This is a genomic window from Alteromonas sp. AWM4_230 (assembly GCF_056158305.1).
In genome coordinates, this window is record NZ_JBSWTB010000001.1 from 2,180,932 (window position 1) to 2,296,274 (window position 115,343).

The 115,343-nt window shown below is 43.7% G+C and carries 97 protein-coding genes, 1 tRNA gene and 2 pseudogenes (2 of these 100 only partly in view); 52 read left to right on the plus strand and 48 right to left on the minus strand.

The annotated features are described in order from the left end of the window. A protein-coding gene (locus tag ACXACS_RS09290) for a carboxymuconolactone decarboxylase family protein (RefSeq protein ID WP_039222723.1) crosses the window boundary here: on the minus strand, positions 1 to 229 show its 5' portion. The gene continues 113 nt to the left of window position 1, outside the view; the window shows 229 of its 342 coding nt (coding positions 1-229); the start codon lies at positions 227 to 229; its stop codon lies beyond the left edge, outside the window. 377 nt (positions 230 to 606) lie between these two features. Here ACXACS_RS09290 and ACXACS_RS09295 point away from each other — a divergent pair, with 377 nt between their 5' ends. The 3 genes from ACXACS_RS09295 to ACXACS_RS09305 all read left to right on the plus strand — a co-directional run bounded on the left by ACXACS_RS09295 (position 607) and on the right by ACXACS_RS09305 (position 6,770). Beyond that, positions 607 to 4,752 (plus strand): two-component regulator propeller domain-containing protein, encoded by a 4,146-nt coding sequence (locus ACXACS_RS09295; RefSeq protein ID WP_474809238.1) that lies wholly within the window; start codon positions 607 to 609, stop codon positions 4,750 to 4,752. 67 nt (positions 4,753 to 4,819) lie between these two features. After that, positions 4,820 to 6,127 (plus strand): short-chain fatty acid transporter, encoded by a 1,308-nt coding sequence (locus ACXACS_RS09300; RefSeq protein ID WP_474805995.1) that lies wholly within the window; start codon positions 4,820 to 4,822, stop codon positions 6,125 to 6,127. Positions 6,128 to 6,209: 82 nt separating this feature from the next. After that, positions 6,210 to 6,770: an isochorismatase family protein gene (locus ACXACS_RS09305; protein WP_474805997.1), complete on the plus strand. Its 561-nt coding sequence runs from the start codon at positions 6,210 to 6,212 to the stop codon at positions 6,768 to 6,770. 32 nt (positions 6,771 to 6,802) lie between these two features. Here the strand turns inward: ACXACS_RS09305 and ACXACS_RS09310 are convergent, their stop codons facing one another. Continuing rightward, on the minus strand, positions 6,803 to 7,327 hold the full coding sequence (locus tag ACXACS_RS09310) for a cysteine hydrolase family protein (RefSeq protein ID WP_061486098.1): 525 nt from the start codon (positions 7,325 to 7,327) through the stop codon (positions 6,803 to 6,805). Positions 7,328 to 7,451: 124 nt separating this feature from the next. On the opposite strand from ACXACS_RS09310, the gene ACXACS_RS09315 reads away from it, so the two are divergent. From ACXACS_RS09315 to ACXACS_RS09325, 3 genes are all read left to right on the plus strand, one after another. Beyond that, on the plus strand, positions 7,452 to 8,408 hold the full coding sequence (locus ACXACS_RS09315) for a GlxA family transcriptional regulator (protein WP_474805999.1): 957 nt from the start codon (positions 7,452 to 7,454) through the stop codon (positions 8,406 to 8,408). An 81-nt stretch (positions 8,409 to 8,489) separates the two neighbouring features. Further along, positions 8,490 to 9,692, plus strand: coding sequence for a zinc metallochaperone GTPase ZigA (zigA, locus tag ACXACS_RS09320; protein WP_474806001.1), 1,203 nt, complete (start codon positions 8,490 to 8,492; stop codon positions 9,690 to 9,692). Position 9,693: 1 nt separating this feature from the next. Continuing rightward, on the plus strand, positions 9,694 to 10,377 hold the full coding sequence (locus tag ACXACS_RS09325; protein ID WP_474806003.1) for a DUF1826 domain-containing protein: 684 nt from the start codon (positions 9,694 to 9,696) through the stop codon (positions 10,375 to 10,377). A 137-nt stretch (positions 10,378 to 10,514) separates the two neighbouring features. Here ACXACS_RS09325 and ACXACS_RS09330 read toward each other — a convergent pair whose 3' ends face one another. Next, positions 10,515 to 11,987: an ATP-binding cassette domain-containing protein gene (locus ACXACS_RS09330; RefSeq protein WP_474806005.1), complete on the minus strand. Its 1,473-nt coding sequence runs from the start codon at positions 11,985 to 11,987 to the stop codon at positions 10,515 to 10,517. 148 nt (positions 11,988 to 12,135) lie between these two features. Between ACXACS_RS09330 and ACXACS_RS09335 the strand changes: the two genes are divergently transcribed. Together ACXACS_RS09335 and ACXACS_RS09340 are read left to right on the plus strand one after the other, a co-directional pair. Further along, positions 12,136 to 12,630: a GNAT family N-acetyltransferase gene (locus ACXACS_RS09335; RefSeq protein WP_474806007.1), complete on the plus strand. Its 495-nt coding sequence runs from the start codon at positions 12,136 to 12,138 to the stop codon at positions 12,628 to 12,630. A gap of 85 nt (positions 12,631 to 12,715) precedes the next feature. Then, a pseudogene (locus tag ACXACS_RS09340) lies at positions 12,716 to 13,221 on the plus strand (M23 family metallopeptidase). Between the two features lie 128 nt (positions 13,222 to 13,349). Here ACXACS_RS09340 and ACXACS_RS09345 read toward each other — a convergent pair. Beyond that, entirely contained in the window at positions 13,350 to 14,186 is an 837-nt protein-coding gene (locus ACXACS_RS09345) for a tetratricopeptide repeat protein (RefSeq protein ID WP_474806008.1), read from the minus strand. A 472-nt stretch (positions 14,187 to 14,658) separates the two neighbouring features. Between ACXACS_RS09345 and ACXACS_RS09350 the strand changes: the two genes are divergently transcribed. The 4 genes from ACXACS_RS09350 (at position 14,659) to ACXACS_RS09365 (ending at position 18,462) form a co-directional block, all read left to right on the plus strand. Next, complete coding sequence (locus tag ACXACS_RS09350; protein ID WP_474806010.1) at positions 14,659 to 16,047, plus strand: L,D-transpeptidase family protein; 1,389 nt, start codon at positions 14,659 to 14,661, stop codon at positions 16,045 to 16,047. 41 nt (positions 16,048 to 16,088) lie between these two features. After that, entirely contained in the window at positions 16,089 to 17,153 is a 1,065-nt protein-coding gene (locus tag ACXACS_RS09355) for a YcbK family protein (RefSeq protein WP_474806012.1), read from the plus strand. A 131-nt stretch (positions 17,154 to 17,284) separates the two neighbouring features. Next, on the plus strand, positions 17,285 to 18,313 hold the full coding sequence (locus ACXACS_RS09360) for a zinc-binding dehydrogenase (RefSeq protein ID WP_474806014.1): 1,029 nt from the start codon (positions 17,285 to 17,287) through the stop codon (positions 18,311 to 18,313). Positions 18,314 to 18,318: 5 nt separating this feature from the next. Further along, positions 18,319 to 18,462, plus strand: a complete 144-nt coding sequence (locus tag ACXACS_RS09365; RefSeq protein ID WP_474806015.1) for a hypothetical protein — start codon at positions 18,319 to 18,321, stop codon at positions 18,460 to 18,462. A 67-nt stretch (positions 18,463 to 18,529) separates the two neighbouring features. On the opposite strand, the gene ACXACS_RS09370 is transcribed toward ACXACS_RS09365, so the two are convergent. Further along, a complete protein-coding gene (locus ACXACS_RS09370; protein WP_474806017.1) occupies positions 18,530 to 18,943 on the minus strand; it encodes a helix-turn-helix domain-containing protein in 414 nt (137 codons plus the stop codon). A 91-nt stretch (positions 18,944 to 19,034) separates the two neighbouring features. Here ACXACS_RS09370 and ACXACS_RS09375 point away from each other — a divergent pair, with 91 nt between their 5' ends. From ACXACS_RS09375 to ACXACS_RS09400, 6 genes are all read left to right on the plus strand, one after another. Next, a complete protein-coding gene (locus tag ACXACS_RS09375; RefSeq protein WP_474806018.1) occupies positions 19,035 to 19,520 on the plus strand; it encodes a DUF2938 domain-containing protein in 486 nt (161 codons plus the stop codon). A gap of 86 nt (positions 19,521 to 19,606) precedes the next feature. Beyond that, complete coding sequence (locus ACXACS_RS09380) at positions 19,607 to 20,044, plus strand: GNAT family N-acetyltransferase (RefSeq protein WP_474806020.1); 438 nt, start codon at positions 19,607 to 19,609, stop codon at positions 20,042 to 20,044. Between the two features lie 187 nt (positions 20,045 to 20,231). Next, positions 20,232 to 20,651 carry a GNAT family N-acetyltransferase gene (locus ACXACS_RS09385; RefSeq protein ID WP_474806022.1) on the plus strand — a complete coding sequence of 140 codons (420 nt, stop codon included), beginning with the start codon at positions 20,232 to 20,234 and terminating at the stop codon, positions 20,649 to 20,651. Positions 20,652 to 21,046: 395 nt separating this feature from the next. Beyond that, the gene (locus ACXACS_RS09390; RefSeq protein ID WP_474806024.1) at positions 21,047 to 21,712 is read left to right on the plus strand and encodes a FlgO family outer membrane protein; all 666 of its coding nucleotides are present in this window, start codon (positions 21,047 to 21,049) and stop codon (positions 21,710 to 21,712) included. A 4-nt stretch (positions 21,713 to 21,716) separates the two neighbouring features. Beyond that, positions 21,717 to 22,481: a FlgO family outer membrane protein gene (locus tag ACXACS_RS09395; RefSeq protein ID WP_474806026.1), complete on the plus strand. Its 765-nt coding sequence runs from the start codon at positions 21,717 to 21,719 to the stop codon at positions 22,479 to 22,481. 10 nt (positions 22,482 to 22,491) lie between these two features. Next, the gene (locus ACXACS_RS09400; protein ID WP_474806028.1) at positions 22,492 to 23,217 is read left to right on the plus strand and encodes a FlgO family outer membrane protein; all 726 of its coding nucleotides are present in this window, start codon (positions 22,492 to 22,494) and stop codon (positions 23,215 to 23,217) included. Positions 23,218 to 23,342: 125 nt separating this feature from the next. Here the strand turns inward: ACXACS_RS09400 and mnmC1 are convergent, their stop codons facing one another. Beyond that, on the minus strand, positions 23,343 to 25,541 hold the full coding sequence (gene mnmC1, locus ACXACS_RS09405; RefSeq protein ID WP_474806030.1) for an FAD-dependent 5-carboxymethylaminomethyl-2-thiouridine(34) oxidoreductase MnmC1: 2,199 nt from the start codon (positions 25,539 to 25,541) through the stop codon (positions 23,343 to 23,345). Positions 25,542 to 25,544: 3 nt separating this feature from the next. Next, the gene (locus ACXACS_RS09410; protein WP_474806032.1) at positions 25,545 to 26,819 is read right to left on the minus strand and encodes a Kelch repeat-containing protein; all 1,275 of its coding nucleotides are present in this window, start codon (positions 26,817 to 26,819) and stop codon (positions 25,545 to 25,547) included. Between the two features lie 223 nt (positions 26,820 to 27,042). Between ACXACS_RS09410 and ACXACS_RS09415 the strand changes: the two genes are divergently transcribed. Further along, entirely contained in the window at positions 27,043 to 28,608 is a 1,566-nt protein-coding gene (locus ACXACS_RS09415) for an AMP-binding protein (RefSeq protein WP_474806034.1), read from the plus strand. A 114-nt stretch (positions 28,609 to 28,722) separates the two neighbouring features. Here the strand turns inward: ACXACS_RS09415 and ACXACS_RS09420 are convergent, their stop codons facing one another. Beyond that, a complete protein-coding gene (locus tag ACXACS_RS09420; protein ID WP_474806036.1) occupies positions 28,723 to 28,872 on the minus strand; it encodes a hypothetical protein in 150 nt (49 codons plus the stop codon). 43 nt (positions 28,873 to 28,915) lie between these two features. Between ACXACS_RS09420 and fabB the strand changes: the two genes are divergently transcribed. After that, positions 28,916 to 30,130 carry a beta-ketoacyl-ACP synthase I gene (fabB, locus tag ACXACS_RS09425; protein WP_118493712.1) on the plus strand — a complete coding sequence of 405 codons (1,215 nt, stop codon included), beginning with the start codon at positions 28,916 to 28,918 and terminating at the stop codon, positions 30,128 to 30,130. Positions 30,131 to 30,261: 131 nt separating this feature from the next. Here the strand turns inward: fabB and ACXACS_RS09430 are convergent, their stop codons facing one another. Then, positions 30,262 to 31,983: a serine hydrolase domain-containing protein gene (locus ACXACS_RS09430; protein WP_474806038.1), complete on the minus strand. Its 1,722-nt coding sequence runs from the start codon at positions 31,981 to 31,983 to the stop codon at positions 30,262 to 30,264. A 357-nt stretch (positions 31,984 to 32,340) separates the two neighbouring features. On the opposite strand from ACXACS_RS09430, the gene ACXACS_RS09435 reads away from it, so the two are divergent. Then, positions 32,341 to 32,955: a Pr6Pr family membrane protein gene (locus tag ACXACS_RS09435; RefSeq protein ID WP_474806039.1), complete on the plus strand. Its 615-nt coding sequence runs from the start codon at positions 32,341 to 32,343 to the stop codon at positions 32,953 to 32,955. A 302-nt stretch (positions 32,956 to 33,257) separates the two neighbouring features. Here ACXACS_RS09435 and ACXACS_RS09440 read toward each other — a convergent pair whose 3' ends face one another. The 4 genes from ACXACS_RS09440 to ACXACS_RS09455 form a co-directional block, all read right to left on the minus strand. Further along, entirely contained in the window at positions 33,258 to 33,731 is a 474-nt protein-coding gene (locus ACXACS_RS09440; RefSeq protein WP_474806041.1) for a (2Fe-2S)-binding protein, read from the minus strand. A gap of 3 nt (positions 33,732 to 33,734) precedes the next feature. Further along, positions 33,735 to 36,059, minus strand: a complete 2,325-nt coding sequence (locus ACXACS_RS09445; protein WP_474806043.1) for a molybdopterin cofactor-binding domain-containing protein — start codon at positions 36,057 to 36,059, stop codon at positions 33,735 to 33,737. A gap of 134 nt (positions 36,060 to 36,193) precedes the next feature. Beyond that, positions 36,194 to 36,460, minus strand: a complete 267-nt coding sequence (locus ACXACS_RS09450; RefSeq protein WP_474809239.1) for an alpha/beta fold hydrolase — start codon at positions 36,458 to 36,460, stop codon at positions 36,194 to 36,196. After that, a complete protein-coding gene (locus ACXACS_RS09455) occupies positions 36,461 to 37,150 on the minus strand; it encodes a Crp/Fnr family transcriptional regulator (RefSeq protein ID WP_474806045.1) in 690 nt (229 codons plus the stop codon). Between the two features lie 189 nt (positions 37,151 to 37,339). On the opposite strand from ACXACS_RS09455, the gene ACXACS_RS09460 reads away from it, so the two are divergent. The 11 genes from ACXACS_RS09460 (at position 37,340) to purF (ending at position 52,888) form a co-directional block, all read left to right on the plus strand. After that, positions 37,340 to 38,095 carry a class II aldolase/adducin family protein gene (locus tag ACXACS_RS09460; protein ID WP_474806047.1) on the plus strand — a complete coding sequence of 252 codons (756 nt, stop codon included), beginning with the start codon at positions 37,340 to 37,342 and terminating at the stop codon, positions 38,093 to 38,095. Between the two features lie 236 nt (positions 38,096 to 38,331). Then, entirely contained in the window at positions 38,332 to 39,540 is a 1,209-nt protein-coding gene (locus tag ACXACS_RS09465) for a 4-phosphoerythronate dehydrogenase (RefSeq protein ID WP_474806049.1), read from the plus strand. 29 nt (positions 39,541 to 39,569) lie between these two features. After that, positions 39,570 to 40,586, plus strand: a complete 1,017-nt coding sequence (locus ACXACS_RS09470; protein WP_474806051.1) for an aspartate-semialdehyde dehydrogenase — start codon at positions 39,570 to 39,572, stop codon at positions 40,584 to 40,586. Positions 40,587 to 41,130: 544 nt separating this feature from the next. Beyond that, positions 41,131 to 45,738, plus strand: coding sequence for a FimV/HubP family polar landmark protein (locus ACXACS_RS09475; protein WP_474806053.1), 4,608 nt, complete (start codon positions 41,131 to 41,133; stop codon positions 45,736 to 45,738). 203 nt (positions 45,739 to 45,941) lie between these two features. After that, complete coding sequence (gene truA / locus ACXACS_RS09480; RefSeq protein WP_474806055.1) at positions 45,942 to 46,736, plus strand: tRNA pseudouridine(38-40) synthase TruA; 795 nt, start codon at positions 45,942 to 45,944, stop codon at positions 46,734 to 46,736. 27 nt (positions 46,737 to 46,763) lie between these two features. Next, complete coding sequence (locus ACXACS_RS09485) at positions 46,764 to 47,576, plus strand: substrate-binding periplasmic protein (RefSeq protein ID WP_474806057.1); 813 nt, start codon at positions 46,764 to 46,766, stop codon at positions 47,574 to 47,576. A 282-nt stretch (positions 47,577 to 47,858) separates the two neighbouring features. Beyond that, entirely contained in the window at positions 47,859 to 48,704 is an 846-nt protein-coding gene (gene accD / locus ACXACS_RS09490; protein WP_118493756.1) for an acetyl-CoA carboxylase, carboxyltransferase subunit beta, read from the plus strand. Beyond that, positions 48,704 to 50,035: a bifunctional tetrahydrofolate synthase/dihydrofolate synthase gene (folC, locus tag ACXACS_RS09495; RefSeq protein ID WP_474806059.1), complete on the plus strand. Its 1,332-nt coding sequence runs from the start codon at positions 48,704 to 48,706 to the stop codon at positions 50,033 to 50,035. The genes accD and folC overlap by 1 nt, the downstream gene beginning before the upstream one ends. Positions 50,036 to 50,080: 45 nt before the next feature. Further along, positions 50,081 to 50,704, plus strand: a complete 624-nt coding sequence (locus ACXACS_RS09500) for an SPOR domain-containing protein (RefSeq protein ID WP_474806061.1) — start codon at positions 50,081 to 50,083, stop codon at positions 50,702 to 50,704. Between the two features lie 157 nt (positions 50,705 to 50,861). Next, positions 50,862 to 51,350, plus strand: coding sequence for a CvpA family protein (locus ACXACS_RS09505; RefSeq protein WP_179983818.1), 489 nt, complete (start codon positions 50,862 to 50,864; stop codon positions 51,348 to 51,350). Between the two features lie 14 nt (positions 51,351 to 51,364). Next, positions 51,365 to 52,888 (plus strand): amidophosphoribosyltransferase, encoded by a 1,524-nt coding sequence (gene purF / locus ACXACS_RS09510; protein WP_474806063.1) that lies wholly within the window; start codon positions 51,365 to 51,367, stop codon positions 52,886 to 52,888. Between the two features lie 101 nt (positions 52,889 to 52,989). On the opposite strand, the gene ACXACS_RS09515 is transcribed toward purF, so the two are convergent. Further along, positions 52,990 to 53,589: a Yip1 family protein gene (locus tag ACXACS_RS09515; RefSeq protein ID WP_474806065.1), complete on the minus strand. Its 600-nt coding sequence runs from the start codon at positions 53,587 to 53,589 to the stop codon at positions 52,990 to 52,992. A 209-nt stretch (positions 53,590 to 53,798) separates the two neighbouring features. Then, positions 53,799 to 54,581, minus strand: a complete 783-nt coding sequence (miaE, locus tag ACXACS_RS09520; RefSeq protein WP_474806066.1) for a tRNA isopentenyl-2-thiomethyl-A-37 hydroxylase MiaE — start codon at positions 54,579 to 54,581, stop codon at positions 53,799 to 53,801. A gap of 196 nt (positions 54,582 to 54,777) precedes the next feature. Between miaE and ACXACS_RS09525 the strand changes: the two genes are divergently transcribed. Then, positions 54,778 to 55,374: an acyl carrier protein phosphodiesterase gene (locus ACXACS_RS09525; protein WP_474806068.1), complete on the plus strand. Its 597-nt coding sequence runs from the start codon at positions 54,778 to 54,780 to the stop codon at positions 55,372 to 55,374. A gap of 329 nt (positions 55,375 to 55,703) precedes the next feature. Further along, positions 55,704 to 57,215, plus strand: a complete 1,512-nt coding sequence (locus ACXACS_RS09530; protein WP_474809240.1) for a S10 family peptidase — start codon at positions 55,704 to 55,706, stop codon at positions 57,213 to 57,215. Positions 57,216 to 57,219: 4 nt separating this feature from the next. Here ACXACS_RS09530 and ACXACS_RS09535 read toward each other — a convergent pair whose 3' ends face one another. Further along, a complete protein-coding gene (locus ACXACS_RS09535) occupies positions 57,220 to 58,152 on the minus strand; it encodes a LysR family transcriptional regulator (RefSeq protein WP_474809241.1) in 933 nt (310 codons plus the stop codon). Positions 58,153 to 58,251: 99 nt separating this feature from the next. On the opposite strand from ACXACS_RS09535, the gene ACXACS_RS09540 reads away from it, so the two are divergent. After that, positions 58,252 to 59,265, plus strand: a complete 1,014-nt coding sequence (locus tag ACXACS_RS09540) for a zinc-binding alcohol dehydrogenase family protein (protein WP_474806069.1) — start codon at positions 58,252 to 58,254, stop codon at positions 59,263 to 59,265. 135 nt (positions 59,266 to 59,400) lie between these two features. Here ACXACS_RS09540 and ACXACS_RS09545 read toward each other — a convergent pair whose 3' ends face one another. Together ACXACS_RS09545 and ACXACS_RS09550 are read right to left on the minus strand one after the other, a co-directional pair. After that, positions 59,401 to 60,048, minus strand: coding sequence for a peroxiredoxin-like family protein (locus ACXACS_RS09545; protein WP_474806071.1), 648 nt, complete (start codon positions 60,046 to 60,048; stop codon positions 59,401 to 59,403). A gap of 250 nt (positions 60,049 to 60,298) precedes the next feature. Then, positions 60,299 to 61,288, minus strand: a complete 990-nt coding sequence (locus ACXACS_RS09550; RefSeq protein ID WP_474806073.1) for a YhdH/YhfP family quinone oxidoreductase — start codon at positions 61,286 to 61,288, stop codon at positions 60,299 to 60,301. Positions 61,289 to 61,462: 174 nt separating this feature from the next. Between ACXACS_RS09550 and ACXACS_RS09555 the strand changes: the two genes are divergently transcribed. Further along, on the plus strand, positions 61,463 to 61,885 hold the full coding sequence (locus ACXACS_RS09555; RefSeq protein ID WP_474806075.1) for a winged helix-turn-helix transcriptional regulator: 423 nt from the start codon (positions 61,463 to 61,465) through the stop codon (positions 61,883 to 61,885). Positions 61,886 to 61,986: 101 nt separating this feature from the next. Here ACXACS_RS09555 and gtfA read toward each other — a convergent pair whose 3' ends face one another. The 3 genes from gtfA to ACXACS_RS09570 form a co-directional block, all read right to left on the minus strand. Continuing rightward, complete coding sequence (gtfA, locus tag ACXACS_RS09560) at positions 61,987 to 63,483, minus strand: sucrose phosphorylase (RefSeq protein ID WP_474806077.1); 1,497 nt, start codon at positions 63,481 to 63,483, stop codon at positions 61,987 to 61,989. A 383-nt stretch (positions 63,484 to 63,866) separates the two neighbouring features. Then, positions 63,867 to 64,046 (minus strand): oxidoreductase-like domain-containing protein, encoded by a 180-nt coding sequence (locus ACXACS_RS09565; protein ID WP_020743842.1) that lies wholly within the window; start codon positions 64,044 to 64,046, stop codon positions 63,867 to 63,869. Between the two features lie 230 nt (positions 64,047 to 64,276). Continuing rightward, positions 64,277 to 65,032, minus strand: a complete 756-nt coding sequence (locus tag ACXACS_RS09570) for an SDR family NAD(P)-dependent oxidoreductase (protein WP_474806080.1) — start codon at positions 65,030 to 65,032, stop codon at positions 64,277 to 64,279. A 110-nt stretch (positions 65,033 to 65,142) separates the two neighbouring features. Here ACXACS_RS09570 and ACXACS_RS09575 point away from each other — a divergent pair, with 110 nt between their 5' ends. Beyond that, a complete protein-coding gene (locus tag ACXACS_RS09575; RefSeq protein ID WP_474806082.1) occupies positions 65,143 to 66,048 on the plus strand; it encodes a LysR family transcriptional regulator in 906 nt (301 codons plus the stop codon). A 41-nt stretch (positions 66,049 to 66,089) separates the two neighbouring features. Here the strand turns inward: ACXACS_RS09575 and ACXACS_RS09580 are convergent. From ACXACS_RS09580 to ACXACS_RS09610, 7 genes and pseudogenes are all read right to left on the minus strand, one after another. Next, positions 66,090 to 67,858: pseudogene (locus ACXACS_RS09580) on the minus strand (flotillin family protein). Between the two features lie 18 nt (positions 67,859 to 67,876). Beyond that, a complete protein-coding gene (locus tag ACXACS_RS09585) occupies positions 67,877 to 68,491 on the minus strand; it encodes an OB-fold-containig protein (protein WP_474806084.1) in 615 nt (204 codons plus the stop codon). A 166-nt stretch (positions 68,492 to 68,657) separates the two neighbouring features. Further along, complete coding sequence (locus ACXACS_RS09590) at positions 68,658 to 69,431, minus strand: hypothetical protein (protein ID WP_474806086.1); 774 nt, start codon at positions 69,429 to 69,431, stop codon at positions 68,658 to 68,660. Positions 69,432 to 69,514: 83 nt separating this feature from the next. Further along, a complete protein-coding gene (locus tag ACXACS_RS09595) occupies positions 69,515 to 71,437 on the minus strand; it encodes an alkaline phosphatase (RefSeq protein WP_474806088.1) in 1,923 nt (640 codons plus the stop codon). 14 nt (positions 71,438 to 71,451) lie between these two features. Continuing rightward, positions 71,452 to 73,035 (minus strand): alkaline phosphatase, encoded by a 1,584-nt coding sequence (locus ACXACS_RS09600; protein ID WP_474806090.1) that lies wholly within the window; start codon positions 73,033 to 73,035, stop codon positions 71,452 to 71,454. A 324-nt stretch (positions 73,036 to 73,359) separates the two neighbouring features. Then, positions 73,360 to 74,082 (minus strand): UDP-2,3-diacylglucosamine diphosphatase, encoded by a 723-nt coding sequence (gene lpxH / locus ACXACS_RS09605; RefSeq protein ID WP_474806092.1) that lies wholly within the window; start codon positions 74,080 to 74,082, stop codon positions 73,360 to 73,362. A gap of 135 nt (positions 74,083 to 74,217) precedes the next feature. After that, a complete protein-coding gene (locus ACXACS_RS09610; RefSeq protein WP_020743833.1) occupies positions 74,218 to 74,709 on the minus strand; it encodes a peptidylprolyl isomerase in 492 nt (163 codons plus the stop codon). Between the two features lie 183 nt (positions 74,710 to 74,892). On the opposite strand from ACXACS_RS09610, the gene cysS reads away from it, so the two are divergent. Then, positions 74,893 to 76,275 (plus strand): cysteine--tRNA ligase, encoded by a 1,383-nt coding sequence (gene cysS / locus ACXACS_RS09615; protein ID WP_474806094.1) that lies wholly within the window; start codon positions 74,893 to 74,895, stop codon positions 76,273 to 76,275. Positions 76,276 to 76,351: 76 nt separating this feature from the next. Here the strand turns inward: cysS and ACXACS_RS09620 are convergent, their stop codons facing one another. From ACXACS_RS09620 to gloB, 4 genes are all read right to left on the minus strand, one after another. Next, positions 76,352 to 78,514, minus strand: coding sequence for a TonB-dependent siderophore receptor (locus ACXACS_RS09620; protein ID WP_474806096.1), 2,163 nt, complete (start codon positions 78,512 to 78,514; stop codon positions 76,352 to 76,354). Between the two features lie 113 nt (positions 78,515 to 78,627). Continuing rightward, positions 78,628 to 79,665 (minus strand): ion transporter, encoded by a 1,038-nt coding sequence (locus ACXACS_RS09625; protein ID WP_474806098.1) that lies wholly within the window; start codon positions 79,663 to 79,665, stop codon positions 78,628 to 78,630. A gap of 79 nt (positions 79,666 to 79,744) precedes the next feature. Continuing rightward, on the minus strand, positions 79,745 to 81,409 hold the full coding sequence (locus ACXACS_RS09630; RefSeq protein WP_474806100.1) for a LysM peptidoglycan-binding domain-containing protein: 1,665 nt from the start codon (positions 81,407 to 81,409) through the stop codon (positions 79,745 to 79,747). Between the two features lie 64 nt (positions 81,410 to 81,473). Continuing rightward, positions 81,474 to 82,265 (minus strand): hydroxyacylglutathione hydrolase, encoded by a 792-nt coding sequence (gene gloB, locus ACXACS_RS09635; protein ID WP_474806102.1) that lies wholly within the window; start codon positions 82,263 to 82,265, stop codon positions 81,474 to 81,476. An 84-nt stretch (positions 82,266 to 82,349) separates the two neighbouring features. Between gloB and ACXACS_RS09640 the strand changes: the two genes are divergently transcribed. Then, complete coding sequence (locus ACXACS_RS09640; protein ID WP_474806104.1) at positions 82,350 to 83,207, plus strand: methyltransferase domain-containing protein; 858 nt, start codon at positions 82,350 to 82,352, stop codon at positions 83,205 to 83,207. Positions 83,208 to 83,391: 184 nt separating this feature from the next. On the opposite strand, the gene ACXACS_RS09645 is transcribed toward ACXACS_RS09640, so the two are convergent. After that, complete coding sequence (locus tag ACXACS_RS09645) at positions 83,392 to 84,231, minus strand: mechanosensitive ion channel family protein (RefSeq protein ID WP_474806106.1); 840 nt, start codon at positions 84,229 to 84,231, stop codon at positions 83,392 to 83,394. A 359-nt stretch (positions 84,232 to 84,590) separates the two neighbouring features. Then, on the minus strand, positions 84,591 to 86,618 hold the full coding sequence (gene metG, locus ACXACS_RS09650; RefSeq protein ID WP_474806108.1) for a methionine--tRNA ligase: 2,028 nt from the start codon (positions 86,616 to 86,618) through the stop codon (positions 84,591 to 84,593). A gap of 108 nt (positions 86,619 to 86,726) precedes the next feature. On the opposite strand from metG, the gene apbC reads away from it, so the two are divergent. The 5 genes from apbC (at position 86,727) to ACXACS_RS09675 (ending at position 91,081) form a co-directional block, all read left to right on the plus strand. Beyond that, positions 86,727 to 87,833: an iron-sulfur cluster carrier protein ApbC gene (apbC, locus tag ACXACS_RS09655; protein ID WP_474806109.1), complete on the plus strand. Its 1,107-nt coding sequence runs from the start codon at positions 86,727 to 86,729 to the stop codon at positions 87,831 to 87,833. Positions 87,834 to 88,066: 233 nt separating this feature from the next. Next, the gene (gene dcd, locus ACXACS_RS09660) at positions 88,067 to 88,660 is read left to right on the plus strand and encodes a dCTP deaminase (protein ID WP_179983793.1); all 594 of its coding nucleotides are present in this window, start codon (positions 88,067 to 88,069) and stop codon (positions 88,658 to 88,660) included. A 140-nt stretch (positions 88,661 to 88,800) separates the two neighbouring features. Beyond that, complete coding sequence (locus tag ACXACS_RS09665) at positions 88,801 to 90,237, plus strand: SLC13 family permease (protein ID WP_474806111.1); 1,437 nt, start codon at positions 88,801 to 88,803, stop codon at positions 90,235 to 90,237. Positions 90,238 to 90,373: 136 nt separating this feature from the next. Beyond that, positions 90,374 to 90,450 (plus strand) — tRNA-Pro (locus ACXACS_RS09670). 229 nt (positions 90,451 to 90,679) lie between these two features. Further along, positions 90,680 to 91,081 carry a hypothetical protein gene (locus ACXACS_RS09675; protein WP_474806113.1) on the plus strand — a complete coding sequence of 134 codons (402 nt, stop codon included), beginning with the start codon at positions 90,680 to 90,682 and terminating at the stop codon, positions 91,079 to 91,081. A gap of 166 nt (positions 91,082 to 91,247) precedes the next feature. Here the strand turns inward: ACXACS_RS09675 and ACXACS_RS09680 are convergent, their stop codons facing one another. Both ACXACS_RS09680 and ACXACS_RS09685 read right to left on the minus strand, forming a co-directional pair. Next, positions 91,248 to 91,976 carry a hypothetical protein gene (locus ACXACS_RS09680; protein ID WP_474806115.1) on the minus strand — a complete coding sequence of 243 codons (729 nt, stop codon included), beginning with the start codon at positions 91,974 to 91,976 and terminating at the stop codon, positions 91,248 to 91,250. Positions 91,977 to 92,048: 72 nt separating this feature from the next. Further along, complete coding sequence (locus ACXACS_RS09685) at positions 92,049 to 93,068, minus strand: helix-turn-helix transcriptional regulator (protein ID WP_474806117.1); 1,020 nt, start codon at positions 93,066 to 93,068, stop codon at positions 92,049 to 92,051. A gap of 92 nt (positions 93,069 to 93,160) precedes the next feature. Here ACXACS_RS09685 and ACXACS_RS09690 point away from each other — a divergent pair, with 92 nt between their 5' ends. Together ACXACS_RS09690 and ACXACS_RS09695 are read left to right on the plus strand one after the other, a co-directional pair. Further along, a complete protein-coding gene (locus ACXACS_RS09690) occupies positions 93,161 to 94,180 on the plus strand; it encodes a PDDEXK family nuclease (RefSeq protein ID WP_474806118.1) in 1,020 nt (339 codons plus the stop codon). Between the two features lie 232 nt (positions 94,181 to 94,412). After that, on the plus strand, positions 94,413 to 96,056 hold the full coding sequence (locus tag ACXACS_RS09695; protein ID WP_474806120.1) for a hypothetical protein: 1,644 nt from the start codon (positions 94,413 to 94,415) through the stop codon (positions 96,054 to 96,056). Between the two features lie 208 nt (positions 96,057 to 96,264). Here ACXACS_RS09695 and ACXACS_RS09700 read toward each other — a convergent pair whose 3' ends face one another. The 8 genes from ACXACS_RS09700 to ACXACS_RS09735 form a co-directional block, all read right to left on the minus strand. Next, a complete protein-coding gene (locus ACXACS_RS09700; RefSeq protein ID WP_474806121.1) occupies positions 96,265 to 96,804 on the minus strand; it encodes a hypothetical protein in 540 nt (179 codons plus the stop codon). A gap of 1,262 nt (positions 96,805 to 98,066) precedes the next feature. Continuing rightward, on the minus strand, positions 98,067 to 98,477 hold the full coding sequence (locus tag ACXACS_RS09705; protein WP_474806123.1) for a hypothetical protein: 411 nt from the start codon (positions 98,475 to 98,477) through the stop codon (positions 98,067 to 98,069). After that, positions 98,474 to 99,142 carry a hypothetical protein gene (locus ACXACS_RS09710; protein ID WP_474806125.1) on the minus strand — a complete coding sequence of 223 codons (669 nt, stop codon included), beginning with the start codon at positions 99,140 to 99,142 and terminating at the stop codon, positions 98,474 to 98,476. The genes ACXACS_RS09705 and ACXACS_RS09710 overlap by 4 nt, the downstream gene beginning before the upstream one ends. Before the next feature lie 11 nt (positions 99,143 to 99,153). Next, entirely contained in the window at positions 99,154 to 100,872 is a 1,719-nt protein-coding gene (locus ACXACS_RS09715) for a hypothetical protein (protein WP_474806127.1), read from the minus strand. Between the two features lie 343 nt (positions 100,873 to 101,215). Further along, positions 101,216 to 102,070 carry an alpha/beta fold hydrolase gene (locus ACXACS_RS09720; protein ID WP_474809243.1) on the minus strand — a complete coding sequence of 285 codons (855 nt, stop codon included), beginning with the start codon at positions 102,068 to 102,070 and terminating at the stop codon, positions 101,216 to 101,218. A 140-nt stretch (positions 102,071 to 102,210) separates the two neighbouring features. Next, on the minus strand, positions 102,211 to 103,563 hold the full coding sequence (locus ACXACS_RS09725; RefSeq protein ID WP_474806129.1) for a sensor histidine kinase: 1,353 nt from the start codon (positions 103,561 to 103,563) through the stop codon (positions 102,211 to 102,213). Continuing rightward, complete coding sequence (locus ACXACS_RS09730; protein ID WP_474806130.1) at positions 103,560 to 105,089, minus strand: DUF3369 domain-containing protein; 1,530 nt, start codon at positions 105,087 to 105,089, stop codon at positions 103,560 to 103,562. The genes ACXACS_RS09725 and ACXACS_RS09730 overlap by 4 nt, the downstream gene beginning before the upstream one ends. Positions 105,090 to 105,332: 243 nt before the next feature. Further along, positions 105,333 to 106,835: a catalase gene (locus ACXACS_RS09735; RefSeq protein WP_474806132.1), complete on the minus strand. Its 1,503-nt coding sequence runs from the start codon at positions 106,833 to 106,835 to the stop codon at positions 105,333 to 105,335. 228 nt (positions 106,836 to 107,063) lie between these two features. On the opposite strand from ACXACS_RS09735, the gene ACXACS_RS09740 reads away from it, so the two are divergent. Beyond that, positions 107,064 to 107,735 (plus strand): nitroreductase, encoded by a 672-nt coding sequence (locus ACXACS_RS09740; protein ID WP_474806134.1) that lies wholly within the window; start codon positions 107,064 to 107,066, stop codon positions 107,733 to 107,735. A 104-nt stretch (positions 107,736 to 107,839) separates the two neighbouring features. Continuing rightward, positions 107,840 to 108,496, plus strand: coding sequence for an NADPH-dependent FMN reductase (locus ACXACS_RS09745; protein ID WP_474806136.1), 657 nt, complete (start codon positions 107,840 to 107,842; stop codon positions 108,494 to 108,496). A 78-nt stretch (positions 108,497 to 108,574) separates the two neighbouring features. On the opposite strand, the gene ACXACS_RS09750 is transcribed toward ACXACS_RS09745, so the two are convergent. The 3 genes from ACXACS_RS09750 to ACXACS_RS09760 all read right to left on the minus strand — a co-directional run bounded on the left by ACXACS_RS09750 (position 108,575) and on the right by ACXACS_RS09760 (position 111,816). Continuing rightward, positions 108,575 to 109,681, minus strand: a complete 1,107-nt coding sequence (locus ACXACS_RS09750; RefSeq protein WP_474806138.1) for an NADH:flavin oxidoreductase/NADH oxidase — start codon at positions 109,679 to 109,681, stop codon at positions 108,575 to 108,577. Positions 109,682 to 109,780: 99 nt separating this feature from the next. Further along, positions 109,781 to 110,935: an iron-containing alcohol dehydrogenase gene (locus tag ACXACS_RS09755; protein ID WP_269918120.1), complete on the minus strand. Its 1,155-nt coding sequence runs from the start codon at positions 110,933 to 110,935 to the stop codon at positions 109,781 to 109,783. A gap of 14 nt (positions 110,936 to 110,949) precedes the next feature. Further along, complete coding sequence (locus ACXACS_RS09760) at positions 110,950 to 111,816, minus strand: type 1 glutamine amidotransferase domain-containing protein (protein ID WP_474806140.1); 867 nt, start codon at positions 111,814 to 111,816, stop codon at positions 110,950 to 110,952. A 109-nt stretch (positions 111,817 to 111,925) separates the two neighbouring features. Here ACXACS_RS09760 and ACXACS_RS09765 point away from each other — a divergent pair, with 109 nt between their 5' ends. Then, positions 111,926 to 112,834 (plus strand): LysR family transcriptional regulator, encoded by a 909-nt coding sequence (locus ACXACS_RS09765; protein WP_474806142.1) that lies wholly within the window; start codon positions 111,926 to 111,928, stop codon positions 112,832 to 112,834. Between the two features lie 75 nt (positions 112,835 to 112,909). On the opposite strand, the gene ACXACS_RS09770 is transcribed toward ACXACS_RS09765, so the two are convergent. Next, a complete protein-coding gene (locus tag ACXACS_RS09770; RefSeq protein ID WP_474806144.1) occupies positions 112,910 to 113,314 on the minus strand; it encodes a type 2 periplasmic-binding domain-containing protein in 405 nt (134 codons plus the stop codon). Positions 113,315 to 113,483: 169 nt separating this feature from the next. Here ACXACS_RS09770 and ACXACS_RS09775 point away from each other — a divergent pair, with 169 nt between their 5' ends. The 3 genes from ACXACS_RS09775 to ACXACS_RS09785 all read left to right on the plus strand — a co-directional run. Next, entirely contained in the window at positions 113,484 to 113,735 is a 252-nt protein-coding gene (locus ACXACS_RS09775; protein WP_474806145.1) for a hypothetical protein, read from the plus strand. A gap of 175 nt (positions 113,736 to 113,910) precedes the next feature. Further along, positions 113,911 to 114,741, plus strand: coding sequence for a methyl-accepting chemotaxis protein (locus ACXACS_RS09780; RefSeq protein ID WP_474806147.1), 831 nt, complete (start codon positions 113,911 to 113,913; stop codon positions 114,739 to 114,741). Positions 114,742 to 115,158: 417 nt separating this feature from the next. Next, a protein-coding gene (locus tag ACXACS_RS09785) for an ExeM/NucH family extracellular endonuclease (protein ID WP_474809245.1) crosses the window boundary here: on the plus strand, positions 115,159 to 115,343 show its start. Its footprint extends 3,868 nt past the window's final position; 185 of the gene's 4,053 nt are visible here — the first part of the coding sequence; its start codon is at positions 115,159 to 115,161; its stop codon lies beyond the right edge, outside the window.

The following is a 115,343-nucleotide window of genomic DNA, read 5'->3' on the forward strand; positions in this document are numbered from 1 at the left end:
CACCTAAATGCACTAACGCTTTAGCATGAAAGCCTATGCAGCCATCGCATCGCGTTGCAATACCAATCGCAAGAGCAATAAGTTCTTTCGTTTTTTTATCCAACGCACCGTCTGCGGTCGCAGCCTTAGCCATATCAGAAAACCCTTTCATGACTTCTGGCACGCCTTTTTTAACCTCGGCTAGATACGGATTTAAGCTATCGGTAATTTCTTTATATGACTTTGTCATTGTGTTCTCCTGACGCAAATAAAATCGGGCTTTAATGTCTCTTTTTCTTTCAGCACAAAAGCGTTTAAAAAGAGACTATCTACTGGCCTTGTTGGTTAATGTCATCGTTAATCATATACCTATAGCTTTTGTACGTCATGATTCAGGTCAAGAAGCGTTTATTTGTTGGTGACAAATGCGCCTTTTGTAGAATGGTGAGCGGCGACAACATGCACTAAAGTTAAACAAGTTTAATTAGCTGCTCAATTCTTGATTTGAAGACAACCCCTCTGGTGAACACGAAAAAATTTATATTCTCACCCTTCCGCGTGTTTGCAATCGCTTTTCTAAATGTAGTGTGTATTACTGTTGCGCTCGCATCTGGTTCGAATAAGTTAATGAACGAATATGCGGTCGAACTTTTAACCGCTGAAGATGGCTTTGTTTCATCAGAAATCTATTCCATAGTCCAAGACCGCCAAGGCTTCCTTTGGTTTGGCACAGCAGAAAATGGCGTCATGCGTTATGACGGTCGCAACGTTAAGCTCTTTGAATCGAATAGCGAAGACGGCCAAAGCCTTTCTCATAACGATGCCGGCAACTTAATGTTGGATGCCGAGGGCAATATTTGGGTGGGTACGTGGGGCGGTGGTGTTAACAAATACGACCCTACAACCGGTCAGTATGAGCGCTATTTAAATGTGCCTGATGATACAAATTCTTTGTCATCAAACCGAATTCAGTCACTTTTTCAAGATAACGCAGGTGATATCTGGCTAGGCTCTTACGACAAAGGGCTTAATCGTTTTTTAGGCAATGGAGAATTTCAGCGAGTACAAAAAATACCAGGGGATAAAAATAGTCTTTCCCACAATCGCATTTGGGACATTATTGATAACGATGCCGATAGTCTGTGGGTAGCGACCAGCTATGGGATAAATTTACTTGATAAAAAATCGTTAGACGCCAAGCATTTCTTGCCGGATCCAAAAAACAAAACGGCTACGGGCGCGAATGAAATACGTAGTTTACTTCGTACATCTTCTCATCAGCTATTCGTCGCTACGCAAAATGGCCCCTTCTTATTCTTTCCAAGTTCCGGTGTTTTTCTGCCTCAAACGACACGAGAAGGTAAACCACTAAGCCAAGTAAACTCGATGATTGAGGACCATGATGGTCAAATATGGTTCGTCACTACCGAGGGATTGTATCGTCATACCGGAGAGGGGAACTATGTTGAAAAGGTCGACTTTGGTTATGAAAACGGCCTTCGCATAATTTTTGAAGATCATACTAAAACCAAGTGGATTACCAGTGAGGTTCACGGGATTTTTAAATTTTCTCCTCGCGGCAAAATTAAACAAATTAATAGTGAATTACTAACCGCACCAAGTGGTATCGCACTTGATCATGTAGATGAAAATGGAAATAAAAATGGCGATGAAAAGGGCGATGTACTCATTGTTACGGCAAACGCCGACGTGTTCAAATGGAAAGTGAGAGAAGAGCTTTTGCAAAAAGAATACGACTCGGTATTTAAAGAGCTTGAAGGTTATAAAGAGCGTGGGGTTATAGAAAGACCTATTATCGTGCCGGATCAAGAAGGGTTTCTGTGGGTAGCACAAGATGACTTTGTGGTCAGAGTTGATCGACGTACTAAAGCAATAAACCGCATTGAATACCCTAAGACTGACAGCAATTATCGTCAGTTTCGTGAGTTCAGAGCACTTGAACTAGACAATAGCGGCAACGTTTGGATTGGTACTTATAAGCACGGTATCTACATTTACAATAAGCATTCCGAAAAATTCAAGCATCTCACAACCGAAGACGGCTTAACGCACCCAGAAATTCACAGCTTATACAAAGACGCCAGCGGCAATATTTGGGTGGGTACGGGCGGAGGTGTGAATTTGTGGTCAGCTGATAGTGAAAGTTTCACGTTTTTTAGTGGCGCAAAGGATCAGCAGGGAAGTTTGCTCGATAGCATTGTGGAAGATATCCACCAAACGAATGATGGAGACATATGGGTAGCGACACAAAGGGGGTTGTATCAGTATTTCGCAGAATCTAAATCCTTCAAGCATTTTAGTGAGAAAAATGGGCTGCCCACCACCTTAATAAGAGCTATCGCTGATGGCGAGGACGGCAGGCTGTGGCTTACCACCAATAAAGGTGTTTTTCTTTATAATCCCGACACACAGAATGTTATTAGCTACAACAGTAATACAGATTTGGCAGGCAAAAACTTTTACTCTGATAGCTTAATTAAAGCGGGTGAAAATACCTATTTTACGAGTAGTCAGCGGGGGGTAGAGTACTTCAAATATAACCAAGAGCAAACCGATGCTGTTAGCGCAAATATAGTTCTTACCGGTTTTAACAAAATGGGGGAGTCAGTAGAGCTTAATAAGCCACTGTCCTATGTTACTGATATCAACCTTTCTTATGAAGCTTACTTTTTTTCATTAGATTTTGCGATTTTAGATTTTTCAGACCCTAAGCGTGCCCGCTTTGCTTACAAGTTAGAAGGGTACGATGAGCAGTGGATTGATATTGGAAATCATACTTCGGTGTCGTTTACCAACTTAAATGGTGGCGACTACAGGTTGCTCGTAAAAGCCATGAAACCCAATGGTGAGTGGGGTGATGATACTCTATCATTGAATTTACATGTGGCAGTAGCACCATGGAAAAGCTGGTGGGCATACACTATCTACGGCTTATTTTTGATAGGTATGGTTGTATTAGTGATTTACCTGCGCACCCGCCTACAGCAAACCGAAATCACTAAACAGAAACGCTTTGTTCAAACACTAGAACAGCAGGTATCTGAAAAAACTGCATCGCTAAAAGCGCAGGCGAACGATTTAAAACAAGCGCTTGAACGTGCCGAAGAAGCCACGAAGTTGAAGTCTGAATTTCTTGCCAATATGAGCCACGAAATTAGGACGCCGATGAATGGTGTTATAGGTATGCTTGGCCTGTTGAAAAAAAGTGACCTGACAGCAGAACAAAGCCAGCGCGTGAGTATTGCTAAAACGAGTGCTAACTCGTTGCTTGTGCTTATCAATGACATTCTAGACTTTTCAAAGATAGAGGCAGGCAAGCTTGAGCTAGAGTCGGTGGATTTTGACTTAAGGGAGTTAGTGGAAAGTGTTGCACTATCAGTAGCGCACTCAGCACAAGAAAAAGACCTAGAACTAATCGTTGATCTCTCTGCAATCAGCGAAACAAAGATATATTCAGATCCAAACCGAATTCAACAAATTCTGACTAACCTCTTAAGCAATGCCGTTAAATTCACTGAACAGGGTGAAATTTACATTGCAGCAAGGTTACTTCCAAGTGATGTTGAAAATGAAGGTATGCTGCACTTAACTGTAAAAGATACGGGGATAGGCATCCCGGAATCCAAACTTCCTCATTTGTTCGACGCCTTCACCCAAGTAGACGCGTCTACAACGAGGCGCTTCGGCGGCACAGGACTTGGTTTAAGTATTACAAAGAATTTGTGTCATTTATTGGGTGGTGACATAAGCGTTGTGTCAGAGCTTGGCAAAGGTAGCTGCTTCAACGTTATATGCAAAGTTACGGGCTCAAAGGAAAGCACGACACTGCAACCTGAACTTGTTAAAGAAAACACGCGTTGCTTAATAGTGGATGACAATGCATCAACAAGACAATCTATGCAGAACCAGCTTGGGCTTTGGGGTGTGAATGCGTTAACTGCATCGTCATTAGAAGAGGCTGCAACGCTTTACTTAGCTGATGAGATTAGTGAACAAGACCCTTTAAGTATTGATATTTTGTTTATAGAAAAAGTCGTTGATGACCACGAGCAAGACAATCGCTTACTGAACTTTAAGGGTATCGAAAACTTAAGGTTCAGTCGTACTATTCTTATGACCAAACTAAGCGATGTCGATAGCTACAGCGAGTTTAGAGGGATGCCCATTGATGAGTGTCTGCCTAAGCCCATAACGACCTCAGATTTACTAAGAATACTTGAAACCACGGTAGGTAAACCCGGCACACAAAACGATGTGCATTCACAGCAGTTGGGTATGGATACTGCAGATTTTGTAGAGCAACATCCAGATGAAGACCTAGCAGAGCAGGAACCTAAGAGACGCTTACTTGATATCGAAGCAACACGGATTTTGTTAGTTGAAGACAATGCGATAAATCAACTGGTTGCTACTAATGCACTCGAAAGCGAAGGGTACCAGGTAGATGTCGCGAACAACGGCTTAGAAGCGTTAGATATGTTGAAGAACTGCAAGCTTGAAGCACAATACCGCGCAATTATTATGGATTGCCAAATGCCCGAAATGGATGGGTTCGAAGCAACGAAATGCATCCGTGAAGGTGCGGCAGGAGATATCTATAAAAGTACGCCTATTATAGCGATGACGGCCAATGCCATGCAGAGCGATAAAGATATGTGCATGGCAGCTGGTATGGACGACTTTCTAACAAAGCCTATCGATCATCAAAAAGTAACTTCAACCTTACAGAAGTGGCTAAGCAAAATTAACTAGCCTCTCGCCAACGAGGAACTAAACGCGTTAATATGCAACAAGTTTTTAACAAGTTGTGAGAGCGTTAATGCTAAATCGTGCATCAAAACCCTTCGTAAAACTCGTCGAAAGATATCTTCCCGACCCCTATATTTTCGTTTTGTTGTTAACGCTCATAACGCTTGTCTTCGCTGTTGTCATTCAAGGCCAATCGCCACTTACCACAATTCAACAGTGGGGCGACGGCTTCTGGGGACTGTTAACCTTTTCAATGCAAATGCTCTTGGTATTAGTAACCGGGTTTATGCTGGCATGCACGCCGCTAGTTAAGACATTGCTAGAAAGTCTCGCCCGTCTAGCTAAAAGCTCAGGAAGCGCTATTGTACTGGTTACTTTAGTGTCGCTTACAGCCAGTTGGATAAACTGGGGCTTCGGGCTAGTGGTAGGTGCGTTGTTCGCCAAAGCACTTGCAAGAAAAGTGTTGGTAGATTATCGGCTATTGGTGGCCAGCGCATACTCAGGTTTTGTCGTATGGCATGGCGGCTTGGCGGGCTCTGTACCGTTAACCATTGCAACACCGGGGCACTTTTCAGAGGCGCAAATAGGCGTAATTGGTACCAGCGAGACGATTTTTAGCAGCTTCAACTTACTGTTGTTGGCAATTATGTTTGTAGTTGTTCCCCTTGTGAATCGTTTAATGCTACCTCCTAAACCTGAAAGCGTAATTGTGGATAGCGCAAAGCTACAAGACGATGCTTTACCTTCAGCAGAAAACGAAAGACCCGCTGATAAACTTGAAAACAGCAAAGCGCTTGGTTTACTTGTCGGTTTCGCTGGGCTTGCTTATCTTACAAATTATTTCATTTCTGGCGGCGGGCTAAACCTAAACATCGTTAATACGCTATTTCTTTTCCTTGCTATTGTCCTTCACGGTACGCCACGTAATGTTTTACATAGTTTGCAGCAAGCCGTTCAAGGCGGCAGCGGAATTGTAATACAGTTTCCGTTTTATGCTGGCATCATGGCGGTTATGGTGCAATCTGGATTGGCGCAGACTATGTCAGGATGGCTAATTAGTTTTGCATCTGCAGAGTCGTTGCCCGTATGGAGTTTTATTAGTGCAGGTATTGTTAATATTTTCGTACCTTCGGGTGGCGGGCAGTGGGCGGTGCAAGCACCTGTAATCCTGCCGGCGGCCGCTGAACTGGGTGCGGAAGTTAATAGGGTAGCAATGGCAGTGGCGTGGGGCGACGCTTGGACGAACTTAATTCAGCCGTTTTGGGCGCTCCCCGTACTTGCCATAGCCGGCCTGAAAGCCAAAGACATTATGGGCTTTTGCTTGGTTCAGCTTATTGTAACCGGTGTCATTATTTCCTTGGTATTGCGGTTTGTGTGAGGATTTCGAGAGCAATTTAACGCCGTAAAACAAAGCGAAAAGAGCCGAATGTGAAGCCACAACTTAAATACAAGCGGTGTGAATGATGCCTTTAGACGAAGAAAAGGTAGGGTTGTTGGTCGTAGATATTCAGGGCACTTTAGCTCGAAGAGTCAGCGATAGCGAAGCAATGATATGCAAAACCGCAAAGCTAATACAGTGTTGTAAATTGCTCAATATTCCCGTAGTCGTGCTTGAGCAAAATCCTGATGGCTTAGGTGGAACGGTCCCTGAAATTGAAACTCATGTTGCAAGTGACCCTCACTTTAAGAAGTTTACTTTTAACGCTGTAGCGGGTACTGACCAGTGCTCGTCCGAAATACTGGAGTACATTGGTGAAATGGAATTAAGTCGATGGCTGGTTGTGGGAATTGAAGCGCACGTATGCGTTTATCAAACGGTAACGGGTTTATTGGAAAATAATCACACTGTGGAAGTAATACAGGACTGCATTTCTTCAAGAGAGTCTTCCAATACTGTGCTCTCCATCCAAAATATGCGTGAGCAGGGCGCACGGATCAGCAGTTTTGAGATGACACTTTTTGACCTTTTAAAATCATGCCAACATCCAAAATTCCGAGAAGTGTTAGCGCTCATCAAGTAGTCGAACAACGTGATGAGCGAAACAAGTCGGAGCTACGCGAATGCGGTTTCTATCGATACAATGTCAATACCACGCACTTGCATAGAATCCAGCGCCAACAGATGACCAATGGCGTCACGCGTGCAGGTGCAAGGTTCAATGACTTTGGGGGAATATTTGGCGGCAGCTGGTGATAATGCTGTGTGAGTTACGCAGTTGTGCGTCATCATGCCTGCCAGAAGAATTTCATCCACGCCCAATGACTGTAAGGTTTCTTCTAAATTGGTGTTCTCAAAACAATCGGCGTGTTGCTTTGTGATGATGGGCGCATCCGGGGCTGCGGCTATCACCTCTTTATGAATTTCAGCGCCATGAGATCCTTCATAGAAAAACAACCCTTCTCCGGCCTCAACAGGCACAAGGTGCTGTATGTGAATAATCGGAATGCTCTTTTCCTTTGCAATAGCCATCGCTTTAAGTGTTTCTTGCATCGCAAGCTCTGGTTTGTGTAAAGGATACTTCCCTTCAGGAAAGTAGTCGTTTTGAATATCAATAACAATAAGTGCTTGTTTAACCACGGTCTTACCCCTTTTTCCAAGAAACAATCTCTAGCACGGTTTAAGTTGTGCTTACTCGATATTGACTATTTTGCAGATTTTCACGTGTAATAGAGAGTGACGATAATGACAAAAAGCACGCCAAATGCGACAGCGTTCACAAAGCGACAATGAAACGATGAAAGAAATAAAAATAGCAGTAATAAACTATCCAACCGCAAGCCAATCTGCGCTTTACGGCATAGTTGAAATGTTAGAGTTAGCGAATACGATGTGTGAGCAAGTCAACGCTGACGTGGCGTTTAGCGCGAGTATTTGCAAAGCGGAACAGTTAAATTCAAATGCGCTGGTTGATGTCGTCATCTTGCCGCCAAGCATGAGTGAAACATTTTTTGAGCATGACTTCACATCACTTATCAACTATATGAAAGTCATGCAGTCCCAAGGTGCATTGCTCGCCTCTGCTTGCGTAGGTGCATTTATTCTTGGCAAAGGGGGCTTTTTAGATAACAAAGTGTGTACTACACACTGGCGAATTGCCGATCACTTCATGGCAGCCTTTCCCACAGCAAAACTAGATGCTAAAGCTATCGTGGTAAACGGGGAGGGCGTAATAACAGCTGGCGGGAGAATGGCGTGGATTGATCTTGTGTTTGAAATCATATCGACCTTAAGTTCACCGACCATTGCATTGAATCTTTCTAAAGAGATGGTGGTGGATACAGGTTACAGGGAGCAAGGCTTTTATCACCAGTTTTCACCTAAAAAAGATCATGGCGATGCTCTCGTTGTTAAAGCGCAAAATTACTTGGAAAACCATTACAGTCAGCCAATTTCTCTTAGCGATCTAGCTAGCCACACTTTCGTTAGTCAGCGAACCTTACAGCGAAGATTTGCGCAAGCGTTAGGTATGTCAGTCATCGACTATCTGCAGAAGCTGAGACTTCATCATGCTTGTCAGCAAATTGAAGTATCAACGCGCAGCATTGCTGATATTGCATTCAACGTGGGCTATCAAAACGTCAATGCATTTAGGAAGATATTCCGTAAAGAGTATGGGCTTAGTCCGGTAGAATACCGCAAGCGTTTTGCAATAAATTAATCATATCGTTATTTTCATTTTAAATGTTATGTTATAACATTTATTAAGTTCGAGATTTAAAATGAAACTTAGTGAGTCGTTATGTCTATTCAAACTCAGCTTCCCGTTACCGTACTATCGGGCTTTCTAGGCGCCGGTAAGACCACGGTTCTAAACCATATTCTAAATAATCGTGATGGATTGAAAGTGGCGGTTATAGTCAACGATATGAGTGAAATCAACATTGATGCCGCTACTGTCAAAAATGAGGTTAGTTTTAATCGAGCTGAAGAAAAGCTGGTTGAAATGAGCAACGGTTGTATTTGTTGTACGTTGCGAGAAGATTTACTTGAAGAGATAGAGCGTTTAGCGCAAGAGGGTAAGTACGATTACTTAGTCATTGAGTCTACGGGCATATCGGAGCCGCTACCAGTGGCCGAGACTTTTACTTTTGCCGATGAAGACGGTAAAAGCTTATCGGAAATATCTCGCCTCGATACTATGGTCACGGTGGTTGATGCATTAAACTTTTTAAAAGATTATGACGAAGCTAAGTTTCTTAACGAAGTAGGCGAAAGCTTGGGCGAAGAAGATGAGCGAAGCGTTGCTGATTTATTGGTCGAGCAGGTGGAATTTGCTGACATTTTGCTAATAAGCAAAACTGATTTGGTTTCTGAAGAAGATTTGGCCCGCCTTAAAAGTATCCTTCAAACTTTAAATACCGAGGCTATTCAAGTTCCTATTGAGCATGGGAAAGTACCGTTAGATAAAGTGTTAAACACAGGTCGTTTTAGCTTTGAGCGCGCTCAGCAATCGCCGGGTTGGTTGAAAGAAATGCGTGGCGAACACGTGCCAGAAACCGAAGAGTTTGGTATCAGCAGCTTTTCGTACGAAGCAAGACGTCCGTTTGACCCGCAGAAGTTTTATGATTTTCTTCATAGTAAAGAAATAGCTGGCAAATTAATTCGTTCAAAAGGATTTTTCTGGTTAGCAACACGCCCACAGCTTGCAGGCAGTTGGAGCCAGGCTGGCGGCATGGCGAGATACGGAGCCGCTGGATTGTTTTGGAAAGCCGTACCCAAAGAGCAGTGGCCTGAAGACCCTGACTATCTTAAAGCGATTGAAGAGCAATGGATGGAGCCTTTCGGTGATATGCGTCAAGAGCTAGTATTTATTGGGCAAGGGCTTAATAAAGAGGACATAATCAGGCGCTTAGACAGTTGCTTGTTAACAGACGAACAGCTTATTCAAGGTCATCATGTTTGGGCTGAAATGCCTGACCCATTTCCTGCGTGGGAGCACTAGTATGCAGGCGTTACAAGACCACAATACTGTCTTCGAACATAGCATCTCTTGGCGTTCAAGCGCCGACGCTATGGTTCTGGGCGATATTTTTGAAGAAGGGGTTAGCGTTACGGTATGGAACAGACCCGAGGCGCCGCTCATCTCCCAATATTATGACGAGGTTTTTAAATCATTAGGAATGGGTATTCGTGGTGTGTTTTCTGTTGCTTCTCTAAGGAAGGAAATTGCCACGCTTCTACCAGGCGAAGAAACCAGCATTGGAAAACAAGCCGCCATTGATGATATTTATCTGCTTTCTGACATGCTTACCACACTATTTGATTGTGACAGTGTAGGGGTAAGACTCGTGCCCTTATCTTCGGCAATGTGCCCCAGCTTTCACGTAGACAATATTCCTGTTCGATTGGTAAATACTTATTTAGGCGAAGGTACTGAGTGGTTACCTAAAGAAAGTGTGGTAACTAGCCCGATGATTGGCCTTAACGACGCGAATACGCAAGGGCTTACGAAGAATAGGCTAGGGCAGCGCTACCAAGAAAGCAGCATTAAACAAATGAGTGCTTTTGATGTGGGGTTACTCAAAGGAAAGTCTTGGCAAGGTCATGAAGAGTTTGCCGCCGTACATCGGTCTTGCAAAGTGCAACCAAATACTCAACGTGTGCTGCTTACTCTAGACCCAATGTAGTTTCAAAAAGAGCACTGCATTAAATATGAGCCAGATGCAGATTTTAGGCGCTTATAATGCCTTTCTACCATTTCTTTGGCGCTATCACTCTTTTTCATGAGTTTTCCCTTGTGATAGCGCCTTTTTCTTCTCAGATTTTAGTTTGCTACATTGTAGTCTTTCATATTCAGGGTGTTGCGAATGCTGGGAATGCATTCCTCTGGGTTGTGATTAACATACAGCAGCGTGCTGGTGCCAGCCTTTGCCAATATATCAATAAGCTTAAGTGCTTTTTGGCGGTTGAAGTCGTCTAAACCGTTACAGGGTTCATCTAATATAAGCAGTGCAGGGTGTTTTACCATAGACCTCGCTATAAGCACTAATCGCTGATCGCCAAACGATAGTGACTGAAACGGTGTATTCTTCTTCTGTTGTAAGCCCAGTACAGCAAGCCATTGTTCTGCTACGTTTCGCTCAGCCAACGTTGGGCGGCTGTATAGACCAATGCTGTCGTGAAAGCCAGAAATGATTACATGTTCAACACTTGCGTTTACTTTGTATTGTATGTGCAGCGCATTCGACATAATTCCAATGTGCTTCTTAATATCCCATATGCTCTCGCCAGTCCCTCGTTTTATTCCAAACATTGTTAAGTCGTTGGTATAACAATGGGAATTATCACCAGTAAACATTTGAAGCAAACAAGTTTTACCTGACCCGTTCGGGCCAGTTATCTGCCAATGCTCATTTTTATTAAGCGTAAAGTTAAGCTTTTCAAATACAGTAAGTTCATCGAAACGCACAAAGCCGTCATTTAGCTGGATCAAGGTATGGGGTAGTGAATCAAGTTCACTGTTCTGCTTATTGTAATTTTGGTCGTTAGCGCTGAGCGCTGCGGGTACATCGATATCATCAGACTCCAGCGCAAACCAAGTACTCAACTCTGAGCGCAAGTCATCATAGTTAAGTGTGCCGTCAGATTTCCACGTAATAGCTAGATCATCCATAACAATGAGTTGTGCATGAAGGCCCTCAGGAATGTCTGCAAGCTTGTTGGCGGTCAACGCCAGTGCTGCTTGTTGTTGAGAAACAAGAAAGCGACTAAATGCATTAATCGCTTCAACATCTAAGCCTTCGAAAGGTTCATCAAGCAAAATAATTGCAGCGTCGCTCAACCACGCCAGCATGATAATTACCTTGCGGGTTTCTCCCGTAGACAGCGAAAGAAACGCACTATCCAGCAAATGCTCAACTCTAAGCGCAGAAGTAAGTTCGCTGTAATAAGGGTGATTTTGATAATCCTCATTGGTGCGTAAGAATAACTCGCGAACCTTTGTTGGCTCAGCGATTACATCTAAAATATCCGCACTGTCTTTTTGCTTTTCTTCTTCAATTAACGCCTGTTGCTTAAATACTGATACTTCCGCAACAAAAGAACTACTCTCGCGAACACCGCTTTCTACTTTACCGTTACCCGCTAGTGATGAAATTAAGAGCGACTTCCCGCTACTATTCCTACCTGCAATAAGGTAATGCGAGGGTGGTTTTTCATTATGTAGCGTTAACGAAAACGCAGGGGTAATATATTGATTAGAAAGCTTTGTTTGAAATTCTGAAAGATACAGCATCATGATTGCGAGTGGATAAAAAGTAGAACTATTGTGAAGTTTTCTGTTTACCTGTCAATGGTGAATAAGGCTTTCTGAAGACGGAGTCAGCTGGTAAGTTAGTCTTATGAGCTAAGCGCTACACACTACAGTCGATTAAGGGAATAAATTTTTGAGCAAGGTAGAACTGAGAGATTTTAAAATGAGCGATGTGGGTAGACTGGTAGATATTTTAAATCAACCGTCGGTTACTCAATATCTTTCGACAAAAATTCCTAACCCTTATACAAAAGAAGATGCTATGTGGTGGGTTCAAGAGGGTAGTACCCAAGGCTTTATAAGAGCTGTTGAGTATGAGGGCGAGTTAGTAGGGTGTATTGGTGTTAACCGCGGTCATTTTGAATATGAAAGGTCTGGAGAGGTTGGTTACTGGCTTTGTTCATCACACTGGCGAAAAGGCATTATGCGCGATGCACTGCGCCAAATTATTGCCCTTACTTTTTCAGACACAAATATAGAACGCATTTTCGCCTGCGTATTTTCATCCAATTTTGCTTCGCAAAAGTTGCTGCTAAATGCAGGGTTCAAGCTGGAAGCGATATTGCAACGCGCCATTTTCAAAGATGGACAGTTTTACGATAGCCATATTTTTACCACCTTGAGATAGCTAGAAGGTAATTCCCCGAATAAAGTGTTTATCTGAGTCTGAGAAAACAACCTTCGAAAGGTGCGACCTATAAAAAGGAACTTTTGTGAAAAAAACGATCATATCAATTTTACTAATTTTTCTGGTATTCATTTGCGCGGGGCTAGTAATTCCAGAAAAACTTGTAATTCCAGTAGAGGGGGCATCCTCTAACGACTGGAATCACAACACGTTTTGGTATGAGCCATGGGGCAGCTCTGGTGTGCACAAAGGTGTAGACATCTTTGTGCAAAAGGTACGCCTGTTCAATCCACTACCTCTGGCTACGTTATCTACACAGGCGAATTGGGAAAAGGAGGGAACGTTGTCGCGGTTCTTGGCCCCAAGTGGCGTGTGCATTATTACGCTCACATGCAAGAAGTTACAGTTGAGAAGGGGACTTGGTTATCGCAAAAAGATAAAGTGGGAACCCTTGGCGATACTGGCAATGCCAAAGGTAAGCAGCCACACCTTCACTACTCGATTGTTTCTCTTATTCCTTTGCCATGGAAAGCAACGTCTGAAACTCAAGGTTGGAAAAAATGTTTTTTCTTAATCCTCACGAGAAGTTGATTTAGGCGCAAATGCAAGAATAAGATCTTTTTTAGGTAAATACATACAGCTAAATCTCGCCGTTTTTTACAAAACGCCCGATGAAGTGATAAACCGCGCGTCTTATAAAATATAGACGTTAACTTCTTTTAGAAATCACTCATAAGAAATTGCCAGTAATAGCGTATGAATTGGTCAGTGGGTATGTCAGAGCATGCATTTGCTTTATCTTGACAACTACGGCCCTTGATTCTTGTACCTGTGGTGTTTTTTGTGATGGAGATTGGTGCGCTCTGATAGTATTCAATACCAGTATCAATGAGCTCGCCAAGTTTTGGTGTTTTAACGGTAACGACTTCAATCTCGTCCCCGTTTGGCGCTAATGCTCCTGCTTTGTGGGCAAGTGGGGCTTGTTCATCAGAATTCTTCGCGGATAGTGCTTCTAGTGTTGATAGCGTTTGTGGGAAGTTTTGTTCATTAAGCCTTTGCTCCGACTTCAATCTAGCTACTGTGTTAGGCACCAGCTCATGGCGCTGCTCAGCCGCTTTAGCCAACCAAAAGTCAGCTTGCTCTAAATTTTGTACGCTATAGCTTGGGTTCGACAAAATCTCAGCCATAAAATAAACCGCGTTTTTGTGACCACTCTTGGCTGAATCTCTAAGAAAGCGTAAGCCTGTCTCTTTATCAGCAAGGTTATCGTCAGAGATAATTAATAGTCCTGCTTTATAATTTCCCTCAGTAGAACCCCAGCTCCCCGCTTTTTTAAAAGCTTTTAATGCTTTGCTTTTATTTTTATCGGTTCCATAACCATTAAGGTACATATCCCCCAATATAATATTTGCGTTTATGTGCTTGCGAGCGCTTACTTTAATATCTTTGAAGCGTTGAACACATTCCCGTTCTGCACAAGGGAAATAAGAAATTGATGCAGCGTTAGCCTGTGAAATTGCAATAACCGAAAGTAAGAAAAGACAGTATTTGAGCATTGTTGATATCCTTATTCTGCTTGATTTGTAAACACCATCACCATCCTAGACGTATTGTTATATTTGTTCAACAATACTTTTACTGTTGTAAAAACGATGCTAGTTCAACTAGTTAAATAGTTTAGTTAAGTGTTTAGCTTTTTAGTTGCTTACCTGCTAATTTTTCTTGGCTACTACCAGATATGTCTTCGCCAAACATCGAGTGTTCCACTGAAGCGTTTAGCGCTATTGCGGCTCTATTTATATTTCTAAACCTATCTAGTTTGTAAAATTTACGGCGATTTTCTAACCTTTTCCCGTAAAAATCTTACTGAAAAGCTGAATTACCTACACATAATAATTCTGTTATCTAAAGCCTTTCACTTCCTGTTTATACAAATAAATTATATTTTTCAGTAGGTTGTGTTTTTTGTTATTCCCTGGCACTTGTTTTGCGACCTTGTCTATGTGTGTATTTTCAAGGAAAGGAAAAATGGAAACCGAACATCGAGCCGTTAAGCATACTGTTCAATCGCGCCATAGCAATCATTTAGAAGTGAACGCATCTAATCGCATTTTAGCGCCTAAAAAGCGAAATTCTAGCATAGCGAAAAAACTCATTATTGCTGCTGCATCTTTCTGGTTACCTTTAGTAGGTGTTGCCTCGACCGTTTCTACTTCCTCGCCGAAAGCATTAGAACAGACTAATAATGACTCTGTTTTGCAGACACAGTTAAAGCAAATGAAAAGTGCCTATGCTTTTTATTCTTCTATAGCTCAGCAAGGTGGCTGGGAAGCCTTAAACAAAGACTTGCTTCTTAAACATGGCGCATTAAGAAAGGCTACAGCCGATGAAACACCCACCTACAGTGAAGAGGAAGTTCAAGCTATAACTGCATTAGTCTCTCGTTTAGGTAGAGAATACACTTCGATTAATACAAATTGTACTCACGCATTTACAGCGGCTCACTCCGAGCCATGCGTTTTCGATACAGATGTCGAAAATGCGGTAAAAGATTTTCAACGCAGTCATGGCCTTCTAGTTGATGGTGTAGTGGGCAGAAAAACGCTTGCTGCACTAAATGTGTCGGCAGATGAGAAAGCCAAGCAATTAGCACTGAATATAACACGCTTGGAGATGTTCGAAGAAAAAGACAGCGATGCTTATGTGTTAGTCAACATTCCAGAGTTCCGCCTTCGCTATATTAGTAAAGGTAAAGTAAAAGCCACTAAAGACGTGGTAGTAGGCAAGCCAAGTTGGGCTACACCTTCTTTTAGCGATCATATCGAAAAATTTGTAGTTAACCCAGAATGGCGTATACCACTTTCGATCACGACTAAAGAGATCGCCCCAAAAGTAGCAGATAACCCTAACTACTTAGAAGAAAACAATATTGTTATTCTTAAAAATAGCTTTGTTGATGATGAGTTGGTTGACCCCGATACAATCGATTGGGGAAACATAAAGCCTTATCAGTTTGATCATTTTCTAGTAAAGCTTCCCAACGAAAAAAATCCGTTAGGCAAGGTTAAATACCTATTCCCGAATCGACACGCTGTGTACGTGCACGATACGCCTTATCAACAATGGTTTAGTGAAACAAACCGCGCAGCGTCTCACGGCTGTATTAGATTGGAAGACCCTTTTTCACTAGCAAAGTTAATTGCAGAAGAGCAGGGCGTAGAGAGTCTAATGGACAACGTCATAACAGCCCGTGAATTAAGCCAGTCAAAAACTTTTCACCTTGAAGAACCTTTGCCTATTCATTTGGTGTATTGGACTGCGTGGGCTGAACAAGACGGTACGGTGAACTTCAGAAATGATATCTATCAGCGCGATAGACGCGATGCTAAGGCGCTTACTCAGGTAGCGTCTCTGTAAAAGAATATAAACGAATAATAGTGGTAACAAGGCAAATGAAGATGATAGTGAACAACCTAATTGTTTCGGTAGTGGCATTCGCATTACTTTTGAACGCACATTTTGCGAATGCTCTTGCACAGGGCGCAGATGCAAAAAGTGCCGAGAAGGTTCAGAAGATAGTTTCTCAAAGAAGCACTCAAAGAGCGCCGCATGAGCCAGTTGTCGTTGAGAATAAAGCTCACTTAGAAGACGCGGAGTTTAGTTTAAAGATCAACAATATAGTAATGCCTTATAACGTTTTTTCTTTATTCGTGTTGCCTGAAGAGATTACAGAGCTAGAAATTATTTATCCGCAGCCGGACAAAACCTACCAATTGTTTGAAAACGGCGTGATGGTTGAAAAATCCGAGTCTATGACATGGCACTGGAAGGCGAAAAATACCCCTGGTGAGCAGCGTCTAGAAATAAGAAGTGAAGACGGACAGGTCAATATGTCGTTAAATGTATTTGTTATGGTTCCTGCCGAAAAAGTCCAGGGCGGACGCCTAAAATATTATCATATAGGGCCCTATCCAGATGAAAGCGAAGTCAAAAATAAAGACGTTTACGTTGAACCCGAAGGCTTTATTGAAGTTACTAAAAATAACCAAGACTTATTGTTGTCTCCCCATTTCAAGTTAAAAGAGTTCACCAGTAAACAGCGCTCTGGCTACCCGAAGTTCGTATACCTTCGTCCGTCTCTACTTTTAAAGCTCGAAATGCTTAGAAGAGAAATGAATATGAACAATATTCATGTTTCAAACATGGTGATCATGAGCGGCTATAGAACACCTCAGTACAACAAGTCAATCGGTAACGTGAAATTTAGCCGACATGTTTATGGCGATGCTGCCGACATTTTTGTAGATAATGACGGTAACTATCGAATGGACGATTTGAACAGCGATGGTGTAGTAAATATTAAAGATGCTGACGTTATGGCCAACATGATTGCAGAGCTGAATAAGCGCAGTGAATATAAAGGTTTAATTGGTGGTTTGGGAGTTTACGGACCTAAACCTCACCGAGGTCCATTTATTCATATTGACACCCGTGGAATTAAGGCGCGTTGGCGAAAGCCCTAACTTCGGTAAACTTTAAACACTATGCAACCGTTTAAATACTAACCGGAAAAACGTAGCTGCTTTGCATGAGCGTCAGGCATACGTTATTTTGGGCGTATTAATTATCGTTAATTCTAAACGTAAGAGAGATTATGAGTATTACTAACTTGCTTGGCGACAAGCAGAGATTCGATGTAAAACCTGACGATACGACTATGAAGGCTGTGGTGACCATGGCGAACGGTGGTTATGAGCAGTTAAATTACACCGATGTTCCCATGCCAAAACCGCTTGCTGGCGAGGTGCTAGTTCAGGTTTTAGCAGCGGGAGTTAATAATACGGAAATTAATACTCGATTAGGTTGGTATTCTTCTAAAGTCACGCAAGGCACTGACGCGTTGGACGAGAACGATGAAGAGAAATCAAGCGCAGCAGAAGAGTTAGACGGTGGATGGAATGAACAAACCCCTTTTCCGTTTATTCAAGGGACTGACTGTTGTGGTCGAATCGTAGCCGTTGGAGAAGGCGTAGACCCTACACGTATCGGAGAGCGAATTTTGATACGTTCTTGCATCCGAAAAGACTCTTGGGACTCATTAGAGAATATTTGGATGGCGTCAGACTTCGATGGCGCTTTCGCCCAGTACGTAAAAATAACCGCGAGTGAAGCCTTCGCTGTCGAGTGTGATTGGTCGGATGCCGAACTCGGAACCATACCATGCGCTTATGGCACTGCTGAAAATATGGTCCATCGAGCTGGTGTTTCTAAAGGCGAGCATGTTTTGGTGACAGGGGCTTCAGGTGGTGTAGGTTCTGCAGTTGTTCAGTTAGCTAAACGCCGTGGTGCGACAGTTACCGCCGTTGTTGGTAAAAATAAAATGGACGTGCTTAAGGAAATAGGTGCAGACCGCGTTATCGAACGCAACAGCGACCTAGTTGAAGTGTTAGGAGAAAAGTCGGTAGATGTAGTTATCGATAACGTTGCAGGTGAAGGATTCACTCAAATGTCCGTGGTTATGAAACGCGGTGGTCGCTACGCTTCTTCCGGCGCCATCGCGGGGCCAATAGTCACCCTTGATATGCGTAACTTTTACTTAAAAGATCTTACCTTCATCGGTTGTACCGCGTGGAATGAACCGCTTTCCCAAATCTTGTTTCATATATCGAGCGAGGTGAAATAAAACCTATGCTAGCTAAAACCTACTCGCTAGAAGATATCGTAACAGCGCAAAAAGATTTCTCTGAGAAAAAGCACGTGGGTAAAATTGTGTTGTTGCCTCCTAAGCAGACGTCACTGCAACAGGATTTTATCGATAGCTTGAAACAATGAGTGCTATGTTTCGACTACGGTTAAATTGATTTAGATGACAATGAAATGCCCGCTCAATGCGGGCATTTTACTTTTTACTCGATGCTAAGCCTTTTATTGCCCCCGCACCGGCAAGGTTCATCAAACGACGAAATCTCAGGCATTCTAAGTGGCTTGGTGCTGTGCAGGCTGCCGCATGTTTCAGACCATCACGCATGGCTGTGAGCTTCTTTATTGTTCCGTCTAATTCATTAGCTTTTCTCAGTAGTAGCTCACGATCAATTTCAGGCTTTGCCTCGTTCCCCAAAATGCCCGCAATCTCTTCTAAAGAAAAACCTGCAGCGCGACCTAATGCTATTAACTCAAGACGCTCTAGTACATTCGGGCTAAACACACGACGTATACCTTGCCTACCAATAGAACTGATAAGACCTTTCTCTTCATAAAACCGAAGTGTAGATGCTGACACTCCTGACTTTTTGGCTACCTGAGATATTTCCATACATTTTTCCAAAGGATTGCTTGACTTAAAGTTAACTTGAAGTTGTAGGCTATCATCTCTAATTAAATGTAACTAGCTGTTGAGTGTGAATATGCAGAATATTGTTTTAATCGTGCTAATTGGTATTGGGGCTACCCTAGTGATGGATTTATGGGCGCTGCTAAGGCAACAACTGTTTGGTATTGCTCCAACTAATTGGGGCATGGTAGGGCGTTGGATAGGGCATATGAGAAAAGGGCGGTTCTCGCATAATTCTATTGCAAACGCCGATGTTGTGAGTGGTGAAAAATCCATTGGGTGGACAGTGCATTACGTGATTGGTATTGGCTATGCGGTGTTACTTTTTCTTACATTTGGAGAGGCTTGGTTGCTAGAACCATCGGCAGGGCCAGCTTTAGCACTAGGTATAGCCACAGTCGTTGCACCATTTTTCGTATTGCAGCCTGGAATGGGCGCAGGAATTGCTGCGTCGAAAACGCCTAATCCTAAGGCTGTTCGCCTACACAGCGTTTTAAACCATGCAGTATTTGGCTTAGGGTTGTACCTTTCGGCATTGGTTCTTAGGCCCGTCCTTTAGACGTGGCTATAATCGCTTGTTGATTAATTGAATAAAGTTCGGCTTATAATGCGTATTGAAATAAAACGAGCGTAAAAGAAAACAGGATGAAAATTTCACTGGAAGAAATAAACAAATCTAACTATGAACAGGTTTGTGACTTGGACGTGGCGGAAGATCAACAAGCGTTTGTTGCGTGCAATATGTGGTCGCTGGTTGAGTCTTTTTATAATGATAACCATACCTGTAAAGCCATTTATTGCAACGACCAGCCCGTAGGATTCTTGATGTGGGTTCAGGAAACGCCAACTAAGGTGTCCATTTGGCGCTTTATGATTGATGAGAGCCATCAAAATAAAGGAATTGGCAGAGTTGCTTTGTCTCAAGCTATCGCGCTTATAAAGCAAACTTCTGAGCTTAAATTTATTGAGATATGCTATAACCCCAAGAATCCTGTCGCTAAAACCTTCTATTCAAGTTTTGGTTTCGAAGAGGTGGGATTAGATGAAGATGGCGAAGACATGCTTGCTGTTATTGCCATTTAGCCAGTGGAAAAATTAAAACAGAGAAGCTTAAGGGATCTTAAGATATGGACGTCATAGATATTAAGACTTTTATTCCAAGCAAAAACTACGACATTTCTAAAGCATTTTATGGGGCCCGTCGGGCGAACTACTTCACATTACCGAATTAGGTAGTTAGCTTTTGAGAGAACGACGGGCGGAATGACGAATGATGCATACGAATTACACCGTTGAAGAAAGTCCTCCGTCAGCTGAAGACTTTGCCAGTTTAAGAAAATTGATTGGATGGAATAACCCGTGTTTATCGGTTGTTCAAAAGAGTATTGATGCCTCGTTGTTTTGGGCAACAATTTACCTCGACAACAACCTTGTAGGCTCTGGTCGGGTGATTGGCGATGGCGCAATGTATTTTTACATTCAAGACGTCATTATTCATCCAGAACATCAGAATAAAGGTTTGGGATCGAAAATAATGAACACCTTGATTGCACATTTAGAGTCTTGCTGCGCACCTGGCGCAACGATTGGCTTATTGGCTGCGCATGGTAAGGAAAGTTTTTATCTTAAGTTCGGTTTTGAACCTCGTGATGGCGAAAGTTTAGGTCTAGGCATGTGCAGGTTTATTTAGCTACCTGGTCATTAACGTGGCATGAGAGTCCCGGGAGTTCTTAAGTTTTTTAATCACATGGCATTGTGATCATTGCCTATTTAATATCGGCAGCTTTCTGTCCTAAGGCGGCAAGTCATCTCCGCTTTTTAAGAACGCTCTGGCTATAAACATCAAACTTTTTTAGCGCTGAAGAAGGTACATCTACTGAAACTAGGCGCTTTATATCACTTGGTTATCGGCAATCTTTTCAAAGTAACCTTCAATGCTACTAGCAGCCTCTCTTTGGTGCGAATTTTGCAAAAGCCTGCTTAAAGACACTGAAAATGTCGGTTTGCGAAGTAGCTGATCACGTTTTTTGATGAGTTTTTGCTTCTTTCCGATAGTAATTTGACGTTTTTCACTGGACACGTGTAATGAAAAGTATCACAAAACCTGTCTCTCACGCTTGGCTGACAGAAAATGGTCGCTTAGTCACGAAAGCCTTGGCATATACCGCGCTTATATTGGGCTTACTCTCTGGTTGCTCTTCATCTGACGAACCTAAGAGTCAATTTGCGCAAACCGATGCCAGCGACGTATCGGCATTGGGGAATGTGGAATACCACACCTATATGTTGGCGAACGAACTTTTTGCTGATGTGGGTCCAGCGCGTCAGTCTCGCTATGCAGTAGTTGGCTTTGTACCTGCCGATACTATGAAATACAGTGCTGACCATCAACACCCGCTAATGTTGTTGGGTCATCAACTTGAGCAGGGAATGATTACTGAGGCCACGAAAAGAGGCTTTTCTACTCAAGAATTTAAGCTTTCGAACGATATAATTGTTAGTGACGAGAGCGACAGAGTGTTAACGCGCAATATCGACCAGCTTTCCAACATTGAGCGCGTCGATTTTTATATTACCGGCACTATGGTGTATCAAGAGTCTGGTGCGGTGGTTAACGCTCGAATTATCAACGCTAGAAATAAAAACATTGTCGCTGCAGCAACACGCTTTTTCCCAGCCGAACTGTTTTGGCGAGAAGAACAAGTAACCACCAGAAATGGCAAGTTATACAGAACTGAAGGTACGAGGTAACCCCATGAAAAGACGAAATCAATACGCAGCGCTTTCGCTTTGTGCTTCACTGCTGAGCGTTAGCGGGTGCTCTATGATGATGGGGGAAGAAGAGGTAGCAGAACAAGCGCCTCAGCGCCCAGCCATGAACGTGATTGATATCACTGCCGCCGACCGCGCTCCTACGAAGCCAGTTGAAAATACCAATGATACCCAGTCTCAGGGTATGGACGCGTATGGCGCTATCGGTCAACCTCCTTTGTATTCGAGCGTACAGGGCGCGTATAAAGGTCGACCTCTTACCAAGCATATTGGCGACTATGTGAAGAACATGGCGCAAGACTTAATCGCCAATATGGAATACGTGAATAACAAAACACCTATTGGTGTAACCCATTTCGCACTGCTAGATACTGACTTGCAGAAAACAGATTTGCTTGGTCGTCAGATGGCGGAATCTTTTGTTCACGAACTGCATAAATTCCGCGTGCCGGTTATCGACTTTAAAGCCACCGAGTATATTCGCATTACTGACGATGGCGATTTTGTATTAAGCCGAGACTATTTAGAATTGAGCAGCAGCCTTCCTATTGAATACGTGTTAACCGGAACGATGACCAAGCACCAAGGTGGCGTGTTAGTTAACGCCCGTATTTTAGGCATGGCGTCGCGAGCTGTGGTGGCAACTGCACAAATGTTAGTGCCGTTCTACGTAGTAGATGCACTTATTCCAAGTGACGGTAGCCAGCAAAACGGTATGCGCGATGGCGTTAAGCTAAGTCGCGGCTAGGAGTTTCAGTATGGTGTTTACAAAGAAGCTTTTGCCTAGCAGTTGGGTAGCCGTTGGCGTAATGCTAAGTGGTTGTATGACAGGGTGCACTAGCACAGAGTCTATTGGCTCGTTTTGGTTAGGCGAAGACGGTGAAATTACGCATCACGCCGAGCCAGTTCCTGTGCCAAGCCGTTCAGGGTTAGAGTACACACCAGATTCTCGCGATAGGCAATATCAACAGCACGTGGAAGTAGAGCCGGGCTACAAAGACCCGTTACACCATGGCTATTCACCTTCACAAACGCACAAACGTTTAAACGATTACGCTTCGCAGCTTGCGATGGAGTTAATGGACAATGCAACCCGTCTTACGCAGCAAGATATGGTGGGTGTGGCGAGCTTTGTGAGGCTTAATCAGTCGTTGAGCGACAGCACGGTGTTAGGCAATCAGCTTTCAGAGTATCTAATAGCTGAGCTGCAAGACTTTGGGTTAGCGGTTGTCGACTTTAAGCTTGCAGGTGGCATTACCGTAACGCCAGTGGGCGATTTCGTACTTACTCGAGATGGTACTGCACTCGCTAAACAGGTTGAAATGGACCATGTTGTAACCGGCACCATTATTGAAGATGACAGAGGCGTACGCGTAAACGCCCGTATTGTGTCGCTGAAAAATAAACAAGTGGTGGCAAGCGCCAACGTATACATTCCTGCGTTTATCGTGATGGATTTAAATAAAATGGCTAGCGTAAACTAGCCATTTAGTACCATTGCGCTCTGTGTTTTCAAAGCGAACTCATTTCATGTTCGCTTGATATCCTCTAAACATTCGATCTTTTGTGTCTAGGCACAGTAGAACTTTCGCGAAGACCTCTCGGTTTATTACCCCTGACTTCTAATCGCTTCTCGCGTCATAAAGCGGCTGGTGTTAACGGCATTCAGCAAATCATTGCTTAAAGGTAGCGGCTCCTTACATAGACTGCTCACCAAGACCTCTGCCATTAAAGGCGCTGTGGTTAACCCTCGCGACCCTAAGCAAGTAAGGGTGGACACTACACTTTCAGGCAACACAGGCGCGCTGGTTAACGGCTTGCCCACGCCTAGCATATCGTAGTGTTTTTTCAACGCATTAAAATCATGCAGTGCACCTACTACAGGCTGGTGGTCGGGCGAACCTAAGCGCGTTGCCGCTCTTGCTTGGCCGTCGTGTTGTAATGCCTGCACGATGTCGGTATTTGCCAGCGCCTGTTCATGTGTGGCAAGGTTTGTTTCAGTTTCTTCGCTTCGCACATCGCTACTTAAGTCGTTTTTCACATAGGTTGAGCCAAGTGCGTGTCTGTCGTCGAGCGCAGGCGTCATATAGCCTTTGTGACACAATACCGTTTTGAGCTGTTCAATTGGCATTTGGGTGGGGATGGCTTCAACCTGACCACGAACAGGGCGAAGGGACAGGCTGTCAAAATCGCTAGCGTTTACCGCACCTGCGCCAAGGGCAAGAATAAGGTGATCGGCAATAACGTTTTCTTGCGGTAAGTCGCTATCGAAAGTGTTGCTATCAAGATCACCCTTAGCACATTTCTCAGGCTCACCAAGGTTAAAACAAATTTGCACTTTCTGTGTTGCTGACCCGTTTACGCTGCCATCTTTAGTTGTATCCACATCATCCGCATCAAGAGTACCGGTTGAAGCGCCACTGTCTTCGTTGTGCAGCGTTCCCTCAATCGCTTTATGGGATACGTAGATATGATTGGGTTTCAGCTCGAGTTTGCCACTTTGCAATGCTTCTTCAATAATGGCAGTAACTAGCTGTGGAGGAGAAAGCCATCCGCCCAAGCCAATGTATAAGCCAGAGTAGGGAAGAGCTAGGTTAGCGATATCGCTCACTTCTTTGCTGTCCACGGGTTTAATTAAAGCTTCAGGCCATACGTCGGCTGCTGCCAGTTTATTTTGGCGTTCCGCTACCTTGTCGTTAAAGCTTAATTGAATAACGCCACAAAAATCATGGGCAACGTCGGCTAGGCCACAGGCTTTTGCATGTTCAATAGTGTGATCGTAGGCTTGTCTAGCATACAAAAAACTGTGCGCCTGAATGCGGCTGGCAATACTTGCTTCGCTATGAAGCTGCGGGTAAAAGCCGCCTTGCGGGTTTCCGGACGCGCCGCTTGCAAGAGTGTCCCCATCGAAATACAAGGTGGTGTTAATACCGCGCTTCACTAACGCAAGGCACGCAGTGGCTGCAGCAAGGCCGGATCCTACTACTGCTACTTTACTTGTTTTATCTAAACTGCCGTTAGCGTACCTGTAATAGGGGCCAGCAGGCAGGCGAAGTTTATGCTGCACATTTTCGTTGTCTTGGTTAAAAACGCCGGTCAGCATGTCACGCTTACGGCCAAAGCCGTTGCGTTTTTTAATGCTAAAACCCACACCAGCTAGCCCACGCTTTACTATGCCTGCGGCGGTAAATGTGCCAAAGGTTGTGCCGGTTTTTGATAAGCGAGCCATTTGGCTAAACAGAGCGTCGGTCCACATGTCCGGGTTTTTGCTTGGTGCGAAACCATCTAAAAACCAGGCATCGATTAGTCCATTTACAGGGGAATGCCATTGAGGTAAAAGTTCGTGAACATCACCAATCCACAGGTCGAGCGTGGTTGAGTGCTTATCGAAATGTAAGCGATGACAACCTTCAAGTCCCATAGGGTAAAGTGCAGCGAGTGCTTCCGCTTCGTCTTTAAGGGCAGGGAAAGCTTCTAGTGCACGCTTCATATCCTGTTGAGGCAGTGGAAACTTTTCCGTGGTGATAAAATACAGGCGCTTTAACGGATGGTCAGGGTTCACAGCTCTAAATTCGTTAAAGGCACGCATGGCGACCAAAAAGTTCAGCCCAGTTCCAAAACCTGTTTCGGCAATGACAAAAGTTGGGTTGCGCCACTGTTGCCAGCGTTCAGCAAGGTCGTTGCCAGCAACAAAAACGTGTTGGGTTTCATCAATTCCGCTGTCGTTAGAAAAATAAACGTCGTCAAAATGGTCGGCGACAGGCGTACCGCTCTCATTAAAATGAACCTGTGCATGCTTAGATTTCACTGTTTATTTTTCTCCGTTTACATTGTTTTGGTGTTGGCACTCTAGTTTGGGGGCTGTTTTTACTTGTTCATCAGCTTGCCCATCTGATGATTGGCTTGAAACGTTAAAGCTAGTTTGTCGCGTTGGTGAACAAGACGCCTCTGCGAGTGCTGAAAAATGCGTGGTGACTTTACTGGTCACGCGCTGCGCGCCAAGCATACCGCCAATAGTGACCCAAGAACCGTTAACGTTAATTAATCCGCGATGATCCATGGTGGGCGCTTCAGCTTCTGTTTTCGATATACCCCACGTTTCTTTTGCAATATCAAAGGCCCAAATGGCGTCATCTGCAGTTGAAGGCTCGCCGTTATAGCCAATGCCATCGTAGTTGTACGGGTTAGCCGAGCCGCCTACAAAATAGATTTTATTGGTGGCCTCATCGCCCGCTGCGGCCATGCGATAGCGCGCAGTACCTGTTGGATGGTCAAGTTTATGCCAATCAACCTTTAAAGGGTTTTTCTTATCAATTACGCCTTTGAAACAGGCGGTTTCTGCAGCAAAGCTACGGCGTTTATCACTGTGCGGTGTTACTGATACGCCGTCACAAATTACCATGGTGTTATTAACGATGCCTCCAGCTTGACCAAATACCGGTTTACCAAGAAAAGGGCTTGCCTGTTGCCATTGCTCGGTTTGCGTATCGTAGATTTGTACAAGATTTACGTTGCCATCGTTGTGCCAGCCTGAAACTAAGTAAACGTAGCGGTCTTGGTAAACCAGTGCAGTTGCATCATCAACAGGTACAGGCATAGGCGCCAATAGCGTATATTCCTCTGTCGTGGGCGAGTATTTATAAACATCTGGCGTACTAATTTCATTATGATCTTCATCCACCGTGTAGCCACCAAAAATGTAAACGGCATCGTTAACACCTACCGCCACGGAAGCCAAGCGACCTTTTAGTGCAAGGCTGGATGGAACCGGGGGAAGAGCTTGCCACTGCAAAGGTTTATCGGTGTTGTTAATCACAAGCTGCCAAGCACGGTTGTGTACGTCTTTATGAGTTTTGTCTTTGCCGAGCCCCATAAAACTAAATACATATTGTGTGTTGTTTATGGTGACAGAAGCTACGGCATTGTTTGACACAGGCTCTGGTAGCGCGGGGAGCCTAATAGTCGAAGCTGCTGCTGAGACAGTCGCTGCAGAAGCAATGATAAAGGCTGCCACCACGAAAGAAAGTCGGGGTATCGCACTTTGGAAAATGTGTAGAGCAATGGTTCTTGGCTTTTTTAATGACACAGCAATCTTCAGTTTTATCTAAATTTCGAACGTTTGGCCGCGTATTCTACCTGTCACCTTTTTGTTTTTCCGCAAAAGTTTGTACCTGCTTAAAACTCTTCTTTTTTTATTGCTTCTGCAAATAACAATCTATCAGTAAAAACAATACGTTTATTTAATTGTTGTTGTAAATAATTTGTTAAATTTAGCTGTGCGTCTATTGAAGATAGTTCAGGGAGAAGATATGGCGGGCGTGTTTCACCAATGTGGCAAGAGCATTTGCAAACGCACAAGAGATGAAATGGATGAGCGTGCACGTATCATCGCGTATGCACTTGCTGAGCAAGATGTAAAAGAAAACGATGTGGTAGCTATTTTTATGCGAAACCACGTCGATATATTCGAAATAGTAGAGGCATGCCGATATGTGGGTTCGCGTTATGTTTTGCTTAATTGGCACAGCCCAGTTGCAGAACTTTTACCTATTTTAGACGACTGCAGCGCTAAAGTGCTGTTCGCTCATCGAGATTTATTAAAGGGTGAGAATGACCTCCAACCATTGTCGCGCGTTTCCACCTTGTCAGTGATATATACGGTTAAAACGCCGGAAAGCATTTTAGAGCGCTATCATCTTACAGATAATTCACTGTTAGCATCCGAGCCGAAAACTGGGGAGCAGTACCAGTGCCTTGATACGCTATTAGCTGCCCCAAACGCAAAGCGCCACAATGAACCGCCGAAACGCTTCAAGGGCATGTTTCCGTACACGTCGGGCAGTACAGGAAAACCCAAGGGCATTAAGCGCGATGAAGACCTAACGCGGCCGGACCCTTATTTGATATTCAAAGGCCTCTCTGAAGCGTTAATGCAATTGTCGGAAGGTGACCGCTTTTTTGTCTCTGCACCGCTTTATCACAGCGCACCTCATGCGCTTACGCTCTGCTGTTTAGCAGCGGGTAATGTTGATGTATACATTGAGCCTCAATTCGACCCGGAACGATTTTTACAAGACATAGAGCGGTTTAAACTGACTCATGCTTACATTGTTCCCACCATGATGGTGAGGCTACTTAAACTGCCCGAGTCGATAAGAAGCAAATACGACACTTCAAGTTTGCGATTTGCCTTATCAACAGGGTCGGCACTGCCAAGCGATGTGAAAGAAGCAATGATTAACTGGTTTGGGCCAATATTTTATGAGTCTTATGGCGCTAGCGAATTGGGCTTCATGACCTTAATTTCATCTAAAGAGGCATTAGCTAAGCCTAATTCTGTGGGCAAGCCCATTCCCGGTGCAGCAATTAAAATACTGAGCGACAATAAAGAGGCGTGTGAAGTAGGGGACGTTGGCGTTATATACGCGCATCTCTCTATGTTCGCGCCATTCAAGTATACCAATACTACGGGCGCGCCGAGTGACTTGCATGTTGGTGAATTCACAACATTAGGCGATATGGGTTATGTGGACGAAGATGGTTACTTATACATTTGCGATAGAAAAAAAGACATGATCATCTCAGGTGGCGCCAATATATTTCCTGCTGAAATAGAAAGCGTCATCATAGAAATGCCTGAGGTTGCAGACTGCGCGGTATTCGGTGTGCCTGATGCTGAGTATGGCGAGAAAGTCGTGGTGGCTGTTCAATGCCTACCCGGCAATGCGCTTTCGATTGATGCGCTACACGGGTATTTAGATGGCAAACTAGCGCGGTTCAAGTGGCCTAAAACGTTGCAAATACTCGAAGCTCTGCCCAGAGAAGATACGGGTAAAATATTTAAGAACAAACTTAGAGCCCAATTTAGTGAATAAAAGAAACCGCAAAAGTTTATGTTCAAGCTATTTTGAAGGTTTTGTGAAGGTATAAATTAACGCTAGTCATGACCCTGTGCATTCGTGCTACATTGGACTTACTAAAATAAAAAACTACGTAGCCGCAGACGGTAACAAGGAAAGAGAAGGGAAGTGGTCAAGTAACCTGTTTGTACCAATATGCACAGCATTGAAACAGGTACTGTAACGCTTAAGTATAGCTAGTTCGAGTATGGCAATTGGCAGAGCAGACCACTTTACCATTCAAAATCGTTACCATAAGCCGCAACAACGCAAAGGGTAAACTATGAGAAGAGCAGTTATCACCGGTCTTGGTATCGTATCAAGCATCGGCGTAAATAAAGAAGACGTACTTGCTTCACTTAAAGCGGGTAAGTCTGGAATTACATTTTCAGAACAGTTCGCCGAAATGGGCCTTCGCAGCCAAGTTTGGGGCGACATCGACATCGATTTGAAAGAGCACATCGACCGCAAAGCTATGCGCTTTATGGGCGATGCGGCAGGCTACGCGTACGTAGCGATGCAACAAGCCATTGCAGACTCTGGTTTAGAAGAAAGCGACATTTCAAACGAGCGCACAGGTATTATCGCAGGCTCAGGTGGCGCATCTTCTGAAAACCAAGTGCTTTCTGCTGACATTCTTCGCGAAAAAGGCGTTAAGCGTGTTGGGCCCTACATGGTTCCTCGCTGTATGGCATCTACGGTATCAGCTTGCTTAGCGACACCGTTTAAAATTCGCGGCGTGAACTATTCAATTGCCTCTGCCTGTGCAACCAGTGCCCACTGTATAGGTAACGCGCTAGAGCTTATTCAGCTTGGTAAGCAAGACGTAGTATTCGCCGGTGGCGGTGAAGAGCTACATTGGTCACTATCAAGCCAGTTCGACGCTATGGGCGCACTAAGTTCTAAATATAACGACAACCCTGCCGTTGCATCACGTACTTATGACGCAGCACGCGACGGCTTTGTAAGTTCTGGCGGCGGCGGTATGGTTGTTGTTGAAGAACTTGAGCATGCACTAGCGCGCGGCGCAAAAATCTACGGTGAAGTAGTAGGTTACGGTGCTACATCAGACGGTTTCGACATGGTTGCACCATCGGGTGAAGGCGCAATTCGCTGTATGAAGATGGCGATGCAAAATATTGATGCTCCAATCGATTACTTGAACACCCACGGCACGTCTACGCCTGTAGGCGATGTGAAAGAACTTGCGGCGATTCAAGAAGTGTTTGGCCAAGCGGGCGTACCTATTAGTGCAACAAAGTCACTGACAGGTCACGCATTAGGTGCAGCAGGTGTAAACGAAGCTATCTATAGCTTGTTGATGATGGAAAATAACTTTATCGCGCCATCAATTAACATCGACACGCTGGACGACGCAGCACAAGGCTTAGATATTGTTACCGAAGCACGTGAAGCAACGCTAAACACAGTGATGTCAAATAGCTTTGGCTTTGGCGGCACTAACGCAACGCTGGTTATGCAGCGTTATAATGGCTAATTAAAACCGCTTGAACCAGTAAGCATTTTTAACTTCAGTTAAGAAGTTTCAAAACAAAAAGGGCGTAAACCTGAACACCATGAGTGTTTGTTTTTACGCCCTTTTTTTTGTTGTTTTTTTATTGTTCTCGTCTATAACTTTCTAAAGTAAAGATTGCGAACACGACCGTTAGAAATTCTAAAGCCATTCACCTTACCGTGAACATCGCGTTCAAATAGGATATCGCCAACTTGTGAGCTAAAAAAGTCACCTTTGACTGGCGCAATATAATGGTCGCTTAGGCGGTGATGAGAAATTTTCAGCTGTTTATTTTCTGGTGAAAAGTGATAAGTGGAGGAAAGTTCAGGGCTGAAGTAACTGCCGGCGAATTGCGATAACCAGGTTTTGGTTATTTTGACTGGTGTATAGCCAACCGACACATACGTATCGACGTTGTCTACTTGCACGGTCATTAATCTTTTCTCATCGCTTTCAGTAAAGCTAACATAAATCTCACCCTCTACATTCAGCATTTTGAAAGTGTTTTCACTGATAGGAGCGAGTACGCTTACGTTGTCTTCCCCTCTTGAATACATTAGTTTCCCATTTTCTAAATATATCTCTCTTGAGTACGTTTCTGGTTCATACCAATAGTGACCCACATAGGCATTGAGTGTGTCTTCATCTAACACAAGAAAATTAGATTTTTCTTTAGGTGAGATTGACTCTAGAAATGCGTCAGCAATCGCGTTCTGAGGGGGAGGAGTATTTGTCTCTAGAAGCCTGTCAGCAATTTGTAGAGCCAATTCCCAAGGCCTTGCATCTGCGCCATTATTCAATATTGCTATTGCTAAGTTTTGTTTAGGGAATCGAGCCAAATACGAACGAAATCCTGCGTCTCCGCCGCTATGCTGAATATATTTGGTACCTTTGTAATGGCTAATAAATTGCCCGTATGCGCCACCAAATGTATCTCCATTGTTTAAGGACGCAAGGGTATTCATTTGCTCGATTATGGCGGGGCTACCCACAGTCGGTTCGGTGAAATTAGCTGACCATTTCAGCAGATCTTCTGCGGTCGTAAATAAACTGGTTGCACCTACATTTGAAAAGTTCAACACGCTTTTTTTGTAACCATTGCCACTGCGCTCGTATGAGTAGGCCCTATTGCTAACAATCTTCTGATGGTCGTCATAAAACAAGCTGTTACTCATATTCAATGGCGTGAACAGCCTTTCTTGTGTGAATTGAGCAAAAGATTTACCGCTAACACGTGCAACAACCTCTGCTAATAGTGTGAACCCGGTATTTGAGTACAGAAACTCTTCTCCCGGTTTGAAGTTTAGCTCTTTTTGTCGCGCTACTATTTTTAATACGTGTTCGGTAGTGATTACGTCATCTAATCGCCAACCAGCCATACGCAACAAATTCCATTGATCTCGCATGCCGCTTGTATGTGATGCCAAGTGTCGTAAGGTTATGGTGTGACCAAAATCCGGCACTTCTGGAATGTATTGTCGTATGTCATCATCGAAATTTAACTTACCTTCTTCAGCCAGTAGAAGAATGGCGAATACGGTAAATTGCTTAGATACAGATGCAACGTGAAACATAGTTTCTGGCGTAACAGGTATATCGTATTCAAGGTTTGTACTGCCATAACCTTTTGAAAATATAATCTCTCCATCCTGCAGAACTGCAACTGAGGCTCCTGGTTTATTAATATCATCGAATTGGGCAAATAGTCGGTCAAATTCTAGGGTTTGTTTCGAGGGGCTATTAAGAGGCTTTTCTAGTTTTGGGGGAGGTTGGCAGGCGCATAAACCAACTGATAGCAGTACATTAATGACTAGGCGGGCTGCGAATTTAGACATTTTAACGATTCCTTGTTATCACTTATTTCCAATTTTTTCCGACGAAGGGCAAACGTCAATACACTGCACAAAAACGCAAAAGCTAGTCACAGGAAAAGGTTAGAGTAAAGTTGTTTTAATTTGCAGGCAAACATATTTTCTATTAACTACACACTGACGAAAATGCTATTGCACCTGTTCTTTTCACTTTGGCTCGGCTGCTATTTCCTATCATTTGCTAAATATACTAATTTTATGACGAGGCAATTTAGTATCAGTTGGTCTAAAAAAGCAGTTTTTCTTTTTTTAGAGGTCGATTAGTTTAATACTTGAGCCCTATTTATTCGTTAGAACCTTCATTATTCGAAAGGACTTTAAATGGATTTTGTTCTTTTTTTAATTACAGCATCGGCACTAATAATTAGCCTTATAAGAGAAATTAGGAAACGAGGCAGCGACAGCATAGGCGTTGTCGTCTGGAAATATTTTAGCTATTACACAACACTTTCGAACTTTCTTGTTTTAATTTGGTTCGCAGCTTTGACTTTTTTGCCTGAGCATTCAGTCACTCAGTTTGCTAAAAACCCGAATGTAGCCACTGCAGTTACTTTTTATATAGTTACAGTTGGTATTGCTAACTACCTTATCTATGGATGGCTTAAACTTTCATTGTTTGAACGTATTTCAGATTTATTAGTCCATGCCGTTACACCCGTAATCACACTTGTGTACTGGATTTTCTTTGTAGAAAAAACGCTGCTTCAATACGCTGACTTAGGCTATTGGCTCATTTTTCCGCTGACTTATGCCGCGTATACAATGTCTCATGGGAAATGGACGAAATTTTACCCTTACGAATTTACAAATGTTCAAGCGCTAGGCCTTAATAGAGTTTTATTAAATGGATTAGTGTTATCTATTAGCCTCCTTGTTGGCGGCGCTCTATTTATATTTTTGGGAAAACTCTTGGCAAGTTCTAATAGTGCACTTTAGCCGCGTGTTCTGAGCGTTGGGGATCTTATACATGGGCTACGTTACTTCGTTTCTAATTTTAGCTAACGCGTTATCGACCATTTGTTTGGAGTGCGAAGGTCTGCTGTTTGTCTCACAAGGCCTGTGGAGCCCCTGTGTACATGAAGCAACCCTCCAATTAAAAGCAGGTGAAATTCCTGCAATTCGCTTTAAGCAGTCTACAAGACTACCAACCCTACAGGCGAAATACTCAGATTAGATCTGAGCTTATACAAATTAAGGTGTTCTTTTCAGCCCAACCCGTTTTCCCAAAAATTAGCTTCTTATGTCGTCTGCTGAATCAAAACTGCAGCATGTTTAATGGCTTTTCGAATCCTATGATAGGTACCACAGCGACAGATATTGTCGCTCATAGCTTCATCAATGTCATCATCGTTGGGATTGGGATTAGACTCCAAGAGTTTGACGGCGGTTAAAATTTGTCCTGCCTGACAAAACCCACACTGAGCGACATCTTCGTTTATCCATGCTTCTTGCACCGGATGCAGAATGTCATCGACCGCAAGCCCTTCAATAGTGGTTAGCGATGCACCTTCCACGTCTTCCATCGGAACAATGCATGGGCGGACTAGCTCACCGTCTTTAAAGATAGTGCAAGCGCCACACACGCCAACACCGCAACCATATTTTGGGCCAGTAATACCAAGTCGATCACGCAGGAGATACAGGAGCTCATCGTCGTTTTCAGCATCAATAGAAACCGGGTTATTGTTAACATTAAATGTAATTTGTGGCATGAATTATCCCTCTGGATAGAAGTCACGAAGTGGAAAACGACGTGGTGCAATGCCCGTCGCCCTGGCAAATGCATTGGCTATCGCCGCTGCCGCTGCAGGAACTACCAACTCGCCTGCACCTCCCGGTGTTTCTCCGTTAGGCGGCATAAAATGCACTTCAATATCCGGTGGCGTGTTGCGCATTCGAGCAATTTCAAAATCGCCGTAACTGCTCTCGCGTATGGCGCCATTGTCGAGGTGCAAACTGGTGCGGATCATGTAGGTAATGGCATCGGTTGCCGCACCGATAACTTGCGCCTCAAGGCCGGTTGGATTCAATACTCGGTTCACATCCAGCGCGACAACAATCTTGGTGACTTTACATTCTTTCTCCGGATCTTTGAACGTTTGTAATTCAACAAGCACGGCAGCTCGAGACTTATACTCTTTATGCAACCCGAGGCCCTGGGCACGTCCTTTTTCCATACTTCTTCCCCAATTGCCCTCTTGAGAAACTTTCCGCAGAACAGCTTTGGAGCGTTCATCATCCAGCATTTGTAACCTGAACTGGTATTCATCCTTGTTCATTGCGCGAGCCAACTCGTCAACAACTATCTCGTTTGCGACGGCAGCAGTGCCAGAGTAGATGCCGCGCCAAGAGGAGGTTGGGACAACGAATTTTTTCTCGTTTAGCAGCAAAGAAGTTACACCAAACTTATATTGCACTAGTTGCGTTGAGTGCCAGACTGTCTGGCTGAAAGCAGCGGGAGCTAATTCTCCTCCCAATGCAGTAATACCTTCGCCAAAGCCATGTTCGAGATCCAATTCAGCGGTCGCAGCTCGATGGTCAAACGACAACACTTTTTTGCCAAATAAAAAACCTCTAGTGTAAGTCGCTTTTACGTTATGCAAGCTGAGCGGTCGTGCGCGGCCAAACTTTGTGTCGTCCTGTCGAGTAAACATAAGTTTGATGGGGCGGTTTACAATTTGTGAAATACGCGCGCCTTCAACTGCTGCATCAAAAAATAAGCGACGGCCAAATGAGCCGCCGCTCTGAATTACATTCACCTCGACGTCAGTGGGTAAAACTCCAAGTTCACGCGCAATTTTGGCTTGTGCTGCAAGTGGCGTCTTGGCGCCAGTCCAAACCCTTACCTTTGAGCCGGTTGCATCGGCAAGTGCTGTCATGGTTTCCATGGGGGCATGTGCCAAATAAGGAAAGATGAACTCGCCGCCAACCGAATCGGTAGCCAGAGGAATATTAGGTAAGGTTGGTAGGTTTATCGCACGTAACTGCTCAATGACCTCGGCGTCAGATAGATGTTCGGCAGCACCCACACTCCATGAAATATTAAGAGCATCACGCGCACGAAATGCTTCGCCAAAGGAACGCGCAACAACTGCCACGCCAGAGGAATTTGCATCAACATCCAGCGGAACTTCTCTGATGGCAAGGACACCGGGCAGGCCTATTGCCTCAGAATCGTCAAACGTGATCACGCGACCACCTAAGCTGGGTGGCCTAGCGACTACAGTGGGCATCGCATCTGGTACTACGTCTAGATCCATCGCGAAATCTAGTTTGCCGGTAACGATATCGTGCGCGTCAACCCGCTTTTGCTGCGTACCGATAATTTTGTATTGTGACGGATCTTTAGGCTGTGCCAATCGAGCGGCATCGTTGCGTCCTTCAACACCTGCGGTAAGCGCAGAGTAAGCAATACGGCTGCCATCGTTACCAATCGCATAGCCATTTTCTGTACTAATGTCGTTCACAGAAAGCCCGAAATGCACTGCGGCTGATAATTTTATCTTATGTAACAGGGCTGCTGCGACTTTACGCAGCGGATCCCAAAGAGAGGTTATGGCGTGAGAGCCTCCTGTAATTTGACCAGTCGCTCGTCTGATTTCTGCCGGAGATAAAGTCGCATCAATGGAGGACATTTCAACGTCCAGCTCTTCGGCAAGAATCATCATTGCAGCGGTTAATATACCTTGCCCCACTTCCATTCGTGGAAGCTCAAAACGGACGCGGTTATCACTCGTTATCTTAATTAAATAATCGTAGTAGAAAGGGTCACCGGAGATGAGCAGCAGGTCTGTTAAATCCAGTTCATCTGCAAGCTCAGGTATTCCTAACAACTGGGCGTTGGCACCCTGAGGGCGAAGAGCACCGCCGGTTATATGTAACGCAACGGCAAAACTCGAGCCCTTGAGCATGTAACCAATAAACTTTCTTCGTCCGACGTTTTCTGCCTCGACAATGTGTTCTTCATCACTATCGGATTGATCATGTTTCTGTGAGGAGGTAATCGTGTCTACTTGTTCTGCATGGTTGCTTTTTGTCATAAATTCTCCGTTACAGTTCAAGACCTTCGATAGCTAACTTAACTTTAATAAAAGTCGTTTATTTAATTCAGGTAATTGCAGCTTGCCAAATATCTGTTAACGAGATGTTATCATAAAGTATAATTTATTAAACATTAATAATAAGTAATACTAAGTAGGGGTTTTCCCTTATGTACGGGGCATGTTTTCTGTGAGTTGGATAGTTGAAGAGAATTCGTTTGAGGCATCTCATCTATCTGATCTTTATTGGCGGAGTCTACCAACACCAAAGCGGCTATATATTCGAGATAGGTGAGGGCATAGCGTTGCATGTTTACACCGCCAAATGAATGGCCTACAAGGATAATTGGTCCGGTAGTATTTTTTTCTAGAACCGAGTGAAGTTCAGCTACAAATTTCAGTCAAATAAACTGGTAACGACTAAACAAAGTATCTGGCTCGGGAATAGTGATCTTTCCATAATGCCGTTTCAGCAAGCCTTCACTTTCAAGCTCGCCTAAAAGCTGATTAACCGTTTGCCTACTACTATTTATCATTTGCGCCAAAGACTCCTGCGATAGGGTAAGTGTAATCGCGTTGTTTTTAGGTAAATGCTGACCATAGCTGGTGGTAAGCATCAATAGCCTTTTTACCAGCTGATGCTTAAGGCTAAGCCCCGCACTTGAGTCGATAAACTGAAACGCACTGCGCACACGCGTGCATAGAAGGCGAGTAAAATGAGGATACAATTCTGGATACTGTTCAAGTAATGCCTTAAACGCGTTTTTTTGAATTATAGCAACGACGGAGTTTGTCTCACAGAAGTTGTCGTGAGTACGGGGGAGGTCGTCAAACATTGATATTTCACCAAACCAGGTGCCGGGCCCAAGTAACGCGAATAGCATTTCGCGGCCATCTACACCTACCGTAACAACTCTTAAACGGCCTTCGCACACACCATAAAAACCTACACCGTCTTCACCTTTGGCATGCAATTGTTGCCCTGCTTTTAAATGCTTAAGGCGCATCTTTTCGAACATGGCTTCCTGTAAATAGGGCGGCATCTCGCTAAACCACGTAGAGCTAGTCAGAACAGGTTTAAATTTTTCCATTTAACAAATTTCTTACAATGTCGTATATCCGACAGTGTATAGCAATTACTGCGCGTAATGTAGGCGGTAAGAGAAAGTAAATGGAAGTTTCATTGAATCGCTTAAGGTGAGGAGCCTTCAGAAAAGGGCTGACAAGCCTAAATCGACAAATCTCAATGGAATCATTTTAGATATAAAAAGAGTAAAGCTATGACAGATTCAGTAAAGTCGAAAGTTAGCAGTGAAGAATGGCAAACCCGTGTTGACCTTGCCGCGTGTTACCGCGCAGTTGCTATGTATGGTTGGGACGACCTTATTTTCACTCACATTTCTGCCCGTGTTCCTGGGCCTGAACATCATTTTTTAATTAACCCATACGGTTTAATGTTTGATGAAGTTACGGCATCCAGCCTAGTAAAAGTTGACCTTAACGGCAATAAGGTGATGGAAAGCGAGTACGATATTAACCCTGCGGGTTTTACTATTCACAGCGCTGTTCATGAAGCACGTGATGATGCCAAATGCGTGTTGCATTTGCATACAGCAGAAGGCGTGGCGGTATCTATTTTAGAAGAAGGGTTGCAGCCTTACTCGCAGCAGTCCCTTTTTCCACTAGCGTCCCTTTCTTATCATGCCTATGAAGGGGTGGCGTTAAATCCAGAAGAAAAAGCGCGGCTGGTTCGCGACCTAGGCGATACCCAATTTATGATTTTGCGCAATCACGGGCTCTTAACCTGTGCAGACAATATTCCCGATGCATTTTTGTTTATGTTTATCATGCAGCGCGCCTGTGAAATTCAGCTTAAAGCGCAGGCCACAGGTAAGCCGTTGATTCCAATTCACTCGGCAATTCTAGAGGGAATTCGTGCTCAAGCCGAGCAAGTTACTAGGCAAGCGGGTGGTTCACTTGCATGGCCAGGTATTAAACGTCGCGTTGAGCGTCGCTTCCCTGGATACGATAAGTAACTATTAAAAGTTAACGTTATCCAATACCACGATCGCAAAGGGTGAGATGGACAAAAAGCGCGAGCTAAAGCGCTTTGCTTTAAGAATTTCCGTTTTAAAAGGTTGTATAAACTTCGGCCGTCTCTTTGATATGGCGGCCAAATGTGCATCAAAATGACGTAAATTAAGCCAACCACCGACAAGATAAATAAGGGCGCTAGGTTACTAAAAGCCTAACTTAGGGTACACTTAGCGCCATGAAAATACTTCTTGAAGATACCATTCCGTTTGGCACCGATTACCTTAATAGCGTAGGTCAAGTTGAAACCTATGCATGGCAATCTCTTGTGCCTGAAATGTTGCGCGATGTAGATATTCTTGCGCTGCGTTCTACCACTAAGGTTACTCCTGAACTGCTGAGCAACGCTAATAAGCTTAAGTTTGTGACTACGGCAACGGCAGGAACCAATCATCTAGATAAAATACATTTGGACAAGGTCGGTATTGCACATAGCAGTGCAGCAGGCTGTAATGCTGTTGCGGTGGCCGAGTACGTATTGAGTGTTTTATTGCATGCACAAAAAGCCCAAAAGCTCGACTTTTACAATGCGAAAGTAGGCATAGTAGGGGCCGGAAACGTGGGAAGCGCGCTATCACGCATTTTAACGGCAATAGGTGTTAAACACTGCTTGTACGACCCTCCGCTACAGCAAGCGTTAGCAAGTACTGGTAAAACACAGCACAACGGTCAGTCGTTTGTAGATTTAGCACAAATTGCAACGTGCGACGTTGTCTCGCTTCATGTGCCTTTCATTAAAGGCGGCGACTATCCCACTTACCAGATGATCGATAAAACTTTTCTTGAAGCATTAACACCTGACCAGCTGCTTATCAATGCATGCCGAGGCGAAGTTATAGATGAAGAGGCACTACTTAACCTGCTTCAACAAGAACGGACGCCAACAGTAGTGCTTGATGTATTTGATAATGAGCCTGCCATAAACACAGCACTATTTGACCACGTTTGGTTCGTAACACCACATATTGCGGGTCATTCTGTAGAAGGTAAAGTGCGCGGTACACAAATGATTTACGAGCAAATTTGTGAGGTAGTGGGCGCAGCCCCAGACAAAGCGCTTAGCGACTTTTTAGAGAAAACTACCCCGATCAAAGCTGCGTTAAATTCGCCAGAGGCGTCGCGGTTGTCGGTTGAAGATCTTACTGCAGTATTTCACAAGGTGTACGATGTCGCTATTGATGACGAAATAACGCGAAACGCTTTTTCATCAACATCAAAAAATAACGAAAAAACGAAATCTGATGTGGCGAGTACGTTTTCTACACTGCGCAAGCAATACAGAGTACGTCGCGAGTGCAGCGCCTATGCGTTACAATTGCCAAAGAACACCAGTAAACAAATTCAAAACACTTTCACCAAACTAGGCTTTTCCGTTAGTCTGGTTTAGATATTTTCTTATTAGGAGCATAAAGCATTATGTCGCAAGCGTTTGACGTAGCGGTACTTGGCGCCACTGGTTTAGTGGGCCAAACCATGATTGAACTATTAGAAGAGCGAGACTTTCCGGTAAACCGTTTGTATCCTCTTGCCAGTAAACGTTCAGCTGGTAGTACTGTATCGTTTAAAGGCGAAGACATTGAAGTATTAGATGCTGATGACTTCGACTGGTCATTAGTGCAATTAGGTTTTTTCTCAGCCGGTGGAAGCATTTCAGCAAAATTTGCTCCGCTAGCCGCAGAAGAAGGCTGTATTGTAATCGACAATACTTCAGAGTTTCGTTACGAGCCTGATATCCCTCTTGTAGTGCCTGAAGTTAACGCCCATGCACTGGCAGAGTTTCGCAATAGAAACATTATTGCGAACCCAAACTGCTCAACCATTCAAATGTTGGTAGCACTTAAACCAATCCAAGAAGCTGTTGGCATTGACCGTATTAACGTGTGTACCTACCAATCAGTGTCTGGTGCAGGTAAAGAAGCCATGGAAGAGCTGGCTAAACAAACTGCGGGTTTGCTAAATGCACGTGAAGTGAAGTCAGAGTCGTTTAGTCGACAAATTGCCTTTAACGTTATCCCTCAAATCGATGTTTTCCAAGATAACGACTACACCAAAGAAGAAATGAAAATGCTGTGGGAAACCCAGAAAATCATGGGCGACCAAAGTATATTGGTAAACGCTACCGCGGTGCGTGTGCCTGTATTTTACGGTCATGCGGAAGCCATTCACTTAGAAACACGTACTCCGATAGATGCGCAGCAGGTTAAAGAGCTTCTAGCCGATGCACCAGGTGTTACCGTGTACGACGGAAATGAGCAGTTCCCTACGCAAGTAAGCAGTGCTAGCGGCAACGACATTGTGCATGTAGGGCGTATCAGGAATGATATTACTCATCCTTGTGGTTTAAACCTATGGGTGGTGTCTGACAACATTCGCAAGGGTGCTGCGACAAACAGCATTCAAATTGCTGAAACGCTAATTCGCGATTACCTGTAAATACTTCAGCAGAGGCTCTGCCTTTGATTAATCGGATAAGCACAGGAAAAGGTAAACATTTTTCTGTGCTTGCCGATACGCAAACTAAGCAGGGTTTTTGGTGCGATGTAAAGAATGCGTCTGCTGCACTGTAAAAGAGATAACGTACGTAGCGAATTTGGCTTGCTTAACGCAATGAGAAGATAAATCTCAGGTCAATAAATATGCAGCATTTAGCGAAACTTTAAGCATTAGATCAGAGCAATACTACTGTCTAACTAGATCACCCTTAATAACTGGTTTATAGTTTGTAGAGTTAGGAACAGAACAACGTTAAAAACAATAGTCAGTCAGACACTTAGGCGAAGTGTAAGAACTCTAAAAAGCGCAAACAAATCTTACTGCCAGGGTCATAAAGACTGTAAAACGCTAGCTTGATGATTAATGGCTTCAAGGTGGCTTAAGAATAAAAATAAAAGCCAATATATTTTTTTGTAGTGATTGGCTAAGAAATCCGCCCACACGAATCGGGTGGTAAAGACGCTTGAGGGCATATAGGACTGCTATGAAATTGCATTTGACGGGCTTACTTTTACTCACATTATGTTTGTCTGGCCCTATAATCACTGTTGATGCACAAGAACGCGCTACCTTCTTAAAAGGTCCTAAAGACGCAACTGATCAATATTCGGGTCTAGAGTACGGGCCTATTGATGCTAACGATACCCTTTGGCGTATTGCCGAGCGCTATCGCCAAAACAATAACCTGAGTGTTTATCAGGTTATGACCGCTATTTATGAACTCAATCCTAACGCATTTGAAAATGGCAACTTAAACTTGTTGGTAGATGGCGCGGTTTTGAAGCTGCCGTCTGAGCGTTATATTGCCAGAATCGACAAACAAAAAGCACAAATGCGAGCTGAGCAAGACGATAGGGCATTCGCTGAAACGCTTAACAAGCCTGGTAGCAGCGTAAGGAATATTAAGCCAGCATCCCCGTTAGTCAACCAACAAGACCTCACTCAAACGCAAACTGACATTGAGCAAAAGATCACCCGTTTAGATCAGGAACAAACCCGTCAGTTTGACGAACTGCGTATGCAGTTTGCCGCCTCACTAGAAAATGTTGAAGCAATTCTCAACGAAAACAGACGCTTGTACGAGCGTGTTGAGGCCGTTAATGGCGAACTAGAAACCTTACGTGGTCAAGTGGAAGGCGATGTTAAGAGCCAACTAGATATGCAAGTGGCGCTTCAGCAAGAATTGCTCGACATGATTAAAGCCGAGCAAGCGCAGCGTGAAGCGGAGAAACAGTCTTCGTTTTTAAGCGCGCTTACCAGCCCATTAAGCTTGATCATCGGTTCTGCAATTCTGTCACTCTTGTTGGTAGGTGGCCTAATCATGTGGCTGCTGAAACGCAACAGCAAGCCGGAAGAGGCGCCTGCACCTGGCCCTACTATTACGGCAGATAACGACGAAGTACCCGTACCTGATGCTGACATTGATGACCTTTCAAGTGCGTTAGCACCTGACTTCGATGATAAAGCGGAGTTGTCAGATGATGATTTGTTCAATGATGACGACCTACTTGATGACGTTCTGACTTCAGATTTAGAAGAAAGCCTTGATGACGAGCTAGAAACCTTTGCTGACCTTGAAGATGATATGTTGGTGCCAGACGATGGTGGAGACGATCTGTTCGAGGCTGGTGATGATGAGCTTGACCAGAGCGAGTTAGACAGCTTATTTGATGATGATGACCTGTCAGACAAGGTGTTAAATGACAAAGACGCAGATGACCTAGAAGGCTTTGACCTTTCAGGTGATGACGACATCTTTGATGAAGATGCTGCAGATGATAGCGAAACTGAGTCAGCGGCTACTGAAGAAGCTGTATCAGTAGATGACGACGATTTTGATATTGATGACTTGCTTGACGATGTACAAAGTCAAGGCACCGAAGAACCTGAAAGTGATGAACTCAATGAGTCAGGTGATATTGACCCTGATGATATCCTTGCTGAGGTTAACGGAACAGCCGATTCTGAAAACGTCGACGAAGACGATATAGACGCCTTGCTTGCAAGTTCTGTTGATTCGGTATCAGAGGCTGGAGACGAAGAAGAAAGTAATGCATCTTTACCGAATGTAGAAGATGAAGACGATAAGCCAGAGATAAGCATTGATGATTTGCTTGAAGAGCATGGCGTTGATGCAGGCCTTACCGATGAGCTAGATAGTAACGATGACCTTATCAATGAGGACATGCTGAGTAAGCTCGACGATGAGATAAATCAGCAAAACAACGAAATAGATAAGATCACCGACGATTTGCTTAACGAAATAGAGCAAATTGAAATGATGGGTGGTTTAGGCGAAGAAGATGACGAAGACGATATTGAAGATGAAATAATTACATCGGCACCGTCACCTCAATCTATCCAGAGCCTAGATGCTATCACTGATGATTTAGATGAAATAGTCACCGACGAAATAGAAACAGACGCTGATTTCAGTGATCCACTATCCGACGACCTTATCGCGGAACTTCAGGCAGAAGACGAACTTGCGGAAGAGCCTTCAGCGGATGGAATGCCTGAAGATGTAAACAATTCAGCATTAGATGAACTTGATGAGCGTGATGAAAACACTTCAAGTGAGTTACCTTCTCAAGCCGAAGATGATGGGGATTTTGAGGACCCGTTTACTGACGAGTTGCTCGCTGAACTTGAGGCCGAGCTGGAAGGTGAACCAGAAGTTAGCCCAGATGCTAATCCGGACGCTCACGATGAAGATACCGATTTAACTCTTTCTGAAAGTGAAGAAAACGAAGATGACTTTAGCGACCCTTTAACCGATGAGCTTCTCGCTGAACTAGAAGCTGAGGAATCTAAAACCAGCGAAGACGTAGATCAGCTAACTGACGAACTGCTTTCCGAACTTGAATCTGAAATAGAGTCTGAAAACGACACTGATGCAGATTTTAATGTTGAAGACGAAACCGTTACACAACCTGAAGAAATAGAACCAGCGCTAGAAGAGCAACCTGAATTAGGCACTGAACTAGAGCCCGAGCAAGATGCCGATATAGAGTCAGAACAAGAGCCTGAATTAGAAGCAGAGCTTGAATCTCAGCCCGAGCCTGAAGCAGAACTAGAGTTTGATACTGAATCAGAAGAGGGCGAGTTAGCACCAGAAGACAATATTGAGGCTGAAGCTGACGCTGTTACCGAGCTTGAAGGTAATATAGAGCCAGAACCAGAACCAGAACCAGAACCAGAACCAGAACCTGAAGCTGAACTTGAATTCGATACCGAATCAGAAGAAGGCGAATTAGCACCAGAAGATAAGGTAGAGGCCGAGGCGCAGCAAGAGCTGGGCGCTGAAGCAGAGCCTGACCAAGATGCCGATATAGAGTCAGAACCAGAGCCTGAATTAGAAGCAGAGCTAGAGTCTCAGCCTGAGCCAGAAGCAGAACTAGAGTTTGATACTGAATCAGAAGAAGGTGAATTAGCACCTGAAGAGAAGGTTGAGGCGGAAGCTGACGCTGATAGCGAGCTTGAAGAAAATGCCGAGCCACAGCCAGAACCGCAGCCACAGCCAGAACCAGAGCTAGAGCCAGAAGCGCAGCAAGAATTGGGCACTGAAGCAGAGCCTGAACAAGATGCCGATATAGAGTCAGACCAAGAGCCTGAATTAGAAGCAGAGATAGAGTTTCAGCCCGAGCCTGAAGCAGAGTTGGAATTCGAGGAAGAAGCAGAGGCTGAAATAGAGCCGGAATCTGAACTCGAAAGTGCCGATGAAAGCGCCGAAGACAATACGGAAAATGATTCAGACGATCCGTTAGATGACGCCATCGAAGCGTTTGAAAAGCAAATGTTGGACGACATCCCTTCTTTCGGTGAGATAGAGCCTTCAGCTGAAGAAAAGCCTTCAGCGGACGAGGAGCCTTCAGCTGACGAAAAACCTTCAGCGGACGAAGAGCCTTCAGCTGAACAAGAGCCTTCATCGGATGATTTTGCCCAAGATGAATCTGAATCACCGGCAGAAAAAGACAGTGATGATTACGACGACAGTCTGTTAAATGAAGCATTTGATGAAATCGACAGCTTTGAACTTGAGCAAGAGGTCGACGGCGTTGATAAAAGTGAGCAGCAACTCGAAGACTCTGGTAGCGCTGAAAAAGTGGGCTCAGTCCAAGAGCCAGATTCAAGCGAGATTGGCTCAGAAGACAGTAAAGAAAAAGAATTCAACGAACTTGATGACGTGCCTGGTCTTGACGATTGGTTGTCAGGGGCTGACGAAGACGATGCTGTTGACGACAACGAGATACTTGATGACTTAGACAGTGCTGAGTTTGATGAACTTCTTCAGAGCCTTGAGTCAGACGATGCCGTAGATGCAAGCGACATTGAAAGCGAAGATACACAAGAGTCAGTCGCCGAAAATGATGAAGATACGTTCGAACTTGAACAGGATGCTGATGACGAGGCCACACTTGAGTTAGAAGAGGATGTCGCTGACAACCTTGAACCAAATGAAAGCGATGATACCTTCGAGCTAGATGAAAACGACGAAACTTTTCAGTTAGATGATGGCGACGACATAGAATCAGCGAAGGATGATAACGAAGAAGAAACTTTCACCCTTGAAGACGATGATTCTGAACTAGCTTTAGACGACCTCGACATTCCAGATGATGTGGACTTAGATATCGCCACGCCTACGGAAATTGAAGAAGACCAGCAGGGTGCAGAACAACCTGAGCCCGAAAAGGAGCAAGAGGAAGAGCTGAAGCTTGATAATCCTGATTTGGATTTAGCAGCTTTACTGAGTGATGTCGATGGTGAAAGTGAGTCTCAAACGCCATCCGAAGATTTTCTTGATGTAGAAGCGCTGATGGACGATGGCGACGACTCTGATGAAGTCGATCCAGATAGCCAAGCGCTCGACCTCGATGTGAGTTTATCTGACTTTACTGGCGTTTCTGACGAAGACACGGTAATAGATATAGATAAAGATGCAGGGCAAAACGCCAATTTAGATTTGGCTCGTGCATACATTGAAATGGAAGATGCAGATGCTGCGAAAGAGTTGCTTGAAGAAGTAATGAAAGAAGGCAGCGAAGAACAGAAACAGGAAGCAGCCTCAATCCTACAAAAAATCACCTAATTCACTTGTAGGAGTGGGCGAAAGCCTGCATTGATAGTCGTATTGAGCGGCCTGTATATTGATAAGATATACAGGCCGCTTTTGATTTCACTAACTTGCATTTATTTGCCATGCAGTAGTTGGGCTTTGATTATAAGCAGCATTGCATGTTGTAAGCGAGATGACTACACTTAGCGCCTTTTAAGAAACGGGGTAAAACTGATATGGGGCGAATTGCCTTAGGGATTGAATACGACGGTGCTGCAGTTTACGGTTGGCAACGCCAGCGCGAAGTACCGAGTGTTCAAGAGCATCTTGAAAAGGCACTATCGACAGTAGCCAATCAACTTATTGAAGTGCAATGCGCTGGGCGCACTGATGCGGGTGTGCACGCAACTGGGCAAGTGGTTCACTTCAGTTGTGATGCTCCACGTTCAGAGCGCGCATGGACGCTTGGGGTTAACGCTAACCTTCCAAACTCTGTTGCTGTTACTTGGGCGAAAAGCGTAAGTGATGAATTTCATGCTCGTTTTTCAGCTACCCACCGCCGCTATCGCTACGTCATCCATAATGCAAAAATGCGCCCAGCAATTTTGAACTCGGGCGTTACCCACATTCACCGAGAATTAGACGAGAAGAAAATGCACCTTGCCGCCCAAGCGCTATTGGGTGAACAGGACTTTACGTCGTTTCGTGCAGCGTTGTGCCAAAGTAAAACCCCGTTTCGCAATGTTACCGATGTGAGTGTATATCGCCAAGGCCGCTATGTGATTATTGATATTCGTGCCAATGCGTTCTTGCATCACATGGTACGCAATATTACTGGCGCGCTTGTTGAAATTGGGGCAGGGGAGCAAGACGTGAATTGGATTGCTCACTTATTAAGCCTAAAAGATAGAAGTAAATCTGCAGCCACGGCAAAGCCAAATGGTTTGTATCTGGTAGACGTAACTTATCCTGAAGAGCATAACCTGCCTAAAGGGCCCTTGGGACCACTGTTTCTGCCAGATTGCACATAGCACTGTCGATGTATACAAGGGAGTATTGTGACCACGTTTCAATTTTTATCAAAAACTTTTGGTTTGTTATTGTGTTTAACGGCATTAGAGTGCGGTGCCGATATAAAAGATAAAACCCCTAGCATACGTTTCGCGGTTAACACACCAGGTGCTGCCCCATATTTATATTATGATGAGAACTCAAAACGCTATGAAGGCATAGTCGTCGATTTTTTTAACTCGGATGAGCTATCGAATCAGTTTCGTATCGTTTATTTGGACTCGAATCGTGCTAGAAGCGAAGATTTATTAAAATCGTCATCGATAGATTTGTTTTTATCTTCTGAAAGTTGGATAAGTAAACCGAACGACTTTCTGTTTAGCGAAGAGTTGATAAAGCATGACAGCTATATCTACTCAACTTCAAATTTTGAAGGGCCATTTGTACCCGAGGCAAACTTATCCTCTAGTATTTGTACTAGATACGGCTTTACTTATCCCATTTTACAGCAGTTTTTTGAGAGAAAAGAAAACAATATTCAGAGGGTTGACTCAAGCAGTCAATTTACAATGACTATGATGATGTCTAAAGGGCGTTGCGACTTTGCGATAATGAATGAACACAACGCGCGTGCTGTTATGTTTAACAAGGTGTTTTGTTCTTCAGAATTCTATCAGTCACCTAACATTGTTAGCCGGGTTCGTTTAGTGTTTGTTATTCGTTCTGATTTAAACTCTCTCAAAAATAAAATAGATACTGCACTGAAGCACTTTGTCGAAAGTGGACAACGGCAAAAATCGCTAGAACGTCACTCAGGTGTTAATAAGTTTCCAAAAGTTAAATGTCACGGTGCTCGTTGAAACCAACATTCTATGAATCTCGCCAATGATAATTTAAGTAAAAGCCAACAGCGGTTAGTATTACTGATGTCGACTGCCAACTTCTAAGACCAGTTTTGTTTTTTCCATTTCGTTGTATTGTGGTCTAATAGCGCGCTATATTAGGTAGCTGTTCTACTGTGTCACGTATTTTTTCTTTGTAATACAGTATGAAACTTAAAAATTTAATTGTGTTGCTGACCACAAGTATGGATAAACATTAATCGTCATGGTCGGCAAACAAAAACAAAGGATTCAATTTCCATGAGCTGGATTCAAAAAATTCTTCCTCGCACGCAAACTTCACACAAAGGTAATGTGCCAGAAGGTATCTGGACAAAGTGTGGTTCTTGCCAAGCTGTGCTGTATAAGAGCGAACTGGAAAAACTTCAGGAAGTTTGCCCTAAATGCGACCACCACATGCGAATTACTGCACGCCGTCGCATCGATGCGTTTTTAGACGATGGCGATCGCGTTGAATTAGGTGCAGAGCACGAGCCGCAAGACGTACTTAAGTTTAAAGATTCTAAACGCTACAAAGACCGTATTGTTGCTGCGCAAAAATCGACTAACGAAAAAGATGCGCTAGTGGTAATGCAGGGCAAGCTAAAAGGTATGCCTGTAGTGGTTGCATGCTTTGAGTTTGCGTTTATGGGCGGTTCAATGGCCTCAGTTGTAGGTGCGCGTTTCGTTGCCGCTGTTAATGCATGTTTAGAAAATGATATGCCGCTTATTTGCTTTAGTGCAAGTGGTGGTGCGCGTATGCAAGAAGCGCTTATGTCTCTAATGCAAATGGCTAAAACATCGGCTGCCCTTGCTAAGATGAGCAAAAAAGGCTTGCCTTATATTAGTGTACTTACCGACCCAACAATGGGTGGTGTATCTGCAAGTTTGGCAATGCTAGGCGACGTGAACGTAGCAGAGCCAAAAGCGCTTATCGGCTTCGCGGGCCCTCGCGTAATCGAACAAACAGTAAGAGAAAAGCTGCCGGAAGGTTTCCAACGCAGTGAATTCCTTGTTGAGAAAGGTGCAATTGATATGATTGTTGACCGCAGAGATATGCGTGATAGATTACACAGCTTGTTGGTTAAGTTGCATTATAAGAATTAGTGAATAACGAAAACAATTTAAAACCTGGCCCAGTGCCAAATACAGAAGGCGCAAAGGCGCCTTCTGCTTCGCAAAAAAGCCTGAGCCAGTGGTTATCCTACCTAGAATCTATTCATCCTAGCGCCATCGATATGGGGCTAGACAGAGTGAAAGAGGTGGCTAACGCCATGTCACTTTCACTCAGCCAGTCTTTGGTTATTACTGTTGCAGGCACAAACGGTAAAGGCACAACCTGTCGTTTGCTTGAACAAGCCATGTTATCGCAAGGCAAAAGTGTTGCGGTATACAGCTCACCTCATCTAACCGATTACCGCGAACGGGTGCGTTACAATGGCGAACTGCCGCCTGCCAGTGAATTTGTCGATGCTTTTGAGTTTGTAGAAAGTGCGCGAAAGAGCAATGCTGGCGAACCCATCACCTTAACTTATTTTGAATTTGGTACGCTCGCTGCAATGAAAATGATGCAGTCATGGGCAGTCGATGTAGTTATTCTTGAAGTTGGTTTAGGTGGACGCTTGGATGCTACCAACATTATTGACCCTAATCTTGCCGTTATTACTACCATCGATCTCGACCATCAGGATTGGCTTGGCAATACACGTGAAAAAATTGCTCGTGAAAAAGCGGGCATTATGCGCAAAAACGGTAATGCAGTGGTTGGAGAGCTGTTTCCACCATCATCACTTTACGATGTAGCAAACGAACTACAAGCTAACGTACGATGGGCTACACAAGATTTCGAAACAGTAGTAGCAAGTGATTACAGTGAGTGGAGCTGGAAAGGGAAGAGCAATAGTTACACGTCGCTACCTTATCCTAAAATCCCTCTACAAAATGCGAGCACGGCATTAGCAGCACTTGAGCTGCTAGATTTGCTGCCCGAAGAAAGCGTGGTTAGAGACATTATCGAAAACACCACCATGCCGGGTCGTCAACAGACAATTAGCGAATCGCCTCTTGTCGTTGTAGATGTTGCCCATAATCCACAAGCTACTACGGCCATGCAAGAGTGGTTAAATCGTTACAACGTTAGCCAGATGCGCGTTGTTGTCGGTATGCTTAAAGATAAGTCAATTGCTGAAACCTTGGCGCCACTTTCGGGTCTGAAAGCCAAGTGGTACTTAGCGTCAACAAGTGGGCCGCGAGGTTGCAGTGCAGAAGTACTTGAAAATGCACTTGTTAATGCCGGCACAACCATAGAGAATATAGATACGTTTCAAGACGTGACCTCAGCATATCAACGTGCGCTTGCAGATTATCAAACTGGTGAACTTATTCTCGTTTTTGGTTCTTTTGTTACCGTTGCAGACGTACTCGCTGAGCAAAACTAACACGCGCATTGTAAGAAAAAACGTGTATTCAAGCAGGAGAGCACAGTGACATCGGCATTAAAGAATAGACTGGTGGGGACAATTATTGTTGTCGCCTTAGCGGTTATCTTTTTACCAGACTTTCTTGATGGCAAAAAGCAAACGAACAGAGAGCCCTTTGTCTCTGTTCCAGCTAATCCGCCTAAAAAGCCCATCGTAGAGCCTGAATCTTTCCCATCAGAGCGGGTAGCGAAAGCTGCGGTTCCGGCTGTAGAGATTGAAGATGAAACAGCGTTAGATGAAGAGCAGGTTGCTTCAAGTTCTGGTGACAGCAAAAGTACTGACCAAGCTACTGCTGCTAAAGCGCCAGCGCCAAAAGCATTTGAAGAAGTGGACGAGTTAGCGAGTCAAACGGTTGTTGATACGAAAAGTGCCACTGCCGATGATGACGCAGGCTGGGTTATTCAGCTTGGCAGCTTTCGTCATGAAAAAAACGTCAAGGCATTGTTGGCAAAGCTAGAAAAGGCTGGGTATCGCGCGTTTAGTCGCAAAATTCAAACCAGCTCTGGGCCGCTCAATAAAGTTTTTGTAGGCCCTGATTTAGACAAAAAGAAACTGGAATCGGCACTTCCCCATTTGAAAGAGCTAACGAAACTTAAAGGGAAAGTCACCACATTCAAAGTTGAGTAGGGCGTATTCTTTCTACTTGAACCACGCTTACTGAAAGGAAGTGTCACGGATTGCATTACAGACTAGTAATATTTCTATCTTCTGTTAGAATGCGCGCCATCTCGCCAAAGGCTCGTTGCTTCATCACATAAAGCAACATCAACGCAATAAAGAGACGATGAACTGGGTAGACTTTTCCATACTGGGTATCATTGCGGTATCTACCTTAATAAGCCTTATTAGAGGGTTTGTTAAAGAAGCCATCTCGTTAGTGGTGTGGTTTGCTGCACTCTTTATTTCAAGTAATTTCTACGCTGACCTTGCCGTTTACTTCACAGCCATTGACGACCCTTATCTAAAAAACGGCGCTGCAATCGCCGCGCTATTTATTACAACGCTCATTCTGGGCGGCATGATTAATTACGTCATAAGCCAATTGGTACAAGCAACGGGGTTGTCTGGCACAGACAGGGCCCTTGGTATAGTTTTTGGTGCTCTGCGTGGCGTGCTGATAGTTAGCGCATTGCTCTTTTTTATGGATACCTTCACCGGCGCCGCTTCCTCTAATTGGTGGCAAGCATCGGTGCTCATTCCAGAGTTTGGTGTCATCATTGAGTGGTTTTTCAGTTATGTGAAAGACTCCTCCAGTTTCTTAAATCCCGCTTGAAATAGGTAACGCACATGTGTGGTATAGTCGGAATAGTTGGTAAAACGCCCGTAGCTCAGTCACTGTACGACGGTCTAACGGTTATTCAACACCGTGGACAGGATGCCGCAGGCATTATGACTATCGACCAAAATATGTTTAATTTGCGTAAGGCAAATGGCTTGGTTCGAGATGTTTTCCATACGCGTCATATGAAAAGGTTATCAGGCAACATGGGTATTGGTCATGTTCGCTATCCAACCGCGGGTACGTCAAGCTCTGCAGAAGCACAGCCATTTTATGTAAACTCGCCTTTTGGTATTGCCTTTGCTCACAACGGTAACTTAACCAACGCTCATGAGTTGCAAGAAGAAGTGTTTCGCATAGCACGCCGTCACATTAATACCACTTCAGATTCCGAGCTATTGCTTAACATTCTTGCTCACGAACTACAGCAGGTAGCGGGCTTAAGCGTAAGCGCTGAACACATTTTTGAAGTGGTAACGAAAGTTCATAAGAAAATACGCGGTGCTTATGCTGTAGTTGCAGCCATTATCGGTCAGGGTATTGTGGCTTTTCGTGACCCTCACGGTATTCGTCCGCTTGCGCTTGGTAAGCGTATGAGCGAACTGGGTGAAGAGTGGATGGTAGCCTCTGAAAGCGTTGCACTTGATGCAGTTGGCTTCCAATTCGTTCGCGATGTAATGCCAGGTGAAGCGGTATTCATTACCGAAGAAGGGCAATTGCATACCCGTCAGTGTGCAGAGAATCCGGTAACGTCACCATGTATCTTCGAGTTTGTTTACTTCGCACGCCCAGATAGCTTTATTGACGGTATTTCAGTTTACGCATCACGTGTAAACATGGGCCGTAAGCTAGGCGAAAAAATTAAGCGTGAATGGGCAGATCTTGATATCGACGTAGTTATTCCTATTCCTGAAACGTCGATGGATGTAGCGCTGCAAATTGCAAACACACTTGAACTGCCTTATCGCCAAGGCTTCGTTAAAAACCGCTATATTGGCCGAACTTTTATCATGCCTGGCCAAACCATGCGTAAGAAATCAGTACGTCGTAAGCTAAATGCAATCTCATCTGAGTTCAAAGGTAAGAGTGTATTACTTGTCGATGACTCTATCGTACGCGGGACTACATCGGGTCAAATTATTGAAATGGCCCGTGAGTCGGGTGCGAAGAAAGTGTACTTTGCGTCAGCAGCACCAGAAATTCGCTTCCCGAATGTATACGGCATTGATATGCCATCGGCGAATGAACTGATTGCATATGGCCGTGAAATCGATCAAATTGCAGAGCTTATTCAAGCAGACGGTCTTATCTTTCAAGACATTTCTGACTTGGTTGAAGCTGTACGCGAAGAGAATGAAACGATTCTGCGCTTTGAAACATCAGTATTTGACGGTAACTATATCACTGCCGATATCAACCAAGAGTATCTTGAGCGCATTGATATGTCACGGGGTGAGGCAGCAAGAAAAGCACCCGTGGTGCAAGCTGAATTGAGTAACCTTGATGTACATAACATTGATGCCGCTGATTAGTATCTTTGGAATACGCTGATAGTTAACGAGAAAAGCCGCTTTTAAAGCGGCTTTTTCATTATTCTCTCTTTTTCATTACTTGTAGTGTTGAGCGGAAAGCCTTAGTGCACGAACACTGGCCCGCCAGTTAATCCCCACACTAATACCGAGCCTGTCATTAAAATAACCAGTAAAACCAGCCCACATGTGACTACCGAGCTTGAGTAAATGAAACCTTTGTCTTCTGGCATATGCATCAAAATAGGTACGCCGGAATAGAGTAGGTAAACTGAGTAGCTAATACCCACTAGCAGTGCCGTCATCACTACCCATAGTTCAGGATAAAGACCTGCAAAGCCGACCATAAATAATGGTGTCGCAGTATAAGCCGCAAGTTCTAGTGACTGGGTATACGTAGGTGTGGCATCGAACGCTTTAGCCAACTCATGAATTAACACCGCCAGCGCTACAACACCGGCAATTAAGCCAAAATACATGCCGATACCCATCATAATGGCGGTATTTTCACCTAGTCGTATTACGTCTCCTGCGCCAATACTCCACCCAGTATGCGCACTAGAATAGTAGGCTACGAGGGAAGGGATAAGTGCAATAAAAGCAATATGGGTAAGCGCGTAAAAATAAGTTTCGTGTTTGGTATCAATGGTTTGCCATTCTTCTCTTGGATGAGTGTAAATACCAATTAGATGATTCAAAATCATAAAGTCCTGCCTTATTCACCAACGTTATTATTTTAAAAAATATTGTTGTGGGGCAGGGTAAACACACGGACAAACCGTAAAACCAGGAAAACACGAACACGACGCAAGGCGTCAAACACTGCCATTAACAATATGTTTACAATCTGAGTGTGCAGCAGAAAAGCAAAGCCGTCAATAAAAATTGATTAATTTATAAACGGCTATAGGTGCTAGTTGGATTGAGGAACGCCGGAGTGAAAACGCAGTTCCTTATCGTCACTTTCAATAAGTGATTTTTCAACACTTCCGAAGTGAGCAACGCGCTCTGAAATATCGGTTTTGGCGATTTGTTCGGCAAGGGTAAGGTAATCTTCAAAGTGTCTGGCTTCTGAACGTAACAGCGACACGTAAAATTTGCCTAAACCTTCGGAAACATACGGCGCAAGTTTGGCAAAGCGCTCACAGGATCGCGCTTCAATGTAAGCACCACAAATAAGCTTATCAACCAGCTTTTCAGGCTCGTAGGTGCGCACGTAACGTAGCAATCCATTGGCGTAACGGCTTGATGTCACCGATTTATATTCAAAGCCTAACTCGTGCATAATTTCGAGTACTTGATAAAAATGATGAAGCTCTTCTTTAATAAGCATAACCATCTTATCTAACATGTCTTTTTTAAACGGATCTAAACCTTCAACATTAAACACGCTTTTAGACAGGTGCTTAGTATTTAGTGATTGCCAATCGCCCTCATGGCGGTAGGTGAAGTCTTCATAGGGCTTCAGCCAGCCAAGCAATACTTTACTCGTTTCCTCATCAGCCACATAGCGACGAAGCAGGTACATAGCCGATTGTGCTGCTTTAAGCTCGCAAATTAAGTGATCGGTAAGGATAACCCGAAGGTTTTCTTCTTTCTGCGCTTCGTCTATCCATAACTGTGGTGTCTCGCAATGTAAAAAATCATTGACGGGTGAAAGTAGAGACGTGACTTCAGAGGAAGATATTACAGACATGTTGAAACTCGGTTTTAAGTGCTACTAATTTTCAGTTACATTTGAATTTGTCATACTTTCAACGGTAGTGTCGGCAAGGCAGCTGTCTGCGCTGTAGACTGAGGCTATCCAAATTCGATGCTTCTGAACTGAGCGTCAATTTTACTTGATACCCGCAAGCCGTTACAACTTAAAATCGAGGCCATTAAATTACAAAATGAATTACCTTGCCCATCTTTTTTTAGCGCGCCCTACTGCAGACTCCCACTTTGGTAATTTACTTGGCGATTTCAGGCGTGGTGTTGATATAAGCACATATGGAAGAGCAGTACAGCTAGGTCTTAAAAACCACTACGAAGTAGATAAGTTTACGGATAGTCACGACAGTGTTTTGGCTGCAAAAGAACTGTTTGATAAAAGCCGTCGGCGATTTGCGCCTGTGGCGCTAGATATCTACTTCGATCACTTGCTGATAAAGCATTGGTCGACGTTCACGTCGCAAAGCTTTAACGAATTTCGAGAACAAAGCTTTTCCTTGCTAGAGCAGAGGCTGCCCACTATGCCAAGGACAATGCAGCATAGCGTAGGGCACATGATAACCCACGATTGGTTTGGAGATTATGCTAAAGAAGAGGGCATTGCTAGGGCCATTTCAGTGGTTGCTAAACGAATTCGCTTTGCAAACTCTTTTCATCACGTGGTAGATGATATAAGTGCGAATAAAAAGGAAATAGAAGCGAGATTTTTAACATTTTTCCCAGACCTCATCGCGCACATAAAAGACAGGGGCCCTGAAAATATAAATGACGGTTAGCCACGTTAACAGAAACGTATCGAAGAAATTGGTAGTTCTATCGTTGATTGCTAAGCTCACTTATTAACAGCGATATAGTCTTAATTAATAGAGTCTCAAATATAGTGCATTGAAGGTCTGTTTGGAAAACAGGTTGGCTTGCGCTCAACTAATTAAAAAACCAAAAACTAACGACACACAAAAGAAGAAAAATGAAAAATAATCTTACATCAAATAGAAATACAAGAAGCCTGCTATTTAGTCAGGTTAATTCAAAAAGCAAATCACAGGTAGACCATGTACTAGTGTCTAAGAGGTGCCACCGTCTATCAGCATGGCTAACGGCGGTGATGATTGCTTTTGTTAGTTTGACAGTCAGTGCTTCTGCCCAAGAGGAAAGCTCGGCCTCTCATGCTCGTGCAATTAAAATTGATAGTAGTGTAGTAACAGAGCATGAAACCAAGATTCTGGGGAAACGCGTAAAGTACAGCGCGACAACAGGTACTCAGCCGGTTTGGAACAGTAAAGACGAAGCGGTCGCCACTTTGTTTTATACGTATTATCAGCGCACTGACGTAAAAGAGAATGTCGAGCGCCCGCTTATTATTTCTTTTAACGGAGGCCCGGGCTCTGCATCAGTGTGGATGCATGTAGCTTACACAGGCCCTCGCATTCTTAATATTGACGATGAGGGCTACCCGGTTCAGCCCTATGGTGTTCAAACTAACCCTTATTCTATTTTAGATGTTGCTGATATTGTATTTGTTAATCCAGTAAATACGGGGTACAGCCGAGTGCTGCCTAAAGCTGACGGCAGCATGCCATCGCAGGATGAACAGCAGAAAATGTTCTTTGGCGTAAACGCGGATATTAGCTATTTGGCCGACTGGGTGAATACTTTTGTAACACGCAATAATCGTTGGCGTTCGCCTAAGTATCTTATTGGTGAAAGTTACGGTACAACACGGGTTTCAGGCCTAGCATTAGAGCTTCAAAATCGCCAGTGGATGTATTTAAACGGCGTCGTTTTGGTGTCACCAACGGATATTGGCATTGAGCGCAACGGGCCAGTAAAGGCCGCCAATCGCCTGCCTTATTTTGCCGCTGCAGCCTGGTATCACAATAAACTTGAACCAGAACTGCAAAATAAAGACCTTACTGAACTATTACCCGAAGTCGAAAACTTCACTATCAACACATTGATTCCAGCACTCGCTAAAGGTGGCTTTATTAGTGATACAGAAAAGCGTGATGTACTAAAACAAATGGCACGCTATTCGGGTTTAAGCGAGGCGTCTATTGCGCAAAACAACCTAGATGTAAGCACCGCTTTCTTTTGGAAAGACTTATTGCGAGATGAAGGGAAAACCTTAGGCCGTTTAGATAGTCGCTATTTGGGTATAGACGCTAAGCAAAGTGGCGATCGCCCTGACTATTGGGCTGAACTGACCTCATGGCTTCACTCGTTCACGCCTGCTATTAATTACTATTTGCGTGAAGAGTTAAATTACAAAACCGATATTAAATACAACATGTTTGGAAACGTTCATCCGTGGGATAGAAGCAATAATCAAACGGGCGAGAACTTGCGATTAGCCATGGCGCAAAATCCATATCTAAACGTGATGATTCAAGCTGGCTATTACGACGGTGCCACGAATTACTTCGATGCTAAATATACCATGTGGCAGCTAGATCAAAGTGGCACGCTAAAAGACCGTTTAAGCTTCAAAGGGTATCGCAGCGGACACATGATGTACCTGCGTCGCGATGACTTGAAACAGTCTAACCAAGACTTACGCGAGTTTATAAAAGCCAGCACACCGAGTGAAGGTGCACCTGCCATGTATCACCGAAAGTAAACAGCTAATCGCAGTGTGTAATCAGCGCACCTGCTTTTTTGAGCTGCGCTAAATATTCAGCGCAGCGCTCTTTTAGCATATCTCTTAATAGCCTAACCGCTGGTGTAATAGACTGGCGGCTTGGGCATATTAGCCAAAGTTGCGTGGGTTTTGGTTGGTAGTCTGGCAACAAAGTCACAAGCCGACCATTTATGATGTCGTCGCAGATATCTAAACTTGATTTAACGGCGACTCCTTTCCCTGCTACAGCCCATCTTCTGACCATTTCACCGTCATTAGCTGTCCTGATGCCCTGCATTTTTACCTTTATCGGTTTATCGTCGTGTACGAATTCCCATTCGTTATACACTTTATCGTGCAGCTGATAAAAAAGCCCGCTGTGTGCTTGTAAGTCATCAAACTCTTCAGCTGCACCGTAGGTGTTGATATAAGATGGAGAAGCAACAAGTAAGCGTGGAACGTCACAGATTTTAAAGCCATAGACGCTGGCATCGTCAGGCGAACCATAACGTAAAGCTAAGTCGATTGGGTCTCGATAGAAGTCGATATTACTGTCATTCAAATTGAGCTTAACGCTTATTTTCTCATGCTCTTCCATAAAATCATCAAGCCAAGGCGCAATGACATTGCGCCCCAAATCAGACGATAAACCTAACCTTAGTTCACCTTCAATAACGCCGGTATCACCTTTCAAGTTCTGCTTGGCGGTTGTCAGCATTGACATTGCTTGCTCACAAGTGGGAAGGAAACGTTCACCTGCAGAAGAAAGCCTAAGCGATCGGGTTGTGCGAACAAACAATTCAGCGCCAAGTGCTTGCTCAACACGTTTAACCGCAGCACTTGCCGTTGCTGTTCGCATATTCAAATGGGTTGCTGCTGCAGTAATGTTTCTAAATTCAGCAACTTTTATTACTACATTCAAGTCATCGAGAAGCATAATATTCAAAAACTATTTGATAATGTTTCTTGTATTGTGATGTTTATCTAAATTTAATCAAGAGTATGATGAACATATTGTCTAAAGGAGAAACGAATCATGAAAGCTATTGGCTATACCCACTCACTTGATATTAATGAGCCTGATGCATTAATGGACCTAGAAGTCGATAAACCTAGTGCTTCAGGTAGAGATTTGCTTGTAAAAATTAGTGCGATAGCGGTTAATCCTGTTGATTATAAAATTAGGCAGCGAGTAAACCCTGAGGGCGGAGAACCCAAGATACTAGGCTGGGACGCAGTAGCTGAAGTAGTTGATATTGGCTCGGATGTCACCGAATTTGCAGTTGGTGATAGAGTTTACTATGCCGGCGATTTAACCCGAGCTGGTTCAAACGCAGAGTTTCAGTTGGTAGACGAACGTATTGCCGGTAAAGCGCCTAAGTCATTATCTGACAGCGACGCAGCAGCGCTTCCGCTTACAACGATTACTGCTTATGAGTTGTTGTTCGATCACCTCGAACTGAAACAGCAAAGTGAAAAAAGCGAAGAAGTGGTACTTGTTGTAGGCGCAGCAGGAGGTGTAGGCTCCATAATGTTACAGCTTCTCAAAACGCTAACGGGGGCCACGGTTATTGCTACCGCATCGCGTGAAAGCTCTAAACAGTGGGTGCAGGAATTAGGTGCCGATTACGTGGTCGACCACAGTAAACCCATGGCTGAGCAAATTAAAGGGCTAAACATTGGTGAAGTGACACACGTGGCCAGTTTAAATAATACTCACCAGTACATCGATACTTATGTAGAGGTGATGAAACCGAAAGGCAAGCTTGCGCTAATTGACGACCCAGAAAGTTTAGATGTAGCAAAGCTTAAACAAAAGAGTTTGTCGTTACACTGGGAATTCATGTTTACCCGTTCTATGTTTGAAACCGATGATATGGCAGAGCAAAGTCGTCTTCTCACTCACGTTGCAGGCCTTATCGACGAGGGAAAAATTAAGACTACCGTAGGCAAACACTTAGGTAGTATTAACGCTTCAAATCTTATACAAGCGCATAAAATTCTTGAAGAAGGGAGTGCTATCGGCAAAATAGTATTAGAAGGGTTTTAGCATAAATTTAGCTATTTAAATTCATTAAAATCAACGGATGTTCACACCGAGAAGCGCTAAGTGTAATCAGCTAATTTCACTGCTGGAGTGCGGAAGGGCGGAGCGGACTAGCTTCAGCCCTTGCCGACGTTTGCCTTAATTTATTTGAAGCGCCTCGAGAATGTCTTTTGGTTCTGAACGGGTTCTATAATCTACATCAACGTAGCGCCAAATAACTTGGCCATCTTTATTTAATATGAATGTTGCGGGTATAGGAAGGATATTGTTATTACCATTATTAATTGCTTCTAAGTCAAGCTGGCGGTCGTTACGCATATGCTCAAGTAAAAATTCTGGCACTTCCCAGGCAACGCCAAAGGTAGCAGCAACTTTTGCCCCCTGATCGGATAAGACAGTGAAAGGTAACTGCTTAATTTGCTCCGCACTTAAACTGCTGTCTGGGCTCTCTGGACTGATGGCGACTAGTTGTGCGCCTAACGCTTTAATTTCATCATTAATTTTTTGCAGTGCGTTTAGCTGTAAATTGCAATAGGGGCACCAGCTGCCTCGATAAAAAGTGAGTACTACTGCGCCTTTATTTAGCGCGTCGGATAGCTGAAATAACTCTCCCGTTGCAGAGGGAAGCGTGAATTCTGGCGCAGTGCTGTTTACATCAAGTGCCTTTTCACCTTGCTGAAATGTGCGCGCCTTTTCAATTTCTTTATCAACTCCTTCCATAAATGCAGGGTTGTTTTTTCTTCCTGCGTCTACTTTAGCTTGAGTCTGCGCTTTAAGAGATGACATAGAGTACCTTACCTTAACGTGTTTTTTTAGTCACTGTGAAATGGTGCTAATGAATTAACTAACTGTTTGATAGTTGACAGGTAATACTCTTATTTGTTCCTTATTTCTAGGATAACTCAGCACTTTTGCGATAAATGTAAAGGCAGGCTCGGCTGGAAGTATTAGTACTTATACATATTTAATAATATAGCGAGTTGTTTGTAGTGAACGTGATAAGGCTGTCTTTATGACAGCCTCTACATACAACAGGCTAAAGCTTTACCAATGTTCTGCCTGACAGCTCGCCTTTTAAAATGGCATCTATTTTTTGGCTAACGTCATCTAGCGAAACTTCTTCAGTTAAGTCGTCAAGACATTCTAATTTCCATTCACTGGCTAATTTATCCCAAAGTCTCAATCTAGGCGGCATTGGACATTGTACTGAGTCGATACCTAGCAAAGACACGCCGCGTAAGATAAAGGGAAATACACTTACATTAAGATCGGCAGAAGCAGTCAGCCCACAACATGTTACCGAACCACCATATTGGGTTGCCTTAATAGCCTGCGCTAAATATTCGCCGCCTACAGTATCGACAGCGCCCGCGTATTGTTCTTTTAACATAGGGCGCTCTTTACTTTCCAACAGCTCGTCGCGAGTTATTACTTTGCTTGCGCCGAGGGTTTTCAAGAACGACTCATGTTCTTTTTTGCCGGTACATGCCACTACAGAAAAGCCAGCTTTGGAAAGAAGAGCAACTGCCACAGAGCCCACGCCACCTGTAGCACCCGTTACCAAGATATCACCTTTATCAGGCGTTATGCCGTGTTCAACTAACCCTTGTACTGACAGCCCAGCTGTAAAGCCAGCAGTGCCAATAACCATAGACTCTCTTAACGTAAGGCCATCTGGCTTAGGTACCGCCCATTCACTAGGGATACGGATGTACTCGCCAAAACCGCCAGGCGTATTCATACCAAGGTCATAACCTGTGATGATAACCTCATCGCCTTCTTTAAACTGGCCGTCATCACATGACACCACAGTGCCTGCAGCATCGATGCCTGGGGTGTGGGGAAAATTTCTACTAACACCAGGATTACCTGTTGCAGACAAGGCATCTTTATAGTTGAGTGATGAATACTCTACCTTGATGAGAAGAGTGCCGTCTGGCAAATCATTTAGTGAGCGCTCTGTGATGCCACGAGTGAATGATTTGTCTTCCTGTTTTTCTACAAGTAAAGCCTTAAACGATGTCATACCTGTCTCCGTTGGTCGAAAATTTACGCTACCCATTGTGACGATATATAAACTTTGCGCAAGTATGCACTTTTTAGTAGGGTAGTACCCAAAAAGATACTATTGGACTTTCCCGTAAAAAGCTTTAAAGGTTTAGACGCAAATTGTCGCGAGAACGCCAGTTTCGGAGGAAAAATGACAGCAAGTTTAAAATCCATGGACAGTACCGCAGAGAGTGGTACTGCAGGCTCAAAGAGTACAGATCAGAATATCGAGAAAACGGGCGGAACAGTCACTGAACCGAAACAATATATTTGTGGTGTCGCGGTATCGTTAGAAATTATTGGCGGTAAGTGGAAAGGGGTGATTCTTTGGCATCTTTGCCATAAAACTCTTCGCTTTAGTCAATTAAGACGAAGGCTGCAGGGTGTGACGCAGAAAATGCTGACACAGCAACTTAGAGAGTTAGAGCGAGACGGGCTGGTAAATAGAAAAGTGTATGCCGAAGTTCCACCGCGGGTGGAGTACTCGCTAACCGCGTTAGGTCGCACATTAGAGCCAACCCTGCGTCAACTATGCGACTGGGGAAGAGCGTATAACGACGAATATAATTCGTAAGGAACATCAATCTCCTTAACATTAACAAAAAAGCGAGCACTGATAAGAGACACTCTCAATGCTCGCTTTCAACGTATAAGTGAGAGTGTCTATCTCGCGGCTTAGGCTAATAACGCGCCTATAGAAAGCGTATTTTCTTCGCCACTGCTAACCGTGTTGATAGCTGCGTCCATTGCAGCGAAATCGACGGTTAACGATGCTGCATCACCTTCATTGCTCCATGACATTACTAAAGTGCTATCCGCATACGTAACGTCAAAAGTTCCGCCAAAGGCTTTGTTTTCGTTTCTAAGCTTGATGAGCTGCATTAAGCCTTTAACTACCGGCTTTTTAACTGCCTCTTCGACCATCGCGGTAGACAAATAAGGGCGGTTGATGTCACGACCTACGTTGGTGTTGGCAAGTAACTCCATATCATTATGGGCCGCAAGTAAGCCGCCGTAATAAACTTGAGGAATACCCGGGCTAAAGAACTGAATAGCACGAGCGACCAAATAGGCGAAATCATCCTTACCTAGTGCATCGTAGTACGTGCAGTTAACCTGATATAAGTCTACGTTATTCGCTGCGGCGCCTGTGGCTTTTTTAGATTCACCGTTAGAGTTCACGTGTATCTGTTCAACAAGAGCGTTGATCGCGTCTGCATTAAGTAAACCTGGCTTGTCACCACTTGCGCCCACATCGACAATTCCAATACCATCGTGGGTATCAAGTACGGTAAAGCAGTTTCGTGGTGAAATTGAAAGCCAGTATGCCAACGCCTCTGCGTTTTTGGTAAACAAGGTGTGCAGTACAAGTGGCGGTAACGCAAAGTCATAAACACTGTCGCAACGCGCCGCAATATCAATTTGAGTTTGATAATGGCTGTGTATTTCAACCAAACACTGCATACCCATGCCGCGAGCGCGGTTAGCAAGCTCTTCAATAAACTCAAAGGTTTCTTCAAGCATAAAGCAGTTCGAGCCTGCGCGTTTTATGGCGTAGCCTGCTGCGTCAAGGCGTATAAGGTCAACATTACTCTCAGTAAACGACTGAAGAATAGACGATAGATAGTCTTTGCCCAGCTCTGACTCTACATCTATATCGATTTGATTAGAGGTAAAGGTTGTCCAGAACGGTACCGTTTCTGGTTTACCAGTTTCTGTGCCTACTTCATAATCACTAAAAAATGGCGTTGGGCGAGGGCGGAACACTTGTGCTATTTGTTCGTCGATTTGCGCTGGGTCATTACCCTTAAAAATATCTTCTTTAGTTAAAAACAGTGGCCAATAGGTAGATTCGCGCCCGTTTGCTAGCACGTCTTTAAATGCTTCACTTTGCCCTGACATATGGTTAACAATAAGGTCGGCCATAATATCTACAGACTCACCCAGCTTTCTAACGCTGTTCCAATCGCCCAAGCGCTCATCCACTGACGTGTGGTCAATAGGGTCAAAACCTGCGTCTTCACCATCGTAAGGATAGTAGAAAGGAAGGATGTGAACACCGGTGAACAGGCCATTCAATGGACCTTCAAGTAAGCTTGTCAGACTCTCGATGTTGCCATCGCCTAGTCGATCTGCATAGGTGATTAATTGAACGCCATTGCGTATAGACATGATAATTCTCCAAAATTCAGCATGCGCTGGCTCGTACTGCTTTTCGTTTCGCGAGCACACATTACTACAGATTAAGCACTACCAGTCTGATAGGTTCACAATTGACCATGTAACAGGTTTAGCTTAATTCTTAATCTTTTACCGTGGTCTTATTCAATTTGTTTGAGATACGCGGTAAAGGATGACCTTAATCGATTAAGTAAAATAGCAGTGCATGAGCAGTTTGTAAATGAGAAGTTTCAAAATGAGGCCTGGTAAGAGGCTGTGCTGTTACTTTGTTAACGCACTTTTGCGAAAACTCAACGTACTGAAGGAAGGTTTAAAGTGAAATGGTTCAGCATATAGTGCTTGGGTATATAACAGTTTAAATTTTTTATCGAAAGTTAGTCTCGCGTTCTAACGTGCAATTTTTCCTTGTTGTTTTGCTGTTCAAATTCTCGCTTCGCTTCTTTCCACTTAGCGAGCTTCTCATAGTATACGTCCCAAATACATGGGCAACATGAACCGCCGCCACAACAGTCGTCTCTTAATGGTTTTTCCGGCTCTTCAGGTAGTGACTTCATAGCACTTATCCTCGATCTCGTTCCTTGAAAATAACTCAATCTCAAATAATACGTCCAAGGTTCAACAACATCCTCTCGCCTAAACGTAATCTTTAAGCACAAGTGATAAAACTTTGACTGTATATCTTACCCCTTACGATACGCCTTTGCAGCTCGAAAGGTTCCAAAGGCGTTCAATCTATTTTCGTTAACAAGCAAAAGCTGACATTAACGCCATAATTTGCAAGATGTTACAGCTTCATACCACCAGATGCCTCAATCCTATGGCCGTTAACCCAATAGCAATCATCACTCAATAGCGCAGCCATAACGCCACCTATATCTTCGGGTTTGCCAACTCGGCCCAAAGCCGTCTGAGAGGCTATAGCATTATTGACTTCGCTATTATCACGAATATAGCCTCCGCCAAAGTCCGTTTCAACGGCACCCGGTGCAAGAGTATTCACTCTAATATTGCGATTTCCTAGCTCCGCTGCCAAATAGCGAGTCATTACTTCAACAGCACCTTTAGCCATTCCATAGGCGCTGTTTCCGGGTAAGCAAAATCTTGCCAAGCCAGAGGAGATATTCAATATTGCGCCGCCATCCTCAATAATAGGTAACAGTGTCTGGGTTAAAAAATAAGGACCTTTCACATGCATATCAAATAGCGTATCGAATTGTTTAATGCTGGTTGCTGCAAAGGAAGCGTTTAGGCCAATGCCGGCGTTATTTATCAGGTAGGTAATAGCCTGCTTTCCAAATTGGCTCTTCAGTACTTGTTTAAGCGTAATCAGAAATTCGGGAAAAGAATAATGCGAGTCAGCAGTGTTAAGGGGCAGGGCACTGGCCTTTCTTCCATAGCTTTGAATTTCTTTAACTACCTCATCTGCCGCTGCTTGATTAGTGTTATACGTGATAACGACATCTACCCCTTCTTTCGCCAGTGCTAATGCGCCAGCGCGCCCAAGACCTCGACTTCCACCTGTTATTAATGCAATCGCCATTGTCATCTCTCTGTCGGTTAATTTGCATACGAGTATATCGACCTAAATTGGTATGAAAAACTTGCCTAAAGCGATAACATTGTTTTTATTTGGTGAACAATAGGGAAGTAATGGACAGGTTCGAAATGCTTACCCGGTTCGTGGAAACTGCGAGATTAGGAAGCTTCAGTGCGGCTGCAGCACTACTCGGTCTGCCTAAATCAAGCATTTCCCAAGCGGTAACAAAGCTCGAAAAGCAGTTGGGCACACGTCTTTTTAACCGAAGTACGCGAAGCGTTTCTCTCACCTCTGATGGAGAAACATTTCTGCCACAAAGTATTGCCTTACTAAGTGAATGGGATGCCCTGCAATCACAATTCATATCGTCACCAGACAATGTGAGTGGCGAGCTTCGTATCGACATGCCCAGTCGATTTGCAACCAACATTTTGCTTCCCATGTTAGGAGAGTTTATCTCTGCTTATCCGAAAATTACGTTGCGAGTAAGCAGCGTCGATCGCAAAGTTGATCTTATTAAAGAAGGGTTTGATTGTGTCATACGGGTTGGTGCATTAACGGATAGCAATTTGATTGCCCGACGCCTTTTAACTTATCCAATTTTTAACTGTGTAAGCCCTGATTATGCGTCGAAGTGGGGCATACCGCAGTCGCTGGAAGATTTAGGTAATCATAAACTCATTGATTATTCTCACTCGCTAAGCCATAAAACACCAGAGTTTGAATATATGAAAGATGGAAGGCGCCATGCCGTTGAAATGCAAAGCTTACTAAGTGTTAATAGTACTCAAGCCTATTTCACGGCTTGTGCAAGTGGGTTAGGTATCGCGCAAATTCCAAGCGTGGGCGTTGAGTCTGATCTTAAGGAAGGGAAATTAATTCGAGTGCTCCCTGAATTCGAAGCGGAGTCGATGCCGGTTAACCTCCTTTATCCCTCTAGAAGGCAAATGCCCCTTAGGTTAAAAGTATTTTCTGAATGGTTAATTGAGAAGCTAGGTCAAAAAAGCCCTGTTAAATAACAGGGCCTAGCTTTTTTAGTTCACTATTTTACTAGTAAGCGTTATTCAATAGGTTGGCCGTCCTGCGCTGTATGGCCATTTAGGTTTTCTGGTGCAGCTACAACCGGCTTGGGCTTAACTGCGCCGGCTTTAGCCAGAATATCGCTGTTGCCGGTAACTAAGTCTGCTAAAGACCCATTGTCGGCATCTACTAAACCTACTTCACGCAGCATAGAGTCTACCAGTGGGGCGTTAGCACGGTAATTTAGCGCTGCCTGTGTTACTTGCTCAGCCAAACCGTTGCCCGAGGTTGCAACGGTATGCTCACCTTTTGCACCGCTACCTTGACCGTACCCCTGGAGAATTTTAATACCTTCAATGTTTTCAAGAGGCTTAACCGCTTGCTCAACAAGTTCAGGTAATATCTTAAGCATCGCAAGGGCTTTTTGTAGCTCAATTTGTTCGGTCTTGAGCGTATTCTCAGCTTCGTAAAGGGCTTGTTTACCTTGCGCTTCAACGGCGAGCACTTTCTCGTCCGCGTCGGCTTGCAGCATTTTAGCATCAGCTGCAGCTTTGGCTTCTGTCAGAATTGCGGCAGCAGAGTTTTCAGCCGCCTCTTTCTTGGCCTGTGCTTCAACGGTTATACCTACAGCTTCTCGCTCCGCCTCTTTGCGAGCATCGATAACTTCAATTTGCTTCTTACGCTCAGCTTCTGCTACCGATTTAGCGGTAAGTACTGCTTCTTCTTTTTCCACCTTTTGCTTTTCAGCTTCTGCAGCTTTAGCGCGTGCAGCAGACTCTTCTTCCGACTTGGTTGCAACAGCAATTTGCTTCACTTGCTCTGAAACTTCAACTTCTTGCTGCTGGCGAATGCGCGCTTGCTCTAACGCCTGGCGCTTTGCGATTTCCTGAGTTTCTATTTCACGAGATTTCTCAATTTCTGCCGCCTCGATAGCACGGTTTTTAGCAATTTCAGCCTCGCGCTCTTCACGTTCTTTCATTTCTCGTTGCTTAGCAATTTCAGCTTTTTGCTCTTGGCGTTTAAAAGCAAGTACCTGCTCTTGTGCAAGGCGAGCTTCTTCTTCATCGCGTTTTACGTCTAACGACTGTTTCTCGGCAGCTAGGTTACGCTGCTCAATGAAAATACGGTTTTCTTGTTGAATATCGTTCGTTTCTTTGCGCTTTTCTTCAATGATTTTTGTCAATCGAGCGCGGCCTTCAGCATCGAATGCATTGTTTTCATTGAAAAACTGAAGGTCTGTCTGATCGAACCCGGTTAAACTTACCGATTCAAGTTCTAAACCGTTCTTCTCAAGGTCGTTAGCCACACTTTGCTGAACTTTTTGTACAAAATCAGCGCGCTGCTCGTGCATTTCCGTCATGCTCATTTCAGCAGCTACGGCACGTAGCACGTCAACAAACTTCGACTCCATTAATTTTTTAACTTCTTCAGCGCGGGTGGTGCGAGTACCTAGCGTTTGCGCGGCCATTGAAATGCCGTTAGCATTCGGTGCTACACGCAAATAGAAGTCGGCTTTTACGTCCACACGCATGCGGTCTTTAGTGATTAGCGCGTCTTTCTGTATTTTCTCTACTTCTATGCGAAGGGTATTCATGTTCACCGGAATAATTTCGTGAACAACAGGCAGAACCAAAGCGCCACCGTCTTTAATTACTTTCTCACCGCCTAACCGGTTCTTACGAACGCAGTTTCTTTCGTTGCGCGGGTGTAGAGTTTGGCAAAAATAAGGCCAATAACGATAAGCCCTACAACAATAGCACCGGCAATAAAGAGTATTGACGGCAAGCTAGATGGTTGAATTGTATCCATACTTTTATCTCTTTTAAGTTATAAGTAGCGGGTTGCTAACCAGCTGTGTTGGTTTTTCTGAACTAAAATGACGCGCTCTCCCTGTGCGAACAATTCTTCATCTTCGAATGGTTCAACTAACACAAAATGAGGCTGAGAATAATGGTCGGTAAATTTTGCTTCGGCAGGATTTCCACGGCTTGCTTTACCAATCGTGATTTCCGCCACGGAGCCGATAAAATCTTCGCTATTGATTGCACTGGACTCGACGCTTGGTAATACACCGGCGATAATTTTTACTGTTTTGGCAGTAACGAGTAGCCCAACAATGAAGGCGAGAGGAACAGAGATAGCCGTAGGCAAAGTAATTTTAAATATGCTGGCTGTTAAGCCGTTTAGCATCAGGCCTGCAAGCCCAAATAAAGTGAGCAATACAACTAGGTATATAAGGAAGGGGACTTTATTTATATTTAGCCAGCTTGCTAACGACGTACTTAAAAAGCCTTCACCATCGACTTCAGCAAAGTCGTCGCCAAGCCCCAAAAAGCTCGCACCGAAAATGGTACTTATTAGTTCTAATATGAAAACAAAGAATACGGCTATAAGCGCAATGCTAAACCAGAAATTTGCAGGGGAAAGAAGAACATCTGTCATTTACACCGTCCATGATGACTAACTTGCTTTTATTCTTTATACCACAGAACAAAAATTAAGCCAGCGCGTAACGCATGTACTTTGGGCTAGTTTGTAACAAAACCTTTTCACAGTCGCTAAATGGCTGAGCTGCAGACACAGCCATTTAGAGAGCGATTTTATACGTTTAGTGTGCGTGACCCTCACCGATACTGTGACCGTGCTCATCGTAGTAGCCACTGGCACCAGCTTCAATAAAGCCTTGAGTAACCATTTTGGTTAAAAACGGATCAGTGTGGTCATCCCCAATATCTGCATAGTCAGTACTTTGATAGTCTTGTCTTTTTGCAAAGAAGTCTCTCGTGTTCACATCGAAATCTACGTTTGTAAGCTCCCAATCTCTTACATATCCATTTCTATCAACGCTAAAAGATCTGACTAATTTTAAGTGAGGAATCCATGTGAGCTTGAAGTGCCCTTGTTCGTTGTCTAGTGAATAGTGTTCAACGGCATTGCAACCTTTTCCGTCTTTTTTATCCAAGGTCATGGCATCAATGAGTTTGTCACTAATGAGTTGGTAGCGGTATGAAAAGTCCGTCTCTTTTTTTCCGTGAATGGTTTCACCTGGCTGGTATTCGATAGCGCGCTCATGAGCATCGAAAAAGCGAGTAGGCTTTATAAATTTGTTTCTAACAAGTGTCCATGACTCAGTAATATTGGTGGCAGGGTATTCATGTGCGACTTTATTGCCGTTTCGCCACAAATGTAGTGATGTAGTTTGTAAAGTTTTAGATGGGCTAGTCACGCTTATTTCATATTTAGCGAACAGACTGGTGCTGTCTTCTTTACAAGTCTGCTCATTAGATACGTTTACTACAGACGAAGTTTCAGCCACTTGAGCTAAACTAAACGTACTCGCACTTGTAAAAAGAATAAGCGCAAATGCATTAAATAATTTCATTCATTTATCCTACCGAAAATGAAGTTCTTAACCGAAGCGAAAAAGGCGACCAAAGGCCGCCCTAGCATTACTTTTTTAATAACTTATTCCATTGCATTTTCTGCTTGAGAGACAAAGTCTCCTGCAAAATCCATAACATGGAATATAACGCTTTGCTCATTAGTACCGTTGACGAGGAAAGCGCCAGGGCCTTTAGCATAAATGCCTACATCTTCACCCGAGTGTGTTTCCGAACCCAGTGGAATTAAGGCTTCTTGGTGATAGCCAGGTGTTGTAGTGTCGACATCAGTGATGTCTTTACGACCTGTATCAGGGCCTTCTAAATAAGCTGCGTCTGAGTTAGTAACGTCTCCCAGATTTCTAAAGCCTAGGCCATTTGTGTAGCCAAGTGTGGTGTATGGCGTACCGTCGGCAGCTGTAGCAGCTTCATCTGAACCTACGTTTACTACCTTGCCTAAAATGGGATTGCCGCGCTTTGGATAACCAGCAATGGTAAAGACGTGCCCGTGGTCAGCGGTTACAATAATAAGTGTATCTTCATCATTAGTAAGCTTATCAGCAGCATCAACAGCTTCAGCAAAAGCGATAGTGTCATGAAGTGCCCCGTAAGCATTACCTGCGTGGTGAGCGTGGTCGATTCGACCGGATTCAACCATAAGGAAGAAACCTTCTTCATTGTTATCTAACACTTTAATTGCTGCACTTGTCATTTCAGCGATAGAAGGTTCACCAGCAATGTCGTTGCCGCGGTCGGCTTCGTATTGCATGTGCGATTCGTTGAACAGAGCAAACACCTTTTCAGTGGTTTCAGTATCTAAGCCGTCGAAACCAGACTGATCATAGATATAAACGCCGTTTTCGTATATTGCTTGCCACTCGGCCGTTAAATCACGTCCATCTGTACGATCGCCTTCTACACTGCTCGCAGCATCCGGGCTGTTAAATGCTTCGTCACGCGGCAAGAAGTGGCGACGTCCGCCACCCATTACAACTTCAAGACCATCAACGTCTAGGCCTTCAAAGTTCGCTTCTAAGTTAGCTTCGAAATTAACCAACTGGTCGGCAATGTCAGAACAACCCGCTGTAACTGCATCTTCTGGCATATCTGAAATGTCTTCCCAGTTGCGATCTGCTGACTTTGCATAGGTTGCTGCTGGCGTGGCGTGCGTAATACGGGCAGTAGAAATAATACCGGTAGACTTACCTGCAATTTCAGCGAGTTCTAGCGCCGTAACTAACTCGTTACCTGCAACGGTAGAACAATCACCGCGCTCAATATCTTCGTCTACGCCGATAACACCTACGTCAGTTTTTATGCCACTCATCATAGCGGTCATTGTGCCTGCAGAATCCGGTGTTTGGGCATCAACGTTATAAGTTTTTGAAAGCCCGGAGAATGGAAATTTGTCAAAGCTAAGCTGGTTTTCTTCGCCTGCTAGGCCGTTCATCTGGCCATCTAGAATACGCGCTGCGGTAACGGTAGAAACGCCCATGCCGTCACCGACAAACAAGATAACGTTTTTCGCTTTACCGCGCAGGCTCGCTACCATGGCTTTTAATTCTTCTTGCGAATTTGCAGTGGCAGTAAAAGACGCGTTCGATGACGCTGCACTTTCACCCGATGTTGCGTTCATCCAAACCGCTTTATTGTTTTCCACTTCGTTTTGAGCGGCCACAAACCACTCATTATTGAGGCTAGTGAGTAGTTCGCTATTGCTCACGCTGTTTACGCCAGGAACACAAACATAGCTTGTCGAAGTAATTTCACTATCACCAAGTGTGCCGTCAGCATCGGCGTCTAAGCCTGAGTCAATGCGAACACCCGAGTTAGGGCAGTTAGCATCGCCAACCGCTAATTCCGTTTGCACGGTAAGGCTTGTTAAACCGTTTTGACCGTCAGCGCCATCAGCACCTGGTGCGCCATCGTTACCATCGTCGCCTTCCAAGCTACACGCTGAAAGACCTGCTACTGCTACCGCAATTATACTTAATTTAAAAAGGTTCATATTCTTATCTCTACTTACTCGTTTACAAGGCCAAGCGCTTGATTAATCAAGTGGAAAACAACGTTTTGCTCTATTACGCCTTGCGCAAGCTGGCTTCCAGGTCCTTTGGCATGCAGTGCAATGTCTTCTCCAGAGTGTGTTTCTGAACTAAGTGGAATAAGTGCTTCTTGGTGATATCCAGGCGTTGTTGTGTCGATATTGGTAATATCAACGCGACCTGCTGCGTTTTCTAATGCATACGTGGCATCAGAATTTGTTTCATCACCTAGGTTGCGGAAACCTAGACCGTTGGTGTAACCGAGTGTGGTGTATGGCGTGCCATCAGACGCTGTTGCAGGTTCGTCTGAACCCACGTTAACCACTTTGCCTAGAATGGGATTACCGCGCTTCGGATAGCCTGCGATAGTGAACACGTGTCCGTGGTCAGCCGTTACGAGGATTAATGTTTCAGAAGGATCGGTATTTTCAACCGCTGTCATTACTGCTTCTTCAAATGCTAGGGTATCGGTAAGTGCACCCGCCGCGTTGCCCGCATGGTGAGCGTGGTCAATACGGCCTGACTCAACCATTAAGAAAAAGCCGTTCTCGTTGTTATCAAGAATGTTAATTGCCGTTTCTGTCATCTCTGCAACTGATGGTTCGCCCGCGATGTCATTTCCACGGTCTGCTTCGTATTGCATATGCGACTCGTTGAAAAGGCCGAATACACGTTCAACACTCTCCGTGTCTATCGCGTCAAAACCTGCTTGGTCATAAACATATACACCATTTTCGTACATGGTCTGCCATTCAGCCGTAAGGTCGCGATCATCGGTTCTATCACCTTCAACATCGCTCACTGCATCAGGGCTATTGAATGCGGCGTCTTTTGGCAAGAAATGACGGCGACCACCGCCCATAGCAACCTCAATACCGTCAACGTCAACACCGGTGTAACGCGCTTCTAAATTGCTTTCAAAGTTCACTAGCTGGTCAGCAATGTCTAAGCAGCCATCGGTTACAGCGGCTTCTGGCATGTCGGAAATATCTTCCCAGTTGCGATCTGCTGACTTTGCGTAAGTTGCCGCAGGGGTAGCGTGAGTGATACGGGCTGTCGAAACAATACCTGTAGACAGGCCTTTTATTTCAGCAAGCTCTAGCGCAGTAATAACTTCATTGCCTGCAACGGTTGAGCAGTCACCGCGTTCAATATCTTCGTCAACGCCAATTACACCCACGTCAGTCTTTAGGCCCGACATCATAGCGGTCATGGTGCCCGCTGAATCTGGGGTTTGAGCATCTACATTGTAGGTTTTAACCAAGGCCGTATGTGGAAAGCTTTCAAAACTCAAATAACCTTCTTCACCAGGGTTACCCGCTAATTGGCCTTTGTGAATTCTTGCTGAGGTGAGGGTTGAGATACCCATACCATCACCGACAAACAAAATAACATTCTTTGCTTTGAACTGATTATTGGTTTGTAACTTTGTATTTAGTTTTGATTGTGCGTCGGTAAACCAAGCGCTGTTAGTTTGGTGCTCGGGTAACACTGCCGCTTGAAGACTAGCAGAAACCGCTAGAGCAACAGCAGTACATGCCACTTTCCAGTTACGATTCATGATTTTTTCCTAAACGTATTGTTTGTATTGGTTGTGGTTTTGTCTAGACATCCAATCACTACCCATCATCATTCCTTGCATGGGGAGTGAATTGTTAAATCACGGAGAGCGTATGGAGAGAAGGTGACAATTCTTTGACATTTATATTACTGAACTGTCATAAATGTCACAAAACTGTATTTCTGGGAAATTTTACGGTCGATTGAAATTTGATAAAGCTTACGTCTTATAGTGAGTTAGAGGTAAAGAAGGGCACACATATAAAATATTATTAATGGTAATAAAAAAAGTGGTAGGACCATTTGTAAGTGTCAGATTTTATTACTAAAAGTTGTGATGTTGTAACATAACATCTGAAGGGGTTACCTTTAAAACGCTACCTTGATCATACCAATCGCCGAGCACGATTCGAGTCGCAGGTTTGCCATTAGCTTCAAGGCTGTGAATGTTTGGTCTGTGTGTATGCCCGTGGATCATGCGCTGCACACCCCACTTTTCCATCACTTTCACCACCTCTGCAGGTGTAACATCCATGATATCTGGTTTAAGGTTTTGTTGCTTAGCCTTACTTTCCTTACGGCCATTATCGGCTACGCGTTGGCGATACCATAAAGGTAGGGCAAGCATTAAACGAGGCCACCACCAACCACGAGATTTCTTGCGAAACTTCTGATAGGCAACATCACGAGTACATAACTCGTCACCGTGGGTCAGCAGGGTAGGTGTGCCGTACAAGTCTATGACCTCTTGTTCGTTTAACAGGGTCATGCCTGCTTTTGATAGCCACTTTTCTCGTATAGCGAAATCGCGATTGCCGTGTATAAAGTAAATCGGGCAGTGCTGACTAACTTCTTTAAAGGCTGTCGCTATAGCAGTATTGAACGGGGTGACATTATCGTCGCCAATCCACACTTCAAATAAGTCACCAAGAACATATAGTGCATCAGCATTAATCGCGTCTTCTTTTAAGAAGCGCATTAAGCATTCTGTAATATCAGGGCGGTCGGCACTTAGGTGTAAATCAGCAATGAAGTAGGTGAACGACATAAATCTTCTTAAGTGTGGTCTAAAAAGCCGCGTTAACGATCACGCGGCTTTAATATAACTAAAGGCTTGTTTTGAACAGCATGCCAGTCAAGCCAAAATTTAGTCAGGTATTTTAATAGTTATTTAAGCAGTTTCTTAGGCTACAACTGCTTTTTCAATGATCACTGGCTCAACAGGTACATCCTGATGATAGCCGTTGTTACCGGTCTTAACCGCTTTGATCTTCTCTACCACGTCCATACCTTCAACCACTTTACCAAACGCGCAGTAGCCCCAACCGTTTACAGACTTACTTGTGTGGTTAAGGAAGTCGTTGTTGTTCACGTTAATGAAGAATTGTGCGGTAGCTGAGTGTGGGTCTTGAGTACGCGCCATCGCGATGGTACCTACTTCATTCGCAACACCGTTGTCAGCTTCGTTTTCGATAGGCTCTTTAGTATCTTTCTGTTCCATATCAGGTGTAAAACCGCCACCTTGAACCATGAAGTTGTTAATTACACGGTGAAAGATTGTGTTGTCGAAAAAGCCGTCTTCTACATAAGAAAGGAAGTTAGCTACTGTTTTAGGTGCTTTATCTTCAAAAAGCTCTAGGGTGATGTCACCGAAATTTGTTTTTAACGTAACCATTGTGGTTTGTCCTGTGTGTTAGCGTATATGTAAAGTGGGGGCATTTTAGCGCAAAACAGGTAGCTAGCGCAAAGAGCGGGTATGGCAAATAACAGCAATATCGCTGCAAATGGCTTGTACCATTTAAATCGTGACAGTGCTAAACTTTGCGCCCCAAAATTATGACAAATAGGAAATATAGACATGCTACATCTTTACAATACCCGAACCCGTGAAAAAGCGAAGTTTGTTCCGCTTCAAGAAGGGAAAGTGGGTTTGTATGTGTGTGGTATCACCGTTTATGACCTGAGTCATATGGGTCACGCCCGTACCTACCTAAGTTTCGATGTTTTAGTACGCTACATGCGCCATCTTGGTTTAGATGTGAAGTATGTACGTAACATCACGGATATCGACGATAAGATTATTGCTCGCGCCAATGAAAATGGCGAAAGCTTTGAAGCGCTGACTGCACGCACTATCGCTATGATGCACGAAGACTTTGCGGCGATTAACTTACTAGAACCAGACGTTGAGCCGACAGTAAGTGGGCATATGGATGAGATCATTGAAATCATCCAGCGCCTGATGGACAAAGGTTATGCTTATCAAGCGGCTAGCGGTGATGTGCTATTTGACGTAAGCAAGTATGAAGATTACGGCAAGTTGAGCAAGCAAGACCTAGATCAACTTAAAGCAGGTGCCCGAGTTGAAGTAGCGGCAGGTAAAGACGACCCGCTAGATTTTGTATTGTGGAAGACCACCAAGCCAGGTGAGCCTGCATGGCAATCGCCATGGGGCGAGGGGCGTCCGGGCTGGCACATTGAGTGTTCTGCAATGAACCACAAGCACCTTGGTGCGCACTTTGATATTCACGGTGGTGGTTCGGATTTAACCTTCCCACACCACGAAAATGAAGTAGCCCAGTCGTGCTGCGCGTATGACACACCTTATGTAAACGTGTGGATGCATGCGGGTATGGTACAGGTAAATGATGAAAAGATGTCTAAGTCGTTAGGCAACTTTTTCACCTTGCGTGATGTGCTTAAAGAGCACGATTCAGAAACCTTGCGCTTCTTTTTAATGTCGGCGCATTATCGTAGCCAGTTAAGCTACTCGCAAGACAACATCACTCAAGCAAAAGCTGCGCTAGAGCGTTTGTATACTGCGCTGCGTGGTGTAACAGTAGACGAGAGCACGGACCTTAGCTACGGTGGTTATTTAGCGCGTTTCGAAGCGGCCATGAATGATGACCTAAACGTACCTGAAGCGTTTTCTGTATTGTTCGATGTTGCTCGTGAGCTTAACCGCCAAAAAGACAACGCTGAAGAAGCGGGTAAACTAGCAGCGGTTCTTAAAGGTCTTGGTGCAATTTTGGGTATGCTTCAAAGTGACCCAGACACCTTCTTAAAAGGCGGTGAAGGCAATGACGACGAAGCAGCAGAGATTGAAGCGTTAATTAAACAGCGTAATGACGCTCGTGCAGCTAAAGACTGGGCAGCTGCAGATGCAGCGCGTGATGCATTAAACGCGAAAGGCGTAGTGTTAGAAGATGGTCCGGCTGGCACTACGTGGCGTAAAGCCTAACTATCCGGAGTCGATAAGCATTTTTACAAGTTAGATAGATTGAAAAAGCCCACAGATGTGGGCTTTTTTGTATGGATTAAAAACGCTTTTCTATACCCACCTCGAAGCGACGCTGTGCCCCGAACCAGCAGTTGTTGGTATCAAAACATGAACCTACATATTCTTTGTCGGTCAAGTTGCTTACACTACCAGTTAACCTCAGGTCATACTCTGGCATGTCGTAGGTGACAACAGCATCAACCAAAGTGTATGAAGGCACTTGGTCAGAGTTGTACTTATCTGCCTGCGTTTCACCCACGTAACGTACGCCAGCGCCCACCATTAGACCATCTAAGTTGTCGTCAAACAGGTAGTTAGCCCATAATGAAGCACTTTCTTCGGCTACCCATACTGGCGTATTGCCCACTTCTGCTGGGTCGAGTTCGTTTTCGGTAACTTCCATATCTAAGAAAGTCGCATTAGCCTGAAGCGAAAGGGCAGGTGTGATATTTGTACTTAACTCTAGCTCAACACCTTCTGACTCAACTTCACCAGTTTGGGTACGCTGAGCAAAATCTGGCGTGTTCACTACAACATTTTGTTTAGTCAGAACAAAATAAGCACCGGTAAACGTAGTCGCGCCATCGCTTGATTGGAACTTAGTACCTACTTCAACTTGATCGGCGGTAGTCGGCTTGAAGGCTTCACCTGTTACCGAGTCTACGCCCGTTACAGGTTCAAAAGACTCTGAATAGTTCGCGTATACGCGCCAACCTGAATCGAAGTTATACATAGCGGCCACACGGCCTGAAAACTCGTCTTGATCAATCTCGGTAGTGCCACCGTATTCAAAACCGTCGTAAACATTTGCAGCGACATCAGTACTTTCAAAGTTATCATAGCGACCATTTAACAACACAGTGATGTTGTTAAACTGCATTTCGTTTTGAACATAAAAACCGAGTTGTTCAACATCAATTTTGTGGTCTTCTTGGTAGAAATCGAGCGGTAGCGCGCTAACATCGAAAAGGTCGTTATCAATATTCACAAGGTTCAATGGCGGTGTATTCGTACCTAACGTATCGCGATAGGCTACTGTAGAATCAGAATCTTGATAGTCGACACCAAACAGAAGGTTGTGAACTAGTTCGCCAGTAACTATCTGCCCTGCAAGCTGGGTATCTACCGTTACACCATCGGTTTCTTCGTCGGTTAAATAGGCAGAGCGATACAAATCGTTTTCAGCATCTAACACTGAGTGGTAAGTATTGCGTTGAAGCGCTTCTGAATCTGTATATCTGAACTTTTGCAGTACTGACCAGCTATCTGTGATTTGGTGATTCAGTTTGTATCCAAGCATAAGTACTTCGCGTGAAAAACTATTCCAGTTCTCATCGCCCGCATAGGTACTAGCATCTAATTTTCCAAACTGGTCGCTATACAGTGTGCCTTGGCCAGGTAGAGGAGTAGATGGGATCATCTCTGGGTCGTCTTGATAGTAGCCAGATAGTGTAAGTTCTGTTTCGCTACTAATATCAACCGTAACAGAAGGTGCTATGGTGTAGCGCTCGGTTTCTGTTGTGTCTTGAAACCCGTCACGCTTTCTTCCCAGCATAACCAGCCTGTACCTTGCATTGTCGGTAAGTGCGCCCGCGGTGTCCAAACCTAGTTCAAACAGGCTATCAGACCCCAACGCTGCTCTCACTAGAGTTTCATCTTCGTCTTTAGGGTATTTAGCCACTTGGTTGACCATGCCACCAGGTGGAACCAGACCGTACAGAGATGAGGCCGGACCTTTTAATATTTCCAGAGATTCAGTAGCAAACGCATCAACTTGAGGGTAAAGATTCCAACTATTATTGGTTAGAAGAGGTAAGCCATCGTAAAACGTTTGGTAAGTAGTAAAGCCACGAATAGTAAACTGGTCGAAAATAGTAATGGTAGGGCGGCTTTCAGTGGTAACACCAGAAACGTAACGCAGCGCTTTATTCACTGAATCGGCTTGACGAAGCTGCAATAAATCTTGATCGATAACGCTAATGCTTACAGGCGATTCAATAGGGCGAAGTGATGACTTTGTTGCAGTGCTTCTATAAGACTGCATAGGGTTTACTTCAATGCGTTCTAATTTTTCTTCTTCTTCAGTTTGCTGAGCAAATGCATTGCTTGAAGCAAAAACAGCTAACGCAATAGCAGACAATGAAAAAATAGACTTTTTTGAAATAATAGGTTTCGCTGATGATGGCTTACTTGACGCCATAGATCCCTTCCTCAAATGATAGATATTAAGATATTGAACTTTAGTCTATCACCTGAAAAGTAATGATAATAGTTATTATTAATTATTGAGGTTATTGTTAATAATCGCCTTTTCTATTGATTTACATCTGGCTTACTAGTGGGTATCGCCGACTCTTTTTCAGTTAAATGTGACTTCCAGCGCTGCTGTGCAACGTGCGCTTTTACAAGCTCTAAGCATTCATTTACAACGCTAAGCACTTCTTTATCTAGTGCGTCCGCAGTAGGAGTATAGTCGTGCATACCGACAGAGATGAAATGGTCGATGCGCTCTGCATCCAAGTCGCTTAACAGGTTTACTAGCGATGTAGTAACAATGTCGGTGACTGACTCTTCTAATGTATTTTCAATGGTTTTTCCAATAACAGGTAGGTAGTGCAAGGAGGAAACTTGTGCATTGCTTCTCACCGCTTTTCCCACGCTTTTTCGTACATGCTCTCGAATCACCTCGCCATGTTCTTCGCTTTGAATAGACTGGCCTAAATGGTTAATTACGCCAGCCATCCATTGGGTTATGACAGGACGACGAGGCGCTAGCACCTGTGCATTGATATCGTCTAATAAAGGCGAACCTGCTGAGATGTCTTTTTGCGCATCGCTTAGTACTTTAACAACAATTCTGTCGCTCAGCTCCTCAACAAATACGTCATAGTAAAACGCAAAAAAGCGAAAGACCGCAGTTTGGTTTAAATCTATAATTTCGAACTTGTGCAAACGATGCAGTATGGAGAATATTCGCAAGAAGCGGAATAGACGAGTAGGGCCCGTTGGGATTAAGCCAATAATGTCGTACCAGTGCAAAAACGGAAAGAAGTACCAGCGTAAATGCTCTTTACGAACAATAGCAACGGCCCAACGAAAGCAGAACTCGGTAAAGAATATGGCAATAAAAACTAAATCGACCAACAAAAAGTTGGCGTGAATTGGGTCGTAAGCGTTTAGAAAGGCGGGGAAATATGTACCTAAAAGACCGTATACAAAATCTGTAGCATAAAGCGCATCGAAAATAAGCCACGCTAGATTTACAAACAGTATACCTAGCATGACTAAATCTAAGATTAACCAAGGCGTTTCGTGACTATTTCGCAGATTTTCTCGGTTAATTCTTAGCATTTCCATATCCTTTTCGTGATTTAACGTATGATATGACCGCTTAAAGGAAAACGCGTTAATGCTAATCTAGGCCGAGTCACTAGCTCGATGCGTTCAACCTTGTCACGTCTACATACAGTTTAAGTCTTTGACCGGGTTGCAGATAGCGCTTAGTGTTTAGCGAATTCCACTTGCCAATGTCACTTACCTTAACATTGAACTTGCTGGCGATACGAGATAACGAGTCACCGTTTCTTACCGTGTAGGTTAGTTTTTTAGTAACCCCGGCTTGCGCTTTGCCTTTCTGCCAAATAACCAGAGCTTTTCCTGGGCGCAGCGTATCACCCGGTGCCATACCATTCCATTTAGCTAACTGCTTAGTACTTACTTTGTACTTACGCGCAATATCCCATAGCGTATCACCAGATTTAACGGTGTGACGCACTTTTTGCTGAGACGAGCTGCTATTTTGCAGACTGGCTAAACGTTCCTCTTGCGATAAGGTATAGCTGTCTAACTCTTGAAGCGCTACAGGTACCATTATCGCTTGACCGATTCTGATCATTGATGAGTCTAACTCATTTATCCTTTTCAGCACTTTCACCGTGGTGTGGTACTGCTTTGCAATTTTACCTAAGCTATCGCCAGACTTAACGGTGTGACGTACCCAGTTAAGACGCTCTTTTTGATCGATCTTAGCAAGGGCTTGCGAAAACGCAGCCGCTTTATCAAGGGGAAGCACTAAGCGGTGTGGACCATCTGGAGATGTAGCCCAGCGATTGAACCCAGGGTTTAATCCATGAAGCTCTTTCAAAGACATGCCGGCAAGTTCGGCCGCAAACGCTAAATCGACCTGAGAGCCAATATCGACCACCTCAATAACGGCTACGTTTTCTACCTCTGGCCAAGAGTACGCATATTCATCTTTGTTTTTAAGAATATCAGCAAGGGCTAATAACTTGGGCACATACGCACGGGTTTCTTTAGGTAAGTTTAAGTTCCAGAAGTCGGTAGGCTTTCCCGCACGTTTATTGGCTTTAATCGCTCGTTGAACACGGCCTTCACCGCTGTTGTAGGCCGCTAATGCGTGCAGCCAATTACCGTCAAACATCTCATTTAAATAGGTAAGATAATCCAGTGCACCTTGCGTTGAAGCAACGACGTCGCGGCGCCCGTCGTACCACCAATTTTGCTCCATACCAAACCGCTTACCGGTGCCGGGGATAAACTGCCACATACCGGCTGCCCGACCATGAGAATAGGCGAAAGGGTCGAATGCGCTTTCAACGATAGGCAAGAGAATTAGCTCCATCGGCATGTCACGCTTTTCAATTTCTTCTGCAATGTAATAAAGAAAGGGTTTGGCACGCTTAACCACGCGAGCCATATATTCTGGGTGCTTTAAATACCACTTTCTTTGGGCGTTCAGGCGTTTATTGTCAGGTATGGGTAAAGCAAAATTTGCGCTAGCACGTTCCCATACGTCCGTTACAACAGCCTGTGTATGCATGTCAGGTGTCGCGGTAAGTTCGCCACCTTCTTCTAGCGTATCGTCATTTGGGTGCACAACTTCAACAACGCCATCTCTTGCTAACTCACAATCAGAAATAGCTTCTTCGTTGGTATGAATTTCACTGCACGCTTCTAGCGAAGCACTTTCGTTACTTTCTAATTGCGCATTGTCATTATTATTATCTGTTATCTGACAACCCGTTAAACCTATCGCCAACAACAACGGCGATAGAGGGAAAAACTTCAACTGCATATATGAAGAAACCTCTTGGAGCACTGCAAACCGGCAATATTACGATAATCGGCTTACTTTTGCATCAAAACTCATCTTTCCAGCGGCGAACTGCAGCAAACACTGCAACATCGTCAGCCAGGTTATTTTCGCAATAGGCTTCGGCAGCAGTTTTAACAGAAAGTTCATGGGCACGTAAAAATGGGTTTATGTTTTTTTGCTCTTTGAGGTTACTCGGTAAAGTAGGTTGATTCTGTTCTCGCTTAGCGTTAACCCAATCTGCGTAGTCGTTTAGCGCCGTATTGTCAGGCTCAACAGCAAGAGCAAATGCAACGTTTGCTTGCGTATATTCGTGGGCGCCGTACACCTTGGTAGTGTCAGGCAATCGCTTTAACTTATTCAAAGAATGATGCATTTGCTCTGGCGAGCCTTCAAATAAACGCCCGCAGCCCGCGGAAAACAGTGTATCACCGCAAAATAGTACGCCATGCCCAAAGAAAGCAATATGGTCAAGAGTATGGCCTGGCACTTCCATAACTTGCAGTGACATTTTAAATACAGGAAGTGTAACGGTATCGCCCTGTGCCACCGATTTAGTGATGCCTCTTATATGGTTGCCTCTTGGCCCTATAACCGGTAAATCCGGTACGGTAGACACTAGCTTAGCGATGCCACCAGTATGATCTCTATGATGATGGGTAATAAGAACCGCACTAAGCAATAATTTATTGGCTTTAAGAAAAGCCAATACAGGTTCAGCATCACCCGGGTCAACGACTATAGCGCTGTTACCGTTGTGAATGCACCAAATGTAGTTGTCAGTAAAAGCGGGAATAGGATGAATTGTTACATCTGAAGGAAGCGTTTCTGCCGTCATAAGAGTACCTGCTTGTGTAGGTAGAATTATGCGTTACTATAGGGACTTGTGAACAGCAGAGCAACCTAAGAGCGCGCAGTGTTAATGAGATCGGCCTTTAGAGCCAAACCGCCTCGCTACCCGACAAGCTGGGATGATTTCCCCGCAGGTGAGCACATCCGCGATGCCGTGAATACCGTGTGTAGCGATTATGCTGAGCGCATATTTGGGTATCACTTTGCTAAGCTAGGCTCTTTAAGTGCCGAGATTAATTTAAACACTAGCCCTATTAGGCACCACATCAATCAAGTGCCCTTTGATAATCAATTTGGCTGCCAGTTAGACGGCAACACTACATCTATTAACACCTCAGACAATAATGTTGAATCTTCACAGTCACTGGATGAAAGCCGCGAATCAACTATTAGCAGAGAAAATACCATTGTAGGGCAGTCGCATTCCTTACCTTTTTCTGAAAATAGTGTTGATGGTTTTCTATTGGCTAACGAGTTAGATTTCGCTCAAGACCCTCACGAGATATTGAGAGAGGTAGACCGTGTTATTACGCAAAACGGTTATGTCATCATCAGTGGCTTTAACCCATTAAGTCTTGCCGGTATCGCCAAGTTCCTACCCGTTAAGCGCGGAAATATTTTGCACGATGCACGTTTTTTTACATCCTATCGCATTAAAGATTGGCTTCAGTTACTTGGTTTTGAAATTGTTGAGCAGCGCCAGGTGCTTTTTTCTACGCTGTTTTTTCAGCAGCGGTGGAAAGGAGCCGCTAAGCTTCAGCACTATTTAGCGTCTTACTTGCCTTGGTGCAGCGCGGTATATGTAATACTTGCGAAAAAGCGGGTAATCCCTATGACGGCCATAAAGCCTAAACGTAACTTAAAACCGCGCTTTTCAGCGGTGGGGGCCAGTGTAAGGACTTCCTCGGTAAATCGTACGCTGCGTTAGCGGTGTTAATGTACATGCCATGCGCACGTAGAGCGGGCCAGGCTTTTAACTAAAAGGCTGTAACAAGCGTTAACCCTTTTAGAGATTTGCTAACTTGCTGTACCAGAACGCTAGGCTTTAGCGTTCACAAGCGAATTTGAAGGGGAGTGGGAGATAGCTTAGCAGCTATCTCCATATTAAGATTTTAATCGTCGCTTGCTCTATACAAATGCACATCTCGCTGCGGATAAGGAATACTAATACCTTCTTCGTCAAAGGCTTTTTTAACCTTTTCCTGCATATCCCAGTAATAAGGCCACAAATCATCGGTGCCCACCCAAGGTCTAAACATTAAATCAACTGAATTGTCACCAAGTCCGCCTACACAAATTCTTGGTTCAGGGTCGGTCAATGAACGCTCGTCTTCTTCAAACAAACGCTGCAAAATGTTCTTTGCTTTGTCGATATCGTCATCGTAGCCAATACCAAAGGTCATGTCGCAGCGGCGTTTATCGTATACGCTAACGTTAGTTAATGTGGCGTTAGATAGGTTCCCGTTGGGAATAACAACACGCCTATTGTCAAAGGTGTTGATTACAGTATAGAGAATTTGTATTTCTGCTACAGACCCTAAATACCCTTCTGCTTCAATGGTGTCACCCACTTTAAAGGGTTTGAAAATCAGTATCAGCACACCGCCAGCAAAATTGGCCAGGCTGCCTTGTAATGCTAGGCCTATAGCCAAACCTGCTGCACCAACTACGGCGATAAATGAGGTGGTTTCAATACCTATCATAGAGGCAACAGAAATCAACAACATAACTTTTAAAACGGCACTTATAAGCCCGCATAAAAATTTATTGAGAGTGGGGTCCTTTTTACCTATCCGGTGATCTAATAGGTTTACAAAACGATTCACTAACCAAAGACCCACCACCAGAGTAAAAATAGCCAATAGCAATTTGGGGGTATAAGTCATCACCAGTGATATGGCTTTTTCGGTTAATTCCGATAAATCGATATTAGTCCCGAACAAATCTTCCATAAATACCTCTTTCAATGATTAAACACCGTGACTACGTTATAGAAAGAATGATAGATCGCCTTAAATGGACGCGAGTTGTAATAGTTCTTTTGTTGATTTGAAGTCGGTAGTCTCGTTTGCAAAAGGGCAATAACAAGTTACGGAGTAGATTAAAGACTGGGTTAGTAATGATTGAGTTAGATGATGCTGAGGGCGAAATAATGAGCTTGCACGATGATGGAAATGTACCTTCAACCTATCAATAAGATTTTAGGCTACACGAATCAGAGAACTTTATTATCAGCTAAACAAAAAAGGTGACATTCCGTCGCTTTAAAGCGCTGAATGTCACCTTTCTTCAATGTTGAACATTATAAGGTTTACTTAACGCGCATACCCGGCTTTGCACCTTCGTGCGGCTCAAGAATATATAGCTCGTCGCCACCTGGGCCTGCGGCTAGTACCATGCCTTCACTTAAGCCGAAACGCATCTTGCGAGGGGCAAGGTTCGCTACCATTACAGTATGCTTACCGATCAGGGCTTCAGGTGAATAGGCCGACTTGATTCCAGCAAACACTTGCTTAGTTTCGCCGCCTAAATCTAACTCTAAGCGTAGAAGCTTGTCAGCTTTTTCTACGTGCTCGGCGTTAGAGATACGTGCAATACGTAAATCTACTTTCGCGAAATCATCAAACGAGATAGTGTCGCTAATAGGGTCTTTAGCAAGCGGGCTGTCTGGGTCGATAGCCGGTGCTGCTGGCGCTAGGCTTTCTTTTGAATCTTCAACCATGGCGTCAATTTTCTCCATTTCTACACGCTGCATCATCGGCTTAAATTTGTTGATGGCGTGGCCTTTCAATAGGGTTTGCAGTGAATTCCAGTCAAACGAGTCGTTTAGGAATTCTTCTGCTTTTTCTGCAAGTACTGGTAGTACAGGCTTTAAGTAAATCACCAACAGACGGAACATGTTAATACCTAGCGAGCACACATCGTGTGTGAACTGCTGCTTAGTCTCGTCTTTAATGGTTACCCAAGGTGCGTTGTTGTCGATGAACTGGTTTGCTTTGTCAGCAAGGGCCATGATTTCGCGCACGGCTTGGTGGTACTTACGCTTTTCGAAAAGTGCAGCAATGTTCTCTGATGCGTTTTGGAACTCAGCAATAAGTTCTGGCTCAATCACGTTTTCAGACAGCTTTCCGTCAAAACGCTTAGTGATAAAGCTTGCACAGCGGCTTGCAATGTTAACCACTTTACCTACCAAGTCTGAATTCACTTTTTGTGCGAAGTCAGTGAAGTTTAGGTCGATGTCAGTAACACCGTCGCCTAACTTAGACGCAAAGTAGTAACGCAGATACTCTGGGTTCAGGTGGTCAAGGTAAGTACGGCCTTTTATAAATGTGCCGCGCGATTTTGACATTTTTGCGCCGTTCACCGTAACAAAACCGTGAATATTCACGCCTGTAGGCTTACGGTATCCCGCGCCCTCTAGCATGGCAGGCCAGAACAGGCAGTGGAAATAAGTAATGTCTTTACCAATGAAGTGGTACAGCTCAGCGTCAGAATCAGCTTTCCAGAAATCGTCAAATTCTAGGTTATTCTGGTCGCAGAAGTTTTTGAAACTAGCCATGTAGCCTACCGGTGCATCTACCCACACGTAGAAGAACTTGTTTGGCGCACCTGGAATTTCAAAGCCGAAGTAAGGCGCATCACGGCTGATGTCCCATTGCTGAAGACCTTCAGTAAACCACTCTTGTAGTTTGTTCGCCATTTCTTCTTGCAGGGCACCCGAGCGGATCCACTCTTTTAACATGCCTTCAAATTTTGGCAGGTCAAAGAAGAAGTGCTCAGACTCACGTAGTACTGGTGTAGCACCCGATACCACGCTACGCGGATTTTTAACTTCAGTTGGGCTATACGTTGCGCCACATACGTCACAGCTATCGCCGTTTTGATCTTCTGCGCCACAGCTTGGGCAGGTACCCTTAACGAAACGATCTGGCAGGAACATTTCTTTTTCAGGGTCGAACAGTTGGTTAATAGTGCGCTTGCTAATGTAACCCGCATTATCCAAACGGGTGTAAATTTCTTCACACAATGCCTTGTTTTCTGGCGAATGGGTTACATAGTAGTTGTCGTAATCAACGTGAAAATCAACAAGGTCTTGGTGATGTTCAGCACGCGTTCTTGCCACCATTTCTTCAGGTGTAATGCCAAGCTCTTGGGCTTTAAGCATAACCGGCGTACCGTGTGCATCGTCGGCGCAAACACTGTAACATTCGTTTCCGCGAAGGCGCTGAAAACGAGTCCAGATGTCGGTTTGAATGTGTTCTAGCAAATGACCTAAGTGAATAGAACCATTTGCGTATGGCAACGCACTGGTTACCAGAATTCGGCGTTTTTCTGACATAATGACGTTATTGATTCTTTGCGTTTCAAAATGGCTGCAAATACTAGCGGAAAACCGCGTTTTTTGCATCTCGTAATTCACACAATTCTACTACTAGTAAGGCATTTTATGTTCTTTTCTCGCAAAGCAGAGCCGCTAACGCAGAAGGTTGCTGCTATTTTAGCCAAGTATTTCTCGCTAGACGTAGACGATACCTTACCTTGGTGTGCTCTTAGTCAGCCAGAAAATGAAGATGCAGGCGTTACGGTTACTTTGCCATTTTGCATTGCTACACAGTTAGATACGCTTAAACAAGAAGTGCTTAACCAGCTAAAAGGGAAACTAGGTGCCGATAAGCTTACTTTTAAGCAAAATGTTGCCAGTGGCGAAACTGAAGTTGCCCCTGTTACTAATATTAAAAATATTATTGCGGTAGCCTCGGGCAAAGGTGGTGTGGGTAAGTCTACAACCAGTATCAACCTTGCGTTTGCGCTTATGCAAGAAGGCGCGAAAGTAGGTATTTTAGATGCCGACATTTATGGGCCGTCTATCCCCATTATGTTGGGGAACCCTGACGCACACCCTGAAAGTGAAGACAATAAGCACATGCAGCCGCTTATGGCACATGGGCTGGTAGCAAACTCTATCGGTTATTTAGTACCGCAAGAAGACGCGGCAGTATGGCGCGGACCAATGGCGAGTAGGGCGTTAAAGCAATTATTAGATGAAACCTTGTGGCCTGTACTCGACTATTTAATTGTTGATATGCCGCCTGGTACCGGCGACATTCAGCTTACTATGGCACAGCAAGTGCCTCTTACCGCTTCTGTGGTAGTGACTACGCCCCAGGACTTAGCGCTAGCCGATGCCCAAAAAGGCATAAGCATGTTTGAAAAGGTCAATGTGCCAGTACTTGGGCTTATCGAGAACATGAGCTATTACCAATGCAGAGCCTGCGGCACCAAAGACTATGTATTTGCAAAAGACGGAGGAGAGGCACTGGCTGAGCGCCATGGTTTGCCACTGTTAGGGCAGCTACCCCTTGATATTCATATTCGCGAGCATGGCGATGCCGGCACGCCTTTATTAATTTCCTCGCCTGAAAGTGACTTGAGTGAAAGCTACCGCGAGGCAGCTAGAGCAATGTCTATGCAACTAGCCCTTATCGTTGAACCACGCAAAGGAGCGGTTAAACACATTAAAGGCGACCCAATTGGCATTCTTGGGAAAGATTGAGAAAGAGTAGAGTTCAGTAATAACAGGTAGCGCACAATAGTGATGTACGTTTAGTTTAAAGCCTAGTTAGATGCTGAACCAAAGAAAAATAGAGGCAGGTTTTGGCACTTAAATTCAAAATTAGCTAAAACTTTATAAAAATTGCGCAAAAGCAGATAAAACAAGCCTTTGAGCAGTTGAATGCATGCGGTGACATACGCATAATAGCGGCCTAACGAAATGAGGAATACACCATGCGCTTGTGCGACCGCGATATCTACCAACATCTTCAAGATGGGAAAATAAAAATTGAGCCTACACCTAACTATGATCAGATTAGCGGTGTAACAGTAGATATTCGCCTTGGTAACAAATTTCGCGTATTTGAAGACCATCAAGCGCCGTTTATCGATTTAAGCGGGCCAAAAGCGCAGGTACAAGAAGCGCTAGACCACGTAATGAGCGACGAAATTGAACTAGAAGAGGGCAAAGCCTTCTTTCTACACCCCGGGGAGCTGGCGCTTGCCATTACTCACGAATCAGTAACGCTGCCAGACAATATCGTTGGTTGGTTAGACGGGCGCTCTTCACTGGCGCGTTTGGGCTTAATGGTGCACGTGACGGCGCATAGAATCGACCCAGGTTGGTCTGGTAACATCGTTCTTGAGTTTTACAACAGCGGCAAATTACCTTTAGCGCTTCGCCCTAAAATGAAAATAGGGGCACTTAGCTTTGAGGTGTTATCAGCCCCAGCTGAAAAACCTTACAACGCCAGAGTTGATGCGAAATATAAAGATCAAGCCGGTGCAGTGGCTAGCCGTATTTCGTCAGACGACGAAAGTAAGTAAAACAACTAAAAAATAACTTTTTTGGAAAACCCTCGTGCGTTTCCCGCTAATTACTGATAGAAAATATAAAAGCAATAACAAAAGGGCCTACAGCTAAGGCCCTAGCACTTATAATAAAGCGATTAGTAACGGGAAGCGCAATGCACACAAATCCTGAACCTTCTTCAGATTCTCAACGACGACAACCAACACGTAAGAACAGTATTATTTTTTTCGCGTTTATCGCCTCTGTTCTTAGTGGTATGGGCTTGTGGGCTGTTAATCAGCCCAGCGAAATTATATTTACCGCTGCGATCACCCTTTTTGTAGCCGTACTTTGGGTAACCGAAGCGCTGCCCATTCCCGCTACTTCGCTTCTGCCATTCGCGTTATTTCCATTATTCGGCGTACTGTCACACAGTGAAGCTGCGTCTGCCTTAGGAAGTCATGTCATTATATTACTAATGGCGGCTTTCATGCTTTCAAAAGGTCTCGAACGTGCCAATTTACACAAGCGATTTGCTATTTACATGCTGCGTGTAACAGGCAGCGGCAGCCCGCTCAAGCTCGTGCTAGGCTTCATGTTAACAACCGCCGTTCTTAGTATGTGGATTAGTAACACCGCCACGGTGTTAATGATGTTGCCAATGGCCATTGCCATTATCAATGCGGTCGATAACCCAAGATTTGGCGTGGCCCTTATTCTGGGTATTGCTTATTCAGCCAGTTTGGGCGGGGTAGGCACACCTATCGGCACACCGCCTAACATTATCTTCATGAGCGTGTATGAAGAAACGCAGGGTATGGAATACAGCTTTATCGAATGGATGAAAACTGGCGTACCGATAGTCGTTTTAGGTGTGCCTATTATGGCCTTGTGGTTGGCACGCGGAATTAAAGAAGTGGGCAGCATCGATTTGCCTGTACCTAGTGCATGGTCAAAAGCAGAAAAGCGTGTACTTGCCATTTTCGGCACCGTTGCAATGGCTTGGATCTTCAGACCTTTTTGGACCGCTTGGATAGGCGTAACTACTATCAGTGATAGCACTATAGCCGTAGCAGGTGTTGCCGCTATGTTTTTCACCAATAGCGGCAATGACAATGGCGAAGTAGATGCAAAAGGTAACCGCGATAAGCTGCTAGACTGGAAAACCGCAAACGATATTCCTTGGGGAATGTTACTACTGTTTGCAGGTGGAATTTGTATTGCGAAAGCGTTTATGTCGTCGGGCTTAAGCGTGCTGATGGGCTCTTGGTTAACAGGGCTCGCTACCTTGCCTGTGTTATTGCTAGTACTGGGTATTTGCTTATTCGTGACTTTCCTAACGGAAATTACTTCAAACACAGCAACATCTACCTTGCTAATGCCAATATTGGCCGCAGCAGGTTTAGCGGTGGGCGTTGACCCTAAGTTACTAATGATTCCGGCGGCTATAAGCGCAAGTTGTGCCTTTATGCTGCCAGTAGCAACAGCGCCTAATGCCATTGCGTACTCAACTGAAAAGTTCGATATTAAAACCATGGCAAGAGAAGGAATAGTGCTGAACGTACTAGTGGCGTTAGTGGTAACTGCGGTGTGCTACGTTACCTTGGCGTGATATTAATTAGCGTGCAACTAGGTGTTTTAATAAAGAAATTTGCAAATGTGGTTAGCAATTGAGCGCTTAAACAGGCTTATTGCTAATTCTCGTTGCATTGTGAACAAATATGAGTAGACTTATCCGCTCTTTCGGTCGGTGTGTAGCGCAGCCTGGTAGCGCACTGTCATGGGGTGTCAGGGGTCGGAGGTTCAAATCCTCTCACACCGACCAACTTCTCATATTTTTTCAATGACTTACCCCGCTCATTGATTGCTCGCGAAATAAGCGTCCCAAAACTGTCCCATAATTGTCACATTATACAGTAGTACAAGTTTAACTTTTCCTAACTGTTTATTCATTACTAACTTTATGTTTCTAGCTTGATGCTCCCGTATCAATAGTGAAAATTTTCCCTAGTCGTGACTAGTTAATCCTGAGGTTTACTAAACAGGACATAACTATGACAAAGAAGACTCAGAAGCGTGATCTGCAAATCACGTTCATTCATCAGTTTAAAAGAGCGACAAGAACCGCTTGGCCTGACAAATTTCGTTTATGTTGGTATTTCAATCCAGAAACCCTAGATTATGTTTACGAACATAAGAACGAGCAATTTGTTACGAATGGTTTTGTTATCTCAGACGGTCTCGCAAATCAGCTTCCAGAAGAGTTCAGGAAGAAATATTTCGAGCCATCTGAACGATGCTTATTGTTCTTACTATTCGAGCTACAAATCGTTGGCTTTATCAATTCAGGTGAAGTTGATGATGGAGAATTTGAAAATGTTTTCGGTTTAACGAAACATCGTTACTTTTCAGCCGAAGCAATTGATGATTGGACTGAGCAGGTTGAACTACTTTAAGGGCTGCTTTGCAGCCCTTTTTTCATCCAGTAAACATAAAACCATTTATTTCAATTTTTAGGTTGCGCGTTTCTGTGCGTAGTGCAGACCCTTAGGCTATATACTCCCCAACGCGAAAGGCAGAAGCCTAAGGAGCAAAGTGTATACTCAGCTTTCCTATACTCCTTTACTTCCAGTCGGTTGAGCCCAAGGTATTATCAGCGTACTTAGATATATTACTTGCCAGCGTAGCCATTTTGTCGAAACTATTTATACCTGAAGCACCACCAAAGAATGGAACAACAAACACGAGAGTGTTATTGTCATTGCAACGCGCAACATTGAACATTTCACCGTCGTCTACAGTCGTCAAATCGCAGTCGAAAAAGCGAAAAAAGGACATCATCGAACCTTTGCCGGTACATACTATTACTCGCGGACTATGTTTTTTTACTAAGCTTTGAAAGAAACGCCCTCGATGTGAAATACACCATTCTATATAAACGTCGAAAGAATGCAGTCCTATGAGCTTAGCCATATCGCTATTCCAAGATACACTGGAGCGATTTTTGAAAGAAATAGGAAAAGCGTTCATCTTAAATCCAATGCCATCCGAGCACATAAGCTTGTGTTTAACAGCTTGTTCTTTATGCCCATGTTCCCAGTCATAGAGATAACTGTATAGCCAGGCAATTTTATTATTGTATTGATATTTAAGACGCTCTTGTACCTGTCCATCCCAGTTGCCCACATTGAAGGGTCCCTCCATTGTCTTTTCTAGATCAGCTAAGTCTTTAAACTCCGTTCCCCATTCCAAGCCGCATACCCAAACACTCGAATCTAAATTTCCACCATCACAGCCGTAGTGGGAACATGCAAATTGTTTAAATTTTTCATTTAACTGGCGCTTCGTCATTACTTAATCCTTTATTCTTTCAACTCATACACAAAACTTACATCTAACCTGCGTCATAACTTGTCGCAGAGTTCAAAAATTATCTACTTTATACAAATTGGATAATGCGGTGACTTCATTTTTGATTGTTTGTCGCAAATTCGTAGGCGCGAGCACTTCAATACTGCTTCCTTGTGAACGTAGCCACCATCTGAACTGCCAAGAATCCTTGACGGTGGCAGTAAGGTCAAGCCAGTCAGTATCAGTTTCTTTAACCTGCATATCATGCGATAGCGGAGTCTCAAAAAGATAGTTGATGACCGAACGATGAATTCGAGCTTCAAAAGCAATGTCACCACTCAAACTAAATTCAGCAGCACCAGAATCGATATAATTTTGCAACGAAAAATTCACTGGCTTATCAATATTGTCCTCCAGCTGTTCAGCGACATTTATTCTCTGTAACGCATATAAACGGATATCACTGTAGCTAAATGCTGTGGCAGCTAAATAGAGTATCTTACCTCGCTGAATCAACCCGAGAGGGTGTAACACGAGTGTTTTAGCCTCTTCCGCCCAAACACCCGAATAGACAACTTTCACTTGCTTATCATCTAGCAGAGCACTCTGGATAATGTTAAGGACTTGTCCGTCAATAGCTGGAGGGAGTAACGGCATTGATGGTGTTCGAATGGCGACTTTATCCGTCCATTGAGCAAGAGCATGATCTCGATTAGCTTCTTGCAAATGTTTTTTAGCATATTCGAAACGTGGCTTTAATGGTCTTAAAACCGAGGGTGGCAGTAGTGGAGCGATAACTTCTTCGGTTATTGCCAAGGAAACACAATCACTTATGCTGAGATTAGGTATATCAAACGAAGCATTATCCATCCAGCGCCAGCCATAAGGTCTACTTTTGTCGTTACAGAGCAACGGAAATTGTCGAGACAGCTCATTTAAATCTCGCTCTACAGTACGCTTTGAAACATTAAAACCTAAGCTTGTAAGCCTTTCTACTAGTTCTCTGGCCGATATACCTACGCCAACTGAAGGTAAGAGTCTCAAGATTTCCCACTGGCGACTTAGCGTATTCCGTTCTGTTATCTGACTCATCTCAATTCGTCCTTACACGTGCGACACATATTGTCGCGCCTTTTAATCACTATACCTTACCTTACTGAATGATCATTCGAAGGAGTGCAAAAATGCTCTACAAAATAGAAGAACAAGCCAACGTTTTTAAGAAATTAGAACCTTTGGAGTTTAAAGACTTTTCGAGTTTTGGAAAGCTTGCGGATAATCTAGAGAACTTAATTGCAAGAAGTATTTTAGATGTATTGTTTGAGGAAGCTAGATTAATGCCTGCGTTTCAGCCAAAGCAGCGGCCAGTAGGAGCGGATATATATGCTCTCAATGAAATAGGTGAATTATTTTTGTTTATCTTAAAGCGTTCAACTGATGGGGAAGACGCCGTCAATCAAGCTCTAAGATACATGCAAAATGCTGGTCAATGGAGCTACCAAAAATTAGAAGAAAAATTCATACGGCATAGTCAAAACGAAACGTCTCTAGTTCAAGCTCACAAAGAAGCTTTCGGCCTTGAGCACGAACTAGAACCTGAAAAAATGAACAATAAACAACATCTATTAGTTATCGGCAGTGCAGCCGATCAATCACTAATTTCTCACGTTGATTACTGGAAGAAAAATGGTATCTCTATTTATTTCCTACCATATAGGGTTTATGAACTCGCTGGAGAAAATTACTTTGAATTCTTTGCACTTCCACATGATCAACACAAAAACCCAAGAGATGTGAAAGGCGTAATATTCGACACGAATCGTCGTTGGGACGAGAACTCTATTTGGTCGATGATAGATAATAGTCGTCTTGAAACATATGGTGACGCAAAGGAGTTTGTTCACGATATTCATGTAGATGATATTGTTTTCTTTTCACACGAATGGTGCGGCTTAATTGCTGCCGCAAAAGTAAAAGGTGAGGTTAAAGTTCTAGACAGTGAAACTCTGTATCGAGATGTAGAATTTTTGACTCCTATCCCGAACCGGAAGGATAACAGAATGTTAGCTATGCCTATTTCACATGTGAAACTAAAAACGGGTAAAACTTTCTTTTGGGCAAGAACTGTAAAGATACCTTATCTGTCAAAAAGTGAAGCACTTGAGTTAGTTGAAGTGCTTAATGATTATGTGTATCAAAGATAGAAAGTCGCGATTGTCGGAATACTTCGTAGCCGAGCCTTTAAGTGACCGAAGTCGGCTATGTACGTAGAGCGGACATTTGTGTAATTTTATCGTAAGTAGAATATCGATAATCTAAATCTACAATTATAAGCTAGAGGCTATTTTTGACTCGCCTTTACGATTGAATTGTAATATTAGCTAACTACATTTTATTCTCGTTTTTAAATAGATTTATTAAAAAGAAGATTCTTCAGTGTCGACAAACTTGATAAAAGAGCAAATAAGAAACTTTCTAACTACCAGTAAACCAGAAGTATTAGCCATCAAAGGTCGGTGGGGTGTTGGCAAAACATACACATGGGACTCTCACATCGAAGAGTTCAAGAGTATTTGTGAATTGAAGTCATATTCGTATGTATCTCTTTTTGGTATTAACTCTATTGATGCTTTAAAGCAATCAACGTTTTTAAATACTGTTGACATTAATACCGTTGGAGAAAAGAAAAACACCAAAGCACACGCTAAGTTTTGGGCTGACAAACTCAAAAACTTGAAAATACCTGTTATTAGTAAATACATCAGCAGCGTTGGCGATGTGATTAGTTCTCTATCTCAACTAGCTTTGAAAGATACTATAATCTGCTTTGATGATCTTGAACGTCATAGTGATGGGTTAAAGATCAAAGATTTCATGGGTTTAGTGTCATATTTAAAAGAGAGGAGAAACTGTAAGATTATTCTTTTGCTTAATGAAGATTCAACAGACTCTAGCTTTAAGGACTATGTTAAATTCAAAGAGAAAATAGTTGATAAACAATTGCACTTCGAACCTACCGCAGGGCAAAGTTTTGATGCAATGTCTTCGGATGATTATGAATTCAAAAGCTATGTACGTGATTGTTGCGTAGGTCTAAACATAAAGAATAAAAGAGTCATAAGAAAGATTGTTAATCATGTGAAAGAGTTTTTATTGAAATTAGAGCCTTTTGATAATGATATAAAGCAACAAATCATTCACTCCACAGTTGTCTTCAGTTGGTGTTATTACTGCCATGGTGAGGATGAGGAACGCATTCCAGCCTTTGCCTTTGTTAATCGAAAGGGGTTGAGAAAGGCAGATGAAGAACAAGGCTGGGATGAAACGGTAAGCAAAAAATGGAATGACCTTCTGAATTCTTATAATTTTAGTCATGCGGATGAAATTGATTTTGCGGTTGCGGAGGGTATTGAACAAGGCTTTCTAGATGAGGAAAAGTTACTTCCATTGTGTGAGCAAAAGCAAAATGAACTAAATGTTCACAAAAGGAGCGCTAGTTGGGAAGAAGCCTGGAATATCTTTCATAATTCTTTTGATGCTAATGAGGATGAAGTTGCTATAGCAATTGAAAAGGGAATGAGGGATATCGCACCTACAGCCTCTTGCTCTCAATACAGCAGCGGTTTGAAAATATTGAGAGGAATCGGAAGAGATGAGGCAGCTGACAACCTGATTGAATATTTCATCGACAGTAGAAAAGAAACTCCTGAAGTCTTTGATATAGATAATTTTATTACTCATCCATTCGGAATTGAAGACGAAAAGTTTAAAGAGAGGCTAAGAAGCGCATACCGAGAACTAAAACCTAAGACTACAGTTCTAGAAGTGCTAAATTTGCGAAGAAAATCGAATTCTTACAATGATTCAGAAGTGGAGATACTCAATGAATTATCAGAAAAAGAGATATTTGATCTAATTATGAGTATCAAGGGTGAGGATTTAAATGACTTTGTTCGAGTCTTCATGCTTCTTGCGAGCAGCAGTGAAGAACTCAAAAGTAAAGTTAGAAATGTTTTAGAAAAGATTTCAAAGACCAGCAAGTTGAACGAACTCAGAATGGTAAAATTCTATAGAAAATAATTTTTTCACCGAAAAATCAGAAGTCCACTTTTGACTAATGACAGAAATTCAGTCTCACGAGCCTGAACGTCCGCTTGTCTGAAGCGGACTTGCGCAAAAGTTATGTCCAACGTCCGTTTAACGCTCATAACCGCCTGTTAGATGAAGCCTAAGCCTAATCATCGAAACTGTAAGAACAGATATGAGCCAATACAGCTAATATATTTTGCTAAAGCTGCTCGGAATAACCAGAGGGCTCGCTTTTTTCAGGCTCTCGAACTGCTTCTAGCTCGTTCAATCTCTCTTTTGCGTACAATATAGCTTTAGTCGAACCTTTCAAAGAAAAATACGATGCTCTAAATTTCCCGCTTCCTAAACCGTAGGCGATTCCAAAGCTATTGCTGCGAGCATATATGTCCATTACGCTGCTAGGGAATTGAAAAAAGTGGTTTTCATCGTCAAGTATGAAACATGATGCTTGAAATGGATGAATTCCACCGTCAGCACTTACCATTACTGGATATTTACCATCTTTTTCACAAGTAAGGTTCAGATTCACCATTGGGAAACACGTGCTAGTGAAACACATAGCTATGAGCGATTGACCGTCCGAAAGGGCTGTGTCAGCAAGTACGAAGGGCACCTCCTCAATTATCGTTTCTCTGACTTCCCAGTCGTTAAACGCACGGCTACTATTTTCGGCAGTAGAAGAATTAGATGCAAGTAATGAAAGTCCAGCTACAAAATATATAAAAGATTTAAATGTCACGACGCTCTCCATTTTGTCTTTACGCATGTATTAGAGACGATAACTAACAGGATAGTTAAAGGAACGATCCTTTTCTCGTGTTTAAATTCCGTTATTCTATACATAATTCCTTGTACTTTTATTGAAAATAGAACGTAACTTGGGAAGCTAGCAGCTTGTTACAGATAATTCGCAATAACACCCGTTTCCCTCTGAAAAAACATATTCGGTGTTTTCTTAGAAAATGAAAAAGATGAGCGCTTCGGCCCGACGTAGTCGCTAGTTCAAGTAGACGATGAGCGAATACCGTTGAAGGGGCGGCACATGTTAATCTGCTAATATACTGTAATCTAATGTAGTCGCATTCTTATCGTTTAATCTCTACTTAGCCTGAGGCATAGCCCATACAGCTTTTGCTTGTTTTGATAGATATTTTTGCCTCGAATTTAAATTATCTTGATTCCATTTTTAAAAAACAATAGCTTTTTGAACATGTACTTAGTGATTTAAAAGGCTGTCTTAATAGGAAGGGGGCTTTGGTTTCCCCTTTGTTAAACGATATTTAATAGCAGTTGCCAAAGGCATCGCATGTTGTCGACTTAGACCTAATTCCGTCACTGGAGCTGTGGAATGTTGTGCCATTCCCAAAAGTCGTGCTGTTCCAAGACTTTCCTGAGCTACTACTACCGTTTGTAATAGACATATCCCCCATACGCGTAGTGCTTTGATTCCAAGTAGTACCTGTGCTGCTAGTGCCATTGGAAAAACTTGAATTGCCTAATCGAGTAGTATTCTGACTCCAAGTTGTGCCAGTATTTGCATTGCTGCCATTAGTTATTGATGATGTACCAAAGTCATAAGTTGTATAGGAGTTTCCGCTCTGCGAATCATAGCAACTAGTTATTGAACCTGTTTTGTGCAATTAGCGCTAGCTAATGTGGATATTGAGGTAATCGCTAAAATTAAGAATACCTTCTTCATGGTGAAGTCCTTGTCAAGATTAAGTGTGAGTCTTCACTCAAAGTTATTCTTTATTCCTCTTTGATTCAAATTATTATGGCCTCCTACCACGCATCTTTAGTTAGATACTAATCTCCAGCTGCAGGATGACGGGGTTACAATAGGTAGAGGACACTCTCCGTCTAATCCCCCAGTACGCAATTCTTCCATTTATACTGGCGTAAGCGAATAGTAAAAGCTAAAGTAGCCACTCTGTCTAATTGATTAGGTCCCTGAACTTACTACGCTAAAACAATCGGTTCGCTATTTAGTCTTTCTTGGTCTTACCAAGATTCGTAGACGCTAGGTAAGGTTTGTCTTTTTTCTGCAATTCTGTTCAAAGTGTCCAATTCAATTTCAGTTAAAGGTTTACAGTAGTAAACTGGGCTCGACTCGGTGCACTTTCTTTTCTGGTTATTAGAAAACGTTATAATGTTGGTATTTTCATCAACCTGCAAAACAGATTTGGCCGTTTTTAGTACCATATCCCAATCTGATATTTGTACATACCCAGATTCGGAATAGCCACCAGGTATATCAAGACTATTGTAATAAAACTGCTCTAGTTCAGGTTTTGCAGCCTTAGAGGGGGGCGAATCGTTATCAGGAGATACGATTTTTATAGCAAGGATCAAAAGTAGACAATAAAGTACTATCCCCCAGAAGAATTTTATATCAGAGTTATTGTTACTCATAATGCTGTTTCTGAATTAGTAAATTCACAGAAATTTAACCCTAATTTGTAATTATCTGAACTAGGGTTTTGCCACATTATTTTGCCGTTTAATTTGTAGCCAATGTCTTCTCTAGTAGCCTTGCTTAAATTTATTTCATCATTCTTGGATAGGTAACAGTACTCATATTCGGGAGAGGAAAGGTCACGAGTTAAGTAGACATGACCAGTAACAATAAATTTATCATCTTCAATTCTTCGTTTTCTAAAAATTGTAAACTCTTCAGTAACGTCTCCCAATTCCCCAGGTGAAAATGCATTTATTGCATCTCGAACTTGGCCTAAACGTAATTCTGTCGAAACTTTCTCGTCTAGTAACTTTTCGTTAACACTCGCAATCCTTTCAAAAGTATCGTTCAATTTACTAAATTCATACGTCTGGTAGTCAATTGCGACCATATTTTCCAAGTCTTGAGTCCATAACCAAATACAAAACGAAAATGTTAGTATTACAGCTAAAATAATAGCCGTTAAACGAGCAGCTACGACTGAGAGGAGTTTCCACCTTTGTAACTTATTGTATTGTAGTGAGTCTTTAAATTTTTCTTCTATTCGTTCATTGTGCTTATCAATCGCAGAATAATTATGAACTATGTACTCTTTCGCTTGTTCTTCTTTTGTCTCCATTTCACCATACCTTAAGAGTTATTCTGTGCGACTGTACCCAATAATTCAGGATCATTTGTATACAATGGTATGTGTACTATTTCGCGCTTTATAACCTCTACCGGAACTTCTTTGATTGACACTTTTTCGACAGGTATTTCTTTTACTATCTCAACAGGAACCTGAGTTTCTACGGTCTTAGTAATGACTTTCGGTTCTTTGGCCTTATGACGAATAGCTATTGATGCTAAGCGGAGGGACGTTAACATCTTGTGATATAAAGATTTCCCTGAAGTTTTGTCTTCTCCAAAGCGAAGGGTTAGGCTACCTAAGGCTAAAATAATGCCGGTAAAGGCGACAATAAAAGCTATTGAGCCAAACCAAATGGTGGCTACAATTGCAACTGATTTTGGTTCTAGGTCAGCAGCAGAGTCCTTATTAAATACATACATTGCCATACGATATACTTGCTTATCGGCAACTTTAGAATTGATTTCGTTTCTTATTCTAAGAATACCTTCTGATAGAGTAGTGATTTCTTCTTTAAGTAAATTAGCTTTTTTGCTCTTATCTTCAAACGAGGCTAAAACACGTCTACGCTCTTTTTCGTTGTCTTCAATCTGGTTATTATATTCGTTTTGTAGAACATCCCTTTCTTTCCTAAGCAAGGCTGTTTGGTCAGAAATCTCTTTTTCAGTCGTGGCACTAATATTAGCAATCTCTTTGTTAATACTGGTTTGTCGTGTATTCAGTTGGGTCTTTAAGTCACTAAAGCGACGATTTATGTCATCTACTTCATTTTGAAGAGATTGATTTAGAGAAGATGCCTGCCCTCTAATTGATAAATTATTAATCAATTTAGTCGTTTCGTCGATACGACTTTGTTGCTCTCTTATCAACTCCTGATATTTTTTTTCGACGGCACTTTTAGTGAAAAAATTAGAAGCATCCAGAGCACCTCTATATTCTTTCTTCAAAGAGCTAAGGTTGGAAGTTTCCATTTCTAACTGTTTGTTTAGTTGATGCCTTTTGCTCTCAACATCGTTAGCTGAAGATGAACTTAGAGAGTCATAACGGTTATACAGCGCGGTAAGTTCACGCTGTTTATCTTCGTCAAGACGTTTCAAGTCTGTACGCAATTGCTCTCTTTGACTGACAAGGGCATCTAGCTGTATAGATTCACCACGCCCCCTAGTATCTCTTATGAGATTATCTAAATTTTCAATTCTTGAAAGATAATTATCAGCTAATTCATTCCGCCTTTGATTATGACGCTGCTCTATGGCCTCAAGGGTTAGAGATTCCAACTCCGTAACTTGACTCTCAAGCTCAGATTTACTTTCAACTAGATTTTGTAGTTCTCGTTTTTTTGCATCAACAACTAAATTCGTTCTTGCAAAATTGCGTTCAAATCCATTAAAGCCAGTCTCAAATGTGATAAATGCCACAAAAATCAAAGAGGTAATAAAAATAAGCTTCCAAAGTAGGCTTTTCGCAAAATAAAATGCTGTAGCTAACGGAATTTTTGTGAGCTCTACTACAGCTATCATGAAGAAGGGGAGTGCAGATAACAATGAACTCGGAGAAAGGAAACTAACCTCTTTACCTGTTGCAGCCTCAATCTCCATATTCGTTTCAAATAAAACTGTGATTGCAATAGCAATGCCTATCGCGCATGCGAAAACTTCAACAATCCACGCGAAACGATATAAAAATACACCTGCTTTTTTTTTAGCTTCTAAAGAGTCCAATTTCCTATCCTTGTTAAAATTGATTGTTGGTAAGACTGTCTGTTTTTGTGTTTGCAGTTAGAAAGTTTAACAAGCTTGGTAGCTGTTACTCAGATGGCGTAGAAGGAACAAATGGGGCGTTAGATAACCTCCATTTGCATTTTCAACTGTATATTAATCAGACAGTTACCAACCTGTAAAAGATCGTATTATACTTTTGTTTAGTGTTTTGTCTGTAATAATTTAATAGGTATTGCTAAATGAGTTTAATTTTTCAAATACCATACGGCTATCAATTGATTCTCGAAATATGATGCGTACAGTGCGCTAAATAAAGGTTCTTGACCAAATTACGCCAACGCACCTAATCTTCAATAAATCCAAACATCGACTCTAAAACCAATTCAGCACTCTCAATCTGCGGATAATGGCCTATATCAGCAAGTTCAACCACGTCAGCATTGGGTATAAGTTCCCTATATCTTTCTACCATATGCGCACCAGAAATGGGGTCTGCCATTCCAGCGGTTAGTCGAACCGGTACGTCGGCATTTTGAAGTGCACCTACCCAGCGCTCTCTGTATTGCTTGCGTTGTTTCATATAGTCCAAAAGCAAGTGCATGTATTTGTGACCATTGTTTTCAGTAATAAGCGCCCAAAAATCCTTAATATCTTGGTCTGAAGGGGGCGTATTTGGGCCAAAGATATTGTGCATACTTTTTCGAATGGCGTTTTTGCTTAAAAAAGGAATAAGCAGCCCGCCAATAGGGGAAAGCAGCAGCTTTTGAATGGGTAATGCTTGGTGGGTTTCAGGAAAAAGGCCGCCATTTAGCAAATGCAGCGACTGCATACGAAACGCAAGGTTATCGTCTAACTGACGGGCCATTAACTCCTGCGCAACAGTATCACCGTAATCGTGAGACAGAACGTGAGCATGCGTAATTTGAAGGTGCTCCATTACGGCTTCTATGACCGTGGCCTGTTCTTTTATTTTGTATTTTTTGGGCGCTTTGGTGCTAAAACCAAACCCCAACATATCGAGCGTGACGCAGTGAAATCTCTGAGTAAGTGCAGGCCATAATTTCATCCAGTCAAAGCTTGCGGTAGGATACCCATGAATTAACAACAACACAGGCCCTTCGCCTTGGGTCGTGTAGAAAATTTGCTGATCATCAACGTTTAGGAATTGGCCTGAGCTACGCCATTGTGAAAGTTGCATCACGAGAAGCCTTATTATGTTTTTACACTCAGCTTGCCCATTGTGAAGCTTTAGGTCTGTCGTAAGCGCGACATTTAACCTATGTCGCGCTTGTTACGTCAATTTAAACAAAACAAATGAGCGATAGGGCGGTAACTGCACTAACTCTCGACAGGTATACAAACCGTTACCCTGGTTCCTTCACCAGGCGACGATATTAAATCAATTTCGCCGTTAAACTTCTGTCGAACAAGATTGTATAAAATATTTAAGCCCAAACCGGTGCCGCCCTTATCACGAGCGGTTGTATAAAAGGGCTCAAACACCTTTTTATGAAATTCTTCAGGAATGCCTTTTCCGTTATCTTGAACGCTTACCACAACGCCCTTGTCGTTTTGGCTACAGCTAACGGCAACTTTATTCACCCCATTATTTACTGATGGGCCAAAAGCATGACGTTGCGCGTTCGATATCAAATTCGTAAGCAACTGGGCGATAATGCCAGGGCAGGTAGTGATAACTAAATCAGGTGTAACATCTATACTAAGCTCTATTTGCTCTTTGCGAAGCATTGGTTTTAATGGATTACAAACCCGCGGTATGTATTCATCCAGCGCGATTTCTTCAATTTCCAGCGATGTTTGGTCGGCAGAGGTTCGCTTAAAGTCTTGAACTAGGTTCGCGGCCCGCATCAGGCTTGTTTCAGCTAACGTTAACCCCTCAGTGCAAATCGCTTCAAAATCTTTAAAACCTTCTTCTGTTAGTTCACCATTTTCGAAATCTCGATAAATCTCTTTGAGTTCTTCTTTGCAGTTACTTACCGAGGTAAGCGCAATGCCTAACGGTGTATTAACTTCGTGTGCAATACCGGCAACAAGGTTACCCAGGGCAGCCATTTTTTCTGATTCAACAAGTTTTTCTTGCGCAGCCTCAAGTTCGGCAGTGCGATCTATGACTTTTTGCTCAAGATTCTGGTTAGCTTCTATAAGCTGTTGCTCATAGTCAGCCCGTTCGTTAGCGCTTACCGCTCGCCCGTAAAGATCGGCAAGCGAAGCCGCAAATACCATTTCATCGTCAAGCCATTCACGCGCCTTACCTTGGTGTTCACAGCAAATTATTCCTATCATCTTACCGCGGTGGCGAATAGGGACATCCAGCATAGAGCTTATGCCCAGAGGCGTAAGATATACTTCGGCAAATTCAAATGTCGCAACATCGGTGAGCGCGTCGTGAGCGGCGATTGTCCTACCTGAATCAAGCGCTTCAAAGTAATGCGGAAAATCCCTTCGAGTTAGCACTAAACTCTCGTTATCAAGATCATTGCCTTTGTCTATAAGCAATGTGCACTGCACTAGAGTTTGGTTTTCATCATATAACCAAATACCTGCTCGAGTAATTTCCAAGCCTTCACACACAGAGTTGATAATCAGTCTTGAGGCAACGTCTAATTCACCTTTATCAATGTCTGGGCTTTGGCTAACGCGTAGTAAAATTAACTCTAGGTTTTCTTTCATTCATCTTCGTCCGGTTCTGTGGCACGGATCTCCAGTATTCTATCGAAGTGCTCTAGCATTATATGGGTGATTAGCGGGTCGAATTGTTTACCCGCATTTTCTTGAAGGTAAGCTTTTACCTCATCAACGCTCCATGCAGGTTTGTAACACCGTTTAGAAAGCAGGGCATCTACCACGTCAACAATCGCCATAATACGCCCTTCAACGGGGATGTTGTCTCCGGCAAGCCCGTCAGGGTAGCCTTTACCGTCCCATCTTTCATGGTGTGTTTTGGCGATGATTGCACCCATCTTGGCAACAATGCGATCAGAGCCGGCAAGCAGTTCATAACCTTTCTGAGCGTGAGTTTTCATAATTTCCCACTCTTCAGGGTCAAGCTTTCCTGGCTTGTGTAGAATAGATTCTGGTATGCTGATTTTACCCACGTCGTGGAGGGCCGCAGAGTAGCGAATGGTATCTATAAACTCTCTGCTCATGTGCAGCTTTTCTGCTAGAAACTCTGTCATTAATATAACGCGTCTAACGTGGCCGCCGGTTTCCTTGCTACGCATTTCGATAGCGTCGCTAAGCACCATGATGAGTTCTTTCTGTGTTTTTTGTATATCTTCTTTTTGCGTGAGATTCTGGAAAATAACCGCTACATTGGATGCAAACATTTCCAGTGTTTTTCTTTGCATTGCATCTAAAGGTTGGTCTAACTTTACGTACAAAATATTGTGGCTGTCTTCACCTGTGGGGTAATAGCCGATAAATACGGTATCGCTTTGGTAGTGCGATTTATTCGCCAGTACCTGTTTAACCTCTTCTTCAATGTCTTCCGGTATACGCGTTGAGATACCCGGTTCACATAAACCAACAAGGTCTCCGCTTGCCCCCAATACGGTCATACTCGTATCGCCATACAAGTCGGTATGCTGGGTGGAAAGATATAACACTGAGTTACTTAAATTAAGAAGGGTGAGTGTCTGTTTCAAAACGGCAGTACCGAATTGAGCCAGCGACTGGCTTGCCAGTACAGAGGAAGATGATTTTAATACATCTTCCATACCACGCTTACCTTGCTCTATGGTTTGTATATCACGATAAGAGCGAATAGCGGTATAAACGCATGACTTTAACTTTAATGAAGAAAGCTCCGTCTTGGCTTTATAGTCATTGATGTCATACCGTCTAATAACATCCTCTTCAGGCGCTTGCCCGGGCTGGCCTGTTCGCAGTATTAGTCGAGTAACGTGGTTTTGTAGTTCGTTGCGAATAGCATCTACCAGTTTCAATCCAGCGTCGTCGGTTTCCATCACTACGTCAACAAACGCAAGCGCAATATCAGGGTTAGCTTTGAATAGCGCTAAACCTTCTTCGCCACTATGAGCAGATAAAAACTCTACGCCACGCTTCTCAAAATTGAATTTGCGCAGTGTGAGTTTGGTAACCTCATGAACGCCTTCTTCATCATCAATAATGGCAATTTTCCACGGCGCTAAACGCGGGGTATTTTGTTCAGTTTTGGACTTTTTGAATAACGACATACACAGTGCAGTTAACGATTAGATACCCTAAACGTAAGCCACAATTTTCATTCTCGCAAATCTGTGAATAAACTTTTGTTCTAAAGTTGAATGCCGTTGATTTATTAAGAAAAGTCGAATGCTGCATATGTAAGCAAGAGGGGAGATACGTTAAAAATTCGTCATGTTTAATAATTGAATTACCCAGTTGGTACCTGCAATAGATACCAACCAGGTAAGAGTGTTAAACAATAACAAGCTCGTTTAACTATCTTCGATAGGCGTGTTCTCTGTAATGGGTACAGTGTTTACGTCAGTATCTAGGCTTTCAACTGCGTTGCGAACACCTGCTGCGTAGTCTGGATGAACCTTTTCTAACACAGCGTACCAGCGTTCTTTTACGCTATCAGAGCATGGGCCCATTGCGGCAGCGTAATTTTTGTACAGTCGTTCCTTTTGATCGTCAGAGAACATTTCGTACAGCTTGCGCGGCTGCACGTAATCGACATCAACATCATCTTGATGATATCTGTCGGCATCGCCATCAATTCGAAGCGGCGGCTCTTTCACGGAAAAGTCTGCCACTGGCCCTTCATATTGATTGGGCTCATAGTAAGCGTCTGGGTTGCCAAAGTCGTTGGTAAAGAAGCGCATCGAACCGTCTTTGTGATAGTGATTCACTTTACTGTTTTTTGGTGCATTAGCAGGTAGAGCCTCGTAATGCGTGCCCAAGCGGTACCTGTGTGCATCAGCATATGAAAAAATACGTGCTTGAAGCATTTTGTCAGGGCTGAAACCAATACCAGGAACAACATTCGACGGGCTGAACGCTGCGTTTTCGATCATTTGAAAGTAGTTCTCTGGATTTTTGTTCATTTCCAGCTCACCGACTTCAATGAGCGGGTAGTCATCGTGCGGCCACACTTTAGTTAGGTCAAATGGGTTATAGCTTTGTTGACCTGCCTCTTCTTCAGGCATGGCCTGAATGTACATGGTCCACTTCGGAAATTTTCCTTCCTCAATAGCGTTATAAAGCTCTTCTTGATACTTTTCTCGAGTGCTGCCAATGATGTTCTCAGACGTTTCATTGGTGTAGTTTTTGATGCCCTGTTGGGTTTTGAAGTGGAATTTCACCCAGTGACGTTTGCCGTCTTTATTCCACATGCTAAAGGTGTGGCTGCCATAACCATTCATGTGCATTGGCGATACAGGAATACCACGGTCTGACATTAAAATAGTGACTTGGTGTACACTTTCTGGCTGTGCGGCCCAAAAGTCGAACATAGCTTCTGGCGAGCGTAGGTTCGTTTTCGGGTGACGTTTCTGGGTGCGAATGAAATCAGGAAATTTATATCCGTCGCGGATGAAGAAGATAGGCGTGTTGTTGCCTACCATATCCCAGTTACCTTGCTGGGTGTAAAATTTCAGGCTAAAGCCGCGTACATCACGCTCTGTATCAGCGGCACCAGATTCACCAGCTACTGTAGACCAGCGACTTAGGACTTCTGTTTGTTTACCTACTTCTGAGAACAAGTCGGCACATGTATAGTCGGTAATGTCATGTGTGACAGTGAATGTGCCTTGTGCCCCCCAGCCTTTTGCGTGTACCACGCGCTCTGGAATGCGTTCACGGTTTTGATGCGCCAACTTTTCAATAAGTTGATAATCTTGTAAGAGGGCGGGACCACGTTCTCCGGCCGTTTTAGTGGTTTCGTTACTTACTACAGGGGCGCCTGCCGACGTAGTTAATTGCGGTTTCTTAGCCATTATAAAACTCCTTTCATATGCTTTTTTTAAAGCCAAACGTCCATAAACATCATGTGTGATTGACTCATGATATGCTTTTGCTACGGGTTGCTTTATGAAAGGGTTTACAAACTTCTATATATATCTATAAAAATAATCAATCTTAATAAGCATGCCTGCCTATTGATGACATATCTTCTCGTGTTTACTCTAAATTAACAATTTCAATAACCGCGTTTAAGGAAGTGTATGAATTTTGCGGAGTTTGCAGCATCAAGAAAAAGTGTTCGAGGGTTTACTAAGCAGCCGGTAACTAAGGAAACAGTAGACGCCATTATTAACGCAGCGAAGTGGGCGCCGTCGTCATACAATACGCAAACGTGGAAAATCCATGCGGTGACTGGTGATGTGTTAGATAAAATTCGCGAGGGTAATACCAAAAACACATTGGAAGGTAAGCCCCACGTTCGAGACTTCCCTTACAAAGAAGATTACGAGGGTGTTCATCGTCAGCGCCAAATTGATGTGGCTATACAGCTCTTCGACGTAATGGGCATAGCGCGCGAAGACAAAGAAAAGCGCATGGATTGGATGATGCGTGGCTTTAGGCAGTTTGATGCACCGGTTTCATTGGTGCTGACGTATGATAAATCTTTAGAGCCTGCGGGCATAACGCAGTTTGGCTTAGGATCTTTAGCGTATGGTATCGTACTGGCAGCATGGGATTTAGGTCTAGGCTGCGTTATCAATGGCCAAGGTATTATGCAGTCTGAAGTAGTACATAAGTACGCTAATATCCCTGATGACGAAGCTATTATGATTTGTATTGCGCTAGGTTACCCAGACCCAGATTTCCCCGCAAATGATGTTCGCTCAACTCGTGCTGACAACGAAGAGTTTGTGACTTATCACGGGTTTTAGACTGTTAAGCTTATGCTTTGCTTTTTTGATATCGTAACGGTTGTGCCCTCCTTTAAGAAACACTAGGCTGGGCTACGCAATGCACTAACAAAGGAGCAAGTGAGGTGAAATTCTTAGTTTTTCTTGGCACCGTACGTGACAGCACGCCCCCTAGGCCAGCAAGGTTAGGCCATCGAGTCGCAAAAGCGATAATGAATTGGGCCCAAGACAATATGGCTGAACACGAGTTTGAGCTGATTGACCCTCTAGATTACAAAACCGGCGAAGTGTTCAAGCCTCATTTTGCGTACGCGCAAGGAAAAGCGCCCGAAGCGTTATCAACGCTGGCTGAAAAAATAGAATCTGCCGATGGGTATGTAATGGTAAGCCCTGAATATAACCACTCAATGAGCCCCGCGTTGGCGGATTTGCTTAATCACTTTGGTAGTTCTTTATATTCTTTCAAGCCCAGCGTTATTGCCACTTATTCAGCAGGGCAGTGGGGTGGAATGCGCGCGGCCGTTGGGATGCGAACCTTTCTGTCTGAGCTTGGGTGTCTGCCTGTTTCTGCGATGATCCACGTGCCGCATGCACAAGATGCGTTTGATGAGGAAGGTTGTGCAAGCAGTGAAAAAGAAGAAAGCTGGAAAGCTTATTTTGGAAGGGCGCTTAGCCAAATGCTCTGGTGGGCTGAAGCTACGTCAAATCACCGCCAGGAAAAAGATCCGTTTGAAACCTCAAAAGCTTTTAAAGCATCGCCAACTCAAAGGAACATTACATAATAGCAAAATAAGAGCAAATTAAGCGCAAACAAAAAAGGCAGCATAGCTTAAAGCCTCTGCTGCCTTTATTTCTACTTGCTACCTTTCATCTGATGGCGCGTAACGCTCCAACCAATGTGCGTAAGGCGCAGGCATAACCCATGATGGTTTTTCAACGCCTAACTGTTTAGCTGCATAGTACGTCCAATGTGGGTTGGTAAGGTGCATTCTGCCTACCATCACAACGTCAAGCTGTTGGTTTTCGATAGTCTCGTTAGCTAGCTCCGGTGTGTCTACACCCCAAGCCGTTGCAACAGGGATATCAGCTTCGTCTCGTACGCGTTTAGCGATAGGCGCTAAGAACGCGGGTCCCCAAGGAATATTGGCTTCGGGCGTATTGAAACCCACGCTAACACTTACAAAGTCAGCACCAATTTCTTTAAACTGTTTAATGAGTTCGATAGATTCGCTTAGTGTTTGCTCGTCTTCACCATCGTATTCGATAACGCCAAAACGCACTGTTAGCGGTAGGTTTTCTGGCCAAACTTCACGCACTGCGCTTAGTGTTTCAAGCAAGAAGCGTCCGCGACCTTGTGCGTCACCGCCGTATTCATCTGTACGCTTGTTCGCGTGTTTCGAGAAAAAGCTTTGAGCTAAATAACCGTGAGCAAAGTGAAGTTCTAGCCACTCATACCCAGCTTCAAGTGCACGCTCGGCGCCTTTAACAAAGTCGGCCTTAACGCGTTCAATGTCGGCTTTAGTCATTTCGGTAGGTGTTACCGGCAGGTGCGCGCCAAACGCTTCTGCAGAAGGAGCAATAGGCTGCCAACCATTTTCTTTACTTGGCTGTATGTGATCGTCGCCTTCCCAAGGACGGTTAGCGCTAGCTTTTCGTCCTGCATGAGCAATTTGAATACCTGCAACCGCGCCTTGACTTTTGATGCGCTCTGCGATGTTTTTAAGGCCACTAACGTGATCGTCTTTCCAAATGCCTAAGCAATTTGGCGTAATACGACCTTCCGGAGAAACCGCTGTAGCTTCAACGATTACTAGCCCTGCGCCACCACGGGCGAACGACTGATAGTTTGCTTCATGCCACTGGTTGGTAAAGCCGTCTTCTGCCGAATATTGGCACATAGGAGGTACAGCAATACGATTGCGAAGCGTGACGTCTTTTAGCGAAAACTGTTCAAATAGTGCAGTCATATTTCTCTCTAAATAGGATAAGAATAAAAAGTACCCAGACTATGCTGGGTACTTAAATGTTGAAAAAGCATATGCGCGTTGCGTCATATGCAACCAGGCTTATGCTGCGAGGGTTAAAATTTCGCGGGCTTTTGCCAGGTCGATATCGCCATGCTCACCAAGCGCTGTTAATCCGTTGCGCTCTAAGTTGTCGATAAGCCCATCAATTGCAGACTTTTCAATGTCGTAGTCTGATAGGCGGGTTTTTACCTGCATGGTTTCGAAAAAGTCTTGTACAGCCTTAATGGTCAAGTCGATGGCTTTTTCTTTGTCATCTTCTTGAATACCGAAGACGCGCTCGCCTAGCTGCAGTATTTTTTCCTGCTTCTTGTCGCGCTGCACGAACATAAGCGAAGGCAACACAATAGCTAACGTTGCGGCGTGATCTAAACCGTGTAAGGCCGTTAGTTCGTGGCCAATCATGTGAGTACCCCAGTCTTGTGGTACGCCTTTTCCAATAAGGCCATTAAGTGCCATAGTTGCTGACCACATCACATTTGCACGTACGTCGTAGTCTTCAGGTGTTGCTAGGGCCTTTGGACCTTCTTGGATTAAGGTTTGTAAAATACCTTCTGCAAAACGGTCTTGAAGCGGCGCATTCACTGGGTAAGTTAGGTACTGCTCGATTACGTGAACAAATGCATCAACTACACCGTTAGAAACTTGGCGAGGCGGTAGTGAATATGTGAATTCCGGGTCAAGTACAGCAAATACTGGCTGTACCGTTTCCGATGAAAACGCGCGCTTCTGTGAAGTTTCCTTTCTGTTTACTACCGAGTTGCCGTTACTCTCAGAGCCTGTTGCAGGCAGTGTAAGCACTGCGCCAATAGGTAGTGGATTTTCGAAAGATGCACCCTTGATTAATATATCCCATGGGTCTCCTTCAAAGTTTACTGCCGCTGCCACAAATTTTGCGCCGTCGATAACACTTCCGCCGCCTACAGCAAGAATGAAGTTAACGTCATTTTCACGGGCCACATTCACCGCTTTCATCAATGTTTCGAATTCTGGGTTTGGTTCGACGCCTTGAAATTCAATAACGTCAGCGCCTTCCAGGGCGGCATTTACTTTATCGTAAATACCATTTTTCTTAATTGAGCCGCCACCATACAGGAAGAGGACTTTTGCTTGTTCCGGCAAACGTGAAGACACTTCACTTAGTTGACCTTTGCCGAACAAAATTTCGGTTTGATTTTTAAATGTAAAATTAAGCATCGTGTTGCCTGCCCTTAATTAGTTTGTGAATTTAGCTGTTGTAATAGCTTCTCAGCTAGCAGTTCGTCAGAGAATGGGTTTTGGCCAGTAATAAGTTCACGGTCTACTACTACATTTGGCGCCCACATTTCTTTGTATTCCATATTTCCACCCGCTTGCGCCATGGCATCTGCTGGGTAGTATAATAGCTTTGCATCATCTAAGGTGCTTTCAAAATACTCTTCTTCTGGTGTAGAGAAGATTGTCATTTTGTAGCCTTCATAAATCCAATTGTCAGATGTGGCTTGCTCGTCTGTTTTCAATGCCAGCTCAAATGCCTTTGGGTTAGATTGCCCAGAAAGTAAGGCGATTGGACCATGGCAAATTGCGGCAGTGGGTTTTCCTTCATTATGAAAGTGAGACAAAATCTCGCCCACTTGAGGGTTGTTTGCTAAATCGATAAGCGGAGCATGCCCACCTGGGATAAATACACCCTCAAATTCATCGAGCCCTTGTGCAATAACTTCATTTAATGACAATGTGTCATTAATTCCATCTATTGATGCAACAAATGTTTGAATATCTCGCATTTGTGATTCGCCGCCATCAAAGTACTGTGGAATAACAGACTTTTTATCTACCGCTGGCGCATTGCCTTTAGGTGTTGCCAATACTAGCTTGTAGCCCGCATCTACCAAAGCCTTAGCTGGCACGCCAAACTCGTTGAGGTAGTAGCCGGTAGGTTCGGTTTTCCCTTCTGCAAGCTGCATTACATTTTCGCTTGAAAGTAGAACAAGCACTTCCCCTTTACTGGCTTTTGATGACTGAGCGTCTGCAGCATACGCCGACTGTGATAACCCAGCGATGATGGCAAGTGATAGAATTGATGATGATGTTTTCATGTGCATTTCCTGTCGCATTTGAAAGTGCTTGCATCTTAGAGTTATTGGTTTAAAAGCAGAAGTCAGATAAATTATGATGAGTCATCAAAAATCTGATGGGTGGAAAATCATGTCTTACCTAACACAGTTAAAAACCTTTGTAGAAGTTTATCGAAGCGGCAACATCACACGTGCAGCATCGCGGCTTCATATGTCGCAGCCTGCAGTGACTTCACATATTCAGGCAATGGAGCATATTGTCGGTAAAGAGTTGTTTGTACGCAAAGCTCGGGGCGTTGAACCTACCGCAATTGCCGATGATTTAGCGCTACAAGTAGCCAGTCACATAGATACACTAGAACAAAAAGTAGCATCTATTCGAAGTCGCGCATCTACCGACCACGGTACCTTGCACTTAGCCGGCCCAGCAGAGTATTTAAGCTTTGTAGCGGGCCCTGCGTTGGCCAATTTACTTCAAGCAGATAAAGTAAATTTAGTAATCCATACAGGTAATAAAAATAACACTTATCAACTGTTAGAAGACGACGTCGCTGAACTTGCCATCACCGCATCTGAGCCTACAGACGCCACGTATGAATATCAGATGTTGGACAAAGAGCGTTTAATTTTAGTGATGAACCGGGTTCAAGGTAAATTAATTGGCGATAAAGAGATTACGGCTTCATTATTGAATCAACACAAGGTAGTAAGCTATGACGAGCAACTACCGCTTATTCGCCGATATTTTTCAGAAGTGTTTAATGCACCATGCGAGTCACCTGTAGCCGCAATATGTCCAGATATTCGTGCGATAAGCAGCATTATTAAAGCAGGGATAGGCTATTCCGTGTTACCTGATTACCTATGTAAAGAAGCAATCGCTAAAGGTGAGCTTATTCCGCTTGGAAGGAGTGGGCCTGAAAACGAGATTTACTTGGTATGGAAGAAAGGTGCGCTGCGACATCCCAGAGTAGATTTTGCGAAAGACGTGATAATGGCATTTGCCAATATTAATTATCTAGCTAGTTACCCAGACTAACTTGGAAATACACAGTGCGACACGCAGAAATGTGTGTCGCACTGTGACTAAAATAAGCTTTTTAGAGGGGGCAGTTTAAAACGTGCCAACAACCTTTACTTGGTCGTCAACTTTGCTCTCATCGATAAATCCAATTGTATTTGGATTTGTCGCAACTAATTTCAACATTTCATCTTCCGATGCAATCATCTCAGGTGGTGTACCGCGACCAGTAAAAACTAGCTTCGACCAAAATGCAGAATATTGTGATTCCGATTTTCCTAACACACTGTTATTAAAAGCATCTCTCGCTGCATTGCCTTGCTCGAACGTGAGTGGAATGGCGCGGTTGCCATCTGGAAATGCTTTCACCTTTCCCAGGTAAATCTTTTTCACTGTGTCGATATCTATACCTGAATTGTTGTTAGCATTTACAATTACAGCAGTGCCCGCATAAAGTGGTGCCGATAAAATTAAAAACAGGGCTGCAATTATCTTCATTGGTATTACCTTTAGTCCTTTCTCTGTCAGCTAAATTGCTACGTTGATAAACTGCAGAGACATTATTGTGAAAGGGCACATCACCCTTTGAGAAGTATAACCAAGATTTGTAATTTGTCGCACTTCAACAAAAGGTGAAATTTCCAATTTAAGGAGAGACAAAAACGTTATGGCAAAACCCAATGCAAAAGGGCCGGTGAAAACCGTTCAGATCTTTTGCGCCAAATGTAGATTCCAACTACTTAAATACCGAAAAGGTGGCAAGGGAGCTTTGGTGAAATGCTTTAAAGAGCGGATTGTTGAAGACTACACTAATGAAGAGGGGATCTGCCCATCATGTAATGTTCAGTTTGCCAGAAATACAATGATTCGGGGAACTCCCGCGCTTAAAATAGTGGGCGGTAAAGTGCATATGAAGTGACATTTTGAGATTGTGACAAGGTTTCAAGAAAGGTGTCGTAACGCACAAATAAAGTCATTATTTTTGTTTTTGCGGAAATTTTTGAAAAATTAATCATTTGGGCAATTTGCACTGACACAAAAATTGCCTAGGTTTATAAAATAACTCGTGAGCCCGCTAGAACGAAAAGGCAAGCGTGTATGAAGCCACTGATAATATGTTGGCAAAATCAGAAGCGCTAAATACTACTGCAATGAGTTCTAAGGAGACCGTTTCGAAGCTTAGTCAAGAAACCGAATCCATCGACAACGCGATCACGTTGATGCAGCAAAACGCACAAAGTGTTTCTACTACTATAAGAAGCTCGAGTGACGCAGCTAGTGCTGCTGATACGGATACAAGAAACAGCGTGACCGTTTTGTCTGAAACTATCAAAGATATCCAATCGCAAGCGAATGACGTCGACGCATCAGTGCAAGTAATCAATGAACTAGCACAGGCCAGCGAGGAAATTAGTGGCGTTATGGAAGTCATTAGAAACATTGCAGAGCAAACCAATCTGCTTGCACTCAACGCGGCAATTGAAGCGGCCAGAGCAGGCGAACAGGGGCGTGGCTTCGCTGTGGTTGCAGATGAAGTGCGTTCACTAGCTAGTCGTACGCAGGCTTCAACGGAAGAGATCCGCATTATGATAGAAAGGCTACAGCAAGGAAGCCGTATTGCTTCTGAAAAAATGCAACTAAACAAAGAAACCGCGTTTAAGACCGTGGAAACCACTAAGCACGCAGGTGAGTCGCTAAACCAAGCGCTAGAGGCTGTCGCTAGAATCACTGCGCTGAACGAGGATGCCGCAAATTTGGCAGAAGGACAAACTTCAGTTGCTGCCGATGTAAACAGAGGGGTGAGCAGTATCCAGCAGGTAGGCCAAGCCAATACAGACTACGCTAAAGAGGTCGTTGATAATTGTGAAGCACTAGTGCAGCAAATAAAGACCATGCAAATGCAATTGCGCCGCTATCGGTTCTAAATTCCCGTTCGAGGGAAAAACCATTATTCAGTGAAAACGCTGTAAAAACTGTTTTCCTGCAAATCCGTAAGCGACAAAGAGGCATCATTAATCAAAGTAAGTCAGTGCGTCTAATGTCCATCACAGAACTAAAGAGTGCTTTATAGGTGCTCTTTTTTTGTGCATTTAAATTGTAACATGCGCAAGATTACAGCATGGAAATGTTTCAAAACTGAAACAACTTAGTAATGTTACAAATCAACTTTTCCTGTACCAAAGTTTAGTCGAGTTAATGAATAAGTAAACTTATTTTAAAGCTGTAACTTATTGATATATATAGCGTGTGACGTTTATATTATTATTTTTATTAAGTGCTTGCTGCGCATACGTATGTATAAGAATTTATACCTTCCTTATACAAATAAAGCGGAAAGCAAAATGGTTAATGAGGGTAACACACAAAAGTATAAGCTGAGTAAATCAGCGAAAGTTGTCAACGCGTTGTTGGCAGGGGCATTGTCACTGGGCGTAGTATCACTTAATGCATCGGCCGACACGGTTTGGCAGGAAGATTTTGAATCCAGTGAATTGCAAGGAAAGGGCGCAACTGGTTCTAATCCCGG

Excerpts from the sequence above, each read along its gene's own strand:
- ACXACS_RS09690 (WP_474806118.1), top strand. The coding sequence starts at position 93,161 with ATGCTCTACAAAATAGAAGAACAAGCCAACGTTTTTAAGAAATTAGAA.
- ACXACS_RS09380 (WP_474806020.1), top strand. The coding sequence starts at position 19,607 with ATGAAAATTTCACTGGAAGAAATAAACAAATCTAACTATGAACAGGTT.
- ACXACS_RS09365 (WP_474806015.1), top strand. The coding sequence starts at position 18,319 with ATGCTAGCTAAAACCTACTCGCTAGAAGATATCGTAACAGCGCAAAAA.
- ACXACS_RS09720 (WP_474809243.1), bottom strand. The coding sequence starts at position 102,070 with ATGCAACTTTCACAATGGCGTAGCTCAGGCCAATTCCTAAACGTTGAT.
- gloB (WP_474806102.1), bottom strand. The coding sequence starts at position 82,265 with ATGACGGCAGAAACGCTTCCTTCAGATGTAACAATTCATCCTATTCCC.
- fabB (WP_118493712.1), top strand. The coding sequence starts at position 28,916 with ATGAGAAGAGCAGTTATCACCGGTCTTGGTATCGTATCAAGCATCGGC.
- purF (WP_474806063.1), top strand. The coding sequence starts at position 51,365 with ATGTGTGGTATAGTCGGAATAGTTGGTAAAACGCCCGTAGCTCAGTCA.
- ACXACS_RS09630 (WP_474806100.1), bottom strand. The coding sequence starts at position 81,409 with ATGCAGTTGAAGTTTTTCCCTCTATCGCCGTTGTTGTTGGCGATAGGT.
- ACXACS_RS09680 (WP_474806115.1), bottom strand. The coding sequence starts at position 91,976 with ATGACGAAGCGCCAGTTAAATGAAAAATTTAAACAATTTGCATGTTCC.
- ACXACS_RS09685 (WP_474806117.1), bottom strand. The coding sequence starts at position 93,068 with ATGAGTCAGATAACAGAACGGAATACGCTAAGTCGCCAGTGGGAAATC.
- ACXACS_RS09430 (WP_474806038.1), bottom strand. The coding sequence starts at position 31,983 with ATGTCTAAATTCGCAGCCCGCCTAGTCATTAATGTACTGCTATCAGTT.
- ACXACS_RS09545 (WP_474806071.1), bottom strand. The coding sequence starts at position 60,048 with ATGTCATCTCTTAAAGCGCAGACTCAAGCTAAAGTAGACGCAGGAAGA.
- ACXACS_RS09595 (WP_474806088.1), bottom strand. The coding sequence starts at position 71,437 with ATGAACCTTTTTAAATTAAGTATAATTGCGGTAGCAGTAGCAGGTCTT.
- ACXACS_RS09710 (WP_474806125.1), bottom strand. The coding sequence starts at position 99,142 with ATGGAGACAAAAGAAGAACAAGCGAAAGAGTACATAGTTCATAATTAT.
- ACXACS_RS09515 (WP_474806065.1), bottom strand. The coding sequence starts at position 53,589 with ATGATTTTGAATCATCTAATTGGTATTTACACTCATCCAAGAGAAGAA.
- ACXACS_RS09370 (WP_474806017.1), bottom strand. The coding sequence starts at position 18,943 with ATGGAAATATCTCAGGTAGCCAAAAAGTCAGGAGTGTCAGCATCTACA.
- ACXACS_RS09550 (WP_474806073.1), bottom strand. The coding sequence starts at position 61,288 with ATGACATCGTTTAAGGCTTTACTTGTAGAAAAACAGGAAGACAAATCA.
- ACXACS_RS09330 (WP_474806005.1), bottom strand. The coding sequence starts at position 11,987 with ATGATGCTGTATCTTTCAGAATTTCAAACAAAGCTTTCTAATCAATAT.
- ACXACS_RS09400 (WP_474806028.1), top strand. The coding sequence starts at position 22,492 with ATGGTGTTTACAAAGAAGCTTTTGCCTAGCAGTTGGGTAGCCGTTGGC.
- ACXACS_RS09300 (WP_474805995.1), top strand. The coding sequence starts at position 4,820 with ATGCTAAATCGTGCATCAAAACCCTTCGTAAAACTCGTCGAAAGATAT.
- truA (WP_474806055.1), top strand. The coding sequence starts at position 45,942 with ATGGGGCGAATTGCCTTAGGGATTGAATACGACGGTGCTGCAGTTTAC.
- ACXACS_RS09395 (WP_474806026.1), top strand. The coding sequence starts at position 21,717 with ATGAAAAGACGAAATCAATACGCAGCGCTTTCGCTTTGTGCTTCACTG.
- ACXACS_RS09750 (WP_474806138.1), bottom strand. The coding sequence starts at position 109,681 with ATGACTGCACTATTTGAACAGTTTTCGCTAAAAGACGTCACGCTTCGC.
- ACXACS_RS09350 (WP_474806010.1), top strand. The coding sequence starts at position 14,659 with ATGGAAACCGAACATCGAGCCGTTAAGCATACTGTTCAATCGCGCCAT.
- ACXACS_RS09390 (WP_474806024.1), top strand. The coding sequence starts at position 21,047 with ATGAAAAGTATCACAAAACCTGTCTCTCACGCTTGGCTGACAGAAAAT.
- gtfA (WP_474806077.1), bottom strand. The coding sequence starts at position 63,483 with ATGTCTATACGCAATGGCGTTCAATTAATCACCTATGCAGATCGACTA.
- ACXACS_RS09640 (WP_474806104.1), top strand. The coding sequence starts at position 82,350 with ATGAGATCGGCCTTTAGAGCCAAACCGCCTCGCTACCCGACAAGCTGG.
- ACXACS_RS09600 (WP_474806090.1), bottom strand. The coding sequence starts at position 73,035 with ATGAATCGTAACTGGAAAGTGGCATGTACTGCTGTTGCTCTAGCGGTT.
- ACXACS_RS09770 (WP_474806144.1), bottom strand. The coding sequence starts at position 113,314 with ATGAAGATAATTGCAGCCCTGTTTTTAATTTTATCGGCACCACTTTAT.
- ACXACS_RS09765 (WP_474806142.1), top strand. The coding sequence starts at position 111,926 with ATGTCTTACCTAACACAGTTAAAAACCTTTGTAGAAGTTTATCGAAGC.
- ACXACS_RS09360 (WP_474806014.1), top strand. The coding sequence starts at position 17,285 with ATGAGTATTACTAACTTGCTTGGCGACAAGCAGAGATTCGATGTAAAA.
- ACXACS_RS09540 (WP_474806069.1), top strand. The coding sequence starts at position 58,252 with ATGAAAGCTATTGGCTATACCCACTCACTTGATATTAATGAGCCTGAT.
- ACXACS_RS09375 (WP_474806018.1), top strand. The coding sequence starts at position 19,035 with ATGCAGAATATTGTTTTAATCGTGCTAATTGGTATTGGGGCTACCCTA.
- ACXACS_RS09295 (WP_474809238.1), top strand. The coding sequence starts at position 607 with ATGAACGAATATGCGGTCGAACTTTTAACCGCTGAAGATGGCTTTGTT.
- ACXACS_RS09460 (WP_474806047.1), top strand. The coding sequence starts at position 37,340 with ATGACAGATTCAGTAAAGTCGAAAGTTAGCAGTGAAGAATGGCAAACC.
- miaE (WP_474806066.1), bottom strand. The coding sequence starts at position 54,581 with ATGTCTGTAATATCTTCCTCTGAAGTCACGTCTCTACTTTCACCCGTC.
- ACXACS_RS09620 (WP_474806096.1), bottom strand. The coding sequence starts at position 78,514 with ATGGCGTCAAGTAAGCCATCATCAGCGAAACCTATTATTTCAAAAAAG.
- ACXACS_RS09355 (WP_474806012.1), top strand. The coding sequence starts at position 16,089 with ATGATAGTGAACAACCTAATTGTTTCGGTAGTGGCATTCGCATTACTT.
- lpxH (WP_474806092.1), bottom strand. The coding sequence starts at position 74,082 with ATGTCGTTCACCTACTTCATTGCTGATTTACACCTAAGTGCCGACCGC.
- ACXACS_RS09385 (WP_474806022.1), top strand. The coding sequence starts at position 20,232 with ATGATGCATACGAATTACACCGTTGAAGAAAGTCCTCCGTCAGCTGAA.
- ACXACS_RS09325 (WP_474806003.1), top strand. The coding sequence starts at position 9,694 with ATGCAGGCGTTACAAGACCACAATACTGTCTTCGAACATAGCATCTCT.
- ACXACS_RS09610 (WP_020743833.1), bottom strand. The coding sequence starts at position 74,709 with ATGGTTACGTTAAAAACAAATTTCGGTGACATCACCCTAGAGCTTTTT.
- ACXACS_RS09345 (WP_474806008.1), bottom strand. The coding sequence starts at position 14,186 with ATGCTCAAATACTGTCTTTTCTTACTTTCGGTTATTGCAATTTCACAG.
- ACXACS_RS09555 (WP_474806075.1), top strand. The coding sequence starts at position 61,463 with ATGACAGCAAGTTTAAAATCCATGGACAGTACCGCAGAGAGTGGTACT.
- metG (WP_474806108.1), bottom strand. The coding sequence starts at position 86,618 with ATGTCAGAAAAACGCCGAATTCTGGTAACCAGTGCGTTGCCATACGCA.
- ACXACS_RS09730 (WP_474806130.1), bottom strand. The coding sequence starts at position 105,089 with ATGTCGTTATTCAAAAAGTCCAAAACTGAACAAAATACCCCGCGTTTA.
- ACXACS_RS09445 (WP_474806043.1), bottom strand. The coding sequence starts at position 36,059 with ATGACAAAAAGCAACCATGCAGAACAAGTAGACACGATTACCTCCTCA.
- ACXACS_RS09575 (WP_474806082.1), top strand. The coding sequence starts at position 65,143 with ATGGACAGGTTCGAAATGCTTACCCGGTTCGTGGAAACTGCGAGATTA.
- accD (WP_118493756.1), top strand. The coding sequence starts at position 47,859 with ATGAGCTGGATTCAAAAAATTCTTCCTCGCACGCAAACTTCACACAAA.
- apbC (WP_474806109.1), top strand. The coding sequence starts at position 86,727 with ATGTTCTTTTCTCGCAAAGCAGAGCCGCTAACGCAGAAGGTTGCTGCT.
- ACXACS_RS09625 (WP_474806098.1), bottom strand. The coding sequence starts at position 79,665 with ATGCTAAGAATTAACCGAGAAAATCTGCGAAATAGTCACGAAACGCCT.
- ACXACS_RS09755 (WP_269918120.1), bottom strand. The coding sequence starts at position 110,935 with ATGCTTAATTTTACATTTAAAAATCAAACCGAAATTTTGTTCGGCAAA.
- dcd (WP_179983793.1), top strand. The coding sequence starts at position 88,067 with ATGCGCTTGTGCGACCGCGATATCTACCAACATCTTCAAGATGGGAAA.
- ACXACS_RS09725 (WP_474806129.1), bottom strand. The coding sequence starts at position 103,563 with ATGAAAGAAAACCTAGAGTTAATTTTACTACGCGTTAGCCAAAGCCCA.
- ACXACS_RS09645 (WP_474806106.1), bottom strand. The coding sequence starts at position 84,231 with ATGGAAGATTTGTTCGGGACTAATATCGATTTATCGGAATTAACCGAA.
- ACXACS_RS09435 (WP_474806039.1), top strand. The coding sequence starts at position 32,341 with ATGGATTTTGTTCTTTTTTTAATTACAGCATCGGCACTAATAATTAGC.
- ACXACS_RS09590 (WP_474806086.1), bottom strand. The coding sequence starts at position 69,431 with ATGAAATTATTTAATGCATTTGCGCTTATTCTTTTTACAAGTGCGAGT.
- ACXACS_RS09705 (WP_474806123.1), bottom strand. The coding sequence starts at position 98,477 with ATGAGTAACAATAACTCTGATATAAAATTCTTCTGGGGGATAGTACTT.
- ACXACS_RS09470 (WP_474806051.1), top strand. The coding sequence starts at position 39,570 with ATGTCGCAAGCGTTTGACGTAGCGGTACTTGGCGCCACTGGTTTAGTG.
- ACXACS_RS09775 (WP_474806145.1), top strand. The coding sequence starts at position 113,484 with ATGGCAAAACCCAATGCAAAAGGGCCGGTGAAAACCGTTCAGATCTTT.
- ACXACS_RS09535 (WP_474809241.1), bottom strand. The coding sequence starts at position 58,152 with ATGCTTCTCGATGACTTGAATGTAGTAATAAAAGTTGCTGAATTTAGA.
- ACXACS_RS09675 (WP_474806113.1), top strand. The coding sequence starts at position 90,680 with ATGACAAAGAAGACTCAGAAGCGTGATCTGCAAATCACGTTCATTCAT.
- ACXACS_RS09665 (WP_474806111.1), top strand. The coding sequence starts at position 88,801 with ATGCACACAAATCCTGAACCTTCTTCAGATTCTCAACGACGACAACCA.
- ACXACS_RS09315 (WP_474805999.1), top strand. The coding sequence starts at position 7,452 with ATGCGACAGCGTTCACAAAGCGACAATGAAACGATGAAAGAAATAAAA.
- cysS (WP_474806094.1), top strand. The coding sequence starts at position 74,893 with ATGCTACATCTTTACAATACCCGAACCCGTGAAAAAGCGAAGTTTGTT.
- ACXACS_RS09455 (WP_474806045.1), bottom strand. The coding sequence starts at position 37,150 with ATGGAAAAATTTAAACCTGTTCTGACTAGCTCTACGTGGTTTAGCGAG.
- ACXACS_RS09740 (WP_474806134.1), top strand. The coding sequence starts at position 107,064 with ATGAATTTTGCGGAGTTTGCAGCATCAAGAAAAAGTGTTCGAGGGTTT.
- zigA (WP_474806001.1), top strand. The coding sequence starts at position 8,490 with ATGTCTATTCAAACTCAGCTTCCCGTTACCGTACTATCGGGCTTTCTA.
- ACXACS_RS09760 (WP_474806140.1), bottom strand. The coding sequence starts at position 111,816 with ATGAAAACATCATCATCAATTCTATCACTTGCCATCATCGCTGGGTTA.
- ACXACS_RS09465 (WP_474806049.1), top strand. The coding sequence starts at position 38,332 with ATGAAAATACTTCTTGAAGATACCATTCCGTTTGGCACCGATTACCTT.
- ACXACS_RS09415 (WP_474806034.1), top strand. The coding sequence starts at position 27,043 with ATGGCGGGCGTGTTTCACCAATGTGGCAAGAGCATTTGCAAACGCACA.
- ACXACS_RS09525 (WP_474806068.1), top strand. The coding sequence starts at position 54,778 with ATGAATTACCTTGCCCATCTTTTTTTAGCGCGCCCTACTGCAGACTCC.
- ACXACS_RS09305 (WP_474805997.1), top strand. The coding sequence starts at position 6,210 with ATGATGCCTTTAGACGAAGAAAAGGTAGGGTTGTTGGTCGTAGATATT.
- ACXACS_RS09735 (WP_474806132.1), bottom strand. The coding sequence starts at position 106,835 with ATGGCTAAGAAACCGCAATTAACTACGTCGGCAGGCGCCCCTGTAGTA.
- ACXACS_RS09440 (WP_474806041.1), bottom strand. The coding sequence starts at position 33,731 with ATGCCACAAATTACATTTAATGTTAACAATAACCCGGTTTCTATTGAT.
- ACXACS_RS09420 (WP_474806036.1), bottom strand. The coding sequence starts at position 28,872 with ATGGTAAAGTGGTCTGCTCTGCCAATTGCCATACTCGAACTAGCTATA.
- ACXACS_RS09530 (WP_474809240.1), top strand. The coding sequence starts at position 55,704 with ATGATTGCTTTTGTTAGTTTGACAGTCAGTGCTTCTGCCCAAGAGGAA.
- ACXACS_RS09565 (WP_020743842.1), bottom strand. The coding sequence starts at position 64,046 with ATGAAGTCACTACCTGAAGAGCCGGAAAAACCATTAAGAGACGACTGT.
- ACXACS_RS09505 (WP_179983818.1), top strand. The coding sequence starts at position 50,862 with ATGAACTGGGTAGACTTTTCCATACTGGGTATCATTGCGGTATCTACC.
- ACXACS_RS09585 (WP_474806084.1), bottom strand. The coding sequence starts at position 68,491 with ATGACAGATGTTCTTCTTTCCCCTGCAAATTTCTGGTTTAGCATTGCG.
- ACXACS_RS09475 (WP_474806053.1), top strand. The coding sequence starts at position 41,131 with ATGAAATTGCATTTGACGGGCTTACTTTTACTCACATTATGTTTGTCT.
- ACXACS_RS09570 (WP_474806080.1), bottom strand. The coding sequence starts at position 65,032 with ATGGCGATTGCATTAATAACAGGTGGAAGTCGAGGTCTTGGGCGCGCT.